This window comes from Pollutimonas sp. M17 (genome assembly GCF_025836975.1).
Lineage (GTDB): Bacteria > Pseudomonadota > Gammaproteobacteria > Burkholderiales > Burkholderiaceae_B.
In genome coordinates, this window is the sequence record NZ_CP107548.1 from 340,157 (window position 1) to 452,172 (window position 112,016).

The 112,016-nt window shown below is 63.2% G+C and carries 111 protein-coding genes, 1 pseudogene and 1 riboswitch (2 of these 113 running past the window's edge); of the genes and pseudogenes, 69 read left to right on the top strand and 43 right to left on the bottom strand.

What is annotated here, in order from left to right:
• Positions 1 to 1,094, top strand: the 3' portion of a protein-coding gene (locus tag OEG81_RS01570) for a 3-deoxy-D-manno-octulosonic acid transferase (RefSeq protein WP_264130946.1). 229 nt of this gene lie to the left of the window's left edge; 1,094 of the gene's 1,323 nt are visible here — the last part of the coding sequence; the start codon falls outside the window, past its left edge; its stop codon occupies positions 1,092 to 1,094.
• Between the two features lie 7 nt (positions 1,095 to 1,101).
• Here the strand turns inward: OEG81_RS01570 and galU are convergent, their stop codons facing one another.
• A complete protein-coding gene (gene galU, locus OEG81_RS01575) occupies positions 1,102 to 1,932 on the bottom strand; it encodes a UTP--glucose-1-phosphate uridylyltransferase GalU (protein WP_264130947.1) in 831 nt (276 codons plus the stop codon).
• Between the two features lie 236 nt (positions 1,933 to 2,168).
• Between galU and OEG81_RS01580 the strand changes: the two genes are divergently transcribed.
• A complete protein-coding gene (locus OEG81_RS01580; RefSeq protein ID WP_264130948.1) occupies positions 2,169 to 2,912 on the top strand; it encodes a GntR family transcriptional regulator in 744 nt (247 codons plus the stop codon).
• A 43-nt stretch (positions 2,913 to 2,955) separates the two neighbouring features.
• A complete protein-coding gene (locus OEG81_RS01585; RefSeq protein ID WP_264130949.1) occupies positions 2,956 to 3,129 on the top strand; it encodes a hypothetical protein in 174 nt (57 codons plus the stop codon).
• Here OEG81_RS01585 and OEG81_RS01590 read toward each other — a convergent pair.
• Entirely contained in the window at positions 3,113 to 3,925 is an 813-nt protein-coding gene (locus tag OEG81_RS01590) for a type III pantothenate kinase (RefSeq protein ID WP_264130950.1), read from the bottom strand. The genes OEG81_RS01585 and OEG81_RS01590 overlap by 17 nt on opposite strands.
• Positions 3,922 to 4,800 (bottom strand): biotin--[acetyl-CoA-carboxylase] ligase, encoded by an 879-nt coding sequence (locus tag OEG81_RS01595; RefSeq protein ID WP_264130951.1) that lies wholly within the window; start codon positions 4,798 to 4,800, stop codon positions 3,922 to 3,924. Before OEG81_RS01595 ends, OEG81_RS01590 begins: the two co-directional genes overlap by 4 nt.
• 71 nt (positions 4,801 to 4,871) lie before the next feature.
• Here OEG81_RS01595 and OEG81_RS01600 point away from each other — a divergent pair, with 71 nt between their 5' ends.
• The 8 genes from OEG81_RS01600 to OEG81_RS01635 all read left to right on the top strand — a co-directional run bounded on the left by OEG81_RS01600 (position 4,872) and on the right by OEG81_RS01635 (position 12,616).
• On the top strand, positions 4,872 to 5,516 hold the full coding sequence (locus tag OEG81_RS01600; RefSeq protein ID WP_264130952.1) for an alpha/beta hydrolase: 645 nt from the start codon (positions 4,872 to 4,874) through the stop codon (positions 5,514 to 5,516).
• A gap of 170 nt (positions 5,517 to 5,686) precedes the next feature.
• Entirely contained in the window at positions 5,687 to 6,916 is a 1,230-nt protein-coding gene (locus OEG81_RS01605; RefSeq protein ID WP_264130953.1) for a D-alanyl-D-alanine carboxypeptidase family protein, read from the top strand.
• Between the two features lie 115 nt (positions 6,917 to 7,031).
• Positions 7,032 to 7,895: a D-amino acid aminotransferase gene (locus OEG81_RS01610; protein ID WP_264130954.1), complete on the top strand. Its 864-nt coding sequence runs from the start codon at positions 7,032 to 7,034 to the stop codon at positions 7,893 to 7,895.
• 51 nt (positions 7,896 to 7,946) lie between these two features.
• Positions 7,947 to 8,222, top strand: coding sequence for a DUF493 family protein (locus OEG81_RS01615; protein WP_264130955.1), 276 nt, complete (start codon positions 7,947 to 7,949; stop codon positions 8,220 to 8,222).
• A 25-nt stretch (positions 8,223 to 8,247) separates the two neighbouring features.
• On the top strand, positions 8,248 to 8,934 hold the full coding sequence (gene lipB, locus OEG81_RS01620; protein ID WP_264130956.1) for a lipoyl(octanoyl) transferase LipB: 687 nt from the start codon (positions 8,248 to 8,250) through the stop codon (positions 8,932 to 8,934).
• A gap of 86 nt (positions 8,935 to 9,020) precedes the next feature.
• The gene (locus OEG81_RS01625; protein WP_264130958.1) at positions 9,021 to 9,806 is read left to right on the top strand and encodes an enoyl-CoA hydratase; all 786 of its coding nucleotides are present in this window, start codon (positions 9,021 to 9,023) and stop codon (positions 9,804 to 9,806) included.
• Between the two features lie 247 nt (positions 9,807 to 10,053).
• The gene (lipA, locus tag OEG81_RS01630) at positions 10,054 to 11,049 is read left to right on the top strand and encodes a lipoyl synthase (protein ID WP_264130959.1); all 996 of its coding nucleotides are present in this window, start codon (positions 10,054 to 10,056) and stop codon (positions 11,047 to 11,049) included.
• 658 nt (positions 11,050 to 11,707) lie between these two features.
• The gene (locus OEG81_RS01635; protein ID WP_264130960.1) at positions 11,708 to 12,616 is read left to right on the top strand and encodes a formylglycine-generating enzyme family protein; all 909 of its coding nucleotides are present in this window, start codon (positions 11,708 to 11,710) and stop codon (positions 12,614 to 12,616) included.
• Between the two features lie 157 nt (positions 12,617 to 12,773).
• Here OEG81_RS01635 and OEG81_RS01640 read toward each other — a convergent pair whose 3' ends face one another.
• A complete protein-coding gene (locus OEG81_RS01640) occupies positions 12,774 to 13,514 on the bottom strand; it encodes a Crp/Fnr family transcriptional regulator (protein WP_264130961.1) in 741 nt (246 codons plus the stop codon).
• 240 nt (positions 13,515 to 13,754) lie between these two features.
• Here OEG81_RS01640 and nirK point away from each other — a divergent pair.
• From nirK to OEG81_RS01675, 8 genes and pseudogenes are all read left to right on the top strand, one after another.
• A pseudogene (gene nirK / locus OEG81_RS01645) lies at positions 13,755 to 14,834 on the top strand (copper-containing nitrite reductase); the annotation flags it as partial.
• A gap of 12 nt (positions 14,835 to 14,846) precedes the next feature.
• The gene (locus OEG81_RS18115) at positions 14,847 to 15,221 is read left to right on the top strand and encodes a c-type cytochrome (protein ID WP_412034155.1); all 375 of its coding nucleotides are present in this window, start codon (positions 14,847 to 14,849) and stop codon (positions 15,219 to 15,221) included.
• A gap of 155 nt (positions 15,222 to 15,376) precedes the next feature.
• A complete protein-coding gene (locus OEG81_RS01650; RefSeq protein WP_412034094.1) occupies positions 15,377 to 16,960 on the top strand; it encodes an ABC transporter substrate-binding protein in 1,584 nt (527 codons plus the stop codon).
• 15 nt (positions 16,961 to 16,975) lie between these two features.
• Positions 16,976 to 17,950 carry an ABC transporter permease gene (locus tag OEG81_RS01655; protein WP_264130963.1) on the top strand — a complete coding sequence of 325 codons (975 nt, stop codon included), beginning with the start codon at positions 16,976 to 16,978 and terminating at the stop codon, positions 17,948 to 17,950.
• Positions 17,947 to 18,900, top strand: a complete 954-nt coding sequence (locus OEG81_RS01660) for an ABC transporter permease (protein ID WP_264130964.1) — start codon at positions 17,947 to 17,949, stop codon at positions 18,898 to 18,900. The genes OEG81_RS01655 and OEG81_RS01660 overlap by 4 nt, the downstream gene beginning before the upstream one ends.
• Before the next feature lie 11 nt (positions 18,901 to 18,911).
• Entirely contained in the window at positions 18,912 to 19,961 is a 1,050-nt protein-coding gene (locus OEG81_RS01665) for an ABC transporter ATP-binding protein (RefSeq protein WP_264130965.1), read from the top strand.
• Entirely contained in the window at positions 19,958 to 21,010 is a 1,053-nt protein-coding gene (locus tag OEG81_RS01670) for an ABC transporter ATP-binding protein (RefSeq protein WP_264130967.1), read from the top strand. Before OEG81_RS01665 ends, OEG81_RS01670 begins: the two co-directional genes overlap by 4 nt.
• Complete coding sequence (locus OEG81_RS01675; protein ID WP_264130969.1) at positions 21,007 to 21,867, top strand: N-formylglutamate amidohydrolase; 861 nt, start codon at positions 21,007 to 21,009, stop codon at positions 21,865 to 21,867. Before OEG81_RS01670 ends, OEG81_RS01675 begins: the two co-directional genes overlap by 4 nt.
• A 62-nt stretch (positions 21,868 to 21,929) precedes the next feature.
• Here the strand turns inward: OEG81_RS01675 and OEG81_RS01680 are convergent, their stop codons facing one another.
• The 3 genes from OEG81_RS01680 to OEG81_RS01690 form a co-directional block, all read right to left on the bottom strand.
• Positions 21,930 to 22,421, bottom strand: coding sequence for a hypothetical protein (locus tag OEG81_RS01680; protein ID WP_264130970.1), 492 nt, complete (start codon positions 22,419 to 22,421; stop codon positions 21,930 to 21,932).
• Between the two features lie 151 nt (positions 22,422 to 22,572).
• Entirely contained in the window at positions 22,573 to 23,589 is a 1,017-nt protein-coding gene (locus tag OEG81_RS01685; protein WP_264130971.1) for a C45 family autoproteolytic acyltransferase/hydolase, read from the bottom strand.
• Positions 23,590 to 23,597: 8 nt separating this feature from the next.
• A complete protein-coding gene (locus OEG81_RS01690) occupies positions 23,598 to 24,479 on the bottom strand; it encodes a MurR/RpiR family transcriptional regulator (RefSeq protein WP_264130972.1) in 882 nt (293 codons plus the stop codon).
• 79 nt (positions 24,480 to 24,558) lie between these two features.
• Between OEG81_RS01690 and OEG81_RS01695 the strand changes: the two genes are divergently transcribed.
• A complete protein-coding gene (locus OEG81_RS01695) occupies positions 24,559 to 25,884 on the top strand; it encodes an aspartate aminotransferase family protein (RefSeq protein ID WP_264130973.1) in 1,326 nt (441 codons plus the stop codon).
• Positions 25,885 to 25,986: 102 nt separating this feature from the next.
• Positions 25,987 to 26,511, top strand: a complete 525-nt coding sequence (locus OEG81_RS01700; RefSeq protein ID WP_264130974.1) for a carboxymuconolactone decarboxylase family protein — start codon at positions 25,987 to 25,989, stop codon at positions 26,509 to 26,511.
• Positions 26,512 to 26,917: 406 nt separating this feature from the next.
• On the opposite strand, the gene OEG81_RS01705 is transcribed toward OEG81_RS01700, so the two are convergent.
• Together OEG81_RS01705 and OEG81_RS01710 are read right to left on the bottom strand one after the other, a co-directional pair.
• Positions 26,918 to 27,547 carry a cob(I)yrinic acid a,c-diamide adenosyltransferase gene (locus OEG81_RS01705; protein ID WP_264130975.1) on the bottom strand — a complete coding sequence of 210 codons (630 nt, stop codon included), beginning with the start codon at positions 27,545 to 27,547 and terminating at the stop codon, positions 26,918 to 26,920.
• 16 nt (positions 27,548 to 27,563) lie between these two features.
• On the bottom strand, positions 27,564 to 28,067 hold the full coding sequence (locus OEG81_RS01710; protein WP_412034095.1) for an N-acetyltransferase family protein: 504 nt from the start codon (positions 28,065 to 28,067) through the stop codon (positions 27,564 to 27,566).
• A 53-nt stretch (positions 28,068 to 28,120) separates the two neighbouring features.
• Here OEG81_RS01710 and OEG81_RS01715 point away from each other — a divergent pair, with 53 nt between their 5' ends.
• On the top strand, positions 28,121 to 28,423 hold the full coding sequence (locus tag OEG81_RS01715; protein WP_264130976.1) for a copper-binding protein: 303 nt from the start codon (positions 28,121 to 28,123) through the stop codon (positions 28,421 to 28,423).
• A 94-nt stretch (positions 28,424 to 28,517) separates the two neighbouring features.
• Here the strand turns inward: OEG81_RS01715 and hslU are convergent, their stop codons facing one another.
• From hslU to OEG81_RS01740, 5 genes are all read right to left on the bottom strand, one after another.
• The gene (gene hslU, locus OEG81_RS01720) at positions 28,518 to 29,849 is read right to left on the bottom strand and encodes an ATP-dependent protease ATPase subunit HslU (protein WP_264130977.1); all 1,332 of its coding nucleotides are present in this window, start codon (positions 29,847 to 29,849) and stop codon (positions 28,518 to 28,520) included.
• Between the two features lie 60 nt (positions 29,850 to 29,909).
• A complete protein-coding gene (gene hslV, locus OEG81_RS01725; protein WP_264130978.1) occupies positions 29,910 to 30,443 on the bottom strand; it encodes an ATP-dependent protease subunit HslV in 534 nt (177 codons plus the stop codon).
• Between the two features lie 125 nt (positions 30,444 to 30,568).
• Complete coding sequence (gene dksA, locus OEG81_RS01730) at positions 30,569 to 31,012, bottom strand: RNA polymerase-binding protein DksA (RefSeq protein WP_264130979.1); 444 nt, start codon at positions 31,010 to 31,012, stop codon at positions 30,569 to 30,571.
• Between the two features lie 73 nt (positions 31,013 to 31,085).
• A complete protein-coding gene (locus tag OEG81_RS01735; protein WP_264130980.1) occupies positions 31,086 to 32,189 on the bottom strand; it encodes a CobW family GTP-binding protein in 1,104 nt (367 codons plus the stop codon).
• A 147-nt stretch (positions 32,190 to 32,336) separates the two neighbouring features.
• A complete protein-coding gene (locus tag OEG81_RS01740; RefSeq protein WP_264130981.1) occupies positions 32,337 to 32,807 on the bottom strand; it encodes a Fur family transcriptional regulator in 471 nt (156 codons plus the stop codon).
• A 149-nt stretch (positions 32,808 to 32,956) separates the two neighbouring features.
• Here OEG81_RS01740 and OEG81_RS01745 point away from each other — a divergent pair, with 149 nt between their 5' ends.
• Genes OEG81_RS01745 through OEG81_RS01760 form a run of 4 tightly spaced genes read left to right on the top strand, consistent with a single transcriptional unit; the run spans position 32,957 to position 35,752 of the window.
• Complete coding sequence (locus OEG81_RS01745; protein ID WP_264130982.1) at positions 32,957 to 33,106, top strand: hypothetical protein; 150 nt, start codon at positions 32,957 to 32,959, stop codon at positions 33,104 to 33,106.
• 8 nt (positions 33,107 to 33,114) lie between these two features.
• A complete protein-coding gene (locus tag OEG81_RS01750) occupies positions 33,115 to 33,831 on the top strand; it encodes a metal ABC transporter ATP-binding protein (protein WP_264130983.1) in 717 nt (238 codons plus the stop codon).
• Positions 33,831 to 34,730: a metal ABC transporter permease gene (locus tag OEG81_RS01755; protein ID WP_264132672.1), complete on the top strand. Its 900-nt coding sequence runs from the start codon at positions 33,831 to 33,833 to the stop codon at positions 34,728 to 34,730. The genes OEG81_RS01750 and OEG81_RS01755 overlap by 1 nt, the downstream gene beginning before the upstream one ends.
• Positions 34,731 to 34,762: 32 nt before the next feature.
• The gene (locus tag OEG81_RS01760; protein ID WP_264130984.1) at positions 34,763 to 35,752 is read left to right on the top strand and encodes a metal ABC transporter solute-binding protein, Zn/Mn family; all 990 of its coding nucleotides are present in this window, start codon (positions 34,763 to 34,765) and stop codon (positions 35,750 to 35,752) included.
• A 59-nt stretch (positions 35,753 to 35,811) separates the two neighbouring features.
• Here the strand turns inward: OEG81_RS01760 and xerC are convergent, their stop codons facing one another.
• From xerC to OEG81_RS01785, 5 genes are read right to left on the bottom strand one after another with little or no spacing between them, the layout of a single operon-like run.
• Entirely contained in the window at positions 35,812 to 36,762 is a 951-nt protein-coding gene (gene xerC / locus OEG81_RS01765) for a tyrosine recombinase XerC (protein WP_264130985.1), read from the bottom strand.
• Between the two features lie 9 nt (positions 36,763 to 36,771).
• Positions 36,772 to 37,458, bottom strand: coding sequence for a DUF484 family protein (locus tag OEG81_RS01770; RefSeq protein ID WP_264130986.1), 687 nt, complete (start codon positions 37,456 to 37,458; stop codon positions 36,772 to 36,774).
• Positions 37,455 to 38,351, bottom strand: a complete 897-nt coding sequence (dapF, locus tag OEG81_RS01775) for a diaminopimelate epimerase (protein ID WP_264130987.1) — start codon at positions 38,349 to 38,351, stop codon at positions 37,455 to 37,457. Before dapF ends, OEG81_RS01770 begins: the two co-directional genes overlap by 4 nt.
• Positions 38,352 to 38,393: 42 nt before the next feature.
• Complete coding sequence (locus OEG81_RS01780) at positions 38,394 to 39,284, bottom strand: lysophospholipid acyltransferase family protein (protein ID WP_264130988.1); 891 nt, start codon at positions 39,282 to 39,284, stop codon at positions 38,394 to 38,396.
• Entirely contained in the window at positions 39,281 to 40,135 is an 855-nt protein-coding gene (locus OEG81_RS01785; RefSeq protein ID WP_264130989.1) for a lysophospholipid acyltransferase family protein, read from the bottom strand. The genes OEG81_RS01780 and OEG81_RS01785 overlap by 4 nt, the downstream gene beginning before the upstream one ends.
• Before the next feature lie 248 nt (positions 40,136 to 40,383).
• Between OEG81_RS01785 and metK the strand changes: the two genes are divergently transcribed.
• From metK to metF, 5 genes are all read left to right on the top strand, one after another.
• Positions 40,384 to 41,547 carry a methionine adenosyltransferase gene (metK, locus tag OEG81_RS01790; RefSeq protein ID WP_264130990.1) on the top strand — a complete coding sequence of 388 codons (1,164 nt, stop codon included), beginning with the start codon at positions 40,384 to 40,386 and terminating at the stop codon, positions 41,545 to 41,547.
• A 114-nt stretch (positions 41,548 to 41,661) separates the two neighbouring features.
• The gene (locus OEG81_RS01795; protein ID WP_264132673.1) at positions 41,662 to 41,877 is read left to right on the top strand and encodes a DUF1289 domain-containing protein; all 216 of its coding nucleotides are present in this window, start codon (positions 41,662 to 41,664) and stop codon (positions 41,875 to 41,877) included.
• Positions 41,878 to 41,917: 40 nt separating this feature from the next.
• Positions 41,918 to 41,996: riboswitch (S-adenosyl-L-homocysteine riboswitch) on the top strand.
• Positions 41,997 to 42,091: 95 nt separating this feature from the next.
• On the top strand, positions 42,092 to 43,510 hold the full coding sequence (gene ahcY / locus OEG81_RS01800; RefSeq protein ID WP_264130991.1) for an adenosylhomocysteinase: 1,419 nt from the start codon (positions 42,092 to 42,094) through the stop codon (positions 43,508 to 43,510).
• Positions 43,511 to 43,590: 80 nt separating this feature from the next.
• Complete coding sequence (locus tag OEG81_RS01805) at positions 43,591 to 43,929, top strand: phage holin family protein (RefSeq protein WP_264130992.1); 339 nt, start codon at positions 43,591 to 43,593, stop codon at positions 43,927 to 43,929.
• Positions 43,926 to 44,768, top strand: a complete 843-nt coding sequence (gene metF / locus OEG81_RS01810; RefSeq protein WP_264130993.1) for a methylenetetrahydrofolate reductase [NAD(P)H] — start codon at positions 43,926 to 43,928, stop codon at positions 44,766 to 44,768. Before OEG81_RS01805 ends, metF begins: the two co-directional genes overlap by 4 nt.
• A 162-nt stretch (positions 44,769 to 44,930) precedes the next feature.
• On the opposite strand, the gene OEG81_RS01815 is transcribed toward metF, so the two are convergent.
• A complete protein-coding gene (locus OEG81_RS01815) occupies positions 44,931 to 45,569 on the bottom strand; it encodes a 5-formyltetrahydrofolate cyclo-ligase (protein ID WP_264130995.1) in 639 nt (212 codons plus the stop codon).
• Positions 45,570 to 45,646: 77 nt separating this feature from the next.
• Between OEG81_RS01815 and OEG81_RS01820 the strand changes: the two genes are divergently transcribed.
• Together OEG81_RS01820 and OEG81_RS01825 are read left to right on the top strand one after the other, a co-directional pair.
• Positions 45,647 to 47,740 (top strand): transglycosylase SLT domain-containing protein, encoded by a 2,094-nt coding sequence (locus OEG81_RS01820; RefSeq protein WP_264130996.1) that lies wholly within the window; start codon positions 45,647 to 45,649, stop codon positions 47,738 to 47,740.
• Positions 47,737 to 48,921 carry a tRNA CCA-pyrophosphorylase gene (locus OEG81_RS01825; RefSeq protein WP_317135360.1) on the top strand — a complete coding sequence of 395 codons (1,185 nt, stop codon included), beginning with the start codon at positions 47,737 to 47,739 and terminating at the stop codon, positions 48,919 to 48,921. Before OEG81_RS01820 ends, OEG81_RS01825 begins: the two co-directional genes overlap by 4 nt.
• Positions 48,922 to 48,969: 48 nt before the next feature.
• Here the strand turns inward: OEG81_RS01825 and OEG81_RS01830 are convergent, their stop codons facing one another.
• The 10 genes from OEG81_RS01830 to OEG81_RS01875 all read right to left on the bottom strand — a co-directional run bounded on the left by OEG81_RS01830 (position 48,970) and on the right by OEG81_RS01875 (position 59,378).
• Positions 48,970 to 50,235 (bottom strand): class I SAM-dependent methyltransferase, encoded by a 1,266-nt coding sequence (locus OEG81_RS01830; protein WP_264130997.1) that lies wholly within the window; start codon positions 50,233 to 50,235, stop codon positions 48,970 to 48,972.
• The gene (locus tag OEG81_RS01835; RefSeq protein WP_264130998.1) at positions 50,232 to 50,399 is read right to left on the bottom strand and encodes a hypothetical protein; all 168 of its coding nucleotides are present in this window, start codon (positions 50,397 to 50,399) and stop codon (positions 50,232 to 50,234) included. Before OEG81_RS01835 ends, OEG81_RS01830 begins: the two co-directional genes overlap by 4 nt.
• Before the next feature lie 146 nt (positions 50,400 to 50,545).
• Positions 50,546 to 52,246: a DEAD/DEAH box helicase gene (locus OEG81_RS01840; protein WP_264130999.1), complete on the bottom strand. Its 1,701-nt coding sequence runs from the start codon at positions 52,244 to 52,246 to the stop codon at positions 50,546 to 50,548.
• A 291-nt stretch (positions 52,247 to 52,537) separates the two neighbouring features.
• Positions 52,538 to 52,999, bottom strand: coding sequence for an HIT family protein (locus OEG81_RS01845; protein ID WP_264131001.1), 462 nt, complete (start codon positions 52,997 to 52,999; stop codon positions 52,538 to 52,540).
• Complete coding sequence (gene pap, locus OEG81_RS01850; RefSeq protein WP_412034156.1) at positions 52,996 to 54,486, bottom strand: polyphosphate:AMP phosphotransferase; 1,491 nt, start codon at positions 54,484 to 54,486, stop codon at positions 52,996 to 52,998. The genes OEG81_RS01845 and pap overlap by 4 nt, the downstream gene beginning before the upstream one ends.
• 29 nt (positions 54,487 to 54,515) lie before the next feature.
• Positions 54,516 to 55,310 (bottom strand): indole-3-glycerol phosphate synthase TrpC, encoded by a 795-nt coding sequence (trpC, locus tag OEG81_RS01855; RefSeq protein ID WP_264131003.1) that lies wholly within the window; start codon positions 55,308 to 55,310, stop codon positions 54,516 to 54,518.
• Positions 55,307 to 56,338 carry an anthranilate phosphoribosyltransferase gene (gene trpD / locus OEG81_RS01860; RefSeq protein WP_264131004.1) on the bottom strand — a complete coding sequence of 344 codons (1,032 nt, stop codon included), beginning with the start codon at positions 56,336 to 56,338 and terminating at the stop codon, positions 55,307 to 55,309. The genes trpC and trpD overlap by 4 nt, the downstream gene beginning before the upstream one ends.
• A gap of 29 nt (positions 56,339 to 56,367) precedes the next feature.
• A complete protein-coding gene (locus OEG81_RS01865) occupies positions 56,368 to 56,931 on the bottom strand; it encodes an aminodeoxychorismate/anthranilate synthase component II (protein ID WP_264131005.1) in 564 nt (187 codons plus the stop codon).
• Positions 56,932 to 56,957: 26 nt separating this feature from the next.
• Positions 56,958 to 58,478: an anthranilate synthase component I gene (gene trpE, locus OEG81_RS01870; protein ID WP_264131006.1), complete on the bottom strand. Its 1,521-nt coding sequence runs from the start codon at positions 58,476 to 58,478 to the stop codon at positions 56,958 to 56,960.
• 228 nt (positions 58,479 to 58,706) lie between these two features.
• Positions 58,707 to 59,378, bottom strand: a complete 672-nt coding sequence (locus OEG81_RS01875; protein WP_264131007.1) for a phosphoglycolate phosphatase — start codon at positions 59,376 to 59,378, stop codon at positions 58,707 to 58,709.
• 223 nt (positions 59,379 to 59,601) lie between these two features.
• On the opposite strand from OEG81_RS01875, the gene OEG81_RS01880 reads away from it, so the two are divergent.
• Entirely contained in the window at positions 59,602 to 61,413 is a 1,812-nt protein-coding gene (locus tag OEG81_RS01880; protein WP_264131009.1) for a GGDEF domain-containing protein, read from the top strand.
• 60 nt (positions 61,414 to 61,473) lie between these two features.
• On the opposite strand, the gene rpe is transcribed toward OEG81_RS01880, so the two are convergent.
• Positions 61,474 to 62,175, bottom strand: a complete 702-nt coding sequence (gene rpe / locus OEG81_RS01885; protein ID WP_264131010.1) for a ribulose-phosphate 3-epimerase — start codon at positions 62,173 to 62,175, stop codon at positions 61,474 to 61,476.
• A gap of 121 nt (positions 62,176 to 62,296) precedes the next feature.
• On the opposite strand from rpe, the gene apaG reads away from it, so the two are divergent.
• From apaG to OEG81_RS01960, 15 genes are all read left to right on the top strand, one after another.
• Positions 62,297 to 62,671, top strand: a complete 375-nt coding sequence (gene apaG, locus OEG81_RS01890) for a Co2+/Mg2+ efflux protein ApaG (protein ID WP_264131011.1) — start codon at positions 62,297 to 62,299, stop codon at positions 62,669 to 62,671.
• Positions 62,672 to 62,691: 20 nt separating this feature from the next.
• On the top strand, positions 62,692 to 63,987 hold the full coding sequence (locus OEG81_RS01895) for a murein transglycosylase A (protein ID WP_264131012.1): 1,296 nt from the start codon (positions 62,692 to 62,694) through the stop codon (positions 63,985 to 63,987).
• On the top strand, positions 63,984 to 65,153 hold the full coding sequence (locus OEG81_RS01900; protein ID WP_264131013.1) for an FAD-dependent monooxygenase: 1,170 nt from the start codon (positions 63,984 to 63,986) through the stop codon (positions 65,151 to 65,153). Before OEG81_RS01895 ends, OEG81_RS01900 begins: the two co-directional genes overlap by 4 nt.
• A gap of 62 nt (positions 65,154 to 65,215) precedes the next feature.
• The gene (locus OEG81_RS01905; protein ID WP_317135361.1) at positions 65,216 to 66,058 is read left to right on the top strand and encodes a DsbC family protein; all 843 of its coding nucleotides are present in this window, start codon (positions 65,216 to 65,218) and stop codon (positions 66,056 to 66,058) included.
• A 245-nt stretch (positions 66,059 to 66,303) separates the two neighbouring features.
• Positions 66,304 to 67,476, top strand: coding sequence for a PepSY-associated TM helix domain-containing protein (locus tag OEG81_RS01910; RefSeq protein WP_264131014.1), 1,173 nt, complete (start codon positions 66,304 to 66,306; stop codon positions 67,474 to 67,476).
• A complete protein-coding gene (locus OEG81_RS01915) occupies positions 67,473 to 67,652 on the top strand; it encodes a hypothetical protein (RefSeq protein WP_264131015.1) in 180 nt (59 codons plus the stop codon). The genes OEG81_RS01910 and OEG81_RS01915 overlap by 4 nt, the downstream gene beginning before the upstream one ends.
• A gap of 30 nt (positions 67,653 to 67,682) precedes the next feature.
• Complete coding sequence (locus tag OEG81_RS01920) at positions 67,683 to 69,845, top strand: TonB-dependent siderophore receptor (RefSeq protein WP_264131017.1); 2,163 nt, start codon at positions 67,683 to 67,685, stop codon at positions 69,843 to 69,845.
• 171 nt (positions 69,846 to 70,016) lie between these two features.
• Positions 70,017 to 70,817, top strand: coding sequence for an IclR family transcriptional regulator (locus tag OEG81_RS01925; RefSeq protein WP_264131018.1), 801 nt, complete (start codon positions 70,017 to 70,019; stop codon positions 70,815 to 70,817).
• 22 nt (positions 70,818 to 70,839) lie between these two features.
• Positions 70,840 to 71,994, top strand: a complete 1,155-nt coding sequence (locus tag OEG81_RS01930; RefSeq protein ID WP_264131019.1) for an acyl-CoA dehydrogenase family protein — start codon at positions 70,840 to 70,842, stop codon at positions 71,992 to 71,994.
• Entirely contained in the window at positions 71,994 to 73,571 is a 1,578-nt protein-coding gene (locus tag OEG81_RS01935; protein WP_264131021.1) for a class I adenylate-forming enzyme family protein, read from the top strand. The genes OEG81_RS01930 and OEG81_RS01935 overlap by 1 nt, the downstream gene beginning before the upstream one ends.
• A 19-nt stretch (positions 73,572 to 73,590) precedes the next feature.
• Entirely contained in the window at positions 73,591 to 74,754 is a 1,164-nt protein-coding gene (locus OEG81_RS01940; protein ID WP_264131022.1) for an ABC transporter substrate-binding protein, read from the top strand.
• A 15-nt stretch (positions 74,755 to 74,769) separates the two neighbouring features.
• Positions 74,770 to 75,642, top strand: a complete 873-nt coding sequence (locus OEG81_RS01945) for a branched-chain amino acid ABC transporter permease (RefSeq protein WP_264131023.1) — start codon at positions 74,770 to 74,772, stop codon at positions 75,640 to 75,642.
• Positions 75,639 to 76,592 carry a branched-chain amino acid ABC transporter permease gene (locus tag OEG81_RS01950; protein WP_264131024.1) on the top strand — a complete coding sequence of 318 codons (954 nt, stop codon included), beginning with the start codon at positions 75,639 to 75,641 and terminating at the stop codon, positions 76,590 to 76,592. The genes OEG81_RS01945 and OEG81_RS01950 overlap by 4 nt, the downstream gene beginning before the upstream one ends.
• Positions 76,579 to 77,289, top strand: coding sequence for an ABC transporter ATP-binding protein (locus tag OEG81_RS01955; protein ID WP_264131025.1), 711 nt, complete (start codon positions 76,579 to 76,581; stop codon positions 77,287 to 77,289). The genes OEG81_RS01950 and OEG81_RS01955 overlap by 14 nt, the downstream gene beginning before the upstream one ends.
• On the top strand, positions 77,286 to 77,987 hold the full coding sequence (locus tag OEG81_RS01960; RefSeq protein WP_264131026.1) for an ABC transporter ATP-binding protein: 702 nt from the start codon (positions 77,286 to 77,288) through the stop codon (positions 77,985 to 77,987). Before OEG81_RS01955 ends, OEG81_RS01960 begins: the two co-directional genes overlap by 4 nt.
• Positions 77,988 to 78,004: 17 nt before the next feature.
• Here the strand turns inward: OEG81_RS01960 and OEG81_RS01965 are convergent, their stop codons facing one another.
• Positions 78,005 to 78,904: a LysR family transcriptional regulator gene (locus tag OEG81_RS01965; RefSeq protein ID WP_264131028.1), complete on the bottom strand. Its 900-nt coding sequence runs from the start codon at positions 78,902 to 78,904 to the stop codon at positions 78,005 to 78,007.
• Positions 78,905 to 78,987: 83 nt separating this feature from the next.
• Between OEG81_RS01965 and OEG81_RS01970 the strand changes: the two genes are divergently transcribed.
• The 6 genes from OEG81_RS01970 to OEG81_RS01995 are packed head-to-tail and all read left to right on the top strand — an operon-like array spanning position 78,988 to position 83,812.
• A complete protein-coding gene (locus OEG81_RS01970) occupies positions 78,988 to 79,887 on the top strand; it encodes an amidohydrolase family protein (protein ID WP_264131029.1) in 900 nt (299 codons plus the stop codon).
• A 27-nt stretch (positions 79,888 to 79,914) separates the two neighbouring features.
• Positions 79,915 to 80,514, top strand: a complete 600-nt coding sequence (locus OEG81_RS01975; RefSeq protein ID WP_264131031.1) for a DUF4286 family protein — start codon at positions 79,915 to 79,917, stop codon at positions 80,512 to 80,514.
• Between the two features lies 1 nt (position 80,515).
• Positions 80,516 to 81,070, top strand: coding sequence for a carboxymuconolactone decarboxylase family protein (locus tag OEG81_RS01980; RefSeq protein WP_264131032.1), 555 nt, complete (start codon positions 80,516 to 80,518; stop codon positions 81,068 to 81,070).
• A 17-nt stretch (positions 81,071 to 81,087) separates the two neighbouring features.
• Positions 81,088 to 81,888, top strand: coding sequence for an SDR family NAD(P)-dependent oxidoreductase (locus tag OEG81_RS01985; protein ID WP_264131033.1), 801 nt, complete (start codon positions 81,088 to 81,090; stop codon positions 81,886 to 81,888).
• A complete protein-coding gene (locus OEG81_RS01990) occupies positions 81,872 to 82,819 on the top strand; it encodes an SMP-30/gluconolactonase/LRE family protein (protein WP_264131034.1) in 948 nt (315 codons plus the stop codon). The genes OEG81_RS01985 and OEG81_RS01990 overlap by 17 nt, the downstream gene beginning before the upstream one ends.
• Before the next feature lie 18 nt (positions 82,820 to 82,837).
• On the top strand, positions 82,838 to 83,812 hold the full coding sequence (locus OEG81_RS01995) for a Bug family tripartite tricarboxylate transporter substrate binding protein (RefSeq protein WP_264131035.1): 975 nt from the start codon (positions 82,838 to 82,840) through the stop codon (positions 83,810 to 83,812).
• Positions 83,813 to 83,863: 51 nt separating this feature from the next.
• Here the strand turns inward: OEG81_RS01995 and OEG81_RS02000 are convergent, their stop codons facing one another.
• From OEG81_RS02000 to OEG81_RS02010, 3 genes are read right to left on the bottom strand one after another with little or no spacing between them, the layout of a single operon-like run.
• Entirely contained in the window at positions 83,864 to 85,549 is a 1,686-nt protein-coding gene (locus OEG81_RS02000) for an ABC transporter permease (RefSeq protein ID WP_264131036.1), read from the bottom strand.
• A gap of 8 nt (positions 85,550 to 85,557) precedes the next feature.
• A complete protein-coding gene (locus OEG81_RS02005; RefSeq protein ID WP_264131037.1) occupies positions 85,558 to 86,643 on the bottom strand; it encodes an ABC transporter ATP-binding protein in 1,086 nt (361 codons plus the stop codon).
• A gap of 3 nt (positions 86,644 to 86,646) precedes the next feature.
• Complete coding sequence (locus tag OEG81_RS02010) at positions 86,647 to 87,675, bottom strand: ABC transporter substrate-binding protein (protein ID WP_264131039.1); 1,029 nt, start codon at positions 87,673 to 87,675, stop codon at positions 86,647 to 86,649.
• Positions 87,676 to 87,845: 170 nt separating this feature from the next.
• On the opposite strand from OEG81_RS02010, the gene OEG81_RS02015 reads away from it, so the two are divergent.
• Positions 87,846 to 89,090, top strand: coding sequence for a TIGR03862 family flavoprotein (locus tag OEG81_RS02015; protein WP_264131040.1), 1,245 nt, complete (start codon positions 87,846 to 87,848; stop codon positions 89,088 to 89,090).
• A 106-nt stretch (positions 89,091 to 89,196) separates the two neighbouring features.
• Here the strand turns inward: OEG81_RS02015 and garD are convergent, their stop codons facing one another.
• Positions 89,197 to 90,786 carry a galactarate dehydratase gene (gene garD / locus OEG81_RS02020; protein WP_264131041.1) on the bottom strand — a complete coding sequence of 530 codons (1,590 nt, stop codon included), beginning with the start codon at positions 90,784 to 90,786 and terminating at the stop codon, positions 89,197 to 89,199.
• Positions 90,787 to 91,135: 349 nt separating this feature from the next.
• Between garD and OEG81_RS02025 the strand changes: the two genes are divergently transcribed.
• From OEG81_RS02025 to gudD, 4 genes are all read left to right on the top strand, one after another.
• The gene (locus OEG81_RS02025) at positions 91,136 to 92,092 is read left to right on the top strand and encodes a Bug family tripartite tricarboxylate transporter substrate binding protein (RefSeq protein WP_264131042.1); all 957 of its coding nucleotides are present in this window, start codon (positions 91,136 to 91,138) and stop codon (positions 92,090 to 92,092) included.
• Positions 92,093 to 92,308: 216 nt separating this feature from the next.
• Complete coding sequence (locus OEG81_RS02030) at positions 92,309 to 93,340, top strand: LacI family DNA-binding transcriptional regulator (RefSeq protein WP_264131043.1); 1,032 nt, start codon at positions 92,309 to 92,311, stop codon at positions 93,338 to 93,340.
• 119 nt (positions 93,341 to 93,459) lie between these two features.
• On the top strand, positions 93,460 to 94,371 hold the full coding sequence (gene kdgD, locus OEG81_RS02035) for a 5-dehydro-4-deoxyglucarate dehydratase (RefSeq protein ID WP_264131044.1): 912 nt from the start codon (positions 93,460 to 93,462) through the stop codon (positions 94,369 to 94,371).
• A gap of 23 nt (positions 94,372 to 94,394) precedes the next feature.
• Positions 94,395 to 95,729: a glucarate dehydratase gene (gene gudD, locus OEG81_RS02040; RefSeq protein WP_264131045.1), complete on the top strand. Its 1,335-nt coding sequence runs from the start codon at positions 94,395 to 94,397 to the stop codon at positions 95,727 to 95,729.
• A gap of 88 nt (positions 95,730 to 95,817) precedes the next feature.
• On the opposite strand, the gene OEG81_RS02045 is transcribed toward gudD, so the two are convergent.
• Positions 95,818 to 96,609, bottom strand: coding sequence for an enoyl-CoA hydratase-related protein (locus OEG81_RS02045; RefSeq protein ID WP_264131046.1), 792 nt, complete (start codon positions 96,607 to 96,609; stop codon positions 95,818 to 95,820).
• Positions 96,610 to 97,103: 494 nt separating this feature from the next.
• Between OEG81_RS02045 and OEG81_RS02050 the strand changes: the two genes are divergently transcribed.
• The 4 genes from OEG81_RS02050 (at position 97,104) to OEG81_RS02065 (ending at position 100,960) form a co-directional block, all read left to right on the top strand.
• Positions 97,104 to 98,315 (top strand): CaiB/BaiF CoA transferase family protein, encoded by a 1,212-nt coding sequence (locus OEG81_RS02050; RefSeq protein ID WP_264131048.1) that lies wholly within the window; start codon positions 97,104 to 97,106, stop codon positions 98,313 to 98,315.
• A 51-nt stretch (positions 98,316 to 98,366) separates the two neighbouring features.
• A complete protein-coding gene (locus OEG81_RS02055) occupies positions 98,367 to 98,870 on the top strand; it encodes a MaoC family dehydratase (RefSeq protein WP_264131050.1) in 504 nt (167 codons plus the stop codon).
• Positions 98,871 to 98,948: 78 nt separating this feature from the next.
• A complete protein-coding gene (locus tag OEG81_RS02060) occupies positions 98,949 to 99,914 on the top strand; it encodes a Bug family tripartite tricarboxylate transporter substrate binding protein (RefSeq protein WP_264131052.1) in 966 nt (321 codons plus the stop codon).
• A gap of 128 nt (positions 99,915 to 100,042) precedes the next feature.
• Positions 100,043 to 100,960 carry a hydroxymethylglutaryl-CoA lyase gene (locus OEG81_RS02065; RefSeq protein ID WP_264131053.1) on the top strand — a complete coding sequence of 306 codons (918 nt, stop codon included), beginning with the start codon at positions 100,043 to 100,045 and terminating at the stop codon, positions 100,958 to 100,960.
• Positions 100,961 to 101,036: 76 nt separating this feature from the next.
• Here OEG81_RS02065 and OEG81_RS02070 read toward each other — a convergent pair whose 3' ends face one another.
• The 6 genes from OEG81_RS02070 to OEG81_RS02095 form a co-directional block, all read right to left on the bottom strand.
• Entirely contained in the window at positions 101,037 to 101,630 is a 594-nt protein-coding gene (locus OEG81_RS02070; RefSeq protein WP_264131054.1) for a DUF4286 family protein, read from the bottom strand.
• 35 nt (positions 101,631 to 101,665) lie between these two features.
• The gene (locus OEG81_RS02075; RefSeq protein ID WP_264131057.1) at positions 101,666 to 102,439 is read right to left on the bottom strand and encodes an alpha/beta fold hydrolase; all 774 of its coding nucleotides are present in this window, start codon (positions 102,437 to 102,439) and stop codon (positions 101,666 to 101,668) included.
• A 12-nt stretch (positions 102,440 to 102,451) separates the two neighbouring features.
• Positions 102,452 to 103,270 (bottom strand): alpha/beta fold hydrolase, encoded by an 819-nt coding sequence (locus OEG81_RS02080; RefSeq protein WP_264131059.1) that lies wholly within the window; start codon positions 103,268 to 103,270, stop codon positions 102,452 to 102,454.
• Between the two features lie 46 nt (positions 103,271 to 103,316).
• Positions 103,317 to 104,456 carry a thiolase family protein gene (locus tag OEG81_RS02085; RefSeq protein WP_264131060.1) on the bottom strand — a complete coding sequence of 380 codons (1,140 nt, stop codon included), beginning with the start codon at positions 104,454 to 104,456 and terminating at the stop codon, positions 103,317 to 103,319.
• A 23-nt stretch (positions 104,457 to 104,479) separates the two neighbouring features.
• Positions 104,480 to 104,908 (bottom strand): Zn-ribbon domain-containing OB-fold protein, encoded by a 429-nt coding sequence (locus OEG81_RS02090; protein WP_264131062.1) that lies wholly within the window; start codon positions 104,906 to 104,908, stop codon positions 104,480 to 104,482.
• 79 nt (positions 104,909 to 104,987) lie between these two features.
• Positions 104,988 to 106,226 (bottom strand): CaiB/BaiF CoA transferase family protein, encoded by a 1,239-nt coding sequence (locus OEG81_RS02095; RefSeq protein WP_264131063.1) that lies wholly within the window; start codon positions 106,224 to 106,226, stop codon positions 104,988 to 104,990.
• A gap of 212 nt (positions 106,227 to 106,438) precedes the next feature.
• On the opposite strand from OEG81_RS02095, the gene OEG81_RS02100 reads away from it, so the two are divergent.
• From OEG81_RS02100 to OEG81_RS02120, 5 genes are all read left to right on the top strand, one after another.
• Positions 106,439 to 107,206 carry a GntR family transcriptional regulator gene (locus OEG81_RS02100; RefSeq protein ID WP_264131066.1) on the top strand — a complete coding sequence of 256 codons (768 nt, stop codon included), beginning with the start codon at positions 106,439 to 106,441 and terminating at the stop codon, positions 107,204 to 107,206.
• A gap of 84 nt (positions 107,207 to 107,290) precedes the next feature.
• Positions 107,291 to 108,325: an amidohydrolase family protein gene (locus OEG81_RS02105; RefSeq protein ID WP_412034096.1), complete on the top strand. Its 1,035-nt coding sequence runs from the start codon at positions 107,291 to 107,293 to the stop codon at positions 108,323 to 108,325.
• 304 nt (positions 108,326 to 108,629) lie between these two features.
• Positions 108,630 to 109,874, top strand: coding sequence for a branched-chain amino acid ABC transporter substrate-binding protein (locus OEG81_RS02110; RefSeq protein ID WP_264131070.1), 1,245 nt, complete (start codon positions 108,630 to 108,632; stop codon positions 109,872 to 109,874).
• Between the two features lie 19 nt (positions 109,875 to 109,893).
• Positions 109,894 to 110,835 carry a branched-chain amino acid ABC transporter permease gene (locus tag OEG81_RS02115; protein ID WP_264131072.1) on the top strand — a complete coding sequence of 314 codons (942 nt, stop codon included), beginning with the start codon at positions 109,894 to 109,896 and terminating at the stop codon, positions 110,833 to 110,835.
• Between the two features lie 3 nt (positions 110,836 to 110,838).
• Positions 110,839 to 112,016 carry the 5' portion of a branched-chain amino acid ABC transporter permease gene (locus OEG81_RS02120; RefSeq protein WP_264131073.1) on the top strand. The gene runs 106 nt beyond the window's last position, so only the first 1,178 of its 1,284 coding nucleotides appear in the window; its start codon is at positions 110,839 to 110,841; its stop codon lies off the right edge, out of view.

Sequence of the window (112,016 nt, forward strand, 5' to 3'; positions counted from 1 at the left end):
GCGAGAGCGTATTGCTGACGCACATGACGGTCACCGGACGGCTGGAAGGCCAGCGCGCTTTTGCGTCGGCCATCGCCCAGGGCCGCCTGGCGCAGCAGTGGCTGCCCTACGACTTCCCTGGAAGCGTGCGCCGGTTCATGAACCACTACCGGCCCCGGGCCGGCATTCTGATCGAGCGCGAGGTATGGCCCAACCTGCTTGCGGCCGCGCGGCGCTTCCAGGTTCCCATGATGTTGGTCAGCGCGCGCTTTTCCGATCATGCGCTGCGCCAGAGCTTGCGGATCGGCAGCGTGATGCGTGAAGCCTATGGCCAGTTCGACGCCGTATACGCCCAGACCCTGCACGACGCCCAGCGCCTGGAACAGGCGGGCGCGGTGGCGGTGCGGGTGTCGGGCAATTTCAAGTTCGATGTATCGCTGCCGGCCGAGAAGATACAGCGTGGGCGCGATTTTTCCCCCGGCCTGGGCCGCAAGGTGATTGTCATTGCCAGTACCCGTGAAGGGGAAGACGAACTCTTCATACGCGCGATCGGCAAGCAACTCAAACGTGCGCGCGGCCAGGGGCGCAATCTGTCGGAGCGGGTCCTGTTCTGCCTGATTCCCCGCCATCCCGAGCGTTTCGACGAGGCGGCGCGTGAATTGGCCGACGCCGGCCTGTCATACGTCAGGCGTTCGCAACTGATCGAGGCGGGTGATTGCAGTTCGAAGGCGCTGCAGGCTTGCGCCGACGCGGCCGTCCTGCTGGGCGACACCTTGGGGGAAATGCCCTGGTATTACGCCGTGGGCCAAGTTGCGATCGTGGCCGGCAGCTTCCAGCCTCTGGGCGGCCAGAACCTGATCGAGGCGTGCGCGGTGGGCGTCCCGGTGCTGGTGGGGCCGCATACGCGCAATTTTGAACAGGCGGTGGTCGACGCCCTTGACGAGGGAGCGGCATTGCGGGTGCACGATGCCGACGCGGCTTTGCAGACGGCATTGCAATTGCTGGACGATGCGCAACGCCTGGGCCGCATGGGCGAAGCGGGCGCTCATTGGGTACAGAAGCACCGCGGAGCAGTGGCCCGCGTGGTCGCGGGCCTCAACGAGATCAAAAAATAAGGCCTGCCTACAGCCCGTGGTATTTGCGGCCCAGCTCCAGGGTGGCGTTGAAGAAACCCGCCTTGCTGCCGCAGTCATAGCGGGTGCCCTCATACTGAAGGCCGAATACCGGCCGGGCCGCCAGCAGGCTGGCGATGCCGTCGGTCAGCTGGATTTCGCCGCCCACGCCGGCCTGCGTCTTGCGCAGGTGCTCGAAGATCTCGGGTTCCAGCACGTAGCGTCCCACCACGGCCAGGGTCGAGGGCGCGGTCGCCGGAGCGGGCTTTTCGACAATGCCCGACAAGCGGGTATTTTTTTCGTCGACGGACTCGCCGGAGATGATCCCGTATTTGTCGGTGTGGTTGCGGTCTATGTCCTGGATGGCGATGACGCTGCCGTTGTGGCGATGCGCCGCTTCGGCCAGTTGCTGGGTGACGGAGACCTTGGCGTCGATCAGGTCGTCGGCCAGCAGCACCACGAAGGGCTCGTTGCCGACGATGGGTGCGGCGCACAGCACAGCGTGGCCCAGCCCCAGCGGAGCGGGCTGGCGCGTGTAGATGCAATTTACATTCGAGGGCAGAACATTGCGCACGATTTCCAGCAGTTCGTGCTTGTTCTTGGCGGCCAGTTCGGCCTCCAGCTCCGGCACGTTGTCGAAGTGGTCTTCGATGGCGCGCTTGTTGCGCCCCGTAATGAAGATCAGGTCGGTAATGCCGGCGGCGATGGCTTCTTCAACGGCATACTGGATAAGAGGCTTGTCTACGATGGGCAGCATTTCCTTGGGCATGGCCTTGGTGGCGGGAAGGAAACGCGTGCCCAGGCCCGCGACGGGAAATACTGCTTTTCGAATAGGCTTCATAGGGTGCAGTGCTTGTGGAAGGGTTTCGGAGCGAATCATACGCCATCTTGCATGAGTAGCGGCATCGTCCAAGCTGCCTATAGCAAGCTTCGTGCCCGGTTGGGGCCCGCGGCGCCGGGCCGGCTCAAATCCGTCATATACAGGCGTTTGTGGCGGGTAATCGGCGTTTGGCGCGGGCCTGTCCGCCCGTACACTAGGAAAAATGCCTCTTCCCCGGAGGCGCAATTCTTCCTTATATGTTCATTACCCATACCGATCGCGTTCGCGCCGAGCTTGAAAGCCAGATAGTGTCAGGCGCCCTGCCGCCGGGCGTCACGCTGGACGAGGCGCAGCTGGGCCAGATGTTCGACGTGTCGCGCACGCCGGTGCGCGAAGCCTTGCTGCAGCTGTCGGCCGAAGGCTTCGTGCGCATCGTGCCGCGGGCCGGCATCTACGTCGTGCAGCTTTCCGCGGGCGAACTGGCTGAAATGTTCGAAACGCTGGCCTATGCCGAAGGCCTTTGCGCCCGGCTGGCCTGCCAGCGCATCACGGCCGCCCAACTGCGGAAGCTGGGCGCCTTGCAGAAAAAAGGGCGCCAGGCCATGGCGGATCAGGACCTGGATGCCTTCGCGCAGTACAACCTGGAATTCCACGATTACATACACGGATGCTGCGGCAATCGCTATCTGAGGTCGCAGATCCTGCACATTCGCAAGCGCACCAACCCTTATCGCCGGCAGCATGACGAATTGAGCGCCGACTGGGCGTCTCAAGCCTGGCAGGAGCACCAGGCTTTGTTCGAGGCACTGAGCAGGCGCGACGAGGATGCCGCCATGATGGCGGCCGCCGGCCATATCAACGCCCGGACACGCTCCTTCCAGGAATTGGCCGAAGCCTCGCCCGAGCATCTGTTTTTCGGTTCGGATGCGCGCCATACGGCCGTTCCCAGCATGATGGCATCCGCGCCGCGCCTGGACATGGCCATGCAGCGCTGGCAGTAGGATGTGGATTACACTTAAGGCCAATACCGTTCAGTTTGCCCTTATGCGATCTTTATTCCTGATTGTGCTGCTGGCCAATGCGGCCCTGTTGGTGTTCGGCCAGGGTTTTTTCGGGCCGCCCCCCAGCGAAAACGGGCGCGAACCGCGTCAGTTATCCGAAAGAAACCAGCACGCCATTGCGCTGGGCGCACCCCAGTCCATTATTCAGCGTCGCTGAGCGCCAGCCGCGCCAAGCCATCCAGCGCCGGCGATGGCAGCCACTGCGCGGCTTGCCGGGGCAGATTCAGGTCGCTTTGCGCCCTGGCCAGGCCGCGCTGCACTTCTTCTTCGACCTGCGGCCAGGCGCCGCCCGTGCTATACACGCGCGGCGCCTGGCCGAACCGTTCCAGTCCTTCGCGCCATTGGCGCAGCAGCGCACCGGCCTGGGCGGCGGCGATGCCGCTGCCTATGGCCTGCTGCGTATGGGTGGGATAGGCGGCCGGCGCCGCGTTCGCCTCGGGCAGATTGGCTGTTCCGCTGGCGAGCGAACTGCGCATGAGCGCCGGTCCAGGCAGAATCAGGCCGCCGTGGAACACCAGGCCGCCGGCGTGCCCCGTTGGATCGGGGCCCAGCGTGTCCAGGGTGGTGGCGGTGCCGAAACTGGCCAGCAGCTGCGGTCCGTCATGTGCATGGCGGGCCAGGCCTATCATGGATACCCAGCGGTCGGGTCCCAACTGGGACGGCGTATCGTAGGCATTGCGCACTCCCGCGGCCTGCGCCTGGCCGCTTATCCATGATATGGCATAACCGTAGCGGCGCCGGAACAATTCATCCAGCGCATCGGCGAGCGCCTTGCCGGCGACGTTGACACCCAGCGCCGCCCGGGGAGCGGGCGCCAGGTGATCCAGCCAGGCGGCAATCTGATGCAGGTCGTGGTGCCGGATGGCCAGGGGGTGGCTTTCGCGCACGGCGGTTTCGGGGTCTATCCAGCCCAGCTTCAGTCGTGTGTTGCCGGCATCGATCAGTACGATCATGGCGCATATTCCTGGCGGGGGCGCACGGATACCTCGCCAATGGATATCGATTGTTCACCCTGCGGCGTGCGTAGCAGCAACTGGCCAAGGCGATTTATGCCGCAGGCAATGCCGGCCTGCGCGATGCGTCCGTCATCCAGCACGTTGATGTGCTGGCCCGCCAGGGAATCGACCTTGGCATAGCGCAAGGGCAGGGCATCGAAGCCGTAGGCGGTGGCCTCGTTCAGGCTGGTGTACCAGGCCTGGGCCACATGCGCGACCAGGCCCGCCGCCGAAACCGTGGCTGCCCGCGTGTCGCGCCGGGCGATCTCGGACCAGTCCGCCACTCTGCGGTTCAGCGACAGGCTGAGCGAGCGTGCATCGTCCAGGTTCAGGCCCATGCCGATGATGACCACGTAGTGATCGGGTGACAGGCGCGAGGCGCCGGCGCGCGTGACCTCCACCAGTATTCCGGCCAGCTTGGCGGAATCCCACTGCACGTCGTTGGGCCACTTCATGGTCAGGTGGCCGCGGTGTTCAGGTTCGATCAGTTCGCGCAGCGCTTCGCAGGCGGCCAATCCCGCCAGGGGCGACAAGGTAGGCAGTTGCTGCGGCGCAAGAAACACATCGAATGCGCAGGAGAACATCAGGTTGGCCCCCGGCCGGTTCTGCCAGCTGCGTCCCGCGCGCCCGCGGCCGCGTTCCTGCAAATGGGCGCCCAGCAGCCAGGGCCGCGCCTGCGGGCCATGGCTGGCGCGCGCCATGCCCAGCAGATCGGCGTTGGTCGATTCGGTGCGCTCCAGCCATTGGATCTGCTTGAAATGCGGCAAGGTGGAACGCAGTTCGTCCACGAGCTGACAGGGGGAAGGAAGAGGAGGGTGGGGGGCGGTGTCCATGGATTCCGGCAATTCGCTCGATGCGCGTGGCGTAAAATCAGCCTGTCTATTTATAACTCAAACTGAAGATTATGCTTGCTCGCACCGAAAAGATAGCGTTTCAGGGCATGGTCGGGACCATCGACTGCGTACTGGACCTGCCCATGGAGGCGCCTGCCGGCTGGGCGCTGGTGCTGCATCCCCATCCCCTGCATGGCGGGGCGCGGGACAACAAGATCGTGACCACCATCGCGCGGGCCTGCGTGCAGCATGGCCTGGCGGCGCTGCGTCCCAATTTTCGCGGCGTGGGCGAATCGGCGGGCGAGTTCGACGCGGCGGTCGGCGAAACCGCCGATATGATCCAGCTGGTGCAGCAGTTCAAGCAGGCCTATCCGGAAGCGGCCGCCGGCAAGTGGGTATTGGCGGGGTTTTCCTTCGGCACCTCGGTGGCCGCGCAGCTGTATTCGGAACTGGCCGAGCAGTCGCAGCCGGTGCCGGATGCTTTATTATTGGTGGGCTCGGCGGTCGAGCGTTTCAAGTTTCGCGATATCGCCATTCCCGACGACACCTTCCTGGCGCATGGCGAGTCCGACGAAGTGGTGCCCCTGGCCGAGGCCATGGATTTTGCGCGCGGCCGCGGCCTGCCCATGGTGGTGATTCCCGAGGCCAGCCATTTTTTCCATGGCAAACTGGTGGTGCTCAAGCAACTGCTGCTGCAGCGCCTGGCATCGCTCTGAAGCTCGGCCTCGGGTTTAACGCAGCGAGCAATGTTTGAATAAATCCGGTTTCATTCGCTTGCGGTTTTCTTGTTGAAACAGTGGATTGGCGGGTGTAACCGTCAGCTTCGCCTGCCTATAATGGCCTTTTGCTCCGTTATCCTGCAACGGATCTCTTATACGATATGCCGATGACATTCCAAAAATTCCGCTTCAGGTTTTCCCATCTTTCCTTGTGCGCCGCGGGCCTGGCGCTGGTTCTGGCCCCGGCTCTGAGTCCGGCCCAGAACACTGCCCCCGCCGCGGGCATGACGCCTTCGGCTCCCGCCGGCATCACGGCGGTGGGCGAGCTGGCCACCGTGCCGGCGCCCAGCCTGACCGCCAAGGCATGGCTGACCCTGGATGCGAACAGCGGCCAGATCATCGCATCGCAGAATCCCGATGAAAGCGTCGAGCCGGCTTCCCTGACCAAGCTGATGTCGGCCTATCTGGTTTTCGAGGCCCTGGAAAGCAAGCGCCTGACGCTGGATCAGCCGGTGACCGTTTCCGAAAAAGCCTGGAGGACCGAAGGTTCGCGCATGTTCATCAAGCCCGGCAGCCAGGTGACGGTCGATGAACTGCTGCAGGGCGTCATCGTGCAATCGGGCAATGACGCCACGGTGGCGCTGGCCGAGGCGGTGGCGGGCAGCGAAGACGCCTTCGCCGCGCTGATGAACCAGGAAGCGGCCAAGCAGGGCTTGCGCGATACCCATTTCGTCAATTCCACGGGCCTGCCCGATCCCGCCCACCTGACCACCGTGCGCGACCTGGCCATCATGTCCAAGAACCTGGTCACCCGGTTCCCGCAGTACCTGCACTACTATAGCCAGAAGGAATACACCTACAACAAGATCAAGCAGAATAACCGCAACCGCCTGCTCTGGACCGATCCCACGGTCGACGGCCTGAAAACCGGACACACGCAGTCGGCGGGTTATTGCCTGGTCGCGACCGCGCTGCGCGATGGCCGCCGCGTGGTGTCGGTCATCGTTGGCGCGGCCAGCGATTCGGCCCGCAGCGAGAACAGCCTCAAGCTCTTGAACTGGAGCTTCCAGAACTTCGATACCATCAAGCTGTTCGACAACGACAAGCCGGCCGTCAATGCGCGCGTATGGGAAGGCCAGTCTGAAACCGTCGGCCTGGGTACGCCCACCGCCACCTGGGTGACCGTGCCGCGCGGCAAGGGCCCGCAGGTCAAGCCCGTGGCCCAGTACACCCAGCCGCTGATCGCGCCGCTGAAGGCGGGCGCCAAGGTGGGCACGGTGTCCCTGTCGCTCGACGGCAAGCTGCTCAGGCAGGATCCGCTGTTTGTTTTGAACGATGTGCCGGAAGCCGGTTTTTTTGGGCGCATCTACGACAAGGTCCGCTTGTTGTTTCAATAAAATAGTGCGGCCCGGGCCATGATGTTCATGGCCCGGGCCGGTGTTGGCGAAAGCCGGTTTTCTTTGGGCGGCCGCTTCGAGCCGCTCCTGATTCCTTCCACGCAAGGCGTAGATAATGATTCCCGATGTCGATAACGACAGTATTGTGTATCTGAACGGCCAGTATGTCCGTCTGGGCGATGCCACCATTTCCGTGCTCGATCGCGGCTTTATCTTCGGCGACGGCATATACGACGTGGTGCCGGCCTATAACGGCAAGCCCTTCCGCATGGACGGCCACCTGGCGCGGCTCGAGCGCAGCCTGGCCGCCATCGGCATCAAGGTGGATTTTCAGCGCAGCGACTGGGAAGCGCTGGTCCAGGACATGCTCAAGCGGTCGGGCCTGAGCGATTGCATGGTGTATTTGCAGGTCACCCGCGGTGTGGCCAAGCGCGATCACGCTTTTCCGGCCAACACCGCTCCCACCGTTTTTTGCATGGTTTCGCCTTTCAAGCGTCCCGATGCCAAGGCGCGAGAACAGGGTCTGTCCGCCGTGGGTATACCCGACATCCGCTGGCTGCGCTGCGAAATCAAGTCGGTCTCGCTGCTGGGCAACGTCCTGGCCAAGCAGCATGCGGTCGATGCCGGGGTCGATGAGGTCCTGCAATTTCGCGATGGTTTCCTGTCGGAAGGGTCTTCGTGCAACATCTGGGTCGCCAAGGACGGCGTGCTGCTGGCGCCCCCGCGCAGCAACCTCATCCTGGAAGGCATACGCTATGGCTTCGTGGAAGAACTGGCCGACCAGGCGGGCATTGCCTTCAATGCGCGGCCTGTTTCGCAGCAGGAGGTCGATGCCGCCGACGAACTGATGCTGTCGTCGGCCACCAAAGAGCTCCTGCCCATCACCACATACAATGGCAAGCCGGTGGGCGGCGGCAAACCCGGCCCCATCTATGCCGCGCTGCGCGCCGGCTACGACAAAGCCATTGCGGCGCTTTAAGGAGTGGCCGCCATGCCGGCGCAAGCGCGGCAAGGCGGCTGTACCACGACTATGAAAGAAATCCCGCCCGAACAGTCCCTTATCGAATACCCCAGCGACTTTCCCATCAAGGTCATGGGCAGGGCGCATCCGGACTTCGCCCAGACGCTGACCAATATCGTGCTGCAGTTCGATCCGCACTTCGACCCCGCCACGGTCGAGATGCGGCCCAGCAAGGGCGGGAAGTACATCGGACTTACCTTCACGGTGCGCGCGACCTCGCGCGAGCAGCTGGACGACCTGTACCGCGCCCTGCATGCCCACCACATGGTGTCCATCGTCATATAGCGCCTGTAACGCCAAAAGAGAGGCCATGATCGAATCCCACTGGCTGCCCCGGCCCGCGGACTACCTGCGTGTGTGGCGGGACATGCGCGACTTCACCGAAGCGCGCAATGCGGCAACGCCGGACCGCATCTGGCTGGTCGAGCACGATCCGGTCTATACACTGGGCCAGGCGGGCAAGCCCGAGCATATCCTGAATAGCAGCGGCATCCCCATCGTGCAGTGCGACCGGGGCGGCCAGGTGACCTATCATGGTCCGGGGCAGGTCGTGGCCTATTGCCTGGTCGACCTGCGCCGCATGAAAATCTTCGTCAAGGAATACGTATCCCTGCTGGAAGACGTGTTGATCCGGACGCTGGATGAACTGGGCGTGAAGGGGGCCTGCCGCAAGCCGGGGGCGCCCGGCGTATATGTGCCTTACGCCAGCCTGGCGGCGCCGCCGGCCGGGGCCCAGGCCGAGTTGGCCAAGATCGCCGCCCTGGGCATCAAGCTGCGCAACGGCTGCGCCTACCATGGCCTGGCCCTGAACGTCGACATGGATCTGTCGCCCTTCCTGGGCATCAATCCTTGCGGCTACGAGGGGCTGAAAACCGTCGATTTGCGATCTTGCGGGATACACGCTACCGTGGGCGAGGTCGGCCGCCTGCTGGCTGCCCGCCTGAATGATGCGTTCGACGCTCATCTGGAAGCGCAGCCGACGGCAACGGCTGAATAAGCAAGCCTTGGCCAGGCTGCTGCCCGGTCAGTGCCAGCGAATCGACCGGACAGGGGCGCTGGGTGGACAATAATCCGGAGACAACCATGAGCACAGACGCCGAATTGCTATTGATCGACACAGTCGACGGGGTGACGACGCTGACCTTGAACCGGCCCGATCAGTTCAATGCGCTGTCCGAAGAGCTGCTGGATGCCTTGCAGCGCGCCCTGGCCGGCATTGCCGAAGACGAGCAGGCGCGCTGCGTGGTGCTGGCCGCCAATGGCCGGGCGTTTTGTGCCGGCCACGACCTGAAGCAGATGCGCGCCCACCCCGACCAGCGCTATTACGAGCAGTTGTTCGCCCAGTGCGGCCGGGTCATGCAGAGCATCGTCAACCTGCCGGTGCCGGTCATTGCCAAGGTTCACGGCACCGCCACGGCGGCGGGCTGCCAGCTGGTGGCCAGCTGCGACCTGGCCATCGCCTCGGAAACCGCCAGGTTTGCCGTGTCGGGCATCAATGTGGGCCTGTTCTGCTCGACGCCGGCAGTGGCGCTGACACGCAATATTCCCATCAAGAACGCGTTTGAAATGCTGGTGACGGGGCAGTTCATCAGCGCAGCCGATGCGGCCGACAAGGGCCTGGTCAACCGCGCGGTGCCGCCCGACGAGCTGGACGCCCAGCTCGATGCCCTGGTGCAGGCCATTTGCAGCAAGAGCCCGGTTGCCGTGCGCACGGGCAAGGCCATGGTCCAGCGCCAGCGCGGCATGAACCTGGCCGATGCCTACGATTATGCCGGCAAGGTCATGGCGCAGAACATGATGGCCGAGGACGTGGCCGAGGGCATCGACGCGTTTACGCAGAAGCGGCAGCCCGTCTGGAAGGGACGCTAGCCCTGGAAGGTTTCCGCGGACGGCCTGGATGGATGGTTTTTGTTGGCCGCAAGGGCCTTCTATATCCGGGCTGGGGAAAGGGCGATTAGGCGGGGCAAGGCGGGGCGCGTTAAAATGGCTTTCCGATTTCATGTCCGGAGGGCGCCAGGGCGGCTTCCGGCTGTGGTCTTTTTCATTGAATGGCGGAGGGCGTGAAGCACGCCGCCGCTCTTAGCGCCGGCCCAGGGGCTTGGGCGCAGGAAACCGTATGACTACTCCCGTTGATCAGTCTGCCGTCCGTAAACCCACCGTGCGTCCCGCGCCCTACGACCCAACGCAAAAGCAGAAGTCGGCCGACAAGACCTCGCGTATTCCCATCAAGGTGGTGCAGGCCGAACGCCTGAAGAAGCCGGAATGGATACGTGTGAAGGCGGCCGCGCCGGGTTCGCGCTTTTACGACATCAAGAAGATACTGCGCGAGCACAATCTGCATACGGTGTGCGAAGAGGCGTCCTGCCCCAATATCGGCGAGTGCTTCGGCAAGGGCACGGCCACGTTCATGATCATGGGCGACAAGTGCACGCGCCGCTGTCCCTTCTGTGATGTGGGCCACGGGCGCCCCGATCCGCTGGATGTCGACGAGCCGGTGAACCTGGCGCGCAGCATCGCCGCCATGAAGCTGTCGTATGTGGTGATCACGTCGGTCGACCGCGACGATCTGCGCGACGGCGGGGCGGGGCATTTTGTCGAGTGCATCCGCAAGGTGCGCGAACTGTCTCCCACGACACGGATCGAGGTGCTGGTGCCCGACTTCCGCGGCCGGCTGGACCGCGCGCTGGGCATACTCAACGAAGGCCCGCCCGATGTGATGAACCACAACCTGGAAACGGTGCCCCGCCTGTACAAGCAGGCGCGTCCGGGTTCGGATTACCAGCATTCGCTGAAGCTGCTGTCGGAGTTCAAGGCGCTGCATCCCGATGTCCCGACGAAGTCGGGGCTGATGCTGGGCCTGGGCGAGACGGACGAGGAAATCCTTGAGGTGATGCGGGATATGCGGGCGCACAATGTGGACATGCTGACGATAGGGCAGTATTTGCAGCCGTCGGAGCATCACCTTCCCGTGCTGCGCTATGCGCATCCCGATGTGTTCAAGATGCTGGAGCGCGAGGCGTACGCGATGGGGTTCACGCATGCGGCCGTGGGGGCGATGGTGCGGTCTTCATATCATGCGGATGAGCAGGCGCATCAGGCTGGGGTGGCTTGATCGGCTTACGGATCAAGCACCAAGGCTTGTCAGATGTGGAAGGGCCTCTGTTTTAGGACAGAGGCCTTTTTCTATGGTGGATGGTGTGGGTCATCAGGGATGCGGCCATCCCTTCTGGGGAGTGCAGTCCTCTTCGTAAGAATGCAGTCATTTTCGTAAGAATGCAGTCATTTTCGTAAGAATGCAGTCATTTTCGTAAGAATGCAGTCATTTTCGTAAGAATGCAGTCATCTCTTCGTGGCTGGGGCGTTCATGGCTGGGCCTGGCCCGGCTGGACGCTTGGCGGTTCTGGCTGCGCCAGAACTCCCCGCGCGGCGGCTCGATTCAGGGCGGCCGCGAACTCGCACGTCGGGCAGCCACTGGCTGCCCGAAAGCGTCGTGCTCGAACAGCGCGGCCTTGTCTCCCTGAATCGAGCCGCCACGCGGCGCACGCGTAAATCGCCGGGCCAGGCCCAGCCATGAACGCCTGCTCCAGGCATAGGGCGGTGATCCTGTCGCCGCTGGTTCAATTGGTCCTGGCGCCGCAAGTTTGCCTGGATGTCCTGAGCTGATACTGATCTGATGGGTTCTTTGCGCTGCAACAAAGACGGCGCGCTGCAAGACGGGTTCAATACAGGTGTACAGCCGGGATGCCGGCAAGCACTGAAGGTATTGGATCATGCGCACCCTCCGAAGCTCCGCAAGAATTGCCATCGTCATGCTGATGGCGAGTATGGCCGTCGGATGCAAGCTGGATGGCGGTGCAAGCGGCGCCGGAGCTGCGGCGGGGCGCATGGCGGGCGCCGCTGACGCGGTGGAGCTGGTTTCCGTCCCGGCCGGCGAACTCAGCTACCACCCTTCGGGCGAATACCTCAAGGGCGGTTATCCGGTTACACCACCGCAAGCGGTGGTCCGCTTCGACAGCGGCGTGGCCATGATGAAGCGGCAGGTCAGTCAGGCGGAGTACGCGGCCTGCGTGGCCGCGGGGGCCTGCAAGAAGCTGGATGGGGTGCAGCGCGACGCGGCCGATCCCGGGCTTCCGGTGGTGGGCGTAAGCTGGCACGATGCCACGGCGTATGCGGCCTGGCTGTCGAAGAGGACGGGGGGCCATTACCGCCTGCCGACCTATGCGGAATGGGTCTATGCGGCAGGTCCCGCCTACAAGGAAGATGTCATACTGGATGCCTCCGACCCTTCCGATCCGGCGCAGCGCTGGCTGGCGGAGTACGCACTGGAGACCCAGCGCAAAGTATCGGTGGATGCATCGCTGCGGCCCTTCGGCGGGTTCGGCGAGAATCCGGCGGGCCTGCAGGACATGGCGGGCAATGTGTGGGACTGGACCGACACCTGCCATACGCGGCGGCATCTGGATGCGTCGGAAGGCGCCGTGACCACGACGGGCGAGAATTGCGGGATACGCGTGGTGGCGGGGCCGCATCGCAGCTACATCACCGATTTCATACGCGATCCCAAGGGCGGCGCCTGCTCTGTCGGCGTGCCGCCCAGCAACCTGGGCTTCCGGCTGGTGCGCGACGATGCCGCGGCCGGCGCGGCGCGGCCACTGCGCGAAGAACTGGGCATCCATTGATTTCCGCAGGGCTTTTCCGGCATGGACGGGCCGGGATTGCTCCGCAGTAGCGGAGCAGGCAGATGCCAGGCAAGGGCAAAGGCCAGGCAAGACCTGGGTCCGTCACGGTGAGCCTGATCGGATGGAGCCCGGCGAATTCAGCCGGACCTGACTGAATCTAGCCGACGCCGCGTGTGGCGGCGGACTGTCCGGCCGGGGTTTGCGCGGGGCCTTCGGCAAGGCGGATCAGTTCGTCCATAGCGCACACCACGATGCGCTTGCGTCCGCTGTTCACCAGGCCGCGCTCTTTCCAGGCGCTCAGAAGCCGGCTGACGGTATGCAGCGTGGTTCCCGTCATTTCGGCGATGTCCTGGCGGGTGATGGGGAAGTTGATCTGTATGCCTTCGGGCGTTTCCTCGCCCGACTGGTCGACCAGCCGCAGGATGGCACGCGCGACGCGCTGCTCGACCTCCTCGGTGGACAGCTCGCGTATGCGCGAATGGGCGTCTTGCAGACGCTGTCCGACCGTCTGCAGGGCGTTGGAGGCGAAATGGGGGTTGCCGGAGACGAACTGGTCCCATTCGGACGAAGGCCAGGCCAGGGCGATGCTTTCCTGGACGGCGATGGTCGATGCGGGATAGTGGCTGCGCCGCATGGCCCGGGCGATGCCGAAGACGTCGCCCGGATTGACGTAGCGCACGACGATCTGTTCGCCTTCGGGGGTGATCTGCACCACTTTCAGGTGGCCGTGCAGCAGCACGAAAAAGCGCGTGGCTTCTTCGCCCTGGTGGAAGGCGGCCTCGCCTTCGGCCAGGCGACAGACTTGCGCGTGTTGCAGGGCCGCATCCAGGGCGTCGTCGGGCAGTGCCCTGAAAAGATCAAGATTCTTGATCAGCGACCGGCTAAGCTGTGATGGCATGAGTTGTCCCTGCTGCTGGCAATCTTTTGATTCTACCATCGGCCTGTTCCGGCCCCTTCGTTAAATCATTGATTTTTCGCATGTGTTTGACTTTCGACCGACTTCGGACGGCTGTTGTTTATAGGTGATAACCCTGAGAACTTGCTTTGAAGTTTGCGCTGCAACAAAGAAGGAAACCCTCCCGGATCGTTCAATAGAGCTGTCGACATTCACGACATATTGATAAGAAGGGAGTTGCAAATGAAAGCGTTCCGTCCAACCTTGTTAGCCGCCGTCATGACCGCCTTGATGGCCGGTGTTCCCGCCCTGGCTGATACGGCCGATAAGCTGGATCGCGTCAAGGTCGACCTGGTTGCGCCGCCCATGGTGCATGCGCACGAGCAGAAAGTCACATCGGGTCCCAAAGTCGTCGAGTTCACCATGACGATCGAGGAGAAGAAGATCGTGATCGACGACAAGGGCACCACCATGCAGGCCATGACGTTCAACGGCTCCATGCCGGGGCCCACCATGGTGGTGCATGAAGGCGATTATGTCGAGATCACCTTGGTCAACCCGGCCACCAACGCCATGCCGCACAATGTCGACTTCCACGCTGCCACGGGCGCGCTGGGCGGGGCCAAGCTGACGGATGTGAATCCCGGCGAACAGGCCACCCTGCGCTTCAAGGCCGACCGCAGCGGGGTGTTCGTGTATCACTGCGCTCCGGAAGGCATGGTGCCCTGGCACGTGGTGTCGGGCATGAGCGGAACCCTGATGGTCCTGCCGCGCGAAGGCCTGAAGGATCCCGAGGGCAAGCCGCTGCACTACGACAAGGCCTACACCATAGGCGAGTTCGACCTGTACATACCGAAGGACGAAAACGGCAAGTACAAGGATTACAAGAGCCTGGCCGACAGCTATGCCGATACGGTGCAAGTCATGCGCACGCTGACGCCCACGCATGTGGTGTTCAACGGCAAGGTCGGCGCGCTGACCGGCGAAGGCGCTCTGAAAGCCAAGGTGGGCGAGACCGTGCTGATGATCCACTCGCAGGCCAACCGCGACACGCGTCCGCACCTGATCGGCGGGCACGGCGACTGGGTCTGGGAAACGGGCAAGTTCGCCAACGCGCCTGAAAAGAACCTGGAGACCTGGTTCATACGCGGCGGCTCGGCGGGGGCGGCGCTGTATACCTTCAAGCAGCCCGGCGTGTATGCCTACGTGAACCACAATCTGATCGAGGCATTCGAGCTGGGCGCCGCGGGGCACTTCGTGGTCGAAGGCAAGTGGAACGACGACCTGATGAAGCAGATCAAGGCGCCGGGCCCCATCACCAAGGAGAACGCCGCCATGCTGGACGCGCGGGCGAAGAAGCTGGCCGCCGCCGCACCCGCGGCATCGGCCAAGGCCCCGGCGGGCAAGCAAGCTGCTCCAGCCGCCGCGCCGGCCGCCAAGCCGGTCGCCGTCGCGGGCAAGGCCACGTCGCACCCGGCCGGCGAGAAGCTGTACAAGTCGGCCTGCATAGCCTGCCATAGCACCGGCGTGGCCAATGCCCCCAAGCTGGGCGACAAGGCCGCGTGGAGTCCGCTGATCGCCCGGGGCATGGACTCGCTGATGGAAGTGGCGCTCAAAGGGAAAGGCGCCATGCCGCCCCGGGGCGCATCGTCGGCCGATGACGCCACCTTGCGGGCCGCGGTTGAATACATGATCGGCTCGGTGCAATAAAGCATTACGTTTCATGGGGAAAATACCGATCATTTAACAACGCCCCGGTGGCTACACTCGCTCCATGTCTTTGGCATGGAGCTTTTTTTCGTTCTTCTGCAGTGTTATTGCCTCACCCGCATCTAACTGATTCATATAAAAAGGGCAGCATAACCATGAAGTCTCTACGCAAAACCATACTGTTGTCGGCCCTGGCCGCAAGTTTCTTTACCGCGGCCGGCCTGGCGCAGGCGCGCGATCTGACCATAGCGCTGCGTTCGGAACCCAGTTCCATGGACCCGCAGTTCCATTCGCTGACGCCCAACACGCAGTTGTCCGAAACGCTGTTCGACCCGCTGGTGCGCACCGACGGCAACGCCAAGCCGGTTCCGTCGCTGGCCGAATCCTGGACGGCCGACGGTGATGTGTGGACCTTCAAGCTGCGGCCCAACGTCAAGTTTGCCGACGGCTCGCCTTTTACCGCCGAAGACGTCCTGTTCACCTATGCGCGCGTGCCCAAGGTGCCCAACAGCCCCTCGTCGTATTCGCTGTATCTGAGCACGATCGACAAGGTCGAAGCTCCCGATCCCCTGACCGTGCGCATCACCACCAAGGGGCCTTCGCCGGTGCTGCTGGCCAATCTGTCCATGGTGCCCATCATGTCGCACAAGGCGGCGGCGGGGCCGGCGCCCGAAGGCAAGACCACGGTCGAGCTCAATCGGGGTGACGGCCTGGTGGGCACGGGACCCTACAAATTCGTGTCCTGGAAGCGCGGCGCCGAAATCGTCTTCGAGCGCAACGATCATTACTGGGGCGAGAAACCCGCCTGGGACAAGGTCATCTACCGCCCCATCTCCAATTCGGCGGCCCGGGTCGCGGCCTTGCTGGCCGGCGACGTGGACATCATCGAAGACCCTCCCACCGACGACCTGCCACGGCTCAAAAAAGACAAGAACCTGCATATCCAGGAAACCCCGTCGGTGCGCGTCATCTACATCGCGCTGAACCAGGGCAATGATGTGCCGCCCGGCGTGTCGGGCACCGACGGCAAGAACCCCCTGACCGACCAGCGCGTGCGCCATGCCCTGTCGCTGGCCATAGACCGCAAGGCCATCGTCGAGCGCATCATGGACGGCGTGGGCCTGCCGGCCGCCAACCTGCTGGCTTATCCGGCTTTCGGCACCTCTGAAAAGCATTCCAAGGTCGAGCCGGCCGATCCCGAGGAGGCCAAGAAGCTGCTGGCCGAGGCGGGCTACCCGAACGGATTCCAGATGTCGCTGGGGTCTCCCGCGGGCCGCTACACCAACGACCAGCGCATCGCGCAGGCGGTGGCGTCCATGTGGGCCCGAATCGGCGTGAAAGCCGATGTGCAGACCATGGCGCCGCCGGTCTTCTTCAAGCAGCGCAATGCCTTTGCGTTCAGCAGCTATCTGGCGGGCTGGGCGGCCAGCTCGGGCGAGATGCTCAACCCGCTGACCTCGCTGGTGGTCACCAAGGATCCGAAGCTGGGCCTGGGCACGACCAACTGGAGCAAATATTCCAATCCGGAAATGGACAAGCTGGTGATGGAGGCCTCCAAGACCCTGGACGACGACAAGCGCGCCGAGCTTCTTCAGAAGGCCAGCGGCATGGCCATGGACGACTATGGCATTTTGCCCTTGCAGTTCGAGCTGTCGGTGTGGGCCATGAAGAAGGACATCCGCTACGGAGGCCGTGCCGACCAGATGACACTGGCCCAGTACATGACGCTGGCCAAGTAGCGCAGGGCGGGTTCAGTGCTATCGGCTATTGTCCGCCGCTTACTGCAAACGCTGCTCGTGGTGCTGGTCATGTCGGCACTGGTGTTCGCCGGCCTGTATCTGGTCGGCGACCCGGTGCTGATGCTGGCCAGCCCCGAGGCCACCGATGCCGAGCGCGAGCTGATACGCCAATCGCTGGGTCTGGACCTGCCGTTGTGGCATCAGTACTTCATCTTCCTCGGCAAGGCCGTGCACCTGGATTTCGGCAGCAGCTTTCTGACCGGCGAGTCGGCGATGCGGCTCATCCTGGAGCGCATGCCGGCCACGCTGGAACTGGCGACGCTGGCCATCTTCCTGTCGCTGGCCATAGGCGTGCCTCTGGGCGTCTATGCGGGCCTGCGGCCCAATAGCCTTGCAGCGCGCGGCATCATGACGGGCTCGGTCCTGGGTTTTTCGCTGCCCAACTTCTGGGTGGGCCTGATGCTGATCATGCTGTTCGCGGTCATGCTGGGCTGGCTGCCGGCCGGAGGACGCGGTCCGGTGGAATCCTACGGCCCCTTGCAGTTGAGCGTATTCAACTGGGAGGGACTTAAAAGCCTGCTTCTGCCGGCCTGTACCATCGCCACGGCCAAATGCGCGCTGATCATCCGGGTGACACGGGCCGCCACGCGCGAGTGCCTGCCGCAGGACTACATCAAGTTCGCACGCGCCAAAGGGCTGCGCGAGAAGCGTGTGCTGGGCATACACCTGCTCAAGAACATCCTGATTCCCATCGTGACCATAGGCGGCCTGGAGTACGGCCAGGTCTTCGCCTTTGCCGTGGTGACCGAAACCGTATTCTCATGGCCCGGCATGGGCAAGCTGCTGATCGACTCCATCATTACCCTGGATAGGCCCGTGGTGGTGGCCTACCTGATGTTGACGGTGGTGTTCCTGGCCACCTTGAACCTGCTGGTCGATATCGCCTACACCATACTGGATCCGCGCGTGCGGCTGGAGACGTCCTCATGAAAGGGCTGAGCACCGATCCCATCGTGCCGGCGGACGATACGCCGGTCGGGCAGGCATCGGGCGTGGTGCCGGCCCATGAAAGCCTGTGGCGGGTGTTCATTGCGCAGTTCGTGTCGAGCAAGCTGGCGGTGTTCGGACTGATCCTGCTGCTGGCCTGCCTGGGCCTGGCCGTGTTTGCGCCCTGGATCGCCCCGCAGAACCCGTTCGACATCGGCACGCTGGACATCATGGATTCGAAGATGCCGCCGGGCAGCGCCAATATGGACGGCACCATCACGTACTGGCTGGGCACCGACGGGCAGGCGCGCGACATTTTCTCGGCCATTCTGTATGGGCTGCGCATCAGCCTGTTCGTGGGTTTCGTCTCGGTGTCGGTGGCTTTCCTGATCGGGGCGGCTGTCGGCCTTGTGTCGGCCTATTTCGGCGGACGCATCGACGCCTTGCTGATGCGCATCGTCGATATCCAGCTGTCCTTCCCTTCGATACTGGTGGCGCTGATCCTGCTGGCGGTGCTGGGCAAGGGCGTCGACAAGGTCATTTACGCGCTGATCGCCGTGCAGTGGGCGTATTTCGCACGGGCGGCCCGGGGGGCGGCCATCGTCGAGCGCAATCGCGAATACGTCGAGGCGGCCCGCTGCATGTCGCTGTCGTGGCACCGCATACTGTGGCGCCACGTCTTCCCCAACTGCATACCGCCGCTGATGGTCATCGCCACCATCGACCTGGCCCACGCCATCGCGCTGGAGGCCACCCTGTCCTTCCTGGGCGTGGGCGTGCCGGTCACCGAACCCTCGCTGGGCATGCTGATATCCAACGGATTCGAGTTCCTGCTGTCCGGGAACTACTGGATATCGTTTTTTCCGGGAATCGCGCTGGCGCTGGTCGTGATCGCCATCAACCTGGTGGGCGACCATCTGCGCGACATCCTGAATCCGCGCAACGAGATCTAGGGCCGGCGACCATGAGCGAATATACCGCCGCCCCTATCCACAGCGATGCCGCAAGCGCCGTCGCCTCCACCGGGACAGCCGGCGCTTCCCCCGGTCCGCTGCTGCTGGATGTGCAGGACCTTAGAACCTGGTTCCACACGCGCGACGGCGTGGTCAAGGCCGTGGACGGCGTATCCCTGCAGCTGCGCCCCGGCGAAATCCTGGGCCTGGTGGGGGAATCGGGTTCCGGCAAAAGCATCACCGGCTTTTCACTGATGAACCTGGTCGAGCATCCGGGGCGGATACAGGCCGGCCGCATGTGGTTCAACGGCCGCAACCTGCTGGACCTGACGGCCGAGGAATACCGCCAGCTTCGCGGCCGCGACATGGCGATGATCTTCCAGGATCCGATGATGACCCTGAATCCGGTCTTGCGCGTGGATACGCAGATGATCGAGGCCATCCGGGCGCATGAGCGGGTATCGCACAAGGCTGCGCGCGACCGCGCCATACAGGTGCTGGGCATGGTGGGCATTCCGTCGCCGCAAGAACGATTGCGGGTGTATCCGCATCACCTTTCCGGGGGGATGCGCCAGCGCATCGCCATTGCGATCGCCTTGCTGAATTCGCCCCGGCTGATCATCGCCGACGAGCCTACCACGGCGCTGGACGTCACCATACAGGGCCAGATCCTGTACGAGGTGCAGAAGCTGTGCCGCGAAATGGGCACCGCGCTGATCTGGATCACGCACGATCTGGCCATCGTTTCGGGCCTGGCCGATCGGCTGGCCGTCATGTATGCCGGGCGCATCGTCGAGACCGGATCCACGCAGGACATTGTCCGAGCCGCGCAGCATCCGTACACGCATGGCCTGATCTCGTCGATCCCGTCGGTGAACACCCGGGGCCAGGAGCTCTTCCAGATACCGGGCTCCACGCCGTCCTTGCTGAACCTGCCGGCGGGCTGTCCGTTCCGTTCGCGCTGCTACCGCGCCACCGGGCAATGCGCGAACGATCCCGTTCCAGAGGAAGTGGCCCCCGGGCAGTGGGCAAGCTGTTGGCACAAAGGAGTTCGGGCATGAGCGGCTCCGACGTCATCCTGTCTCTTCGCGATGTGCGACGCGAGTATGCGCAGCCGGCCGACATGGTCGAGCGGCTGGGCCGGCTGTTCAAAGGCGGCGGCAAGCCGAGGTCGGTGCAGGCGGTGGCGGGCGTCGACCTGGATGTCATGGCCGGCGAGGTGATCGGCATTGTGGGCGAGTCGGGCTGCGGGAAATCCACCCTGGGCCGCATGCTGACGGGCATCCTGCCGCCCAGCTCGGGAACCATCCGCTACCAGGGCCGCGACATCGGCCAGCTGGCGGGCGCGGCGCGGCGCGAGTACGAACTGGGCGTGCAGATGATTTTCCAGGACCCGTTTTCATCCTTGAATCCGCGCATGCGGGTGGTGGACATCATCGGCGAAGGGCCGGTGGTGCATGGCCTGACGAGCCGGGCCGGCAAGGAGGCCTATGTGGCGGGACTGATGCGCAAGGTGGGGCTGGACCCGGCCTACCGCTTCCGCTATCCGCACCAATTCTCGGGCGGGCAGCGCCAGCGCATAGGCATCGCCCGGGCGTTGGCGCTGAAGCCGTCCGTCATCGTGTGCGACGAGGCCGTGGCGGCGCTGGATGTTTCCATACAGGCGCAGGTCCTGAACCTGTTCATGCAATTGCGCCGGGAATTCGCGCTGACGTATTTTTTCATCAGCCACAACCTGGGCGTGGTCAGCCATATTTCGGACCGGGTGGCCATCATGTATCTTGGGCGCATCGTGGAAATCGCCGATACCGATACGATTTTCAACCGGGCGCATCATCCTTACACCCAGGCGCTGATCAAGGAACTGCCGTCGCTGCGCCCCGACAGGCGGCAATTCGACCCCATCAAGGGCGAACTTCCCTCGCCCCTGCATCCGCCCCCGGGCTGCGCCTTTCACCCTCGCTGCCCCCACGCGATGGAGCGATGCCGGGTGGAACGCCCCTTGCTGCGGCAGATCGGTGGCCAGGCCGGCCATGCCAGCGCCTGCCATTTGAACGATGCGCCCATCAACGTTGACCAGAACGCAGTCCTAGTCCAGGAGACGACATGAGATTCGCCGATACGGAGTTCGATCCCTATACATTGACCCCGCCCGCCAGCAGCGCCATTCCGCTGGTATGCGATTCGCCGCACAGCGGCGTGGTCTATCCGTCCGACTTCCAGAGCTGCCTGCCGGTCTCGGTGCTGCGCTCGGGCGAGGACACCTATGTGGAAGAACTGTGGCAGGCCATACCGTCGGTCGGCGGAACCTTGCTGGCCGCCAATTTTCCGCGCACGTATATCGACCCCAATCGTGAAGAGGACGACATCGACCCGAACATCCTGGCCGAGCCCTGGACGACCGAACTGCATCCCACCGAAAAATCGCGCCTGGGACATGGGCTGATCTGGAGCAAGGCGCGCGATCAGCCCGTCTATGACCGCAAGCTCTGGGTGGCCGAGGTGGAGAACCGCATCGCCACCTACCATCAGCCCTATCATCAGGCCTTGCAGCGCGAGATCGACGCGGCGCATGAACGCTTCGGCGTCGTATGGCACCTGAACCTGCATTCCATGCCCTCGGATTCCTACGAGGTGCTGGAAATCGACACCGACAAGCCGCTGGCGGATTTCGTGCTGGGCGACCGCGACGGCACGACCTGCGATCCGACCCTCATCGGCATCATCGAGGATTTCCTGCTGCAGCGCGGCTACACCGTGGCGCGCAACGACCCTTTCAAGGGCGTGGCCCTGATCGCGCGCATCGGCCGGCCCGAGGAAAACCGGCACAGCCTGCAGATCGAAGTGAATCGACGCCTGTATATGGATGAGCAAAGCTATGAGCGATCCGTCAACTTCGAGAACCTTCAGCGCGATATATCGGAGCTGAGCGTAGCCGTGGCGGAGTTCGTCAGGTCGGTCATGTAGGCGGGGCGCCCGGCCTTGGCGGACACGCCGCCGGGCGGCTTCCCTTCTGGCGTTGATGGGCCCTAGCGGGCAGGCCCCGCCATGCTGAGCAAGCCGGCCGTCATTTTCTGTTCGCTGCTCAGCTTGGAGTCGTTCAAAAGCTTGACCAGCGCATTGTTGGCCATGGCGAGCGCCGAGATCAGCGTGGAAACCTCGACTTGCAGGCGATCGATGCGCTGGCGGCGCTGGTCGTCGGGCAGTGTATGGTCCGCCATGGCTTTGTTCAGCTCACGCAGCTTTTCCTGCAATGCCGCCCTTAATTCGCGTATCCGCTTCAGCGCTTCTTTCACGGCGGTCGGCAGGTCGCTGTCTTCGATGTCCTGATCCCTGGCTTTGGAAGGCGAGGACAGGCTCAGGCCGGCGGGTGAAAGGCTGACGTTTATGCGGTTGTCTGCTTGCAGGGCAGGGGCCGGGTGGCCGACCGGTTTCGCGTCGGCCGGCGAGGCGGAGGAAGCGAGGCCGGCCTGGGCACTGTAAGCATCCAGAGCGGGAAAGTCGGAAATCCGGCTGGACATGGCATTCCTTTTCGCGGAGAGCCGCAAGAAACAGGAGGGACGGGGCGGCATTCGGAAGACGCCCGGGCAAGCCAAAGACTGCCCATACGCTGTTTACGGCATGCTGCCGGAGATCTTTACGTCCAGCCGTCCCAAGGGCGCCGCCGGCGCCTCATGCCAGGGCGGCGTCGGCCAGCGTGAAGCGCGCGGCCTGGCCGGGACGTTCATATACCTGCCAGTCCACCCGGTCGGGTCCTACATGGATGTCGGCGGTGGCCATGGTGTTTTCGTTGTCGCTGTCCCGAGGTGCGTCGCGGTAGATGGGAAACTCGCGGTCCGACTGATTGGCCAGGACGGCCAGCGGATCGGTGTGCAGGCCATCGAGCAGCATTTCGCCATGCTGTTGACGGTGCCGCGACGATTCGGTGACGACCTGCGGGAAGCCGGCCATGCCGGCGTGAATCACGTGGTTGGCATGCAGGGCGGCCCGCTGGACGGCCTGGGCCGATACGCCCATGGCGTTGAACTCCACGCTGTACAGCTCGGTCCGGCCGCGTTGCGCCAGGCTGAGGTGGAAGCCCCCCGCCCGCGACATGCCGCGCAGCACGCCCAGTGCGTCCTGGATGCTGGATTGGTTCAGCAGGGCGCGCGTCAGCACCATGCGAGGCAGGCCGATGGCCACCTGGCGGGAGCGCAGGTTGTTGACCGTCATGGCCAGGCCGGCCTGGGTCACCGCGAAGGTATGGCCGGGTATCGAAGCCGGATAGATGAACGAGGCGAATCCCGGACCGTTGTCGGGGGCGAAAAGCCCGATGCCGCAGTGGCCGTGGAAGCCGGGGTCGCCGTCCTCGTTGTGGGTGATACGCGGCCCGCCGGTCAGGGGCAGCTGCACGGTGGTGCAGCCGTCGGGCGCCATGGACCACAGGTCACCCCGGCAATTCCACAGGAACACGTCGTCGGGCGGCAACTGCAGTCCGTCGGCCAGGCCCAGGAGCTCCTGCCGGACTTCGGGAAAGTACCGCTCGGTCAGATCCGCCATGGCCTTGGCCGCCGCGCTGCCGCGCCAGGCCATGACGCTGTCCCAGGACGGCGATTCGATCAGGTAGGAATGGGCGGCCTCGGCGCCGAACCTGCCCAGCGCTTGCCCGATCTGGAAGGGCGACCCCGATAGCTCGATGAGTTTCAACATGGCTGAACCTATTTCGTACTTAAATACGCACCGGTCCGGTGCAATTGATCTTCGGCCTGGGCAATGCCGTCGATGGCTTGTTTGCCCGCCTTGGCCAGAAGCTGTTCGATCAGAACCTCCACCAGGGCCACCGCCGCCGCGCTGGAGGGAAAGAAGGAGTGTGTCTCCGTCGAAAAAACCAGGACGCAATCGGCATCGAGCGCAATCGGCGCCACCACGCTGTCGCAGATGGCCAGGATGCGGCTGCCCGCCTGGCGCGCGGCCTGGGCGACCCGCATGGCCTCTTGCGAATAGGGGGCGAAGCCGATGATGACGACGACGTCCCCCCGGGCGATGGCGCGCAGCTCCATTTCCAGTGTGCCGGCATCGGCGCGCAGGGCCGTGACCGAGGGGCGGAACAGGCGATACAGGTACTGGAAGGTGAAGGCGGGGGCGAACGAGGCGCGAAAGCCCGCCACGTGCACCTGCCTGGCCTTGGACAGAAGCTGTACGGCAATCGGCAGGCGCTGCGCGTTGGCCTGCTCCAGGCGCTTGATGTTGCCGGCCTGGGTGGCCATCGCCCGGCCCAGCGCGTCGCCCGATTTCTTGCCGCTCATGAGCTTGCGCGCCTGGTCGGCATAGGCCTTGGGCGCCTGCCGCAAGGATTGGACGAATACGCCTTTCAGGTCATCCCAGCCCGGATAGCCCAGGGATTGGGCCAGGCGCACCAGTGTGGCAGGCTGTACGCCGGCTTGCGCGGCCACCTTGCGCATCGAGGCGATGGGCACCTCGTTGGGAAAATCCAGCAAGTACCTGGCACCCACCTGGAATTGCGGGGTCATGCCGGAAAACTGGCTGCGTATGCGCGCGCTCAGCGCTTCCAGGGTTTGAGGAATCTGCGTGTCGGTCATGATCACGATTATATTGATTTATTTGTTGCTTGGTATATTATATAAACAACATTTGTTGAATTTATCGGCCGCCATCATCATGACACACGTTTTCCATCGCAACCCCAAGCAGCAACTCGACCTGGCCGTGCGCGGCCAGGGCATCCGGATTTTCGACCAGAACGGCAAAGGCTATATCGACGCGTCGGGCGGCGCGGCGGTGTCCTGCCTGGGCCATGGCCATCCCGACGTCATCCAGGCGATCAAAGACCAGCTGGATACGGTGGCCTATGCGCATTCGTCGTTTTTCACCACGCAGGTCACCGAGGATCTGGCCGATTTCCTGCAGCAGCGTTCGCCGGGCGACCTGGATCATGTGTACTTTGTTTCGGGCGGCTCCGAAGCGGTCGAGGCGGCGCTGAAGCTGGCGCGCCAGTATTTCGTTGAAACCGGGCAGCCGTCGCGCCGCCATTTCATCGCGCGGCGGCAAAGCTATCACGGCAACACGCTGGGCGCCCTGGCCATAGGCGGCAACGCATGGCGCCGCGAGCCTTTCCTGCCTTTGCTGGTGCCGGCGCACCATGTGTCGCCCTGCTACGCCTATCGCGACCAGCTTCCCGGCGAAACCGAGGAAGGCTACGCGCAGCGGCTGGCACAAGAGCTGGACGACAAGATCCGTGAACTGGGCGCCGAGAATGTGGCGGCCTTCGTGGCGGAAACCGTGGTCGGCGCCACCGCCGGCGCGCTCGCTCCGGTCAAGACGTATTTGCAGCGCGTGCGCGAGGTCTGCGACCGCCACGGCGTGCTGTTGATTCTGGACGAGGTGATGTCCGGCATGGGGCGCACGGGTCATTTGTTTGCCTGCGCCGAGGACGGCATCGTGCCCGATATCGTCGCCATCGCCAAGGGCCTGGGCGCGGGCTACCAGCCCATAGGGGCCATGATTGCCAGCAGCCGCATCTACGATGCCATCGTGGGCGGCAGCGGCTTCTTCCAGCATGGCCACACTTATATGGGGCATGCCACGGCCTGCGCGGCTGCGCTGGCGGTGCAGCAGGTGATCGAGCGCGACAATCTGCTGGACAATGTGCTGGCGCGCGGCGAGCAGTTGCGCAACGAGTTGCGCGGGGCCCTGGGCAAACACCCGAATGTGGGCGATATACGCGGCCGCGGCCTGTTCGTGGGTGTGGAGTTCGTGCAGGACAAGGACAGCAAGGCGACGCTGGATCCGGCCCGCAAGACGCACGCCCTGCTGAAGAAGCAGGCGATGCAGAACGGCCTGATGATGTACCCGATGGGCGGTACGATAGACGGGGTGCATGGCGATCATGTGTTGCTGGCGCCGCCCTTTATTTGCACGGAGGCCGACATCGGCGAGATCGTGTCGCGTTTCGCCGCTACCGTAAACCAGGTGCTGCCCGCCTGATTGTCACCGCCGCAAGCCGGTGGCGCGCCGCTGTCGCAGGGTGCGTTCGAGGGGCTGCGGCATACTTGAATTCATTCTTTTTCTATTCCAGGAAGCCCGCTCATGGCCCGTTTACCTTACGCCGATCTATCCCATCCCGAAGTCAGTCCGCTGGTCGAGCAGATTGTGGCGGAGCGCGGCAGCGTTCTGCACCTGTACCAGATGTTGCTGCAAAGCCCGCAGGTGGCGCGCGGCTGGCTGAATCACTTGACGGGAATACGTCATAACAGTTCTTTGCCGGGGGATCTGCGCGAGATGGTGATCATGCGTATTGCGATTCTGAATGGGGCGCCGTACGAGGCGGATCAGCATGCGCCGATTGCGCTGAAGGAAGGAATGACGCAGGGGCAGCTGGATGCGCTGAACGACTGGAAGTCGTCGACGCTGTTCAGCGACAGGGAAAGGGCGGTGCTGGCCTATACGGATACGATGACGCGGGATGTTCAGGTGCCAGATGGGGTGTTCGATGCGGTGAAGGTGTATTTCGAGCCGAAGCAGATGGTGGAGTTGACGGCTACGATTGCGACGTACAACATGGTGTCACGTTTTCTGGAAGCGTTGCAGATTCATACGCATGATGAGCGGTGAGTGCATGCTCGACGCGGGTGGCTGAAGGCGCTTGATGTTGCTCTTCATGGGTTGCCGCCTTCAAGATGATCATCGGCCGGAACACAAAATTACGGGTACTTTCTGAAGAGGTTTCTGCATTTTTTTGCGCTTCAGAGTTCTTAAGAAAGGCGGCCGCGGCAGGGGCTGCTCCGGCTTCGCGCTTCACGGCCTTGGCGTTGCCAAGGCTTCCCGTTCCAGCCAGGCCAATCGAGGCGGGTGTGGAACTCGGCCGGACGGACAGCCCCCGGCTGTCCGTCACCCGCCGGCCTCAAACAGCCACACCCTTGCATCCTCGATTGGCCTGGCTGGAACGGCGTGAGCGAGGCGCCTGCGCAGCCCCCGCCGCGGCCGCCTTTTTAGATCGTCGAGATTTGATTTCCTAGTACTAGCGGCCCCACAGCACGTCGGGGCGGCCGGCTTCGCGGTTCAGGGCGCGGGCCAGGACGAAGCATAGATCGGAAAGGCGATTCAGGTATTGCTTGACGGGCTCGTTGACGGCGGTCGTCGGAGGGTGGGCGCCATCGTTCTGGCTTTCCATGGCTGCTGCATCGGGCGTGTCGCCGCGATGCGCCGCATTGCCGTGGGCCGTTTCCGCCTTGTCCAGGGCAATGACCGAGCGTTCGGCGCGCCGGCATACGGTGCGCGCCATGTGGGCCAGGGCGGCGGCGCGGGTGCCGCCGGGCAGGATAAATTCCTGCAGTTTGCCCAGGTCGGCGTTGTAATGGGCCAGCGCCTGTTCCAGAAACAGCACGTGTTCCTTCTTCAGTGCCACGTGGCCGGGGATGCACAGTTCGGCGCCCAGGTCGAACAGGTCGTTTTGCACGCGGGCAAGCAGGGTGTCGATGTCCTGGGGCAGGGATTCGCTGCGCAGCAGGCCCAGGGTGCTGTTCAGTTCGTCGACGTCGCCCATGGCGGCGATGCGCGGGGAGTCCTTGTCGACGCGGCTGCCGTCGCCCAGTCCGGTGGTGCCCTTGTCGCCGGTACGGGTGGTGATGATGGACAGGCGTGTGCTCATGGTGGATATCTCGTGTTCAGTCGGCGGCCAGCCGGTTCAGCGATGGTCCGGTGACGCGGACGATGCGCCACTCGGGCAAGATGTCGGCGCCCAGGTATCTGTAGAAGTCGATGGCATTCTGGTTCCAGTCCAGGACCGTCCATTCGAATCGGCCGCAGCCTTGCTCCACGGCCATGCGCGCCAGGTGCTTGAGCGCCAGCTTGCCCACGCCCCGGCCGCGATGGGCGGGCTGTACGTACAGGTCTTCCAGGTACAGGCCGCGCTTGTCCAGGAAGCTGGAGTAGTTGTGGAACCACATGACGTAGGCCACGGGAAGGTCGGGCTGGTCGCTGGTATGGGCGACCAGGCAGTTGGCGGCGGGCTGGGGGCCGAAGAAGCTGGCGTGCAGGCTTGTTTCGGTGGCCTTGAAGATGTCGGTCAGCTTCTCGAATTGCGCCATTTCACGCATGAGCGCAAGTATATGAGGGATGTCCGCCTGGCGGGCGGCGCGCAATTGGTAAGCGGGTGTGGCGGATGACAAGCCTGATCCTTGTTTTGGCGTTATGCTGAGTGTATCAATCAGGAGTTTAGCTTATGCAATTCACGAATCGGCAAGGCATGCGGGCGCTGGCGGCGGCCCTGGCGCTGACTTCGTTCTACTCGGTTTCCGCGCAGGCCCAGGAGGCCAGCGCATCGGGCGAGGTGCGCCGTGTGGATGCGGCGGCCGGCAAGGTCACCATCAAGCACGGCGCGATCTCCGATTTGCAGTTGCCCGCCATGACGCTGGTCTACCGGATCGATCCCGCGCTGCTGGCGGGCATACAGCCGGGCGACAAGGTGAAGTTCACCGCCAGGCGCGAAGGCGGGCAGTACGTGATTATCGAGATCTCCAAGTAAGTAAAAGTGGGCGCCCAGCATGGGCGCCCCTTGTCTTTGCATGGATAGGCCGGAATGCCGGCCGCGGCAAGGCCTTGGCCGATGGTAGAGGGCTCTATAGCACGTAGCGCGCCAGGTCCTGGCTGCTGGCTGCTTCCTCCAGCTTGGCATTGACGTAGGCGGCATCGATGACGACGGTCTGGCCGCTGCTGGCGGTGGCGTCGAACGACAGGTCTTCCAGCAGCTTTTCCATGACGGTGTACAGGCGCCGCGCGCCGATGTTTTCGGTGCGTTCGTTCACATCGAAGGCCAGTTCGGCCAGACGCTGTATGCCCTCGTCGGTGAAGTCCAGCGTAACGTCCTCGGTTCCCAACAAAGCCTTGTACTGCTTGGTCAGCGACGAGTCGGTCTCGCACAGTATGCGCACGAAGTCCTGGGCGGTCAGCGAGTCGAGTTCGACGCGTATGGGAAAGCGGCCCTGCAATTCGGGAATCAGGTCGGAGGGGCGCGACAGGTGGAAGGCGCCCGAGGCGATGAACAGGATATGGTCGGTGCGGACCACGCCGTACTTGGTGTTGACGGTGGTGCCTTCGACCAGCGGCAGCAGGTCGCGCTGCACGCCCTGGCGCGAAACGTCGCCGCCGGAGTGTTCCTGCCGGGTGGCGATCTTGTCGATCTCATCCAGGAAGACGATGCCGTTCTGCTCGGCGTTGGCCACGGCCACGGTGCGCAGGTCTTCCTCGTTGATGCGGCGGCCGGCTTCTTCTTCGGTCAGCAGCTTGAAGGCTTCCTTGACCGACATTTTCCGCGACTTCTTCTTGTCGCGGCCCAGACCGGCGAACATGCCTTTCAACTGTTCGGTCATTTCCTCCATGCCGGGCGGGGCCATGATCTCCATTTGCGGAGCGGCCTGGGCGACTTCGATCTCGATCTGCATGTCGTCCAGCTTGCCTTCGCGCAGGCGTTTGCGGAAGGTCTGGCGCGCCGTGTTTTCTTCGCGCTCGGGTTCGCCGCTGGCATTGCGGGACGGCGACACCAGGACGTCGAGGATGCGGTCTTCGGCGGCGTCTTCCGCCTGGGTGCGCACGCGGCGCATTTCGACGTCGCGCGTCTGCTTGACCGAGATTTCGACCAGATCCCGGATGATGGTGTCGACGTCGCGGCCGACATAGCCGACTTCGGTGAATTTGGTGGCTTCGATCTTGATGAAGGGGGCGTTGGCCAGCTTGGCCAGGCGCCGTGCGATCTCGGTCTTGCCGACGCCGGTGGGCCCGATCATGAGTATGTTCTTGGGCACGATCTCGTTGCGCAGCGGCTCGGGCACCTGCTGGCGGCGCCAGCGGTTGCGCAGGGCGACCGCCACGGAACGCTTGGCGCGGTCTTGTCCGACGATGTTCTTGTCGAGTTCGGAGACGATTTCCCCGGGGGTCATGGTGGTGGCAGACATAGTTGTGCTTTCTTCAAATGCGTGGACGGCGGCGGCATCGAGCGGGCGCGATGCCACGGCTCAGAGTGTTTCGACGATGTGGTTCTGGTTGGTGTAGATGCACAGGTCGCCTGCGATCTCCAGCGACTTCTTGACGATGTCGGCGGGCGCCATATCGGTGTTCTGCAGCAGGGCCAATGCGGCGGACTGCGCATAGGCGCCGCCGGAGCCGATGGCCGCCAGGCCGTGCTCGGGCTCCAGCACGTCGCCGTTGCCGGTCAGGACCAGGGTGTGCTCCTTGTCGGCCACGATCAGCATGGCTTCCAGGCGGCGCAGCACGCGGTCGGTGCGCCAGTCCTTGGTCAGTTCCACGGCGGCGCGCATCAGGTTGCCCTGGTGCTTCTCCAGTTTTGCCTCGAAGCGTTCCTGCAGGGTGAATGCGTCGGCCGTGGCGCCGGCAAAGCCGGCCAGGATCTTGTCCTGATACAGGCGGCGTATTTTGCGCGCCGTGCCTTTGATGACGATATTGCCCAGGGTGACCTGGCCGTCTCCGCCCAGGGCGACGTCGTTGCCGCGGCGGACACAAATGATGGTGGTGGCGTGAAATTGTTCCATGGATCTTCCTTTGAACGTTTCATCTGGGGATGGAACCGGAAAGTTCAAGGGGAAATCCGCAAGGGGAATCCGTGGGCCGGGCCTGGAGGCCCGGCCGCATGGCGAGAAAACGCCCGGCGAAAGGGTCAGTCGCCGTACAGCTTCTGGCGCATTTCGCGGCGTTCCTGGGCTTCCAGCGACAGCGTGGCGGTAGGACGTGCCAGCAGGCGCGCGATGCCTATGGGCTCGCCTGTTTCCTCGCACCAGCCGTATTCGCCGGAGTCGATCAAGGTAATAGACTGTTGCACTTTTTTCAGGAGCTTGCGCTCGCGGTCGCGAGTGCGCAGTTCCAGCGCGTGCTCTTCCTCGATCGTCGCTCGGTCGGCCGGATCCGGCACGAACTGCGTTTCGCGCAGGTTCTCGGTGGTGGCGTCGGCATTGTTCAGGATTTCCTGTTCAAGCTCTTTCAGTCGGTTCCTGAAAAAAGCGAGCTGATCCTGATTCATGTAGTCGGATTCAGGCATTGCCAACAACTCTTTCTCTGTCAGCAAACGCGGCTGGTTTTTTGCGGCGGCTGATTTGCTTGCCATGATGTGTCCTCTTTTTGTAGTGTTGGTGCTTGGGGCCCGTACCGCTGTCAACGTTGTTGCGATGGGCCCGCTATCAGACCAAGCATTGTTCCAGACCCCTGGTGAAGATCTCCTGGGGAAGTTTACGGCCTATGAACACCATTTTGGTATTAGGCTTTTCGCCGGATAGCCACGGTTTTCCAGGTTCGGCGCCCATCATCATGTGGACGCCCTGGAACAGCATGCGGCGGTTGATTCCTTTTAAATACAGTATGCCTTTGTAGCGGAGCAGGTCGGGGCCGTACACCTGGACGATGCCGCCCAGGAATTCTTCGAGCCGCTCCGGGTCGAAGGCTTTGTTCGAGCGGAACACGAAAGCGCCGATTTCATCGTCGTGATGCGCATGATGATGATCGTGATGGTGTCCGCAATGGGCTCCGCATTCGCCTTCGTGGTCATGATCATGATCATGGTCGTGGCCATGGTCATGGCCGTGGTCGTGCGCGGCGTCGGGATGTTCATCGGCCAGGAAGTCCGGGTCGATGTCCAGTATGGTGTTCAGGTTGAAGCCACTGATGTCCAGCAGCGATTTCAGGTCGGTTTCGCCGAAATTGACCGGTGTTATCGATGCGCGCGGGTTGATGCGCACGATGCGCGCGCGCAGCGCCTGGTAGTCCGCTTCGTTGACCAGGTCTTTCTTGGAAATGAGGATCCGGTCGGCGAAGCCGATCTGCTTCTGCGATTCTTCCTGCTTGTCCAGCGTTTCCATGCCGTGCTTGGCGTCGACCACGGTGATCACGGCGTCCAGCCGGTAGTAGTCGGCGATCTCGTCGTCCATGAAGAAAGTCTGGCAGACGGGACCGGGATTGGCCATGCCGGTGGTCTCGATGATGACGCGTTCGAAATTCAACTGACCGGCCTGGCGCTTGACGCGCAGCTCGTTGAGCGTGCGCATGAGATCGCCGCGCACCGTGCAGCATACGCAGCCGTTGCTCAGTTCGACGATTTCCTCTTCGCTGTCTTGCACCAGCAGGTCGTTGTCGATGCTTTCCGGCCCGAATTCGTTTTCGATGACGGCAATGCGGCGCCCGTGATACTCGGTCAGAATGCGCTTGAGCAGGGTGGTTTTTCCTGCGCCAAGAAAACCTGTAAGTATGGTTACCGGAACCATTTTTCCGGTGTCAATAGCGGCTTTCATCGTGTGCCTCGCAAGCACGGCCCGAACACCTGTACCGCCGGCGTGTCAGCAAGCGGCTATATCATGGATTCGTACCGCGCAAAAAAACTCAACGTGCGATTACATCACAGCATACGCTTTAGAGCAAACATGCGCTGGATATGTGTATTAATGCGCGTGCGGGCTGCATCTCCTGCATAGCGCACGCAGCTCTGTTTCGTGGTCGGAGAGCTCGAAACCCGCGTCGGCCACCTTGCGGGCCAGCTGGCGGCTGAGGCCGGGGTCGCTCAGTTCGGCCACGGCGCCGCACTGTGTGCACACCACCAGCAGGTCGTGCGGCTCGCCGGCCGCGTCCATGCAGGCCGTCCAGGCGTTGATGGCGTCCAGCCTGTGAACCAGGCCTTCGTCCACCAGGAAATCCAGCGCCCGGTAGACGGTGGGGGGCGCCGCGCCGGGCTGAACGGCGCGAATCAGGTCCAGCAGCTCGTAGGCTTTGACGCTGCGATGCTCGGCCAGCAGGATCTCCAGGACCTTGCGGCGTATGGGGGTAAGCCGCTTGCCCCGTTGCACGCACAGCGATTCGGCGGTGCGCAACTGTGCTGCGAGGGCAGCCGGCTGTGTCGAATGTTTGGCTGGCATGGCTCTGCTCTATGTGTAAAAAGGAGGCGTTTGCGGCGGCAGTGTAGTACGGCCGAAGCGGCTCCGCGCGGCAAAATCCCCGGCTATGTTATAACATAACGGCCAGGCGGACAGGCGATTCGCCGCCCTTCATCCCGATTTTCACTTTCATGCACCGTTCTCCTTCCACGACTTCCCGGGGACCCCGAACTTATCGCGGCTCGGCTTTGCTGGCTTCATGCATCCGGCGCATGGCCTATATGCTGCTGGCCATCGCTTTTCTGTGGTGCCTGACGGCCTGGGCCTTGCAGTGGTGGTAGGGGCGGCCATGGCAAGCACGGTCATTGAACTGGATCAGGTATCGCTGGGCTGGCGGGACCGCGTGGCGGTGCGCGACGTGTCGGGCGTGTTTGCGCGGGGCTCGCTCACCGCGATCGTGGGGCCCAACGGGGCCGGCAAATCGACCCTGGTCAAAGGCATCATGGGCCTGGTCAGCCCGTTGCGCGGCCAGATCCGCCTGGCGGACGATGCCCGTACGCAAATTGCCTGTCTGCCGCAATTGGGCGAGCTGGACCGCAGCTTTCCCATCACTGTCTACGATCTGGTCGCCATGGGCGCATGGCGGCGCGTGGGCGCATGGAAGCATTTCGACGCGGCCGAGCGCGAGCGCGTGCAGTCGGCGCTGGATGTCGTGGGCCTGGCCGATTTCGGATCGCGCATCATCGGCACCTTATCCGGCGGCCAGCTGCAGCGTGCGCTCTTCGCCCGCCTGCTGCTGCACGATGCGGCCACTCTGCTGCTGGACGAGCCTTTCGCGGCCGTGGACCGACACACGACGGACGATCTGATGGCCTTGCTGCACCGATGGCATGACGAGGGGCGCACGGTCATTGCCGTGCTGCACGATCTGGATATGGTGCGGGCCCATTTCCCGCAGGCCTTGCTGATGGCGGGGCAGGCGGTGGCCTGGGGACCGACCGAAACGGTGCTGACGCCGGAGAACCTGCATCTGGCGCGCCATTTGTGCGCGGGAGACTACTTGTGATGTGGCTGATAGACTGGCTGTTCGGCCCCTTCATCGACTACGGCTTCATGCGCCGCGCATTGGCGGGCTCTTTGGCGCTGGCATTCGCGGCGGGGCCCCTGGGCGTTTTCTTGGTGCTGCGCCGCATGAGCCTGATGGGCGACGCCATGGCCCACGCCATTTTGCCCGGCGTGGCGGTGGGCTTCCTGACCGCGGGATTGTCCCTGGGCGCCATGACGCTGGGGGGCATGGTCACCGGCCTGGTGGTGGCCATGCTGGCCGGCACCGTGGCGCGCCTGACCCCGCAGCGCGAGGATGCAAGCTTTGCCGCCTTTTATCTGGTTTCCCTTGGCCTGGGCGTGCTGCTGGTGTCCCTGCGGGGTTCCAATATGGATCTGATCCACGTCCTGTTCGGCACGGTGCTGGGCCTCGATGATGCGGCGCTGCTGCTGGTGACCTCCGCGTCCAGCGTGACCTTGCTGGTGCTTGCCCTGATCTTCCGGCCCCTGGTGTTGGAGTGCCTGGATCCCCTTTTCCTGCGCAGCCATGGATCGGCGGGCACCTTCATCCACATGGTCTTCCTGGTGCTGCTGGTGATGACGCTGGTTGCCGGCTTCCAGGTGTTGGGCACGCTGATGGTGGTGGGCATCATGATGCTGCCGGCGACCGCCGCGCGTTTCTGGGCGGGCTCCGCCGGCCGCCAGATGGCGCTGGCGGCCGCGCTGGGGGCCGTGGCCTCGTATGCGGGCCTGCTGCTTTCGTACTACGCCAATGTTCCGGCTTCACCGGCGATTATTCTTTCGGCAGGATGCATCTATTTCCTGTCGATTTTCTTCGGCCCCCTGGGCGGGCTGCTGCAAGCCGCGCGCCAGGCGCGCGCAAGGCGCCAGCGCCTGTCCCGCATTTCGGAGCAACTTTAATGGTCCACGCCAATACAGCTTATGGTTTCTCCATGACGCGCCGAACAGTACTCGGGGCGCTGGCGGGCCTTGCGCTGGCCGCCGCGATATCCCCGGCATCGGCGGCCCGCGGGCCGGCGGCCGGTGCGCCGCTCAAGGTCGTCGCCAGCTTTTCCATCCTGGGCGACATGGTCCGGGAGATCGGCGGGGAGAATGTGGCATTGACCACTCTGGTTGGAGCGAACGGCGATGTGCATTCCTTTGAACCGTCGCCCCAGGACGCGAAAGCGTTGTCCCAGGCCGAGGTATTGGTGCTGAACGGGCTGGACTTCGAAGGCTGGCTTCCTCGACTGGTGCAGTCATCGGGCTTCAAGGGTCGCCAGATCCTGGCATCCAAAGGCATCGCCGTGCGCCGCTTGAGCGCCGACGAGGTGGCGGGCGGCGACAGCCATGGGCGCGACCGCGACGGTCATGATCATGATGACCCGGGGCACGGCCATCACCATGCCGTTGGCGATGTCGACCCCCATGCCTGGCAGGACCTGCGCAACGGTAAGATCTATGCCCAGAACATCGCCGACGGGCTGGCGCAGGCCGATCCCCCGCGCGGCGGCTATTACAAGATGCGGGCGAAGCTGTATATCGACAAAATGAGCAAGCTCGATGCGGAAATCAGGAGCGCGCTGGCCGATATACCGGCGAACCGGCGCGTGGTGATTACCTCGCACGATGCGTTCGGCTATTTTGCGCAGGCCTATGGCATACGCTTCATCGCGGTGGCGGGCCTGTCCAGCGAAGCCGAGCCGTCGGCCAGCGAACTGGCCGCCATCGTCGATCGGGCCAGGAAGGAGCATGTGGCCGGCGTCTTCATCGAAAGCGGCACCAACTCCAGGCTGGTCAAGCAGCTGGCGCGCGAGACGGGGATAAAGATGGGCGGCACGCTGTATTCCGACGCGCTGGCGCCGGCCGATGCGCCGGCCGCAAGCTATCTGGGCATGTTCAGCTGGAACGCGGGCCGGCTTATCTATGTGCTGACACGCTGAGCGCTGGCGGTGATCCGGCATCGGCCGGCTTTCATGGCGCCTTGGGCCGCGTCCGGGCGTCAGCGTTTCCTGCCCGCGCGGGGATGCGCCTGGTCGTAGACCTGGGCCAGGTGCTGGAAGTCCAGGCGGGTATAGATCTGCGTGGTCGAGATGTTGGCATGGCCCAGCATTTCCTGCACCGCCCGCAGGTCCTGGGCCGATTGCAGCATGTGGCTGGCGAAGCTGTGCCGCAGGCTGTGCGGATGCACATGCACCGGCAATCCCGCCAGTGTCGCCAGCTTGTCCAGCTGAAGCTGGACCACCCTGGGTGAAATCCGCTTCCCGCGCGCGCCCAGGAACAGGGCGCAACGGGCGTCCATGCCGGCCGACGGATCCAGCAGGCTGTCGCGCACATCCAGCCACCGCTCGATGGCGGCGATGGCTTGCGCGCCCAGCGGCACGTTGCGGGTTTTGCCGCCTTTGCCCTTGACGATGGCTTCATGCTCCTGCAGCTGCACCCAGCTTTGCGACTCGTACGATTCCTGGCGGGCATAGCGCCAGTCCAGGCTGACCAGTTCGGCCAGGCGCAGGCCGCTGGAGTACAGGATCTCGAACATGGCCTGGTCGCGGCATTCGATCGGGGTTTCAGGCGCCGGCAGGCCGGGCCTGTCCAGCAAGACCTGGGCCTGTTCCACGGACAGGGCCTTGGGCAGGCTGCGGGGAGCCTTGGGCGCGCGCACGCCCGCCGCGGGATTGGCTTCCATGCCGGCGCCCGGTGCCCACCATTGATAGAAGCCACGCCAGGCGGCCAGGGCCCGGGCCAGGCTGCGCGGCTTCAGTCCTTGTCCGTGCAGGCGGGCGATGGCCTGGCGGATGTGGCTTTCGGTGTACTGTTCGAGCGCGGTGCCGGCGTGGCACTGGATCAGGTGGCGCAGGTCCTGGCGATAGCCCGCCAGGGTATGTTCCGAGTAGCGCCGGTTGGCCCGTAGATGGGCAAGCCATTGCTCCATGGGATTGGGCAAGGCATGCATGCTGAACCCCTATGCGTAGTCGTCCTGGTCGGGCGAGCCGCGCAGCCGCGACAGGCTGGCGCTGGCCAGCTGGTTTATGGTGTCCAGAAAGGCCGTGCCCATGTCGGGGGTGAAGCGCTCGGCTTCGTCCGAGCCCAGGACCAGCAGGCCGATGGGCTCGCTGCTGCCTGGGGGCCGCAGGCCGATGATGGCCAGGGATGCGGGAGCCGTGCCCAGCCAGCCAGCGGCCTCCTGGTCACGCAAAGGGCCGCAATACGGCTTGACCAGCTCGCGCGCATAGGCCCTGATCGATTCGGTCACGTCTTCGTTGAACTCGCTGCCGGTCAGCCGGGGCAGGTCCCAGACCCGCAAGGCGATGGTGGGCAGGTCGAACAAGTCGCCCAGGCTGCGCACGATATGCGCCGGAATCTGGCTGGCGTCGTCCTCGGCCAGCATGCGGCAGCACCAGTCGTTCAGGGTCTTGCTGATTCTTTCGTTGCCGCTGGCGTTGTGGACCAGGCCGGACAATTGCCATTCCAGGTCCTTGGCGCGCGCGCGCAAGGTCATGATCTGCCGTTCGCCCAGGGATATGGCGCGCGTTTCGTTGGGGTGGGGCACGCGCAGGTTGGCGAACAGTTCGGCATGCTCCTGGAAGAAGGCCGGGTGGGTTTGCAGGAAATGCGCGACGTCGTCGGCGGAAAGGCTGTCTTCGGTCATGGCGTCAGTGCATCCTTGTTGGTGAGTTGTTCTGTCAAAGCGTCGATGTCGACTTGGCCGGAAAACACGGTGGCGGCGGGGCCGCTCATGCGCAGGCCACCCTGGTCGTCCCAGGCCACGGTCAGCCGCCCGCCGCGGGTATGGACCTGCACGGGGCTGTCCAGCAGGCCGCGCCGTATGCCGGCGACCACCGCGGCGCAGGCGCCGGTTCCGCAGGCCAGGGTTTCGCCGGCCCCGCGTTCGTAGACGCGCAACTTGATGGCATGCCGATCGAGCACTTGCATGAAGCCGGCGTTGACGCGCTGCGCGAAACGCGGATGCGACTCGATCAGCGGCCCGGCCGTCCCGACGGGCGCCGTGTCGGTATCGGCCACCACCTGCACCGCATGGGGATTGGAAATGGCCACCAGGGACAGCACGGCATCCCCATGGCCCGGCAAGGGCAGGGTCCATACGGTGTCGCCGCCGCAGGGCGCCGATTGCAGGTCCCGGGTGTCGAAGGCAAGCGCCTCGGGTTCGAAGCGGGTCTGGCCCATTTCGACCGAAACGCCGTCGGCGCCGGAGTTGTCGAGCGTGATGAGCCCGGTGCTGATCTCGGCGCGCAGCGGATTGCGCCGCGACAGGCCCTGCTCGTGGACGAAGCGCACGAAGCAGCGCGCGCCATTGCCGCAATGCTCGACTTCGCCGCCATCGGCGTTGAAGATGCGATAGCGGAAATCGGCCTCGGGATGGGCCGGGTTCTCGACCAGCAGGATCTGGTCGGCACCCACGCCGAAATGGCGGTCCGCCAGCGCTCGCGCCCGGTCGGGCGTCATTTCGATGGATTGGCGCACGCCGTCCAGCACCACGAAATCGTTGCCGGCGCCGTGCATTTTTACGAAGTTCCAGATCATGGTGGCAATTATCCCGGATTAGCGCCGGTTTGTCCGCAGCGGTCAATAAAAGCGGGCCTGGCCTTCGGGGCGCGTCTTGAACCGGCGGTGCACCCAGTAATACTGGGGCGGATCCGCCCTGACCCAGTCTTCGATCAAGCGGTTCAGGCGGGCCGTGGCGTCTTCCGCCGTTTGCTCCCCGGGGAAGTCGTCGAGCGGAGGCAGGACGTCCACGTGGTAGCGTCCGGTCTCGGCATCGAGCCGGCTGATGATGGGCACCACCGCGGCGTCCCACGTCCTGGCTATCTGGGCCGTGGTCAGCAGCGTGGCCGCCGGCACGCCGAAGAAGGGCAGGAAGGCGGCGCCCGCCCGACCGAAGTCCATGTCGGGCAGGTAGTACACCGGTATGCCGTTGCGCAGATGGCGTATCAGGCCACGTACGCCGTCATGGCGGCTGACCAGGTGCACCGTGTTGAACCGCCCCCTGCCTTCGCGCACCATGGCGTCCACATCCGCATCGCTCTGGCGGGTATACATGGTGGCCGATTCCTTCAGGAACAGGGTCAGGCGCGTCGCGGCGGCGTCCAGGCCTATGAAGTGCGGCGCCAGCAGAATGATCCTGCGCCCGGCCTTGAGCAGTTCGTCCAGATGCTCCAGCCCCGTTATGGGCGTGGCCTGCTGTATGGCCGGCGCGGGCCCGAACCAGCATAGCCCCCGGTCCACCACCGACTGCGCCAGCAGATGGAAGTGGCGATGCAGCCATGCCTCGCGTTCTTCTTCCGGATGGTCGGGAAAGCACAAGGCCAGGTTGGTGCGCACGATGTGCGCGCGGGAGCGCATCAACCGGGCCGCCAGCCAGCCCAGCACCCGTGCCCAGCGCTTGCGGGTCGTCGTGGAACTGCGGCCGAAATAAGCGAAGAGGGAGCGGAGCAGGGGAAGTTTGTTGAAGGTCATTGCGAGGCATCCCGCGGACGCGGCGGCGCGTCGGGAGGGATCTTGTAGCGGTTGTAGCTCCACAGGTACTGCTGCGGAAAGCGGCGGATCAGGGTTTCCATGGCGCTGTTGATGGCGGCGGCCAGGGCTTGCGGTTCGGCCGCCAGCGGCTCGGCCAGCCGCACATAGTGGATGCGCCAGCCCTGGCCGCCGGGCAGGCGTTCGCCGGCGGTAAGGATGACGGCAACGCCGGTCTGCAAGGCCAGCTTGGCGGCCAGCGTCATGGTATAGGCGGGTTTGCCGAAAAACGGCGCCCACACGCCCTCTCCGCTGCCAGGCACCTGGTCGGGCAGCATGCCCACGGCTTCCCCGCGTTTCAGGGCGCGGACGAATTCACGCACGCCCTGCAGCGTGGCCGGCACGGCCTTCAGGCCCGATGTATTGCGCGCCTGTTCCATGACGGGCTCCAGAAAGGCCTGGCGCGGCGGCCGGTACATGACGGTGATGGGACCGTGCTGGATCAGATAGCGCGCCGTGATCTCGAAGCAGCCCAGGTGCGGCGTCAGGTACAGGATGCCCCGGCCTTCGGCCAGCGCCCGATGCACGACGGCGTCGTCGTCGCTGCGGGTCATGCGCAGGCATTCTTGGTTGCGCAGCCAGACTTTCGGGGTTTCCATGATCATTGCGCCGGTTTCGGCCGCCGAGCGCCGCGCGAACACCGGGTCGGTGTAGCCCGCCTGCGCGGCATTGGCCCGCAAGCGCGTGCGATACCGGCCCGGCCAGGCATACACCAGGCGCCCCGCCGCGCGGCCCAGACCGTGAAGCAGGGACAGCGGCAAGCGGGCGAGCAAGCGGAACAAGACCAGAAGCATAAGTACAACAATAACCCTTGTGCGATAGCTGAAAATTAATGCGCTGGCGTATTTTCGCTTAAAATGAGGTTCATCGCTGAGTTAACCGACAACTTGCGGGGCGATGCCGGGCCGTTTTCAACAGCGGCCCGCAAATAATCCGCTAAAGCGTCGCGCCCTGATCACCACTGCTATGCAGACGTCCGAGGTGCAACGCGTACCGTTCAACCTCCATGCCGGGCAACCGGCTTCATATAGGACGTATCGCTGTGGCAAATAACGATTTCCTTTTCACTTCCGAATCCGTATCCGAAGGCCATCCCGACAAGGTCGCCGACCAGATATCGGACTCCATCCTCGACGCCATCTTCACGCAAGACCCCAACGCCCGCGTGGCGGCTGAAACCCTGTGCAATACGGGCCTGGTCGTGCTGGCCGGCGAGATCACCACGACCGCCAATGTGGATTACATCCAGGTGGCGCGCGACACCATCAAGCGCATCGGCTACGACAACACCGACTACGGCATCGACTACAAGGGCTGCGCGGTGCTGGTGGCCTACGACAAGCAGTCGCCCGACATCGCCCAGGGCGTGGACCGCAGCAGCGAAGAAATCCTGAACCAGGGCGCCGGCGACCAGGGCCTGATGTTCGGCTACGCCTGCGACGAAACCCCCGACCTGATGCCCGCCCCCATCTGGTACGCGCACCGCCTGGTGCAGCGCCAGAGCGAACTGCGCAAGGACGGCCGCCTGCCGTGGCTGCGCCCCGACGCCAAGTCGCAGGTTACCTTCCGCTATGTCGACGGCAAGCCCGCCGAGGTCGACACCGTGGTGCTGTCCACCCAGCATGCGCCCGAGATCTCGCAAAGCGACATCCGCGACGCCGTCATCGAGCACATCATCAAGCCCAGCTTCCCCGACGGCCTGCTTACGCCCAAGACCAAGTTCATGATCAACCCCACGGGTGTGTTCGTCATCGGCGGTCCCCAGGGCGATTGCGGCCTGACCGGACGCAAGATCATCGTCGACACCTACGGCGGCGCCTGCCCGCACGGCGGCGGCGCGTTCTCGGGCAAGGATCCCTCCAAGGTCGATCGTTCGGCCGCCTATGCCGCGCGCTACGTGGCCAAGAACGTCGTGGCGGCCGGTCTGGCGCGCCAGTGCCAGGTGCAGGTCAGCTATGCCATCGGCGTGGCCGAACCCATCAACATCACGGTCTACACTGAAGGCACGGGCGTGATCCCCGACGAGCAGATCGCACGCCTGGTCCGCGAGCACTTCGACCTGCGCCCCAAGGGCATCATCAACATGCTCGACCTGCTGCGCCCCATCTACAGCAAGACCGCCGCCTACGGCCACTTCGGCCGCGCGGAACCCGAGTTCAGCTGGGAGGCCACCGACAAGGTGCAAGTCCTCAAGAAGGCCGCCTAGGGCGCCGTTGCGGTTCACCGGGGCCTTCGGGCCCCGATGTTTTTTCAAGGAGCTTCCATGTCCGATTCCAGTACGCCGTTCGACCCGGCCGCCGCGCCGGAAACCGAAGCGGGCATGGAAACCATCCAGGCGCGGCGCGATTCCGCGCACAGCCTGGACCCCAGCGATTCCCCCTGCGTCGCGGTGTGCTCCACCCTGTACGACGAGGTCTGCCGGGGCTGCGGGCGCACGGCCATGGAGGTGGCCAACTGGGTTTTCCTGGACGACGAGGAAAAGCGGCGGATCTGGCAGCGCATCAAGGCACAGGGATATCCGCGCCGCAATGGCTGATTTCCTGGCATGGGCCGGGCCAATTACGCTACAATCTAGCCTTCCTGAGGAGCGCTGCAACGGTGTCCTATCACCGCTAGGCTCAGGATCTTCTTTTGTTTCAACGGCGCTCATCGTTTCCTGTACAGGCGAAGATGAGCTCATGTCGCAAATTGCGATGCCGCATTGAACGCTCCGCGCTTCGGCTGGTACGGGCCAATTGGATGCCTACACCATGAATACTGTCGCCGAAGCCAACTTCACCGATTACAAGATTGCCGATATCGCCCTGGCGGGCTGGGGCCGCCGCGAGATCGCGATTGCCGAAACCGAAATGCCCGGCCTGATGGCCACGCGCGAAGAATACGCCGCCTCGCAGCCGCTCAAGGGCGCGCGCATCGCCGGCAGCCTGCACATGACGATCCAGACCGCTGTGCTCATCGAGACGCTGAAGGCGCTGGGCGCCGAAGTGCGCTGGGCCTCGTGCAACATCTTCTCCACTCAAGACCATGCCGCCGCCGCCATCGCCGCCAGCGGCACCGCCGTTTTCGCCATCAAGGGCGAAACGCTGGAAGACTACTGGAATTACACGCACCAGATCTTCGAATGGCCCAATGGCCAGCACGCCAACATGATCCTGGACGACGGCGGCGACGCCACCACCTTGCTGCACCTGGGCACCAAGGCCGAATCCGATATTTCCGTGCTGGATAAACCCGGCAGCGAGGAAGAGCGCGTGCTGTTCGCCTCGATCAAGGCCCAGTTGGCGCGCGATCCCAAGTGGTATTCGACGCGCCTGGCGCAGGTCAAGGGCGTGACCGAGGAAACCACGACGGGCGTGCATCGCCTGTATCAGATGTCCAAGAAGGGCGAGCTGGCCTTCCCGGCCATCAACGTCAACGATTCCGTCACCAAGTCCAAGTTCGACAACCTTTACGGTTGCCGCGAGTCGCTGGTCGACGGCATCAAGCGCGCCACCGATGTCATGGTCGCCGGCAAGATCGCCGTGGTCTGCGGCTTCGGCGACGTGGGCAAGGGTTGCGCCCAGGCGCTGGCCGCCCTGCGCGCCCAGGTGTGGGTCACCGAAGTCGATCCCATCTGCGCCCTGCAAGCCTCCATGGAAGGCTACAGGGTCGTGACCCTGGACGAAGCCGCCGACAAGGCCGATATTTTCGTGACCGCCACCGGCAACTACCATGTGATCACGCGCGACCATATGGATCGCATGAAGGATCAGGCCATCGTCTGCAACATCGGTCACTTCGACAACGAAATCGACGTGGCTTCCGTCGAGGGCCTTGAGTGGGAAGAAATCAAGCCGCAGGTTGACCACATCATTTTCCCCGACGGCAAGCGCATCATCCTGCTGGCCAAGGGCCGCCTGGTCAACCTGGGCTGCGCTACGGGTCACCCTTCGTTCGTGATGTCGGCCTCGTTCACCAACCAGACGATCGCGCAGATCGAACTGTTCACGCGCGGCCAGGCCTACGACAAGGGCCGCGTCTATGTGCTGCCCAAGCATCTGGACGAAAAAGTGGCGCGCCTGCACCTGAAGAAGCTGGGCGTGCAACTAACCGAGCTGCGCCAGGATCAGGCTGACTACATCAATGTGCCGGTGGCCGGGCCTTACAAGCCTGATCACTACCGCTACTAAGCGGGCATTGTGGCAGGCAAGTACGCCGCCGGGGCGCCGCCCCGGCGATTCAAGCAGGACTTATCGAAGGAGTGCTGGTCATGGAAATCATTCTTGTCTGGATATTGAACGCCGTTGCGCTGTTGATCGTGGCCTACATCTTGCCGGGCATCACGGTTGCATCCTTCGGTTCGGCCCTGATCGCCGCACTGGTGCTGGGCTTGCTGAACACGCTGGTCAAGCCGGTCCTTATTTTGCTGACCCTGCCCATCACCATCGTGACGCTGGGCCTGTTCCTGCTGGTGCTCAATGCGCTGGTCTTCTGGTTCGCGGGCTCGGTGCTGAAGGGCTTCCAGGTCAATGGCTTCTGGTGGGCGCTGCTGGGCGCGTTCGTCTACAGCATTGTGTCGGGTCTTTTATCCAGGTTGTTGGTTTCATGAGCAGTAGCAAGCAGGCTATAAGTTTGGAATTTTTCCCGCCGCGCGATATCGCGGCGCAGGAAAAGCTGGTACGGTCGGCCAAGCAGTTGCTGGCCCTGCATCCGGCCTATGTCAGCGTTACGTTCGGCGCGGGCGGTTCGACGCGGTCGGGCACGGCCGATACGGTGCGCCTGATGCAGAACCTGGGGTGCGATGCGGCGCCGCACTTGTCGTGCATAGGCGCGACGCGGGCGGTGCTGGGCGATATCCTTGATTCATACCGCGAGCTGGGCATCAGGCGCATCGTGGCGCTGCGCGGCGACCTGCCGTCCGGCATGGGCGGCGATGCGGGCGAGCTTCACTACGCCAGCCAGCTGGTGGAGTTCATACGGCAGCACAGCGGGGACTGGTTCCACATCGAGGTGGCGGCCTATCCCGAGGTGCATCCGCAGGCGGCAAGCGCGGCGTCGGACCTGGATCATTTCATCGAGAAGGTGAAGGCGGGGGCTGACAGCGCGATCACGCAGTATTTTTTCAATGCGGATGCCTACCATGATTTCGTGGAGCGGGTGCGCGCCAGGGGCGTGGACATCCCCATCGTTCCTGGGATCATGCCGATCACGAATTATTCGCAGCTGGCGCGGTTTTCCAATATGTGCGGGGCGGAGATTCCACGCTGGATGCGTCTGCGGCTGGCGGATTTCGGCGACGACAAGGCGTCGATCAAGGCGTTTGGCGTGGATGTGATTTCCGGGCTGTCGCAGGATCTGCTGGACAGCGGGGCGCCGGGGCTGCATTTCTATACGCTGAACAACGCGGAAGTGACGATGGCGATCTGGAAGCAGTTGCGGTTGGCTTGAGGGCGCCGCTGCTTTAAAACCTGCGATCACTGCGTGCCGCTCCGGTCAGACAGCGTCCGCCGATATCCCCCGCCTTCCCTTCGTCAGCACGCGGCGCACGCCTACCGCCGGTGCCCCGCCCCACCCAGCCGCCCGCTCCGTAAGGGGCTGATGGCGGGCGGCTCAGCTGATTACAGGCGCCGGAACGGCCCAACCCTTGTCGGTCAGGATGGCGTCCAGGCGGACGTCGTGGGGAGCGGGGGCGTGGGTCAGGCCCGCCGCGGCCAGGTCGCCGGTGGCCCAGGCGATGCCGATGGTGGTGAAGCTGTGGCCCTGGGACTTCAACGAGGCCAAAGTACGGTCGTAGTAGCCTTTGCCGTAGCCGATGCGGTCGCCCTGGCGGGTGTAGCCCAGGGTGGGCACCAGGACAATGTCGGGCGGGGGGGCTGCTTCACCCACGGGTTCCTGTATGCCGTAGGCGCCTTCCTGCATGGGCGCGCCGGGCGTCCATAATCTGAATTGCAACGGAGCATCGTCCGCGGTGACGACGGGCAGGGATACGCGGTATCCTTCTTCTTCGACCCATTGCTGCAGCAATGGCTGCAACGATGGCTCTTCGCCGGTGGACCAGAAAGCGGCGATGTTCTGGGGAACGGGCTTGCCGGCTTCGCTCAGCCGGGTCCGGCTGGTGGCCAGCCAGGTGAATAGCCGGCCCCTGATCAGCAGCGCTCCCCGATTGCGATCGACGGGATTCTGGGCGGCGCGCAACTGCTTGAGTCTTGTCCGTAGAGGGACTGCGTTATGCTCTGTGTTGTTATTCATGGGGCGGTGTTAAGTGGGATCAAATCACGATGTTAACCAATAGCCAACGGTATCAGAAAACCCGGAACGTGTCCGGCATGCTGCGATCCCATCGCTTGCGCGCGGGCCTGTGGCTTGCGTTGTCGGTGGGGTTGGTGGGATGTGCGGGTGCGGAGCGGCCGGCCAACCCGGCCGGCGCCGATCTGCGCCAGTCGCTTGCGCCTCTGGATACGGCCGGCGCGATGCAGGTGGCGGCCCTGGCGGGCGCCACGCCCGCTCCGCCGCAGTCGGCGTCGGGCACCATTACCCTGGTCACGCCGCCGCAGTCCCGCCAGGCGGTGGTTCGGGCGCGCGAGGCGATGCAGAAAAAGCAGTGGGCCATGCTTGAGACGCTGGTTCCCATTGCCAAGTCGGATCCGGTGCTGGGCACGTATGCCGAGTACTGGATGCTGCGCCAGAAACTGCAGGACAGCACGCAGCCCGTGCCGGATCAGGAAATGCAGCGGTTCATCCAGGCGCATCCCGATGGCTACCTGGCCGACCGCCTTCGGGGCGACTGGCTGGTGGCGGCGACGCGCGCCGGCAACTACGCACTGGCGGCGCGGCTGGGACCGCTGGTCAACAGCAATTCGCAGGAAACGTGCTCGCTGCTGCTGGCGCAGCACATGACGGGCCAGCGCATCAAGGCCGCCCAGGCGATCGAGGCATTCGAACCCAACCGGGCGTGCTGGAGCATGCTGGACGAATTCGAGGACAGCAAGGTCGTGGGCTGGAAGGAATTGGAGCCCCTGCTGCGAGCCACGCTCGAAACCAGCAAGACCGGCAATGCGCAGCGTCTGGCGGCCATCATGTTCGACGCCGGCGACATGGTGCAGTATGCCGCCCTGATGAAGAATCCGAAGAAGTGGCTGGCCGGTCGCAAGCCGCCCAAGTCGCGAACCGATACCGAGCTGGTCACCATCGCCCTGTCGCGCCTGGCCTACGGCTCGGAGCGCGAGCAGAACGCCGCCTACATCGAGCGCGAATGGTCCAAGGCCATACCGAAATCCAATCTGCAATGGGTCTGGAGCCAGTTCGGACTGGTGGCGGCCCTGAATGTGGAACTGAACGCCGTCGACTGGTACCGCCGTTCGGGCAACGCGCGCCTGACCGATTACAACCATGCCTGGCAGGTGCGATCCGAATTGCGCCAGCCCGGCATCGACTGGAATTGGGTGGCCCAGGCCATACGGCGCATGTCGGCCCAGCAGGCGGCCGAGCCGGTCTGGATGTACTGGTATGGGCGGGCCTTGCGTGCCCAGGGCAACCAGGAAGCCGCGACGAAGTACTTCCAGTCGATTGCCGGCGAACTCAATTTCTATGGGCAACTGGCCAGCGAAGAGCTGGGCCGGACGCTGTCGATTCCGCAGCCGCCCGCGCCGGTCACGGCCGGTGAACTGCAGCAGGCCCGCGAAAATCCGGGCTTGCAGCGTGCCATCGCCTTGTTCGACCTGGGCTGGCGGCCCGAGGCGGTGCCGGAATGGAACTACACCCTGCGCGGCATGACCGACCGGCAGCTGCTGGCGGCGGCCGAACTGGCCCGGCAGGAGCACATCTACGACAGGGTGGTCAACACGTCGCTGCAGACCCAGAAGGAAGTCGATTTTTCGCAGCGCTTCATTGCGCCGTTCGAGGGGCGTGTAACCGAGAAGGCGCGCCAGATCAACCTGGATCCCGCCTGGGTCTATGGGCTTATCCGCCAGGAATCGCGCTTCATCACCGACGCCCGCTCCAGGGTGGGCGCGTCGGGCCTGATGCAATTGATGCCCGCCACGGCGCGCTGGGTTGCCCGGAAGATAGGCATGAAGGATTTCACCCCGTCGTCGGTCAACGACTTCGATACCAATACGGTGTTGGGCACGAATTACCTGAGCATGGTGCTGAACGACCTGAACGGGTCGCAGGTGCTGGCCACGGCCGGCTATAACGCGGGGCCGCGGCGGCCGGTGCAGTGGCGATCCAAGTTGGCGGGGCCGGTGGAAGGCGCCATCTTCGCGGAGACCATACCGTTCACGGAAACACGGCTATATGTGAAGAACGTCATGTCCAACGCAACCTATTACGCCATGATGTTCTCGGGCAAGCCGCAGTCCCTGAAGCAGCGCCTGGGCACGGTATCGCCCTCTCCCAACAAAAAGGTCGACCTGCCTTGACGGCGCCGGGCAAGGCGGGCGGCCCGGATCCCGCCACCGCGGGGCTGGAGGTCTACATCGTGGGAGGCGCCGTGCGCGATGCCCTGCTGGGTTTGCCCGCCGGGGATCGCGACTGGGTGGTGGTGGGCGCCACGCCCCACGACATGGCCGAGCGCGGCTTCGTTCCGGTGGGCGGCGATTTCCCCGTTTTCCTGCATCCGCGCAGCAAGGAAGAATACGCGCTGGCCCGCACCGAGCGTAAATCGGGCAGGGGCTACAAGGGCTTTACCTTTTATACCGGCACCGACGTCAAGCTGGAAGACGATTTGCGACGCCGCGACCTGACCATCAATGCCATCGCCCAGGCGCCCGACGGCAGCCTGGTCGACCCTCTGGATGGGCAATCGGACATCCGGCGCCGGGTGCTGCGGCATGTGGGACAGGCCTTTGTTGAAGACCCCGTGCGGTTGCTCAGGCTGGCGCGGTTTGCCGCCCGTTTCCATGATTTCTCGATTGCGCCCGAAACCCTGGCTTTGGCCCGCCGCCTGGTTGACGAGGGCGAGGTCGACGCGCTGGTGCCCGAGCGCGTATGGCGCGAAGTCGCCAAAGGGTTGATGAGCGATCACCCCGGACGCCTGTTCCAGGTGCTTGAGGCGGCGGGCGCGCTGTCCCGCGTTCTGCCGGGGTTGGTGTTCGACGATGAAAAGACCACGGCCGAACTGGCTTGCGCAGCCCGCAAGGGCCTGGGGCTGCCGGCCCGCTTCGCCCTGGCGTGCCGGCTGTCCGGCGATCCCGCAAGCATAGGCAAGCATGTCCGTGCGCCCGGCGATTGCCAGGACTATGCCAGGCTTCTACCCATGGTGCTGGCGGCCGTCGGGGAAGATGGCCGCGGGTGTTCCGCCGGTATCCCGGATGCGCCAGGCCTGAAAGAGGGCGATGGGCTCGAGGCAGGTGGCCGGCAGGCGCGATGGCTGGGCCTGATGGAACGCTGCGATGCCTTGCGCAAGCCCGACCGCTACCTGGATCTGCTTGCCGCCGCGTCCTGCGCCACAACGGTGGACCAGCAGGCCTGGAGGGCTCGCCTGACCGCCATTCGCGCCGTCGATGCGGGCGCAATCGCCAAGACGCTGCAAGGCCGGCCGGCGGATATCAAGCAGGCCGTGCACGAGGCCCGACTGGCGGCTTTGCTGGCTGCCTCTTGAGCCTGCCGGGGCTTGTTCGGCAAGGCTTGAAAAGCGCGCGAAGCACGCTTACAGGCGATCGCGCCGGTCGCCGCGGCTGAACCCGGCCAAGGGTTCCTCCAGCCCGCGCCCGATGGCCAGCACCTTGAACAGTTCGCCCATCTCCGCCTCGGATATCAGCTTCTGGATGGCTGCCATATCGTTGGCGCGGGACGCCGCAGAGGCGGCATCCCGCAAGCCCGCCTGCGGCCCGGCGCCCTCTGATGCGGCCAGGGCCTCTGCCAGCCCGGCGTTCATCAGGAAACGCGCCTGCGAGGTGTAGCCCAACACGTCCAGGCCGCCTTCCAGCGCGGCGTCGGCCATGGCGGTGAAATCGACGTGCGCGGTAATGTCCTGCAATCCCGCGTAGATCAGGGGCTGGCTGTGCGCATGGTGGCGGAAGTGGCACATCAGCGTGCCTTCATTGCGCTGCGGGTGATAGTACTCGCGCTGCGGAAAACCATAGTCGATCAGCAAAGCGGCGCCGCGTTGCAACCACACGCCCATCTGGGCGATCCAGGCTTCGGCCCGCAGGTTTATTTCGGATTGATAGCCGGGCAGGGGCGGCATGCGCTCCGCCATGGCCTGCTGCAGGACCGAAGAGGCGGGCCGTTCGACCAGCTGAAAAGGCGCGGCGCTGGCGGGTTCGCTTTGCGCCATGCCCGCCGTGGCGTTCTCACGCGCGACCCCCGATTCGGCTGGGCTCACGCCTATCTCCATCAGCTTGCCGTTCTCGTCCCATCGAAAAAGTGCCGCAGGCATGGCGTCCAGCACTTCGTTGGCCAGCACGCAGCCCGAGAATGTTTCCGGCAGTGCCGATAGCCATTGCACCCTGGCGTCCAGGGGCGCCAGTCTTGCCTGCTGGCGCGCCCGCAGCTCGGCGGATACTTCAAGTATCTGATACTCGGGCTCTATGCCCAGCCGCCGCAAGGCGGGTATGACGGCTGCCGCCAAGGCGCCCGAACCGGCGCCGAATTCCAGTACGGTGGTGGAACCGGCATCCTGCAGCACCTGGGCGACTTGATTGGCCAGGACTTGGCCGAACAGAGGCGTAAGCTCGGGCGCTGTGGCGAAATCGCCGATGGGCAGGTCGCCGCCGAATTTGACGCTGCCCGCCGCGTAGTAACCCAGGCCCGGCGCATAGAGCGCCAGATCCATCCATTGTTCGAACGGCATGAAGCCGGTTCCCGTGGCGTGGATCTGCTGAAGCAGGTAATTCTCTACCGCCTGCCGGTGCCGTTCAGAATCAGCATCCAGCGCGGGCAATCCGGCTGGAACGATGGAAGCGTTGTTCATTGGCGTTTCTTTTTGCCCAGGACATATAGCGCGTGGCACATGGCGGCCAGGAAAGCCGCCAGCAATGCCGCCATGCCTGCAACAAGATAGTTGTCGAAAACGATCCATAGCGGGATGGAGAGCAGGAAGGCCAGCAGCAAGGGCTTGCGGACAAGTTGTTTCATCCCGCTATTGTAGCGAGCCAACCGTTTGCCGCCGACCAGCGCCACCGAACGGAAAAAAGCTCCACAGCGATAAGCCGTGGAGCTTTTCAGGTAAAGCCGTCAGTGAGTCCAAGCCGCCTTAGAGGCGACCAGGCCGCCCCGGCTGCTTAGCCGGCGAAGTCGCCGCGCCGGGCTGCGCTTTTGCCGCGGGTCGAGGTCGGCTTCCCGGCGAAACCAGGGCGTGCCGTGGGACGAGTGGCCGGCTTGCCGCCACCCTTGTGGGAGAACTCGGGACGCGCGCTGCGAGGCGGACGGTCGCCGAATGCGGGGCGATCGCCGCCGAATGCCGGGCGTTCGCTGCGCACCGGACGGTCGCTGAAGGCAGGCTTGTCGCCGCGGCCCTTGTAGCCGCCGCTGCGCTCTTCGCCGCCAAAGCTCTTGCGGCTGTCGCCGTTGCGGTCATAGGACGGACGACCCTCGTAGGCGGGGCGGTCGCCGTTGCGCGCGGGACGGCCTTCATAGGAGGGCTTATCGCCGAAACGGGGCTTGCCTTCATAGCCAGGCTTGTCGCCAAAACGCGGCTTGCCTTCGTACCCGGGCCTGTCGCCATAAGGGGCACGGTCGGCGCCGGGTTTGCGGCCGTAACCGGGTTTGCCGCCGCCAAAGCCGCCGCGCGGGCCGAAGCCCTTGCCGCCAGGCTTGCGATCGGTATAGGTGGGGCGCACCGTCTTCTTGGGCTCCAGGCCTTCGATGACTTCGGACGGAATGGGCTGGCCGATATAGTGTTCGATGCGGCGCACTTTATGGCGTTCGGAATGAACGGCCAGAGTGAAGGCCAGGCCGCTGCGGCCTGCGCGGCCGGTGCGGCCGATACGGTGCACGTAGTCTTCGGCCTGCATGGGCAGGTCGTAGTTGAAGGCATGGCTGATGCCTTGCACGTCGATGCCGCGCGCGGCGACGTCGGTGGCCACCAGGATGCGAAGCTGTCCTTTTTGCAACATGCCCAGAGTGCGGGTGCGCTGGCGTTGATTCATGTCGCCATGCAGGGCGGCGGCGGCAAAGCCCTGGTCGGCAAGGCGGTCGGCCAGATCGTCGGCGCCGCGCTTGGTCGACGTGAATACGATGGCCTGATCCATGCTGGCGTCGCGCAGCAGGTGGTCCAGCAAGCGCATCTTGTGGCCGTTGTCGTCGGCGTACAGCAGGCTTTGCGTAATATTGCTGTGCTTCTGCTTCTGGCCCGAAATCTCGATCTTCTGCGGGTCGCGCATCATCTTGGCGGCCAGGCGGGCAATCGTGCCATCCAGCGTTGCCGAGAACAACAGGGTCTGGCGCTCGTCGGGCGTGCGTTCCACGATGGTTTCGATATCTTCGATGAAGCCCATGTCCAGCATGCGGTCGGCTTCGTCCAGCACCAGGGTGTGGACGGTGGAAAGGTTGACGCGCTTGGCTTGCAGGTGATCGATCAGGCGGCCGGGCGTGGCAACCAGCACGTCCACACGGCGCGAAAGGGCTTTCAACTGGGCGCCGTAAGGCATGCCGCCGACGACCACGGCGGTGCGCAGGTCTTTGATGTGCGCGCCGTACTGCTTGGTGGCGTCGGCCACCTGCATGGCCAGTTCACGGGTGGGAGTCAGCACCAGCACCTGCACGCCGCTGCCTTTGTTGGGCGGCATGTTCGAGATGCGGTTCAGGGCGGGAAGCATGAAGGCGGCGGTCTTGCCGCTGCCCGTCTGCGAAGAGACCATCAGGTCGTGGCCCGCCAATGCCTTGGGGATGGCCGCGGCCTGGACGGAAGTGGGTTCGGTGAAGCCCGCTTTCAGGACGGCGGACAGCAGGGTAGGCGCGAGACCTAGAGTATCGAAAGACATGAGTATCCTTTGCCGCGGAAACGGCATGCACATGGCGCTGGGCAAGGGAAGTGAGCCCGGTGCGCTGGTTGATTGGAGCATCGTGCCGACCGAATCAACCTAAAGTGCAGCGTGTGTCTTGAAAGACGCGGCGAAAGGCTCGGGGGTCAGGGAGCGATGGCGTTCGACATGGGTGCTGAAAGCTCAGTCAACTGCTATGCGACAGCGGATGCTGTATGAAAATGTCGACGCTTGGAAAATGCAGTGCCGAAATTATATACGTTTACCTGGATTGGGGTAAGCCCTAGGTTGTTAATGTGCAACGTCTTGGGCAAAGGCAGCCCGCAGCGCGGCGTGATAGTGCGGCAGGCGCGCCTGGATGAGGGCCTTTTGCGCCTGCCAAGCGGCCAACTGCTCGGGGGAGCGCCGCGGGGCCGGCGCCCAGATGGCTTCCGGAAAGTGGCTGTCGCCCGCCCAGCGCGGGATCACGTGCCAGTGCAGGTGCGGCACCATGTTGCCGAATTGCGCCAGATTGATCTTGTCGGCTTGCAGGACATCGCGCTGGGTCTGTTCCACCCGCCACACCGCCTCCATGAGCGCATGCCGGGCGGCCGCCGGCAATTGGGTCATTTCGGCCAGGTGTTCCTGCCAGATTACGCGCGTGTAGCCGGGGTGCAGCGGGTCGTCGACCGCAATGACCCGAAGGAGCGCGCCGGCCCAGAGCACCTGGCCGCCGGCGGTCAGGCATAAAGGGCAGTCATCGGCTTTCTTCATGATTTCTTCTTTCCATTCCGGATGTGCTCCAGCGCTTTGACGATGCATTCCAGAACCGCGATGCGCGCATGACGCTTGTCGTCAGACGGCACCAGATGCCAGGGGCAATCGGGGGTGCTGGTGTGCTGGAACATCTCGTTGGCCGCCTGGACGTAGGCATCCCATTTCCTGCGGTTGCGCCAGTCGTCCGGCGTGATCTTGAAGGACTTGAACGGCGATTCCTCGCGCTCGCGAAAGCGCTTCAATTGCTCGTCTTTGGTGACCGCCAGCCAGAACTTCAGCACCACGGCGCCGCTGTCCAGCAGTTGCGACTCGAACTGGTTGATCTCCCGATAGGCGCGCCGCCATTCGGTGGCGGAGGCATATCTTTCCACGCGTTCGACCAGGACTCGCCCATACCAGGACCTGTCGAAGATGGCGATGTTTCCGGGGCGGGGAAGGTCGCGCCAGAAGCGCCACAAATAGGGATGGGCAAGCTCATCGCCGGTGGGGGCGGAAATGGGAATGGCGCGGAACTGGCGGGCATCCAGCGCATGGGTGATGCGGCGTATGGTGCCGCCCTTGCCGGCGGCATCCTGGCCCTCGAAGACCAGCACCACCGCGGTGTCCTGGAACTTGCCATGCTGCGCCAGGCGGGCCAGGCGGCGCTGCCACTCCGCCAGCTGCCTGTCGTATTCGTCGTCGGCCAGCTTCGCCGTATAGTCCAGTGCCTGCAGCGTGGGCGGCGCTTGGGCCGCCCCGGCGACGATGCGTGTGTCCGAGGGGTGGCTGGAAGGCTTGCGGCTTCCTTCGCGCAAGGCGGCCAGCACGGCCCGTCCGGTGCAGATTGTGCGCATGTCCGGATCGGCGGCGGGGATGACGCGCCATGGGGCATGTTCGCCGTCGGTCATCGATATCGCCAGCGCGGCGGCGTCGCGCAGACGCTCGAATTTTTTTCCGGCCTTGACGTCCTCGGGCCGGACCTGCCACGCCGTGTCGGGATTCGACAGCAGTTCGACGGTTCGGCGCTTTTGCGCCTTCTTGGACAAGTGATACCACAGCTTGACGATCTGCACCCCATTGTCCGAAAGCGTGCTTTCGAACTCGCGTATTGCGCGCGCCATCGAGCGGATCTTTTCCTGATCGGGATGCTTCCGGGCGGCCTCGGCCAGCAAGGGCCGGTACCACGAGCCGAATACGATGCCCGTCTTGCCCTTGGCGGGCAGATTGCGCCAGTAGCGCCACAGAAAAGGATGGGATTGTTCTTCCTGCGTGGGTTCGCCGAACGCCAGGGTGCGTACGTGGCGGGCATCCATCCATTCGTTCAGCAGGCTGATGGACGCGCCCTTGCCCACCCCGTCGATGCCCGCGATGACGATCAGCAAGGACCGCTGCGCCTTCGCCAGGCGTGCGTACTGCGCCTTGAGCAAGGCGGTGCGCAATCGCGCTTCGGCGGCCCCGGCTTTCTCGCGGCCGAAGACCGGATCCAATTCGGCGACGGAAAACAGGGAGTCCATGCCGGGCCTGATACAGGAAGTCAGGCGCTGAAAAACAGTTCGTGCAGCGCCGCGCCCGGCTCGGGCGCGCGCATGAAGGCTTCGCCCACCAGGAAGGCATGGACCTCGTGATCGCGCATGAGCTTGACGTCTTGCGGAGCCAGGATGCCGCTTTCGGTGACGATGCGCTTGCCTTCGGGAATGGCGGGCAGCAGATCCAGCGTATTCTGCAGTGACGTCTCGAAGTTGCGCAGGTTGCGGTTGTTGATGCCGATGAGCGATGTGTTCAATTGCAGGGCGATGTCCAGCTCGCCGCGGTCATGGACCTCGACCAGGACGTCCATGCCCAGCTCGGTGGCGACCTCTTCATACTCGCGCAGTTGCTGGGGCGACAGGGCGGCCACGATCAGCAGGATGCAGTCGGCGCCCAGCGCCCGGGCATGAACGATCTGGTAGGGATCGATCATGAAGTCCTTGCGCAGCACGGGAAGGCTGCACGCGGCCCGGGCCTGCCGCAGGTAGTCGTAGGATCCCTGGAAGAACTTCACGTCGGTCAGCACGGACAGGCAGGCGGCGCCATGCGCGGCATACGACGAGGCGATCTCGACGGGATTGAAGTTCTCGCGGATGACTCCCTTGGAGGGCGATGCCTTTTTTATCTCGGCAATGACGGCGGGCTTTCCCTGGGCGATTTTTTCTTCGAGGGCCCGGGCGAAGCCGCGCAGATCCTTGCGGCTTTTGGCTTCGCGCAGCATGTCTGATTCGCTGCGCATTTGCCTTGCCGTGGCGACTTCCGCTTTTTTTGTTTCAAGGATTTTGGCAAGAATATCGTTCATGCTTTCAGCGTCCGTGTATAGGTGCAGAATTCATCCAGCTTGGCTCGGGCGGCGCCGCTGGCCAGCGCGTCGAAGGCCATTTTCAGGCCCTGCTCGATGGACTCCGCCTTGTTGCCCGCATAGATGGCCAGGCCGGCGTTAAGCCCTACGATATCACGAGCGGGTCCGCTGACGTTATCCAGCGCTTCCAGCACCATGCGGGCCGATTCGTCGCGGTTCTCGACCTTGATGGACCGGTTCGACATCATGGTCATGCCGTAGTCTTCGGGATGGATTTCGTATTCGCGGATCTTGCCGTCCTTCAGCTCGCCGACCAGGGTGGCGGCGCCCAGCGAGGCTTCGTCCATGCCGTCCTTGCCATGGACGATGAGCACGTGCCTGGAGCCCAGCAATTCCAGCACGCGCACCTGTATGCCCACCAGATCGGCATGGAATACGCCCATCAGCTGATTGGCGGCATTGGCCGGGTTGGTCAAGGGGCCCAGTATGTTGAAGATGGTGCGCACGCCCAGTTCCTTGCGAACGGCGGCGACGTTCTTCATGGCGCCGTGGTGGGCGGGCGCGAACATGAAGCCTATGCCCGTGCGCTCTATGCTTTCGGAAACCTGTTCGGGATTGAGCGCAATGTTGGCGCCCAGCGCTTCGAGCACGTCGGCGCTGCCGGACGAGGACGAGGCGCTGCGGCCGCCATGCTTGGCGATCTTTACGCCTTGCGATGCCGCGACGAACATGGACGCGGTTGAAATGTTGAAGGTATTCGAGCCGTCGCCCCCGGTTCCGCACATGTCCAGGAGTTCCCCGGGGTCGGACGTCTTCACGGGCAGGGCGAACTCGCGCATGACCTGGGCCGCCGCGGTGATTTCGCCCACGGTTTCCTTCTTGACACGCAGGCCCATGATCAGCGCGCTGGCGATCTGCGGCGTCATTTCGCCGCGCATCAGCATGCGCATCAGGTGCAGCATTTCGTCGTGGAATATCTCGCGATGTTCGATGCAGCGCGACAGGGCTTCGGTAGGTGTGATCGTCATGTTCTTATTCCAGTGGGGGCATAAAGCCGTCAGATTTCCAGGAAGTTCTTCAGCAAGGCGTGGCCATGTTCGCTGAGCACGGATTCGGGATGGAACTGGACACCATACACGGGCATGGACGTGTGGCGCACCCCCATGATTTCCCCATCGTCGGTCTGGGCCGTGACGTCCAGGCAGTCGGGCAGGGTGTCGCGCTGGATGGCCAGCGAATGATAGCGCGTCACCGCGTACGGCGAAGGCAGCCCCTTGAACACATCGGTGCCGGCGTGCGTGATGTTCGAGACCTTGCCGTGCATGATCTGCCTGGCGCGCACGATGTCGCCGCCAAAGGCGGCGCCTATGGCCTGGTGACCCAGGCACACGCCCAATATGGGCAGCTTGCCGGCAAAATGCCGTATCAGCTCGATGGATATGCCCGCTTCGGCCGGCGAGCAGGGGCCGGGCGAGACGCAGATGCGTTCGGGTTTCATGGCGGCGATATCGGCCACGGTGATCTGGTCGTTGCGCACTACGCGCACGTCTTCGCCCAGCTCGCCGAAATACTGGACGAGGTTATAGGTGAATGAATCGTAATTATCAAGCATCAATAACATGTGTTTCTCCTGAAGTCGATGCTTCGTTAAATGGGTTCGTCCAGGCCGTACTGCACCTGCTCGGCGGCGCGCAGCACGGCGCGCGCCTTGGCCTCGGTTTCCTGCCATTCCTTTTCGGGATCCGAGTCGGCCACGATGCCGGCGGCCGCCTGCACGTACAACATGCCGTCCTTCACGATGCCGGTGCGTATGGCGATGGCCACGTCCATTTCGCCGCCGTAGCTCAGGTAGCCGGCGGCCCCGCCGTAGATGCCGCGGCGCACGGGCTCGAGTTCGTCGATGATTTCCATGGCGCGCACTTTGGGCGCTCCGGTCAGGGTGCCCGCCGGGAAGGCGGCGCGCAGCACATCCATATTGCTCATGTTCTCGTGCAGTTCGCCGGTCACGTTGGAGACCAGGTGCATGACATGCGAATAGCGCTCTATCGTCATGGTGTCGGTAACCTTGACCGAACCGGTCTTGGCGACGCGGCCAACGTCGTTGCGCGCCAGGTCGATCAGCATGACGTGCTCGGCGCGCTCCTTGGGGTCGGCGATCAGTTCCTCGGCCAGGCGGGCATCCTCCTCCGGCGTGGCGCCGCGCTTGCGGGTGCCGGCCAGCGGACGTATCGTCACCATGGTCTTGTTGCGATCGGACTCGCCGGCGATTTCCTGGCGAACCAGGATTTCCGGTGACGAGCCCACCACCTGGAAGTTGTCGAAGTTCCAGTAGTACATATAGGGCGAGGGATTCAGCGAGCGCAGCGACCGGTACAGCGACAGCGGGGAATCGCGGAAGGGCTTGGCGATGACCTGGCCTATCTGCACCTGCATCAGGTCGCCCGCGGCAATGTATTCCTTGGCCTTCAGGACCGCGTCTATATAGTCTTTCTTGTCGAAATCGCGCCGGCTTTCGGTCTGCATGCTGGCGTAGGCGTAGGGGATGACCACGGGAGTGCGCAGCTTCTCGCGCAATTCCTTCAGCCGGCGCCTGGCCAGCGCAAACGCTTCGGCCTGGTTCGGATCGGCATAGACGACCAGATAGGTGCGCCCCGCCAGGTTGTCCACGATGACCAGCTCGTCGACCTGCAAGAGCATGATGTCGGGCGTGCCGCCGTCCTGTCCAGCGGGAAAGGGCTTTACGGCGGGGCCAAGGCGCGGCTCGATGTGGCGCACGGTGTCGTAGCCGAAGTAGCCCGCCAGGCCGCCCGCAAAGCGGGGCATGCCGGGCCGCAAGGCAACCTTGAAGCGCTGCTGGTAGGTTTCGATGAAGCTCAGGGGGTCGCCTTCGTGGCGCTCCACCACCTTGCCCTGATGCAGCACTTCGGTCGTGGTGCCGCTGGAACGGATGACGGTCTTGGCCGGCAGGCCAATGAAGGAATACCGCCCGAAGCGCTCGCCGCCCACCACCGATTCCAGCAGGCAGCTGTTGCGCCCGCCTTCGGGGCCGCTGTGCGCCAGCTTCAGGTAAATGGCCAGGGGCGTGTCCAGGTCGGCGTAGGTTTCCGCAATCAGGGGAATGCGGTTGTAGCCTTGCGCCGCCAGGGCGTTGAATTCGATCTCTGTCATAGTGGTCTCTGTGTGATGTTTGCATACAGGCCGGGACAGAATCAAAAAAACCCGGCCACTTTCTGGTTCCGGGTTGCGCTTTTCTGGTAATGCTGGCGGCACGGAAAGACGAGGTCTTTGGCGCCGGGAGAGGATTACCGCTACCCAGAACACAAACGCCACCAGCGCCAGTAGGCGCGGGGCGTGGTGCAGTAATAAAGGGTAGCGGTCATGGGGTTTTATTCGGTTTCAGTGCCGTGCGGCCCATTCGGCTGCTTCGGCGATGGACGTAACTATATCATCGACTTCAAGAGTACGCACGTCCATTCCTTCATTGTAGCCATAAGGCACGGCCAGCACCGGTATTTGCGCTGCGCGGGCGGCGAGCGCGTCGTTCACGGAATCGCCTATGGCCAGCGCTTCCTGCGGGCTGACGCCCAGCAGGCCGCAGGCATGGAGCAGGGGCATGGGATGGGGCTTTTTCCGTTCGCAGGTATCGCCGCACACCACATGGTCCATGTACTGGTCTATGCCGAAGCGTGCAAGCAGGGGATGGGTGAACTCGGTGGGCTTGTTGGTGACGACGGCCATTTTCACGCCAGCGCGGCTGAAGGCCTGCAGGCCCTCGAGGACGCCCGGATACAGGGTTGCCTCCTGGCCGTTGCGTGCATGATAGTGGCGCTCGAAGATGCCCAGGCCGTGCCGCAGCTCTTCTTCGGAGGGCGGCGTGCCGGTCCCGTTGTTGGACAATGCCCGCATGACCAGGTTTTCCGTGCCTTTGCCCACGTAGGTGGCAATGGTTTCCTGCGCAAGCGCCGGCAGGCCCAGCTCCAGCCGCATGGCATTGGCGGCGCTGGCCAGGTCGGGAATGGTGTCGAGCAGGGTGCCATCGAGGTCCAGCAGAACGGCGGAGAAAGGCATGTGTTTTCCTGATAGGTGCGAAGACTTGAATCCGCGATTGTAGAGGCTGGCGGGGGCGGGCCGGCGGCCGACACCTGCGTGTAACATGCGGATGCTAGATTGCCATGGCCGGCTCGTATTGTCGCTGTGTCGGATTTTTATGGGTTGTTCGACGCAAATGAAGATGGTATCGATGCGGGATAAAGTGCCCGGCAGGCACAGTGGGTCGACGTATGGCGAAAATATGAAAATGCTGGCTAGCTTTCGCAAGGTATTGAAGGAAGTGGCGTTGACGCCTTTGTACCAGCCCATCGTCGACGTGCAGTCCGGCGCGATCATCGGCTACGAAGGGCTGATACGCGGCCCTTCCGACTCTCCATTGCATGTGCCCGCGACCTTGTTCAATGTTGCGCGCCTGTGCGGCGAAACCGCGGAGCTGGAGCGCTTGTGCCGCAAGGTCCACATCGAAAAGTTCGTGCAGATGGGCTTGTCCGGCAAGCTTTTCCTGAACATGAGCCCCGACGTCCTTCTGATGCCGGCCATCGAGTCGGGCGCTTCCTTGCTGACGCCGGCCCTGGCCGGGATGGCGCCTGAAAATATCGTGATCGAACTGACCGAGTCCGATTCCACGTCGAATTATCCCCTGCTGAGGCAAGCGGCCTCGGACTACCGGGGTTTCGGGTTGCAGATCGCCATCGACGATCTTGGCGAAGGGTTCTCCAGCCTGCGGCTCTGGTCGGAGCTGCGCCCCGAGTACGTCAAGATCGACAAGTATTTTGTTCAGGGTATCGACAAGGACGCGGTCAAGCGTCAGTTTGTACGATCCATTTCCGAGATCGCCCAGCAATCGAAGTCCAGCGTCATTGCCGAAGGCATCGAAACCGAAGCGGAACTTCAGGCGATACGCAGCCTGGGCATCCAGTACGGCCAGGGCTATCTGCTGGCCAGGCCGGCCATGCCTCCGGTTGCGGTATTGCCGCCTGAAACCCTGCGGCTGTTCGGCAAGGGCCCCAACCCGAAGCGGCCCCCCATGAATGAAGCTTACAGAAGCGTGGCAACCGTACGCAAGATCTTGCGTACAGTGCCCGCGGTCGCGGACTCCACCGCCACCAACGATGTCTACGATATCTTCCAGAAACAGGCCGACCTGAATGTGCTGGCGGTGCTGCGCGACGGCGTTCCCATAGGGCTCATACAGCGCCTGCGCATGCTGGACAAGCTGGCCCGGCCCTACCATCGGGAACTATACGGAAACAAGCCCTGCGCCCTTTTCATCGAGAATGCGCCGCTCATCGTCGACCACAAGACCAGCCTGCAGGACCTGGGGAATCTGATTACCGAAGCGGATCCGCATCATCTTTCGGACGGTTTCATCATTACCGAGGGCGGCCAGTTCATTGGCGTGGGCACAGGCTTCGACCTGATACGCGAAATCACGCAGATGCAGATCCATGCGGCGCGCTACGCCAACCCGCTGACCCAACTGCCCGGCAATGTTCCCATCGACGAGCATATCGAGGCGCTGCTGCTGGGCGAAGAGCCTTTTGCCGTCTGTTACGGCGACCTGGACCATTTCAAGCCCTTCAATGACCTATACAGCTACCGCAAGGGCGACGAGGTCATACAGATCACCGCCGGACTGCTGCGCGAGCATGCCGATCCGAACCTGGATTTCGTGGGCCATATCGGCGGCGACGATTTCATCGTTGTCTTCAAGAGCCCCGACTGGCGCGAGCGCTGCGGGAGGCTGCTGAACCAGTTCGCCCCTTCCACCTCTCGTTTGTACAAGCCCGAGCATCTGGCCGCGGGCGGCTACGTGACGGAGAACCGCCAGGGGGTCGAGGTATTCCACCCGCTGGTCAGTTTTTCCATGGGTGTGGTGCAGGTGGATGCGGCCTTGCCTTACTCCAGCCACCAGATTGCCGAATTCGCCGCCCAGGCAAAGTCGGAAGCCAAGAAGATTCCCGGCAATTCCCTGTTCGTCGAACGCCGTGCGCTGCCGCGGGGCGCCTGCGGTGTTGCCGCGCAAGCCGCTCCGGACCCGGGTCGGGATTGAGCCGATAACACGGCCCGACGCCTGCATTGCCCATGCAAACTACAGCGCATGGCCGCCGGGTCAGGCCGACAGCGACTCGCCCTTGGCGATCTCGCCGCGCAGTGCATCGATGACCGTTTTGTAGTCGGGCTGGCTGAAGATGGCCGAGCCGGCCACGAAGGTGTCGGCCCCGGCGGCGCGTATGGCCGCGATATTGTCGACCTTGACCCCGCCGTCGACTTCCAGCGCGATGGGCTGGCCGCCCGCGTTCAGCCAGGCGTCGATCTTGCGCCGCGCCTGCGTCAGCTTGGCCAGGGTGCCGGGTATGAAGCGCTGGCCGCCGAACCCGGGATTGACCGACATCAGCAGGACGACATCCAGTTTATCCATGACGTAGTCCATCCAGTCCAGGGACGTGGCCGGATTGAACACCAGCCCCGCTTTGCAGCCATGTTCCTTGATCAGGGCCAGGCTGCGGTCGGGGTGGCGCGAGGCTTCCGGGTGAAAAGTAATAATATTGGCACCCGCCTTGGCGAATTGCGGGATAATGGCGTCGACCGGCTCGACCATCAGGTGCACGTCGATCGGCGCATCGGTATGCGGCCGCAGGGCTTCGCAAACCATGGGACCGATGGTCAGGTTGGGCACGTAGTGGTTGTCCATGACATCGAAATGAATCCAGTCCGCGCCGGCGGCGATGACATTTTTTACTTCTTCCCCCAGGCGGGCAAAGTCGGCGGCCAGCAGGCTGGGAGCGATACGGGTAAGCGGGGTAGTGGACATGGTCGTGGGTTTTCAGGATGCGAAGTGGGGCAGGAAGCAAAGCTGCGAATATGTCATTATTGCAGGTAAGCGCTGACTTTCCTTTTAAATACGGCGGAATCATTTAATTTGGAACCTTCACATGAAGCCTTACGACATCGCGGTCACCGTCACGCCTCAATACCTGCCGGACCAGTCCGAGCCCAACGAGCAGCAGTTCGTGTTCGCCTATACAGTGCGCATCACCAATAACGGCCAGCATGCCGCCCAGGTCATCAGCCGCCACTGGATCATTACCGACGGCAAGCAGCAGACCCAGGAAGTCCGCGGACTGGGCGTCGTCGGGCAGCAGCCCCTGCTGGCGCCGGGCGAATCGTTCGAATACACCAGCGGCTGTCCGCTGCCCACGCCGGTGGGCACCATGCGCGGCACCTATCATTGCGTCGGCGAAAACGGCGTTCCCTTCGAGGTTCCCATCCAGGAATTCGTCCTGGCCATGCCACGCACCTTGCATTAACCCACGCTACGCAACTCTTTATGAAACGAATACTGCTTTCTTCGTGCCTGCTGGCCCTGCTGGCGGCATGCAGCACCGTATCGCTGACCCCCGAAACAGGGACGGGCGCAGAGTCGCCGGCCGGGCCGTCCGTGGGCATTGCCGAGCAGCCCCTGCGCGTGCCGGCGCTGGAGTCCATGCGTGACACCCCGGCCAGGGCCCTGGCGGGCAAGTACAGGCAGGCGTCCTGGGCGTCGATGCCGGGGTGGGCCAACGACGACCTGGAACACGTCTGGAAGGCCTTCATCAATAATTGCAAGGGCCTGATGCGGCCCGTGTCCGGCTCGCTGGCCCAGCAGGCGCGCGCCACGCCGCGCGCCTGGCAGCCGGTCTGTGCCGCGGCGGTCCAGTCCGGATTGGCCGCCGCCAATCCCGGTCCCGGCGCCTTGCGGCAATTCCTGCAGACCCATTTGCAGCCCTGGCATCTGCTGGATGCGTCCGGCAAGGCGGCCCGCAACACGGTTACCGGCTACTACGAACCCCTGGTGCATGCCTCCCGCAAGCGCGAGGGTGACTACCAATGGCCCTTGTATGCGGCCCCTGCCGACTTGCTGACCATCGATCTGGGCACGGTATACCCCGAGCTGGCCGGCAAGCGCGTGCGCGGCAAACTGGTGGGGAAACGGGTGGTGCCTTATGACACCCGCGCCGAGATTGCCGCCTCCGAATCGCGGCAGCCGCCCGTCATCGTCTGGGCCAGCGACCCGGTCGAGGCGTTCTTCCTGCAAATACAAGGCTCGGGGCGGGCCCTGTTGCCCGACGGCTCCGTGCTGCGCCTGGCCTATGCCGACCATAACGGCAGGCCTTATGTTTCCATAGGCCAGTGGCTGGCCAAAAAAGGTGAATTGCCGCTGGCGCAAGCGTCCATGCAGAACATCAAGGCCTGGGCCAGGAAGAATCCTTCGCGGGTCCAGGAGCTGCTCAACGCCAATCCGGCCATGGTGTTTTTCAATGAAGAGGCGGTGACGGATCCCGAACTGGGTCCGAGAGGCGCTTACGGCATTCCTCTGATCGGCCAGCGTTCCGTCGCGGTCGACACCACCTTTGTGCCGCTGGGCGCGCCGCTATTCCTGTCCACCACCTACCCCGCAAGCAGCCAGCCTTTGCAGCGACTGGTCTTCGCGCAGGATACCGGAGCGGCCATCAAGGGCGCGGGGCGCACGGACTTTTACTGGGGCTTCGGCGACGAGGCCGGCGCCATGGCCGGCCGCATGAAGCAGCAGGGCGAAACATGGCTGTTGTGGCCCAAACAGGCGGGGGCTCCCTCGGCGCGATGAACAAGGAATCCGTTCTGGTATGCGGAACCGGCATCGCCGGTCTTTCAGCCGCATTGGGCCTGGCCAGAGCAGGGGCGGACGTGGCGCTGCTGGGCCCGCGCGCGGCGGCTTCGGCGGCCGCCGCCGACATCTATTGCCCGCGCGTGTACGCCATATCGGCCTCCAGCCAGGCTTTCCTGTGCGGCTTGGGCGTCTGGGACATGATGGATGCCCGCCGCATCACGCCGGTCGAAGCCATGGAAGTCTATGGCGACGGGGGCGGCGCATTGCACCTGAACGCCTGGCAGGCGGCGCAGACGGCCCTGGCATGGATCGTCGAGTCCAGCGAGATGGAGCGTGTCCTGCAGCAGGCGGTGCAGGTATTCGGCCTTGCATGGCATGCCGAGAAATTCCAGCGCCTGGAATCGAAAGCGGTGCTGACCGATAGCGGCCGCACGCTTCAGCCGGGCCTGCTCGTGGGGGCCGATGGCGCGCGTTCTCCGGTGCGCGAGGCCGCGGGCATCAGCCACGATACGCGCGCCTATGGCGACACCGGCCTGGTCGTTCACCTGACCGCCGAACTGCCGCATCAGAACGCGGCCCTGCAATGGTTCACCGGCGACAGCATCCTGGCCTTGCTGCCGCTGCCCGACACGGCCGATGGGCACCAGGTCTCCATGGTCTGGTCCATGCCCGACGCCCTGGCCAATGAGCTCATGGCGCTGCCCGAGGCCGAGCGCAATGCCCGGCTCGAGTCCCGGCTGGCCATGACCAGCGGCGGGCGGCTGGGCCGGCTGACCGTGCGCAGCCCCTTGTTCGGCTTCCCGCTATACCTTGAAAAAAGCGCGATGATCGCGCCGGGCGTCGCGCTGGTCGGCGACGCGGCGCACCGGGTGCACCCCTTGGCTGGACAGGGCCTGAACCTGGGCCTGGCGGACGTCGAGGAGCTATTGCGTATACTGGCCGCCAGGGAAGGTTACCGCCCGGTCGGCGATATGCGCGTATTGCGCCGCTACCGGCGCGCGCGCGCCGAAGCCATACTGGCCATGAGCGCGGCCACCGACGGCTTGCATCGCCTTTTTGCCGCCCAGGCGGCGCCGGTGGCCTGGGCGCGCAACGCCGGCATGCACTGGGTCGACCGGCTGCCCTTCGTCAAGCAGCTGCTTATCGGCGCGGCGGCCCGATAGGCGCCGTGCTTCGGGGCGGCCCGCGTCATTCACGTTATCGAACAGTTTGATCAGGAGTCTTTATGCGTTTGCGTTCCATGGCCTGGCTTGCGATTGTTGCTGCGGTCGGCATGTCGTCGATGGGCGGGGCGGCAGTGGCCCAGTCCCGCGTCCTGTCCACTCAAGGCAACGATCGCGCGGCCCCCGCCAATGTGCTGTCCACCGAAGGCAATGAAGGCGCGGCGCCGGCGCGCGTGATTTCCACGAAGGATCTCGCCACGCCCGAGACGGTGCGCAAGTCGTTCCAGGAGCGTTTCCCGGGAATCGATATCGTGGTGGTGAAGCGCACGCGGTTTCCCGGACTGTTCGAGGTGCAGATAGGCATGGACCTGCTGTATACCGATGGCAATGTCGATTACCTGATGCAGGGTTCGCTGATCGATGCCAAGTCGCGCACGGACCTGACCGCCGAGCGCCTGGAGGAACTCTCCAGGGTGTCGTTCTCGTCCCTGCCGCTGGATCTGGCCATCAAGCAGGTCAAGGGCGATGGCTCCCGGCAGATCGCGGTGTTCGAAGATCCCAATTGCGGATACTGCAAGCGCCTGCACCAGACGCTGAAAGACGTCGACAACATCACCGTATATACCTTCCTGTTTCCCATCCTGTCGCCGGATTCCACCGTGAAGGCGCGCAATATCTGGTGCGCCAAGGATCAGGCCGCAACCTGGCGCAACTGGATGCTGGAGGGCAAGGCGCCGCCCGAGGCCGATTGCGAAACCCCCGTTGAAACCGTGCTGGCGCTGGGCAAGAAGCTCATGGTGCAGGGCACGCCGGCCATTATCTTCGCCGACGGCAGCAGGGTGAACGGCGCCTTGCCGCTGGACGCCTTGAAGCAAAAGCTCGACAGCGTCAGAACCGCAAATTGATTCAGCGGCGCAAGCCCTCGTCGCTGCTGGCGGCGAGGGCTTTTTTTGCGCCTGCGCCCAGTCTGCGGCCGCGCTCCAGTCCATTCATTTTTTACAAACTTGTTCCCTCGGAGACATTGACTTTCCATTTTTTATCATTCTAGAATGAGAATGATTCTTATATGGATTATTATCTATTGAAGGAAAGGAAGCATGCGCTCCACAGGACAATGCCGTAAAGAACGGGCCCACGGGACCCGCACGGCATGACGGCCGCCGCCAAACTGAAAACCTGGTACTGGATACACAAGTGGTCCAGCCTGGTCTGCACGGTCTTCCTGCTGGTCATCTGCCTGACCGGCTTGCCGCTGGTGTTCCATGAAGAGATCGAGCATTGGCTGGATGACGGCAAGCCCTATGCGACGGTTCCGGAGGGGACGGCGCCGGCCGACCTGGACCTTATCGTGGACAAGGCCAGGGCCATGTACCCGAAGGAAGTCATCGATTTCGTTTTCATGGACGATGAGGAACCGCAGGTTCTGGTGGGCATGGCGCCATCCTACGACGCGGACCCGGATCTGGCCCATTACATCAAGTTCGACGCGCACACGGGTGAGCTCCTGAAAGACGGTCGCACCGTGTCGCAGGACAAGCTGACCTTCATGGGCATGATGCTGGCCCTGCATGTGGACTGGTTCACCGGCCTGCCGGGCGAGCTGTTCCTTGGCCTGATGGCGCTGCTGTTCGTTGTGGCGATCGTCTCGGGCGTGGTTCTTTACGGCCCTTTCATGAAAAAGCTGCCGTTCGGGACAGTGCGCGCCGAAAGATCGCGGCGCTTGAAGTGGCTGGATCTGCATAATCTTCTGGGCATCGTCACCCTGGTCTGGGCCGGCGTCGTCGGCGTGACCGGCGTCATCAATGAACTGGCGACTCCGCTGTTCGGCTTGTGGCAGGCGACGGAAGTCGCGCAGATCATCGCGCCCTACAAGGACGACAAGCCGCCTGCAATGCCATCGTCCGTCCAGGGCGCCGCCGACGCGGCGGGCAAGGCGGTGCCGGGCCGAACGGTCATCAGCATGAATTTCCCGGGCAACCGCTTTGCCACGCCCCATCATTACATGGTCTGGACCAAGGGCTCGACGCCGCTGACCTCGCACCTGTTCACGCCCGTGCTGATCGATGCGGGCACGGGTGAAGTGACGACGATCGCGCATCCGCCCTGGTACCTGACGGCGCTCGAGCTCTCGCGGCCCCTGCATTTCGGCGATTACGGCGGCATGCCCCTGAAAATACTTTGGACGCTGCTGGACCTGTTGACCATCGTGGTGCTGGCCAGCGGCCTGTATCTGTGGGTGGCCCGGCGCCGCGCCAACGATGCGCGCATTGCAGCCATGGCGCGTTCGCCCGTCGCGGTGCTGGAAGCGGGAGCCCCGTCATGAGCGCCCGCGCGCCATTCCTGAAAGTATGGGGTGTCCCGGGCCTGTTGGGGCTGTTGACGGCATTCGGCCTGCTGGCCGCATTGCTGGGAACGGGCGTATGGCATGGCTTGTCGTGGCTGAGCCTGTCCATCCCCATCCTGGTTGCCGCACGCTACTGGATTGCACCGCGCAAATAGAAGATTTCAAAAAGAGAGAGGGAAACAAACATGGAAGCTGCCGTCCCGATGCGGATCAGGACGCTGGTCCTGGCTGTCGCTAGCATTTTCGCCGCCTGGTCCTGGTCGGGCCAGAGCGCCCTGGCCCAGGAGGCCTCCGGCGGCACGGACTCGGCCGGCAAGCCGGCAACCCTGGGGACGATCACCGTGACCGCCCAGCCCGAGACGGCGACCACGCCGGTGTCCGGCTACATCGCCACGCGGGCGGCCACGGCCAGCAAGACCGACACGCCCTTGATCGAGACGCCGCAGGCGGTTACCGTCATCACGCGCGACGAAATCGTGGACCAGGGCGCGCAGAACATCCAGGATGCGCTGAACTACGCCGCCGGCGTCCGCTCGGACGCGTACGGGCTGGATTCAAGAACCGATTCATTTCGCGTAAGAGGCTCCGAACCCACCGTCTACCTCGACGGCCTGCGCCAGAACTACAACTGGTACACCAGCACCACGCGCGTTGAGCCTTACACCCTGGAGCGCATCGAAGTGCTGCGCGGGCCGGCGTCCATGCTGTACGGACAGGGCAGCACGGCGGGCGTGGTGAACCTGGTCAGCAAGCGTCCCTTGGCCGAAGCCCAGCGTGAAATCGGCATTTCATACGGCACGCACAATCGCAGGCAGATCCAGGCCGACCTTACGGGGCCGTTGACCGAGGACGGAACCTGGCTGTATCGCGTGGTGGCCGTGGGCCGCAAGGCGGATACCCAGGTGGATCATGTGCGCGACGACCGCATGCTGATCGCGCCCTCGCTGACCTGGCGCCCCAGCGCGCGCACGTCGCTGACCCTGCAAGCCTTGTGGCAGGACGACAAGTCTGGCTCGACCTCGCAATTCTTCCCGTGGGAAGGGGTGCTGCTGGACAATCCGAACGGGCAGATACCCGTTGAGCGCTTCATCGGCGAGCCCGGCTGGGACCGATACGATTCCCAGCGCAGGTCGTTCGGCTGGCTGTTCGAGCACAGCTTCAACGACAACTGGACGGTGCGCCAGAACTTCCGCTGGGCGAAGAACAAGGTGGACTACCGTTCCCTGTATGGCGATTCGTTCAACGCGTCGCAAGGCTGGGTCGGTGACCCGATCAACAAGCGGCTGATCGGCCGCTACGCCGATGCGACCCTGACGAACGTGACGATGCTGACGGCGGACCAGCATCTGGAGGGCAAGTTCGATACCGGCGCCGTCAAGCATCATATGCTGGTGGGCTTCGATGCCGCCTATGCGCGGGAAAGGAAGGAATCCGGATTGGGTCTGCCCGTGTACATGGACGGCGGGACCGTGCCGCTGATCGACGTCTACAACCCTGTCTACGGGAACTTCACGCCGCCCGCGATGAGCGACGATCCCACGGCGCGGCAGCGCGATACGGGCATCTACCTTCAGGACCAACTGAAGTTCGGTCCCAACTGGATCGTGGTGGCGGGCTTGCGTTACGACCGTTCCGTCAATGGCGTGGAAGGCGAGGACGATTCGGTCAGCACGGCCACCAGCAAGCGCCTGGGCGTGATGTATGCGGCCGACAACGGCTGGTCGCCCTACCTGAGCTACAGCGAGTCCTTTACGCCGGTGACCGGCCTGGACGCCTACAACCAGCGCTTCCGTCCCATGCGCGGCAAGCAGATCGAGGCCGGCCTGAAATACGAGTCGCAGGACGGCCGCACGGCCTTCAATGCCGCCGTCTACTCATTGAAGGAAGAGAACCGCCTGGTTCCCGATCCCGCCAATGCCAACAACAGCGTACAGGCAGGCGAAACGAAGAACACCGGTCTCGAACTGGAGCTGAAAACCGCCATCGGCCGCCAGTTCGACATGGTGGCCAGCTACAACTACATCGACCTGGATGACCAGTTGGAAGGCATGCCGCGCCACCAGGCGTCGATTTGGGGCAAGTACCGATTCGCCATCGGGCAGGCCACCGGCTTCTCGGCCGGCGCCGGCGTGCGCTGGCTGGGGTCGTTCCGTGACGGCCAGGGTCCGCGCATCCCTGGCGTCACCCTGGTCGACGCCATGCTGGCTTACGACACCCCGTCGTGGCGCTATGCCCTGAACGCCACCAATCTGCTCAACAAGACCTATGTCAGCACCTGCCTGAGTCGTGGAGACTGCTGGTTCGGTGCGCAGCGCAGCATCATCGCAAGCGCCAGCTACCGTTTCTGACCCGCCCGCACCCCGGCGCCCCGGCTGCAAACGGGGCGCCGCGTTTCGCATAGCGAACCGACGTTTCGAAAAATTTGACCCGCTGATTTTCTCCGTGACAGAATGACGCAGCCATACCGGCCTTGAATCCTGCATCCAGACAGGGCGGCCGCAAGGCGGGAGGACATGGAGATGAGTCATGATCTGCGCATGACCGGCAAAGAGGAAACGGTGGATCGCCAGTTTGTCAGCGCGCTTGCGCGCGGGCTGGAGATTTTGCGCTGTTTTCAGCCGGGCAAGGCGTATCTGACCAATGCCGATCTGGCGCGCGACACCGGCCTGCCGAAGCCGACCGTGTCGCGGCTGACCCATACCCTCAAGAAGCTGGGCTATCTGGATTATTCCGAAGCCATGGGCAAGTACATGCTTGCTTCGGGCGTGCTGGGCCTGGGTTATTCCATGCTGGCCAATCTGGATGTGCGCAATCTGGCGCGCCCGGCCATGCAGGAACTGGCCGAATATTCCCGTGTGTCCGTCGCCATCGGCGTGCGCGACCGCCTGGGCATGATCTATGTGGAAACCTGCCGCAGCAGCGCCAGGGTGACGCTGAGGCTGGATGTGGGGTCGCGTATTCCCATCGCCACGACCTCGATGGGCAAGGCGCTGATCTGCGGCATGCCGGACGACGAGCGCGATGCGGTGCTGGACGAAATACGGAAGGCGGACAAGGAAAACTGGCCGCGCATCAAGGCCGATACCGAGAAGGCATTCCGCGACTACGAGACGCTGGGTTTCTGCATTGCCCTGGGCGAATGGCAGCCGGAGATCCGCGCCGTGGGCGTGCCGCTTGTCGGTGTGCGCGGCGAAAAGCAGATGGCATTCAATTGCGGCGGCCCGGCGTATCTGCTGCCGCACGACAAGCTGGAGACCGACCTGGGGCCGCGCCTGGTGGCGCTGGTCCGGGATGTCGAAAAACAAATGGGCCGCGCGTAGGCCGGCGCAGGAAAGGAAGAAAATGATCAGGGACGAGGAAACATTGGGCCTGCTGCTGGACAGCGTATCGCGTTTCGTGCGCGAGCAATTGATACCGCTGGAAGACGAACTGGCGGAAACCGACAGGGTGCCCGCGCAGGTTGTAGAGCAGATGCGCGAACTGGGCCTGTTTGGCCTGTGCATACCCGAGGAATACGGCGGCCTGGCGCTGACCATGGAGGAAGAGGTGCTGTTCGCCTTCGAGATCGCACGCACTTCGCCGGCCTTCCGTTCCCTGATCGGAACGAACAACGGCATCGGTTCGCAAGGCATCGTCATCGACGGCACCGAGGAGCAGAAGCGCAACTACCTTCCCCGCCTGGCCTCGGGCGAGATCATCGGGTCCTTCGCCCTGACCGAGCCGGAATCCGGCTCGGACGCGGCCTCGCTGCGCACGACGGCCGTGCGCGACGGCGACCACTACGTGCTGAACGGCACCAAGCGCTTCATCACCAATGCCCCGCAAGCCGATATCTTCACCGTAATGGCGCGCACCGATCCCAAGGGCAAGGGCGGCAACGCCATCTCGGCCTTCATCGTCGAGAAGGGCACGCCCGGCCTGTCGCTGGGCAAAGTGGACAAGAAGATGGGCCAGCGCGGCGCGCACACCTGCGATGTGGTGTTCGAGGATTGCCGCGTGCCCGCCGCCAACCTGATCGGCGGCAAAGAAGGCGTGGGCTTCAAGACCGCCATGAAGGTGCTGGACAAGGGCCGCCTGCACATCGCGGCCGTCTGCGTCGGCGTGGCCGGGCGCATGCTGGACGACGCCTTGCGCTACGCGATGGAGCGCAGGCAGTTCGGCCAGCCGATTGCGCAGTTCCAGTTGATCCAGGCCATGCTGGCCGACAGCCGGGCCGAGATCTATGCCGCGCGCTGCATGGTGCTGGACGCCGCGCGGCGCCGCGATGCGGGCGGCGATGTGTCCACCGAAGCATCGTGCTGCAAGCTGTTCGCATCCGAGATGTGCGGCCGGGTGGCGGACCGGGCCGTGCAGATCCATGGCGGCGCGGGCTATGTCTCCGACTATTCCATCGAGCGCTTTTACCGCGACGTGCGCCTGTTCCGCATTTACGAAGGCACCACGCAGATCCAGCAGCTGGTGATCGCACGGAACATGATCCGCGAGGCTGGAAACTGATGCCGTCGCAAAGTGTAGCCCTGCTGGCAAGCCTGCCGCAGCGCCTGAGCGATATCCCGCGGCGGTGGGCGGCGCTTGCGCCCGACAGCGTGGCATTGGCCGAGGGCGACGTACGCTACACCTATCGCCAGTTGGCGGATGCGGTCGACCAGGCGGCCGCCCAATTGCGCGAGAGCGGCTTGCGCCCCGGCGACCGGCTGATGATCCTGGCCGAGAACTGCATCGCCCAGGTGGTGCTGATCTTTGCCGCCGCGCGCATCGACGCCTGGGCGGTGAATGTGAATGCACGCCTGTCGGACCGCGAGGTGGATGCCATACGCGAGCACAGCCGGCCGCGCCGGGTGGCCTATACCGTGGGTGTCTCGCCCGAGGCGCAAGCCCATGCGTCGCGCCACGGCGCCCGGCTTGCCTCCTTGCCGGGTGTGGGCGACATCGCCCTGGGGCTCCTGGACGATGCCTGCCTGCCCGAGCCGGTGCAGGCCGACGGCAAGGATCAGGTGGCCGCCCTGATCTATACCACGGGCACCACGGGGCAGCCCAAGGGCGTCATGCTGACCCACCGCAACCTGCTGTTCATCGCGGCGACCTCCAGCCAGGTGCGGGGCCTGCTGCCTTCCGACCGCGCCTACGGCGTTCTGCCCATCACACATGTGTTCGGCCTGGCCTCGGTCGCATTGGGCACCCTGTACGCGGGGGCGTCCCTGTACCTTGCTCCGCGCTACAGCCCGGCCGCGCTGGTCGATGCATTGCGCGACGATGGCTTGACCATCGTCCAGGGCGTGCCCGCCATGTATGCGCGCTTGCTGGAATACGATTTCGGCGCCTGGAATCCCGCCGACAGCCGCTTGCGGTTCATCTACGCGGGCGGCTCGCCGCTGGACCAGACGCTGAAGGACCAGGTCGAGCGCCTGTTCGGGCGCCCCCTGCACAATGGCTATGGCATGACCGAGAGCTCGCCCACGATCAGCCAGACGCGCATCGAATCGCCGCGCCGCGATACCTCAGTGGGATCGGCGATACCGGGCGTCGAGCTACGCATCGTCGATACCGCCGGCGCCGGACTGAAGGAAGGCGAGGCAGGAGAGCTGTGGGTGCGCGGCCCCAATGTCATGAAAGGCTATTACCGCAATCCGGAGCTGACGGCCCAGGTTCTGGACAAGGACGGCTGGCTGAACACCGGCGACATCGTCCGCCAGGATGCCGAAGGCGCGCTATTCCTCGTTGGACGCACGAAAGAACTGATCATCCGCTCCGGATTCAATGTGTATCCCGTCGAGGTCGAGGCCGCGCTGAACTCGCATCCGGCGGTGGTGCAGTCCGCGGTGGTGGGCCGCCGGGCTGGGGACGGCAATGAAGAAGTCATCGCCTTTGTGGAGCTGGATCCGGCGTCGGGCCCGGTCGATACGGCGGTGCTGCATGCCTGGCTGGAACCGCGCCTGTCTCCCTATAAAAGGCCGGCCCGCATCGTGGTGATGGACGCCATGCCCGCCGCGGCCACCGGAAAGATTCTGAAGGGCCGGCTCAAAGAGCTGGCGCAGCAGTTGCGTAAAGAAGAACTCCATCCGGAGTCCAGATAATCCCAGGAGGATAGAGACAATGAAAAAGCTATACGGAAGTATCGGACTGGCCGTTCTGGCGCTGTCCATGAGCAGCGGCAGCGCCCAAGCCGAAGAGTTCCTGGTGGGCGAGCAGGAGCCCCTGACCGGCGCGCTGGCCCGCGTGGGCACCGGCATGCACGAAGGCATCGCCGTGGCGGTCGAGGTCTTCAACAAGACCAATGGCAAGCACACCATCAAGGTGCTGACGGAAGACGACGAATCGTCGCCGGCCAAGGCCATCGCCGCCGTCGAGAAGCTGGCTTCGCAAGGCGTGGTGGCATTCACCGGCGGCTACGGCTCGAACAATATCGGACCGGCATCCGATGCGGCCAACAAACTGGGGCTGACCTACATCACTTCCGGCGGCGTCGACAATGGGCTGGTCCAGCGCGGCTACAAGACCTTCTTCCGCATCAACAACACCGCCGGCTATCAGAAGGCCATGGTGGGCGTGCTGGGCGACATGAAGGTCAAATCGGCGTCCGTCATCTATTCCACCAAGGAGGCCACCGCGCACCTGGCCGAGGACGTGCAGAAGGATCTGGCCGCCAAGGGCTTCAAGGTCGGCATGCATCCCTTCGACCCGGGCATCTCGGACTTCAAACCCATCGTCAACAAGGTGCGCCTGCGCGACAAGTCCGAGGTCATCCTCATGGTGGGCTACGAGAATGATTACGTCGGCATCCTGCGCGCGGCCAAGGTGCTGAAGCCCGATGTCAAGGCGATGATAGGCGTATGGTCGCTGGCCACGCCCAAGATGGCGGCCGACTTTCCCGACCTGATGCCCAAGGTATACGGCACGGCGCTGCTGCCCTATCCGACCAACTTCAAGACGGAAGAAGGCAAGGTGTTCTACGACGCCTACAAGAAGCTGTACAAGAAGGATCCCGACTACCTGGGCCAGTTCGGCTATGTGCAGTCCATGCTGCTGTTCGAGGCGATCGCGCGCGCAGCCGACAAGGGCACCATCAAGAACGGCGGCATCGCCGAAGAGATGGCCAAGACCGATCGCAATACGCTGATAGGCCGCGTGCAGTTCACGCAGGGCGACAATCTCAATTTCGTTCATCACATGGGCCAGCACCAGGGCGAGAAAATCGAGATCGTCTGGCCGGCCGACGCCGCGACGGCGCCCATGCAGTTCCCGGGCGTTCCCTGGTAAAGACGGCGTTCACCCATGACGGAACTTATCCTTCAGGCGCTCTATTCGGGTGTGCTTCAGGGCGGATCCTACGCCCTGATCGCACTGGGCCTGGCGCTGGTGTTCGGGACGATGAAGGTCATCAACCTGGCGCATGGCGAACTGGTCCTGCTGGCGGCTTACATTGCCTATAGCGTCGAATCGTCGCTGGGCCTGAATCCGGTCTTCGCCATTCCGGTCGCCCTGGTCATCGTCTGCCTGTCGGCGCTGATCATGTATTTCCTGGTCGACCTCATCAAGACCGATCGGGAGCTGAATTCACTGATCCTGACCTACGGCATCGGCGTCATCCTGACCAACGGCATCCTGCTGATCTGGTCGGCCGACATCAAATCCACGTCGTCGGCCTGGCTGCAGGAAGCAATCGTGGTCGGGCCTTTGTACAGCATGCGCAGCGAACCGGTGTTCTTTCTGGTCAGTGTCCTGCTCATGGGCGTGCTGTGGTGGTGGCTGTCGCGCAGCTGGTACGGAAGGGCGGTGCGGGCCGTGGCCGGCAACCGCGATGCGGCCCGGCTCATGGGCATCAATCCGCGCCGCACCGAACTGGTCTCTTTTCTTATCGCCGGCATCCTGGCCTCGTTCGCGGGCGTGGCCATATTCAGCTACGGCGTAATCCAGCCCTCGCTGGGCCATGTGCTGACCATCAAGGCGTTCATCATCACGGTGCTGGCCGGCATAGGATCGATTCCGGGTGTGCTGGTGGGGGCCCTGCTGCTGGGCGTCGCCGAAGCGCTGACCATCACCCTGGCCAGCTCCGCCCTGCAGGAACTGGTCGGCATGCTGTTGTTCCTACTGGTGTTGTTCGTGCTGCCCAACGGTTTGTTCGGCGCGGCGGGGAGGCGGGGATGAAAATTGGCAAGCTTGCGCTGGCGGCGGGTCTGCTGGCCTATATCGGCGTGCCGCTGCTGCTGGGCGGCAACAACTATGTCATGAGCCTGATCATCGCCGCGCTGGTCATCGGCGGGATCGCGTTGGCCTGGGCCCTGCTGGGCAATCTGGGCGGCATGGTCAGTTTCGGCCACTCGGCCTTCTTCGGCGTGGGCGCTTACGTGTCGGCCATCCTTACCATGGAGGCGGGCGTGCCGGTCATGGCCGGCCTGCTTCTGGGAGGACTGGGCGCGGTGCTGGCATCGGTGGTCATGCTGCCGGTGTTGCGGCTGCGCGGCCCTTACTTCGCGCTGGCCATATTGGCCTATGCCCATATTTTCAAGATCGTCGCCACGGAATGGTCATCGGTTACGGGCGGGTCGGGGGGCTTGTCGAGCATTCCGCGTCTTCCCGAGCTGTTCGGCGTCGACCTGGCGGGCAAGGTGGGCAGCTACCTGATCATTCTTACCATCCTGGTGGTTTTCGTGCTGTGCTATCGCGCCATACGCGCCAGCCATTACGGCCTGGCCCTGCGCGCCATGCACGACAGCGAGGACGCGACCCGAGTCATCGGCGTCAACAGCACCTTGCTGAAAGCCATGATGCTGTTCGTGTCGGCATTCATGACCGGCGTCGTCGGGGCGTTCAACGTTCATTACATCAGCTTCCTCGAGCCCGACTATGCCTTCAACGGCATCTGGGTGACGCTGCCCATCATTGCGGCCATCTTCGGCGGCTATCGTACATTGTGGGGGCCCGTGGCCGGAGCGCTGACCGTCTACCTGGTCGATCAACTGGTGTTCAAGAACCTGATTCCGTCCGGCCATCAATTGATTCTGGGCGGCTTGCTCGTCGCCATGATCATCTTCAGTCCGCGCGGCTTGCTGCCCCTGCTGCGCAGGCCCTCCAGGAGGAAGCATGCTGCAGCTTGATGCACTGACGGTGCGTTTCGGCGGCCTGACGGCGGTCGATGCCGTGACGCTCAGCGCCGGCCGGGACGAAGTACTTGGCCTGGTGGGGCCCAACGGCGCCGGCAAGACCACCTTGTTCAACGCCGTGTCGGGCCTGGTGCGGCCATCGGCCGGCCGCATTGCCTTCGACTCGGCGGACCTTGCCTCCATGCCCTTGCATCGGCGGGCGCGCATGGGCATAGGCCGCACTTTCCAGATACCGCAGCCGCTGCACGAACTGACGGTGCGCGAGAACCTGGTCGTGGCCCAGCGCTTCGCCACAGGCCGCGTCGACGATGAGCGCATCGAGCAGGTGCTGGACTTCACCAGGCTGGGCGACCGCGGCGGCCGCAATGCCGCCACGGAATTGGCCCTTACCGAGCTGAAGGCGCTGGAGATCGCCAAGGCCTTGTGCACCAATCCGAAACTGCTCTTGCTGGACGAGGTGCTGGCCGGCCTGGAAACCAGCGGCAAGCGGCGCTTCATGAAAATGCTGCAGGAGCTGCACAGGCAGTTCGACGTGGGCATATTGATCATCGAGCATGATATCGAAACGATCAGCCAGCTGTGCGACCGGGTTGCCGCCCTGGATTTCGGCCGCCTGATCGCACTGGGCACGCCCGACGAGGTATTCAACGATCCCGACGTGGTGCGCAGCTACACCGGAGGCCAGGCATGATAGAAGTCGAAGGCATACGCGCCGGATACGGTTCGATCAATATCCTTTGGGATGTGTCGGTGTCGATACGGCCCGGCGAGCTCACCACCATCATCGGTCCCAATGGCGCCGGCAAAACCACCTTGCTGCGCGCCATCATGGGACTGGTGCCTCTGGCTCAGGGCTCGGTGCGGCTGGACGGCCAGGCGCTGGATGGCACGCCCACATGGAAAATGCCCGACCTGGGCGTGGTCATGATTCCGGAGGGCCGCATGATCTTCAAGGACATGACCATAGAAGAGAATCTGATGCTCGGCGCCTTCACGAAAAAGCATCGCGCCGGCTCGCGCCGCCAATGCGAGAAGGCTTACGAGATGTTCCCGCGATTGCGCGAGCGGCGCAACCAGCCCGCCGGCACGCTCTCGGGCGGCGAGGCGCAGATGCTGGCCATGGGGCGCGGCCTCATGGCCGATCCGCGCGTGCTGATCATCGATGAACCGTCGCTGGGCCTGGCGCCCGTCATCGTGAATGAATTGTTCCAGACGCTGTCCAGGCTGAAGGAAGAGGGAAGGACCATCATCCTGGTGGAGCAAAGCACGCACAGGGCGGTCGGCGTGGCCGACCATGTCTATCTGCTGCAAAGCGGCAAGGTCGTGTTGTCCGGACGCGCGGCCGACATCGATATGGAACGCCTGCACGAGTTGTATTTCGCGCATTGATCCGCCCGCCAGGGGGATCAATGCATATGATCCGCAATGTTCAGGCCGCGGATGATGTCGGCGGTGGCGAGGGCCAGCTTGGAACTCGAGCCGTCGGTGGGCAAGGCCAGCGTCAGGTTGTTCCGTATCGTCGGCTCGACGATCTGGGAACATGCCAGGTCGTCATGCCCCGCGTGATCGGTAATGGCCGAGCGCGGAATGACGGTGAATACGTTTCCGCGGGCGGTGGTCTCCAGTATGGAATGCACCACGTCCACCTCGACCACCACATTCAGTTCCACGTTCAGGTCGCGGCAGGTGTTGTCGACCAGCGCCCGTATGGTGTTGGGCGCGCTGGGCAGGACGAGCGGATAGCGGGCCAGGTCCGCCACCTTTACCTTCCGGGGCGGGGCGGGCCGAAGGCCGCGGGGGTAGGCCAGGACGAGCTCTTCACGATAGATGGTCTCGCAGACCATGAGCACGGACGGAGGCGGTTCGTACAGCAGCGCCAGATCGACCCTGTCCTTGATCAGCCATTCGCGCATTTCCGTGCTCAGCCCTTCCGCGATGGTAATGGACGAGTCGGGGAACAGCAGGCGGAACTGCTGGACGATATGAGGCGTCAGCCGGCGGGCGATTCTCGGCGGCATCCCCAGCCTTACCTTGCCCTGTACCGATGAACGGAAGGCCAGCAGGTCCTGCCTGGCATGAATGGCCAGTGCATGGATGGCTTTGGCATGGTTCAGGAATCGCAAGCCGGCCTCTGTCGGCTCCACGCCCCGGCCGGTGCGCCGCAATAAATGCTGCTGCAACTCGGCCTCCAGCAGCTGGATCTGCCGGCTGATGGACGGCTGGGCGACGTCCAGGATCTCCACCGCCCGCGAAAAGCTGCGCTGCTCGCACACGACGATGAAGTAGTGGATCTGCTTGAGATTCATATCGGCATGATATAGGATTTTTCTATATCTGAAGTCAGCTTAGTGTTCTTGTTCCCGCCGAGGCCGCGGGGCATGATGCGCTGATGACACAAGAAATCCCCGTATCGGCGGATTGCCCGCCGCCCATGCCGCTGGAGCGCGTAGCGCAGCCGGCCAGCCGGCTGCCTGCCCACGCCTGCGATGCGCATACCCATATCTTCGGCCCTGCGTCGGTCTTTCCGTATGCGGCGGACCGGACGTATACACCGCCGGATGCCTCGTTCCAGGACTTGCGTGCCTTGCATCGCAAGCTGGGCATCTCGCGCGGCGTGATCGTCCAGCCGGGCTGCCATGGCTACGACATGTCGGCGGTGCTGGACGCCCTTGAAAAGGGGGACGGCCGGTACCGGGCCGTGGCGCTGTTGCCGCCCACAGCGACGGCTGCCGACGTCAGGCGGCTGGATGCGGCCGGCGTGCGCGGTGTGCGCTTCAACTTCGTGGCCCACCTTGAAAGTGCGGCCTGGAGCGAAGTGCGGGACATGGCTCGGCTGATCGCCCCATTCGGCTGGCACATCTGCATACATAGCGACCGGCAGTCCTTGCCGGAACTGCTTCCCCTGCTGAAGCGTCTGGAAGTTCCCTTTGTGTTGGATCACATGGGCCGAGTGGCCGCCGCCGATGGCGTGGACAGCGGCGCCTTTCGCGAACTGCTGGCCTTGCGCGGCCGCGGCGGAGCCTGGATAAAGATTTCGGGCATAGACCGCATTTCCTCGTCGGGCAGACGGCCCTACAGCGACGGCCGGCCCTTCGTGAAGGCGCTGGTCGAATCCATGGCCGACCAGCTTTTATGGGGCAGCGACTGGCCCCATCCGAACGTGCGCGGCGACATGCCGGACGATGGCGAACTGGTGGATATCTTCACAGAGATATGCTCCGGCCGCGCCGAGCAGGAAAGAATACTGGTGTCGAACCCGCAAGCCCTTTACAGGTTCGGCGATGCATGAGCCCGTGATTTTGAATGGCATTGGACTATGAGCACTTTCTTATTGAAACTGGCCGGCCTGGCCTGGAGCCCCGAACAATTGCGCAGCCTGCTTGGTCCGGCCGCCCTGGGCATCGACGGGCTTGAGCTGGATGTCCTCCACGCCGTGGAGGGTAGGGAAACCTATGCCTACCTGACTATTCCGGGAGCCCTGGCCGCGACGGCGGCGGGCGCCATGCGGCGGGTTTTCGACACTGATCTGCCTGCGCATTGTTCCGCCGCGCAGGTCATTGAACTGAGTTGCACGCAGGACGTGGCGGGCCAGGCCGCGGGCCGGCCGGCGTCCTGGCACTACATCGTCGAAACCGATATTCAGCCGGGGGCCGAGCAGGATTTCAACGATTGGTATTCCACCGAGCATTTGCCCGGCCTGGCCGCCGTGCCCGGCACGGTTCGGGCCCGCCGCTACCTGGCCCGGCCCGCCGCGCCCAGGTATTACGCCGCCTACGATCTGGAAACCCTGGAGACCTTCGGATCGGAGCCCTGGCTTGCCGTGCGCGCCACTGACTGGAGCTCGCGCGTACGCCCCAGCTTCATGAATACGAAGCGGACCATGTTCAAGCGGGTGCCGCCGCAAAAGGAAGCCTGACATGCCCAAATTATTGCCGCCCGATCCCGCGCAGATGTCCGAGCATCAACGCCGCGTCCACGACACCATCATGTCCGGCCCGCGCGGGCGCGTACGCGGGCCGCTGGCCGTCTGGCTGCATCGCCCCGGGCTGGCCGAACATGCCCAGGCGCTGGGGCGGTATTGCCGCTACGACTCCAGTCTGGAGCCATTGCTGTCCGAGCTGGCCATCCTGACCATGGCGGCCCTGTGGCGCGCCGAGTTCGAGTGGTGGGCGCACTATCCGATCGCGATCCAGGCGGGCCTGGCGCCCGAGGCGGCGGAAGCCATACGCCGCGGAGTCCGCCCCGTCTTCGCCCGCGCGGATGAGGAAGTGGTTCACGAATTCGTCCACACCCTGGTCCAGACGCGGAGCGTGCCGGATGCCTTGTACCAGCGCGCGCTGGAGACGCTGGGCCGGGACAGGGTGGTCGATATGGTGGGCCTGGCGGGCTACTACACCCTGATCTCCATGACGCTGAACGTATTCGACATACAGCCGCCCGAGGGCGAACCCCGGCAATTCAATCAAGACTGATCTGACAGGAGCACTCCATGGCTGGACGTTTACAAGGCAAGGTCGCCATCGTGACAGGCGCGGGCAGTGTTGGCCCGGGGTGGGGCAATGGCCGGGCCATCGCCTTCCGTTTCGCCCAGGAGGGCGCTCAGGTGTTCGCGGTGGATATGAACGCGGAGGCGCTGGTGGAGACCGTCAGCAAGGTGGAAGAGGCGGGCGGCCGGATTGCCACCTGGCAGGCCGACGTCACATCCGGCGACGCGGTGCGCGAGATGGTACGCGCCTGTGTCCAGGCCCATGGCCGGATCGACATCCTGGTCAACAACGTGGGCGGGTCGAAACGCGGCGGCCCTGTCGAACTGGACGAGGCGAGCTGGAACCAGCAGTTGGACTTCAACCTTAAAAGCGTATTCCTGGGTTGCAAGCATGTGCTGCCCGTCATGGAGAGCCAGGGCGGCGGGGCCATCGTCAACGTTTCATCGACGTCCGGCATACGCTGGACGGGCGCCGCGCAAGTGGGCTATGCCAGCGCCAAGGCCGGTGTCATCCAGTTCTCGCGCGTGGTGGCGGTCGAGTACGCGCCGAAGAGCATCCGTTGCAATACGGTCATTCCGGGCCAGATGCATACGCCCATGGTCGAGACGCGGCTGGCCGGGCAGCGTGCGGGCGGCGACGTGCAGCAGCTGCTGGCCCAGCGGCAGGCCCGCATTCCCTTGCCCTTCATGGGCGATGGCATCGACACGGCCAACGCGGCCTTGTTCCTTGCGTCCGACGAGGCGCGTTTCATTACCGGCACTGAAATCCTGGTCGATGGAGGCATGAGTGTACGCTGCGGCTAATCTTTCCTCGCGCTATCCGGATCCCGCCATTATTGCGCTGGACCCGCGCTTTCATGAGCTGGTCCTGCCATTGGCCGTCATCGAGAAGCTGGGCACGGGAGCGCGCTGGGCCGAAGGGCCGGTCTGGTTCGGCGACGGGCGCTACCTGCTGTTCAGCGATGTGCCCAACGACCGCATCCTGCGCTGGGACGAGATCACCGGCCAGACGCAGGTATACCGGGGGCCGTCGAATAATGCCAATGGCAACACCCGGGATCGGCAAGGGCGGCTGATTACCTGCGAACACCTGGGCCGGCGCCTGACACGGACCGAGCACGATGGAAGCATTACCGTGCTGGCCGACCGCTACCGGGGCAAGCGTTTGAATTCGCCCAACGACGTGGTGGTCAGGTCGGACGGGTCCGTCTGGTTCACCGATCCGCCATTTGGGATCGTGGGCTACTACCAGGGCGAAAAGGCGGAGCAGGAATTGCCCGCTCATGTCTATCGCCTGGATCCCGATAGCGGGGAGCTGGCCGTCGTGGCGGACTCCGTCAACGGTCCGAACGGCCTGGCATTCTCGCCCGACGAAAGCAGGCTGTATGTGGTGGAGTCGCGGGCGCGGCCGCGCAATATCCTGGCCTTCGATGTGTCTGCCGATGGGAAATCCCTCCGAGGGCAGCGCGTCCTGTTCGACGCGGGAGAGGGCACGCCGGATGGCTTCCGGGTGGATGTCCACGGGAACTTATGGTGCGGCTGGGGCATGGGCACGCCCGAGCTGGATGGGGTGCGTGTTTTTTCGCCCGAAGGAGAGTTGCTGGGAAGAATCGCGCTGCCTGAGCGCTGCGCGAACGTGTGTTTCGGTGGCAAGCACCGGAATCGTCTGTTCATGGCGTCGTGTACGTCAATTTACTCGCTGTACGTCAACACGCAAGGAATTGCGGGAGGCTGAGGCCTGAAGGAGATATCCATGTCCATATTAAAAAATGATCTATTCAAACAACTGGCTTTGGCGTTCGTGCTCAGCGTGGCTGGCGCCGGCGCTTCGGCCAGTACGCCCACGACGGTCGTGGTGGCCTTTCCGGCAGGCGGGCCCGCCGACACGCTGGCCCGGGTGATCGCGGCCGAGCTGGAAACGACGCTCAAGTCCACCGTGGTGGTCGAGAACAAGCCCGGCGGCAACGGCGCCATCGCCGCCAGCTATGTCGGACGCGCCGCGCCCGACGGGCATACCCTGTTCCTGAGTTCGGCCGGCGCCATCGCCATCAACCCGCCGCTTTATCCCAAGCTGGTCTACAACCCAAAGAAAGAGCTGCAGCCGGTGACCATGCTGGTTTCGACACCCGAAGTCCTGGTGGTGCCTGCGTCGGGCGACATCAAGTCGCTGGGCGAATTCCTGGAAGCCGCCAGGAGCAAGCCCGGCAGCGTGACCCTGTCTTCCTCCGGCATCGGCAGCATGCCGCACATGGCGATCTCCCTGCTCAAGATCGCCACCAAGGCGGATATCCTGCATGTGCCCTACAAAGGCGCGGCCCCGGCCATCAAGGATACGGTCGGCGGCCAGGTGGGAGGCTTCTTCGGCGACATCTCGGGCCTGATGGCCTTCATCAAGGACAAGCGCGTGCGTCCGATTGCGATCGCGGCGGCGAAGCGTTCGGCCGTCCTGCCCGACGTTCCCACTTTCGACGAACTGGGCATCAAGAATGTACACGCCAACAACTGGTACGGCATGTTCGCGCCCAAGAACACACCGGTGGAGACCATCGATAAGCTGAACCAGGCCTTGCGGGCGGCCCTGGGCAGCGACGCCGTGCAGAAGTACGTGCAGGCGAGCGGACTGGAAGCCTCTCCCACATCGCCGCAGGAGTTCGAAAACCTGATCGACGAAGACACCCGGAAATGGGGCGGCGTCATCAAGGCGGAAGGGATAACCGTCAACGAATAAGCCCTGCGCCGATTCAGCAAGGCGCGCGAGGCACGGCCGCCTCGCGCGCTTTCAGTTTCCGCCCTGCATGCTCTTGAATTGCCTGCCCGCCAGCATGGCCAGCAGCACCAGCCCGGTCGAGATGACGATCATGATGATGCCCAGGGCGGAAAGCTTTCCCCACAGGCCATCGTCGGCGAAGCTCAGTATCTGCACCGCCAGCACTTCGCTGCCGGGCCGGGAGAGCACCACGGAAACGGTCAGCTCGCGCACGAACATGGTCGCCATCAGTATCCAGGCCGACACCACGCCGGGGATGAGCAGCGGCACGATGATCCGGCGCATGGTGGTCAGGTTGGAGGCTCCGCAAACCAGCGACGACTCTTCAAGATGGGCATGCACCTGCACGAAAGCGCTGGCCAGCGGCCGTATTCCGTAGGGCAGATAAGCCGCGATATAGGCCAGCAGCAAGGCGGTCAGCGTGGCATACAGCGGCGTCTGCACGAAGAACCACATGAAGCCTATGCCGATGACGATGCCGGGAAATGAAAACGACAGGAAGCTCAGCGACTCCAGCAGGCCGGACGCGCGGGTCCGTATCTTTACGATGACGTAGGCGACGAAGGCCGACAGCAGGACGCCCAGGCTTGCACCGGCCACAGCCAGGAAGAGGCTGTTCTTCAGGGCCAGCAAGGACAAGGGGTCTTCGATGACTTCGATCCAGTGCCTGAAGCTCATCAGCGAAAAGGCGCGGACGCTGGGAACCATGGAGTAGGGCACCAGAGAGGTATACAGCAGAACCGCCACAGGCAGCACGACCATCAGGAAGGACAGCGCGCCGATGCCGATGAACAGCGGGATCCGGGCGCGTTTCAGCTCGATGACCGTGGGACGGTAGCCGCGTCCCGATATGGTTACGAACTTGCCGCTTTCGGCGGTGAGCGCGCGGTACAGAACGATCAGCGCGATGGATGCGCTGAGTATGCTCATGCCCAGCGCGGCGGCCTTGCCGTAATCCGGGGTAAACCCCGTGGCGACCATCTGGTACAGATAGGTGGCCAATACGTCGACCTGGCCGGGCATGCCCAGCACGCGGGGCACGGCGTACGAAGCCAGGCTGCGCACGATGGCCAGGATGAAGGCGGCCAGGATGGCCGGCCGGAGAACCGGCAAGGTGACCCGCAGCAGGGTGCGCCAGGTGCCCGCCCCGAAGACCCGCGACGATTCTTCCAGCGCAACGTCGAAGGATGCCATGGCCGGGGCGATGATCAGGTAGGCGATGGGCATGTTCAGCAAGCCTTCGACCAATACCATGCCCCACAGGGAATAGATGTTGAAGGGCGCCTCGTCCAGCCCGAAGGCATTCATCAGCAGCGTGTTGAGCAGCCCGTTGGACGGGTTCAGCAGCAGCGCCCAGCTGACCGAAAACAGCAGGTGGGGGATCATCATCGGGACGATCGACAGCACGGTGAATGCCGACTTGAAGGGAATGTCGGTACGCGTGTTCAGATAGGCCAGCACAAGCGCCAGGCCGGTCGACAGCAATGACGAGCCAAGCACGAAGATGAGCGTGTTGACCGAGACTTCAAGCAGGAAGGGGTCGGTGTACGCGGCGGCGTATTTGCTGAGCGTGAACGTTCCGAAGGCCGTCAGGCCCTGCGAAAAGCTGCCCAGGAACAGCATCAGCACGGGGCAAAGCGTCAGGAATCCAACGATGGCGATCAGCGACCAGGTCAGTTTGGGGCGCGATTGATTCATGTTTCCGGTCAGGCCGAGACGAGCAGGCAATGGGCGGGATTCAGGCTGAAGCTGACGGCATCGCCTTCCTTTACGGGAGTGTCCGGGTCTATCCTGGCCAGCAGGCGCTCGTTTCCAACGCGTATCCGGGCTTCGTAGACTTCGCCGATGAACTCCAGCGACTCGATGTCGCCGCTGATCACGTTGCGCCCCGTGCCGGCGCGGTCGGCGCCGACGCGTATGAACTCCGGGCGTATGCACAAGGTGGCTTCGCTGCCCGGCGGCAAGGGGCGTTGCTGGCAGGCGATGGGCCCCAGGCCGGATTCGATCAGGGTCAGTTCGCCGTCCTGGCCGACCACCCGGGCGGCGATCAGGTTGGCGCGCCCGATGAAATCGGCCACGTAGCGGTGGTCGGCGTCGAAATAGATTTTCTGGGGCGAACCGATTTCCACGATGCGCCCTGCCTGCATCACGGCGATGGAATCGGAGAGGGCCAGGGCTTCGACCCGGTCGTGGGTCACGTAGACCGCCGTGATGCCCAGCGTGCCCATGAAGCTTCGCAGTTCCTTGCGCGTTTCCTCGCGCAGCTTCGCGTCAAGATTGCTTAGAGGCTCGTCGAACAGGATGACCTTGGGCTCGGCGACCAGCGCCCTGGCCAGCGCCACCCGCTGCTGCTGGCCACCCGACAGCTTGGTGGCGGACCGGTTCTCGACGCCTTCCAGCTGGACGAAACGCAGGGTCTGGGCCACTTTGCGTTTTATATCGTCTTTGCGTTCGCCGCGTATCTGCAAGGGGTAGGCCACATTGTCGAAGACGCTCATGTGGGGCCAGATGGCGTAGGTCTGGAACACCATGCCCAGCCCGCGTTTCTCGGTTGGAACGGCAATGCCCCGGGCCTTGGACCAGACGACCTCGCCGCCGATGGAGATTTCCCCGTCGTCGGGTGTTTCCAGGCCTACAATGCAGCGCAGCAGCGTGGTCTTGCCGCAGCCGCTGGGGCCGAGCAGCGTGAAGATGGTGTTGGCGGGTATGGTCAGGTCGACGCTGTCCAGGGCCTTGACCGTTTTTCCCTCGGAGACGTAGTGCTTGGTGAGTCCTTGTATGCGGATCTCCATGGCTTACCTGGCGGCGAAGATCTTGCCGAACTCGCGACCCCATTTCTGGATTTCCTCGTCGCCCAGATCGCGCACGGGCTGCACCTTGGCTTTGTCTATGCCCGGAACCGGCGGGAATACGCCTTGCGCCAGAACGTATTCGCCCACCTCGTTGGCCAGCAGGCCCATGGCCTGCTTCGAGAGCCAGAAGTCGATGAAGGCGCGGGCCGCGTCGGGATGCGGGGCCTTGGCCGTCATGGCGATGGCCCGCGCCGTGCCAAGCAAAGGCTGGCCCGACTGTGGAGCCCATGCCAGCGGCGCGGGCGCTTTGGTCATGATGTACTTGGGCATGGAGATGCCGATCAGCTTTTCGCCGCTTTCCACGGGCGCGGGCGTCGGCCCGAACGAGGCCACGAACATGGGCCGGTTGGCGGCCAGGGCCTTCAGGAATTGCATCCAGTCGTCTTCGGATTTGAACACCTGTTCTTTCAGGCCGACCAGCCAGGCGATCGTCGAGGCGTGGGTGGCCGGATCGGCCATCACGATCTTGTTCTTCCACTTGGGATCGGCCAGGTCTTCGTAGCGCGCCGGCGCATCGGCCGGCTTCACGTGGTCGGTGTTGTACAGGTAGGAGACATACTCGATGCCGAACAGCGTGATGTGCTCGTCCTTGGTGGCCCATTCCGGATAGCCCGCCGTGGAGGGCGAGCGGTAGGGGGCGAGCACGCCTTTTTCCTTCAGGATCTCGAGCATGGGCAAGGGCGCCTGGACCACGTCGGCCAGCAGCTTGCCCGCATTGAACTCGGTAAGGATGGTGGGCAGGAACTTGGAGCTGGAGGTGCGCGTGTATTCGCCCTTGACGCCCGTTTCCTGCTCGAAGGCCTTCATGATGGGGGAAACGGCGGTGATGTTGGCATAGAACACCGCCTTGCCCTGCTGCCTGGCCAGTGCGTAGGGATCCGCCGCGAAAGCCGAGGGCAGGGCGCCCGGCATGTGGGCCAGGCCCGACGCGGCTGCCAACTTAAGAAAAATCCGACGATCTATCGTACCCATGGCTGTCTCCTTTTTGATGGTGGCGCGGAGCCGCGCTCCCGCCATTTTTGGGCAAATGGTAGCCGGTCGGCCGGCTGTTTACAAGGAAATAAGTTGTGCTGGGACATGGCTGCTTTGTGCTACCTTACGATTTTCCCGAATAGGCTCCGGCTGCATTCCTTTCATACTTCATGTCCTCTTGTTCCGTAGCCGTAATAGGCGGTGGTCCCGCCGGCCTGATGGCGGCCGAAACGCTGGCGCGGGCCGGCGTGCATGTCGACGTCTACGATGCCATGCCGTCCGTCGGCCGCAAATTCCTGCTGGCCGGCCGGGGCGGCCTTAATTTGACGCATAGCGAGCCGGCGCCGGCATTCCGCTCGCGCTTCGGCGCCCGCGCCGGGCGGGTCGCGCCCTGGCTGGACCTTATGGATGCGCAAGCCTTGCGGCAATGGGCGGACGAGCTTGGCGTGGAAACCTTCGTCGGTTCTTCAGGCCGCGTCTTTCCGGCGGAAATGAAGGCGGCGCCGTTGCTGCGCAAGTGGTTGCAAAGATTGAAATCCGATGGCGTGGCGCTGCATGCGCGGCATGTATGGCGGGGCTGGACGGCCGAGGGGGCCTGGCGATTCGACACGCCCCAGGGGCCGGTGGCGCGGCATGCCGATGCCGTGGTGCTGGCCCTGGGCGGGGCCAGCTGGGCGCGCCTGGGCTCGGACGGCGCCTGGCGCGCCTTGCTGGAGCAGCGAGACATTGGCGTTTCGCCTTTCCAGCCGGCCAATGGCGGTTTCCTGGCCGGCTGGGGGGATTATTTCTCGGGGCGCTTTGCGGGCGAGCCCCTCAAGGCGGTCGCCGCCGCGCCGCCGGGCGACTTCGATATGCGGGCGGGCGAATGCATGGTGACTTCGGACGGTCTTGAGGGCGGCCTGGTCTATGCGTGGTCCGCGCAACTGCGCGAGACCCTGCTGGCCGAAGGAAGCGCCGTATTGCGCATCGACCTGCTGCCCGACCGCAGCCTGGCGCGGGTATGCGAAGAGGTCGCCCGGCCGCGCGGTTCCCGATCCTGGTCCAGCCATCTGGCCAGCCGCTTGGGATTGCGCGGGGTCAAGGCCGGATTGCTGCGCGAATGCCTGCCCAAGGAGACCTTCGATGACCCCGAGGCGTTGGCCGCGGCCATAAAGGGCGTGCCCGTGCGCCTGACCGGCATGCGGCCCCTGGATGAAGCCATCAGCACGGCCGGCGGTGTCCGCTTCGACGGCCTGACCGATGATTCGATGCTGCGCGCTATGCCGGGCGTATTTTGCGCGGGCGAAATGCTGGATTGGGAGGCGCCCACCGGCGGCTATCTGCTGACGGCCTGCTTCGCCAGCGGCCGGGCGGCGGGCCGGGGCGTGCTGCGCTGGCTGGACGATCGGACGCCAGCCCTTACCGAAACGCCTTGAGTTTTCTGCGGCGCCTTGCCAGATAGGCGGTCGTCGATCATGGAAAAACCACCGCAAATACGATCCATGCCGCAATGGCGGCCCCGGCGGCGATCCGGCCTGCCGCTCAGGTTACCGGGGCCGGATTGAACAGGACCAGCGCGTTCGCCAGCTTCCAGTGTTCGGCCCAGGTCTTTTTACGGCCGCTCGCCACGTCCAGCATCAGGCGGAACAATTCCCAGCCCACCTCCTCGATGCTGGCGGAGCCATCCGCGATCCGGCCGGCATTGATGTCCATCAAGTCATGCCAGCGCCGGGCAAGGTCGCTGCGCGTGGCCACCTTGATGACGGGGCATTCCGCCAGGCCGTACGGCGTCCCGCGTCCCGTGGTGAATACATGAAGATTCATGCCCGCGGCAAGTTGAAGCGTGCCGCAGATGAAATCGCTTGCAGGGGTGGCGGCGAAGGTCAATCCCTTTGATTTCAGCTTTTCACCGGGGGCGAGCACGCCGGAAATCGGCGCCGAGCCCGACTTGACGATGGACCCCATCGCTTTCTCGACGATATTCGACAGGCCGCCCTTCTTGTTGCCCGGCGTGGTGTTGGCGCTTCTATCCACGCTGCCCCGCTTCAGGTAGGCGTCGTACCAGGCCATTTCGCGGATCATGGCCTCGGCCACTTCCGGCGAGCTCGCCCGGGCGGTCAACTGGGCGATTCCGTCGCGCACCTCGGTGGTCTCGGAAAAGACCACGCTCGCGCCCGCGCGGACCAGGAGGTCCGTGCAGAAGCCGACGGCGGGGTTGGCCGTGACGCCGGAGAAAGCATCGCTGCCGCCGCATTGCACGCCGACCACCAGTTCGCTGGCCGGCACGGTTTCCCTTTTACGGGCATTCAGGCGTCGAAGGTGGCTTTCAGCCTGACGCATGATGGACTCGACCATGGACATGAAGCCCACGTGGGCCTCGTCCTGCAAGCAAACCACGTCCGGCCCGCCACCGGCGGCCGCCGTGTCTGGAACGACCTTGTCCGCCTCGACGCGCGGAATGACGCCGGGAGGCAGAAGGCGTTCGGGCTGGAGCTTTTCACAGCCCAAGCTGACCACCATGACTTCGCCGCCAAAATTGGGGTTCAGGCTGATGTTGCGTAAGGTACGGATCGGGACGACGGCGTCCGGCGCATCGATGGCCACCCCGCAGCCGTAGCTGTGCTCCAGGGCCACGACATCGTCCACATTGGGATAGCTGGGCAGCAGTTCGGTCTTGATGCGTTGCACGGCAAATGCGGTGACGCCGGCGACGCATTGCACGGTTTGCGTAATGGCCAGGATGTTGCGCGTCCCCACCGATCCATCCCGATTCCTGTAGCCCTCGAAGGTATAGCCGGCAAGCGCGTCTTGCGCAGGCCGCTTTACCGTGGCCATGGGCAGGCCGTCCAGATCACGGGCTTCGGGCATCTTCAGCAGGCGTTCGTTTACCCAGCTGCCGGCCGGGATCGTCTCGATGGCATAGCCGATAGGGATGCCGTAGCGCAATACTTCGGTGCCGCCGGGTATATCGACCAGCGCCACCTTGTGGCCTTGCGGAACCCCATTGCGCAGGACGAGGCCGGATGGCAGCACGGTGCCTGCGGGCAGGCCGCCGTCATTGGCCACGATGGCCACGTTATCGTGGCTATGCATCATGATCGTCAGAGGGGCTGTGCGGGATACAACGGGCATCCTTATCTCCTGGGCTTGAAAGGTAAATTGGTAGCGGTACCATTGTAAGCCTTAACAGATGGAAAAATCCAATATATCCTCATCGTCATCCAGCGACAGCGTTGCCCAGCGCCAAGCCTCTTATCATGCTTAATCAAGCATACAGGCGTCGAATAGCCCTTTTTGCGTCATGGCTTTAGATCCCGAATTAGCGCTGAACCTAGTGCAAACACCTAAAGAAAATTATTGACGGTAATATTTGGTATCGCTACCATTGCTGTTGAATGGTAGCGATACCATAAAGGCTGCCTCATTAGCGCGGCCCAGAGCGGCTTCATCATTCTTTTTAAAAATATGCCCAGGAGGCAACATGAAAAAAATACTCTGCGCGCTTGCCGCGACCTTAGCCATGACGTCGGCCCATGCGGCCTGGCCCGACAAGACGGTAACGATGGTGGTTCCCTTCCCGCCGGGCGGCTCCACAGACCTGATTGGCCGTTTGCTGGCTTCCAAGCTCGAAACCCAGCTTGGGCAGACTTTCGTGGTCGACAACAAGGCCGGCGCAACGGGCACGATCGGCGCGGCCCATGTCGCCCGCTCCAAACCCGACGGATACACCTTGCTGGTATCGTCGCTGGGCCCATACGTCATCGCGCCGCACCTGTACAGCAAGGTGTCCTATGACGCGCTCAAGGATTTCGACTACCTTACGGTCGCCGTGCAGGCGCCCAACGTCCTGGTCGTACCGGAAACGTCCAAGCACAAATCCGTTGCCGATGTGATTGCATTCGAAAAAGCAAATCCGGATACCATGACATTCGGCTCTTCGGGCAGCGGCAGCAGCGACCACCTGACGGCCGAGCTCTTCTGGCGCCAGACCGGCACCAGCGGCGTTCACGTGCCCTATAAAGGCGGCGGCCCCGTCCTGGCGGCGCTGCTGGGTTCGCAAGTGGATGCCTCGTTCATGAACATCAACACCGCCATCCCGCAGATCAAATCCGGAAAGCTGAAGGCCTTGGCGATAACCAGCGCCAAGCGCTCGCCCTTGCTGCCCGAGGTGCCTACCTTGGCCGAGTCCGGCATCAAGGACGCCAATGTCTACTCGTGGCAGGCCATCGCCGCTCCGCACGGCTTGCCGGCCGACGTAAAGGCCAAGCTGCACGATGCGATGGTCAAAGGCCTGAACGATCCGGCCGTGAAACCCAAGCTGCTGGAGCTGGGCTTCGAAATCGTGGGCAACACGCCGGAAGAGTTCACGCGCTTCCAGGCCGCCGAGTTCAAGCGTTGGAAAGACCTGATCGAGGCCCGCAAGATCAACGCCAACTAACGCGGCAAGCACAATGCGGCCGGGCAGCACGCATCGGCCGGAAGAAGGAATCGCGCATGCGCCTGCCGGGGCATGCGCGATTTGCTTCATGCCGGTGCTTTGGCGGTCAGAGCGGCCGCACGTATACTCGCTCTTTGGATCGAAGGGCCAGCCCGCCGGATATCCGCGGCGGCCTTTCGACATGCATACCTTCAACACGGGCGCATCTTGAATCCCATGAGCGAAAAAGACATCACGAAGCGATCCAGGCGCGGCAGCGGGGCCATCACGCTCAGGGACGTTGCGCGCCTGGCGGGCGTCTCGCCCATTACCGCATCCAGGGCGCTGAATACGCCCGACCAGGTTGCGGCGGAGACGCGCCAGAAGGTGCTGGACGCCGTTCAGCGCACCGGTTATGTGCCCAACAGGATGGCCGGCGGCCTGGCATCGTCGCGCAGCCGCCTGATCGCCGCCGTGGTGCCCAGCACCGTGATGTCGGTATTCATGGAAACCATCGAGGCCCTGAATGGCACGCTGTTCGACGCGGGCTACCAGCTGATGCTGGGGCAGTCGGGTTATTCGCCCCATCGGGAGGAGCTGTTGCTGGAAGCCATTATCGGCCGCCGGCCCGATGGCATCTTCCTTACGGGCATCATGCAGCAGGGCAAGGGCCGGACACGCCTGCTGGCTTCGGGCATCCCCGTGGTGGAAACCTGGGATCTGACCCCTACGCCCATCGACATGCTGGTCGGGTTCTCGCACCTGGAGATCGGCCACGAGGTCGCTCATTTTTTCATAGGAAGAGGCCGGCGCCGCCTGGGTATCGTGCAAGCCAACGATGAACGCGCCAACCGGCGTTCCCGCGCCTTCGCCGAAGTGGTCGGGCAAAGCGGGCTGGCCGACGTTTCGATCGTGAATGTGGGCGCCTCGCGCTCCATCAAAAGCGGGCGCGAGGCGCTGGGCAGGCTGCTTGCCGCGGACCCCGACGTGGACGCGATCTTCTGCAGTTCCGACCTTCTGGCCCTGGGCGTCATGACCGAGGCGCGGGCCCGCAATATTCCCATTCCAGGCCAGATCGCCATCATGGGTTTCGGCGATGTGCCATTCGTGGCGGATATGGTTCCGTCGCTCAGCACCGTGCATATCAACGGGGCCAACATCGGCAAGCTGGCGGCCCGCTGCCTGATCGACAGGGCGGACGACCGCTCGGTCGATCAACGTGTCGTCGATGTGGGGTTTTCCATTGTTGAGCGCGAAACCACAGACTAGTGCAAACCCTAGATGGTTTTGATTGACGGCGTGTTTTGGTACCGCTACCATTTCAATATTCGATATGGTAGCGGTACCAAACCGCATCCCACCGCCTTCACCCAAATCAAAGGACTTTCATGAATCCCCAGGAACTCAAAGCCATCATGTCCCATGGCTTGCTGTCGTTTCCCCTGACCGATTTCGACGCGCAAGGCGAATTCAATGCCAAGGGCTATGCCGCGCGTCTGGAATGGCTGGCCCCGCACGGCGCCAGCGCGCTGTTTGCGGCGGGCGGCACGGGCGAGTTCTTTTCGCTGGCCGGCGACGAGTACGCGGCCGTCATCAAGACGGCGGTGCAGACCTGCAAGGGCAAGGTGCCCATCATTGCCGGCGCGGGCGGCCCCACACGTTTCGCCATCCAGTGCGCCCAGGAAGCCGAGCGGCAGGGTGCCCATGGCATCCTGCTGCTGCCGCACTACCTGACGGAAGCCAGCCAGGAAGGTCTGATCGCACATGTGGAGGCCGTGTGCAAGAGCGTGAAGTTCGGCGTCATCGTCTACAACCGCAATGTGTGCAGGCTGACTCCCGATTCGCTGGCCATCCTGGCCGAGCGCTGTCCCAATCTGATCGGCTTCAAGGACGGCATCGGCGACATCGAACTGATGTCCTCCATCTTCCTGAAGATGGGCGACCGGTTCTCTTACCTGGGCGGGCTGCCGACGGCGGAAGTGTATGCCGCCGCCTACAAGGCCTTGGGGACGCCCGTATACTCATCCGCCGTATTCAACTTCATACCGAAGACCGCCATGCAGTTCTACAACGCGGTGGCGAACGACGACATGGCTACCCAGCATCGCCTGCTGCGCGAGTTCTTCATGCCTTACCTCAGGCTGCGCAACCGCTCGGCCGGCTATGCGGTCAGCATCGTCAAGGCCGGCGCCAGCCTGGTGGGGCATTCCGCCGGGCCGGTGCGTCCGCCCCTGACGGACCTGAAACCCGCCGAACTCGAAGAGCTGAAAGCCCTGATCGAGAAGCTGGGTCCCCAATAATCACATACTCAAGCCGGTAAATCATGATGTCCGCATCCACACCCGTCGTCACCGCATTGCGCGTCATTCCCGTCGCGGGGCATGACGGCATGCTGCTCAATCTCAGCGGCGCGCACGCGCCTTTCTTCACCCGGAACCTGGTCATCGTTACGGACAGCAGCGGGCATACCGGCGTCGGTGAGGTCCCGGGCGGGGAAAAGATCCGCAAGACGCTCGAGGACGCCGCCGCGCTGGCCGTGGGCCGTCCCATAGGCGCCTATAACGCCGTGCTGACCGCCATGCGCGAATACTTCGCCGATCGCGATAGCGGCGGGCGCGGCCAACAGACCTTCGACCTGCGCGTGGCCATCCACGCGGTCACGGCCGTGGAATCGGCCATGCTGGACCTGCTGGGCCAGCACCTGGGCGTGCCCGTGGCCGCCTTGCTGGGCGAGGGCCAGCAGCGCGAGGCCGTGCAGATGCTGGGTTACCTGTTTTATGTGGGCGACCGGCGCAAGACCGACCTGCCTTACCGCAGCGAGCCGGATGCCGCCGACGACTGGACCCGGCTGCGCCACGAAGAGGCGCTGACGCCCGAGGCGATCGTGCGCCTGGCCGAGGCGGCGCAGGCGCGCTACGGGTTCCAGGACTTCAAGCTGAAAGGGGGCGTGTTGCGCGGCGAAGAGGAAGTGGAGGCCATCCGCGCGCTGCACGAACGCTTCCCGCAGGCGCGCTGCACGCTGGATCCGAACGGCGGCTGGCTGCTGAAGGATGCCGTGCGCCTTACCCGGGACCTGCATGGCGTGCTGGCCTATGCCGAAGACCCTTGCGGCGCGGAAGGCGTTTTCTCGGGACGCGAGGTCATGGCCGAGTTTCGCCGCGCCACCGGCCTGCCCACCGCCACCAACATGGTGGCGACCGATTGGCGCGAGATGGCGCATGCGCTGTCGCTGCAATCGGTGGACATCCCGCTGGCCGACCCGCATTTCTGGACCATGTCGGGCTCCGTCAGGGTCGCCCAAACCTGCCAGGCCTTCGGCCTGACCTGGGGCTCTCATTCCAACAATCACTTCGACGTGTCCCTGGCCATGTTCACCCACGTCGGCGCCGCCGCGCCGGGGCGCGTGACCGCCATCGATACGCACTGGATCTGGCAGGATGGCCAGCGCCTGACCAAGGAGCCGCTGCAGATCGTGGACGGCTACGTTCAGGTGCCCAGGAAGCCCGGCCTGGGCGTGGAACTGGACATGGCCGAAGTCGAAAAGGCGCATCAACTCTATCTGCAGCACGGCCTGGGCGCTCGCGATGACGCCATCGCCATGCAGTATCTGGTGCCGGGCTGGACCTTCGATTCCAAGAGGCCTTGCCTGGTGCGCTAGTGCAAGACGCCTGGGAGCCATGGATGAACTGCGCTCCATCGCCCGGACGGCTTCCGGGCGGTGGGGCGCAGTCCCATTTTGGAGGCTGCTATTCGCCCGTGAAGTTGGCCGGGCGTTTTTCGTTGAATGCGCGTACGCCTTCCAGGCGATCCTTCGTGGGGATCGTGCGATAGTAGGCTTCCAGCTCGAACCGATAACCGCTGGAAAGGTCGAGTTGGGTCGCCATGGTCAGTGACTTCTTGGCTTGCCTGATTGAAATCGGCGCGTTCTGCGCGATGCGTTTTGCGGTCGCCATTGTCTCGTTCAGCAACTGATCGGGTGCGCATACCTTGTTGACGACACCCCAATCATAGGCTTCGCGCGCATTGAACGGCAGGCCGGTGAGGGTGATCTCTTTCGCGCGGCGTACCCCGCAAGCACGAGGCAGGTTCTGCGTGCCGCTGGCTCCGGGAATAATCCCCAGGGTGACTTCCGTCAAGGCGAATCGGGCGGTTTCAGCGGCGTAGGCGAAGTCCACTGCCACCGCCAATTCACATCCCCCGCCGAACGCCGCGCCGTTGATGGCGGCGATGATGGGAACGGGGCAATCCTGGATGTGACGCATCAACTGCTCGGTCAGTGCGTGCTGGCGGCGCCATGCCTCGTCGCTCATTCCATGGCGCTCCTTCAAATCGCCCCCCGCGCAAAATATTTTCTCGCCGGCGCCTGTCATGACCAGGCAACGAACCTGGGCGGGATCGACATACAGCTCTGAAAACAGATCGACCAGGTCGGTCAGCATCTGGGTGTTCAAGGCATTGCCGGACTGGGGGCGATTGAGCACGACAGTCAGGACGTGATCCTGTTCGGTCAAGAGCAGGGTTTCATAGGTTTTATTCATCGTTTCGTTCAAGCCTTTGAAGGTTGGTCAACTATCTGAAGGAAGCGAGAGGCCGAGTGCAGGATCCGAACGTCTGCACCCGATGGCTACTGTGTTGTCAGGCTCCTCTCTTTTTCGTAGTGTATACACTAAGGTCTACATGATCAACAGACGTTTCTCCTTTCAATGTCTGAAAAATAAAACCTGAAAATCTTGGACGGAGCTTAAGGTCATCCCAAACTGACCTTGGAGGTGCTTTTTTCAAATTTTCTAGTAATCGAAAATATGAATATTTATTAGTTTATTCATGGTCTTATGATGTCTAATAGGTTCCCTCGAGCTTGGCCGCTGTTTGCGCTGTCTGGTGGGTCATTCCATTTGGATCGATGTCCTGTTGCGAATTTTATTCTTGACAGCAAAGAAATATGTCTCTAATCTTTTTCGTAAAGTGTATACACTAAGCGTAAATCGAAAATTGTTCCGGCAATCTAAGCCAAACGGAGTTGGAGAGGCATATGCAGTGTTCGTCGAAGAACGGCGACAGTCATTTACCCCTGAAGGGAATAAGGGTCGTCACCTTGGAGCATGCCCTGGCAGGCCCATTGTGTACCCGGCATCTGGCCGATCTCGGGGCCGAAGTCATAAAAATCGAACGGCCCGGGGAAGGAGATTTTTCCCGAGGGTATGACGACCATGTCCATGGACAGTCGAATTATTTCGTGTGGCTGAACCGGGGAAAGCGCAGTTTGTCCATCGACATAAAGCATGAGCGGTCGGGCGCCATCCTCAGGCGGCTCATGCGGTCGGCGGATGTCATGGTGCAGAATCTGGCGCCGGGGGCGACCAAACGCATCGGGCTGGATTATGAAACCCTGAGCCAGGAAAACCCCAGGCTGATCGTCGCCGATATTTCCGGGTACGGAGAAGGCGGCTCCTACGTCAATAAAAAAGCATACGACATGCTGATCCAGGCCGAAGCAGGCGTAATCAGCATCAACGGCAGCGAAGATGTGCCGGCGCGAATGGGTTTGTCCATCGTGGACCTTGCAACGGGGCTTTATACGCACACTGCAGTGCTGGCCGCACTGGTTCGCCGAGGACAAACGGGGCAGGGGGCCAATGTAAAGGTTGCAATGCTGGATGCCATTGCGGAATGGATGACCTATCCCATGTATCGCTATGCCTATCAGGGTGGCATGGTTCCGCGCCTGGCCATGAACAATCCCAACATTGCGCCGTATGGCGCCCATGCCACGAAAGACGGCAGCGTCATCTTCAGCATTCAGAACGAGCGGGAATGGCGCTCGTTCTGTGCCGGCGTCATGGGGACCCCGGAGCTGGCGACCAACGAGAAATACGAAAGCAACAGCGTGCGCATCAAGAACGCCAAAGCGCTTACTCGGTGCATCGAACAACATTTCTCCAGCCTGTCCACGACGGAGGCGATTCGTTTGCTGGATAAGGCCGGCATTGCAAACGGCAGGCTGAATACGGCCAAGGAGTTGTGGGAACACACCCAACTGGCCGAGCGTGACCGGTGGCGGGATGTCCGCATCCCCGGAGGCAATACCATCCGGGCCCTGTTGCCGCCGATGACGTTCACGGATTTCGAATATGAAATGGGCTCGGTGCCCGCTTTAGGCGAGCATACAGCCGAAATTCTTTCATGCCTGGACTTCACGCCCAGTGAAATCCAGGAGTTCTATGAGCAGGACGCGGTGGCGTAGCCCAGGCGCAGCCACCCGGAGTTCAGCAACTTAATCACCAAAAGGAATGAAATGGTCAAGAAGGCAAGTTGGAAAGGGCGTTTTTTTGAAGATTTTGAAGTGGGCGACGTTTACCGCCATCCCTTGGGGCGAACCATACTGTCCGCGGACAACACATGGTTCACACTGCTGACTCAGGCACCTGCACCCATACATTACGATCATCATTACGCCAGCCAGACCGAGTGGAAGAAGCCCATCGTGAATTCCACGTTCGTGCTGGCGCTGGTCACCGGACAGAGCGTCACCGACCTGTCGCAGAATGTATTCGCGAATCTGGGCTGGGACAAGGTCGTGATGCCCAAGCCGGTATTCGAGGGCGACACCATTTACTCGCAGTCGGAAGTCCTTGAACTGCGCGATTCAAACTCTCGTCCCAACATCGGCATTCTCAAGGTCAGGACGATCGGTTTCAACCAGGACGGCGTGGAAGTGATCAGTTTCTTCCGGACCATGATGATCTTCCGGGAAGGGCAAGGCCCCGAAATCCCGACCCCCAAAGTGAAAAACAGCTAAGCGGTACAAAACCGCAAAGCATCCAATGGCGCGGCCAGGGTGGCCGCGCACGACATCACCCGAGACGAGGAGACAAAAATGTCGAAATTACTGAGCAAGTGCCTGGCACTTTTCATTGCTGTAGGATTGCCCGCGGCCGCCTTGGCTGAAACCTATCCCGATAAGCCGATACGGATGATCATTGCCAATGCGGTGGGCGGCGGCACCGACTCATCAGGCCGCATCATCGCCCAGCAATTGGCCAAGTCGATGGGCCAGTCCGTGGTCGTGGAAAACTATGCGGGAGCCGGCGGGGTGATCGGCGGAAACATCGCGGCCAAGGCCGCGCCCAACGGATACAACGTATTCTATGATTCGGCCTCGTTTGCGGTGAATCCGGCCATCCGCAAGCTGCCGTACGACCCCGAAAAAGACTTCGTTCCACTGTCCCTGTCCATCAGCCAGCCGAATATCCTGGTGGTGGCGATGGACTCGCCCTACAAGACGTTTGCCGACTTCCTGGAAGCCGCGAAAAAACAACCGGGCGCCCTGACGTTCGGCTCGGCAGGGGTCGGAACGGGCCAGCACATGACGGGCGAACTCTTCAAGAACGTTGCTCAGGTGGACATGCTGCACGTGCCCTACAAGGGTGGCGCGGCCGTGTACAACGACTTGATCGCAGGCCGGATCACCTGCTACTGGGGCAATGCAGGGTCGGGCATGCCTTTCATCAAGGGCAAACGAGTGCGTCCGTTGGCCGTCACCTCTTCCGAACGCCATCCCTCCCTGCCCGACGTGCCCACCATGAAAGAACTGGGCTACAAAGACTTCGAGGTACTGGAGTGGGCCGGCGCCTATGTTCCCGCGGGAACGCCCGATGCCATCGTGCAACGGCTGTCGAAAGAGTTCCAGATGGCTGTCCATGAGCCTGCCGTCAAGGAAAGCCTGGAAAAAATGGGTGTTTTCGCACTGGGAACGCCACAGGAGGATTTCAAGAAGTTCCTGGCAGCCGACTTCAAGCGCTGGAAGGAAGTGGCCGACAAGAACCACATCAAGGTGGACTAGTCCGTCGGGTCGAGCAGGGCATGCCCGGAGAACAGCGGTCTTGCAAGCCGCTGTGAATATTGGGGAGGCCGCAGCCTCCCCAATAGGCGTATCTGGCTGGAAAAAACAAAGAATCGGGAAGTTGAAAAATGAGCGAGCATGTAGAGATATGTGAAGTGGGCCCGCGCGATGGCCTGCAAATGGTCAAGGATGTCGTGCCGACCGAGACGAAACTGAAATGGATCAACCAGCTTCTGGATGCCGGCTTGCCGGAAGTGGAGGCCGGAAGCTTCGTTCCTCCCAGGCTGGTGCCGCAAATGGCCGATACCGACACCGTCATCCGGAGCTTGCTGCGCGCCGGTCGATCCGGCGTGGCGGCGCTTGTGCCCAATCTGAAAGGCGCCCAATTCGCCTACGAGGCGGGCGCAGAGGTCGTCATCATTCCTGTTTCCGTCAGCGACAGCCACAGCATGGCCAATACGCGTAAAACGACGCTCGACCAGGTCAAGGAAGTGGGCGCCATCGTCGACTGGGTCAAGTCGCAGCCGCGCGCCATGCGCGTGGATGTCGGATGCGCCACCGCGTTTGGCTGTTCAATGGAAGGCGGAGTGTCGCAGAAAAAAGTGGTTCAGACGGCGTATGGCTTGGCCCAGGCAGGGGCCGACAGGGTCGTCCTGGCCGATACGGTGGGGTATGCCAATCCCGCCCTGGTCCGCTCAACGATACGCGCAGTGCGTCAGGAGATCGGCCAGGTACTGTATAAGCTGCATCTGCACGATACCTTGGGCATGGGCCTGGCCAATGCGCTGGCAGGGCTCGACGAAGGCATACGCTGCTTCGATGCCTCGCTGGCCGGCTTGGGCGGTTGCCCGTTTGCCCCCGGGGCGACAGGCAACATCGTTACCGAGGACCTGGTGTACATGGTTGAAAGCATGGGGATGACGACAGGAATCTCATTGGACGCGCTGTTCGAGGCGCGCAAGACACTGGCGTCGGCGTTGCCCAATGAGCCTTTGCACGGCAATGTCTATTTGGCGGGAGCGCCCCGCATCACGCCACTGCCCTGATGGTGTAAGAAAAAAGCCCTGCGGCCTCCAGGTTTCACCGGAGGCCGCAGGGCTCGCGCATGGCGCGCGTGCTGGATCAGTAGGCGGCGTAGCTGTTCACGAGATCCAGGGCCTGGATGCAATCGCCGAAGGCTGCCGCGTCGAATTGGGTGGATGTGTCGCTGCTGGCCTCGACCATGCCCAGGAAGTCGATACCCGATTCCGCTTCCTGTGCGAACACGCGGACTTGCAATGTCTCGGGACGCTTTTCGAAGCTGCTGCGCATCCCGGCCACAATCATGGAGCCGGCCGACTCCGGTAGCCCGCGGAACCTGAGCAGCAGAATGCGGGGTGCGCGGCGTGTAATGAGGTTCCCTGGAAACACCTGCGCCCCTGCGGAACGATACACCTGCACGCGGCTGGTCACGCGCTTGGTCCAGGGGCTGGCATTGTCGAACGAGACGCGCAGGTAGTCGGGTGAGCTTAGAACATCGGTATTCTCGACGTCATAGATCGCCATATATTTGGGTGCGCCCGAGATGCAGACGTAGCGGATCCCGGTTTCAAATCCCGGTACGGCCAGTCGTTCGGGAATATGTTCTGTGTCATACCACGCATTGAACTCGTCTTCCAGCGTGGGCGGCGACTGCATCAAAACCAGAAGCAGGCCCTTTTTATCTGTATGGCTCAAGAGAATCTCCTTTGCATGGTGGGTTCCTGGACGGTTCAAAGTCCGTTTCCAGCGATGAAATCAAGAATGAGTTCCGTAAACTCCACCGGTCGCTGAAAGGGGGCGAAATGCGCCGCTTGCTCCAGGATGGCATATTCCGACCGGGGGAGCAGTTCACGGGTTTGGCTGGCGACTGCAGGCGGCAACAGACGATCGTGACGGGCCGCCACCAAAAGCGTCGGGCAGGCGACGCGCTGCAAGGCCTGCGTGACGTCCAGTCCGGCGAAGCCGCGTGCGGATTGGGCATACGCCGCTGCATCCTGGCGTGAAAACCTGTCCATATAGTCGTCGTAGCGCTTGTCTTTCGGTTGCCGATGGAATGCATTGTCCACGGCATCGGGAAGGATGGCTTGCATTCCGCCCGCCTGGACCCGAGCTGCGCGATCTTCCAGCGCGGCGCCGGCCGCCGGCTCGATGCGGGGGCCAGGATTGGACAGTATCAACGCAGACGTGCGGCCGGGGTGCTGATCGGCATACGCCGTCGCGACCATGGAGCCGATGGCGCATCCGACCAGTATGACCCGGTCGATGTTCAGCGTGCTGCGCAATCGTTCAAGGTCGCCGACACATTCCTCGACCGAAACGGGGCCGATCGAACGCATCGACTCGCCCGCTGACCTCAGGTCGCATGCAATACAGGTCCTGTGAGGGCTCAGCAGGGCAATGCATTCATCCCAGAAATGCAGGTCGGCGCCCAGCGGATGAATGAAAAGCAGGGCGGGTTTGCCTGAATCGATTTTTTGAATCGTGTAGTTCAACAGTTCGCGCATGGATATCGGCTTTTATTGAATGTGTCCGGTATTGCCGCCTGTCGGGCGCACAGGGTCCCAGTGCGCACGGAGAAATTCCAGGACGGTTGCGTTGAATGTATCGGGGGCCTCGATTTGCATCATGTGCGGCGCTCCGGCCAGCTTGACGTGTTGCGCGCCTGGAATGGCGCCGGCGAGTTGCTCGGTGGTCGCCAGAGGCGTCGCTGCATCATTTTCTCCAGCGATGACCAAGGCGGGAATCGCGATCTCGCCCAGCCTGGACATGGCGTCGAACTGGGCAATGGCATGCCAGGCGCAAGACCAATTGTCCGCATTCGCGTGCTGCAGCGTATGGCGAATTTTTTCTACGGCCGGGTTTGCCTTGAAGGCCGGCGTGACCCAGCGCTCTATGGTTTCATCGACCACGGCGCCCATTCCTTCGCGTTGGGCCTTCAGCCCTCGCTCGCGCAGCGCCAGACGGACCTGATCGGTGAATCCGCCGGCGCATCCGCACAGGATGAGTCCCGCAACGGCGTCGGGTTCGTCCAGCGCCAGTTTCTGCGCAAGCATTCCGCCAAACGAGAGTCCCAGGACAATGGGCTTGCCCGTGCAGTGGCGCCGGATGGCGGCTTGAATGTCTTTGACGTAGGTATCCAGCGTCGTTTCAGGATGGCAGGCCATGGATGAGCCATGGCCCCGCAGATCCAGTCCCAATGTCTTGTACGACTGCGACGCTGCATCCATGACGCTGGTCATGAAGGTATGATCCAGGCCGACCGGATGGAGGATGACGAGCTCGGGTCCGCTTTCGCCCTGTATATGGCAATGCAGCTCGTCAGCGTTCCGTGTCATGTGTATTCCTTTTTTCAGTTGTGCAGCGTAAAGACATGGGGGTTCACTAGACAGTGAATATATGGATTGCGCAGACGCCATGGTCGAAGCCGCTGATGCCCCCGCCGGTCGCATGGGTCAGGCCGACCTTGGCGCCTTCCACCTGGCGTTTGCCGCAACGCCCTTGCAGCTGTCGCACCACTTCCACGACTTGGGCCGCCCCGGTCACGGCGACCGGATGCCCTTTGGACAGGAGGCCGCCGCTGGGGTTGACGGGGATTTTTCCGCCCAGTGAGGAATCGCCGCTTTCCAAGAGCCTGATGGCTTCGCCACGCTCGCAAAAGCCGAAGGCTTCGTAGTACATGAGTTCGGCGCTTGTGAAGGCGTCGTGCACTTCAGCCACGTCGACGTCTTCAGGACCGATGCCGGCTTCCTCGTAGGTCTGTTGCGCGCAGCGAACCGTGATATCGGGCGAGGTCATGTCGCGGAAGCCGCCTACGAATTCTCCGGACACGATGTGCGATGCGGCGACGCGGACGGGCTTGTCCGTGTACTTCCTGGCCAGCTCTTCGGCGCAGAGGATCAGCACGGCTGCGCCGTCGCCGGTCGGGCAGCATTGATACAAGGTGAAGGGATCGGCGATCATGCGCGAGCCGAGCACCTCTTCCACAGTGGTTTCGGCCTGCAATTGCGCATCCGGATTCAGCGCGGCATGACGGCGGGACTTGACGACGACGCTTGCAAGTTGTTCTTTCGTCAGGCCGAACTCGTGCATGTAGCGGCGAGCCCGCATGGCGTACAGCGCCGGCATGACGAGGCCGTTGTTGACTTCCCAGTCTTCCTTCTCCAGCGGAATGGGACCGCCATTGAATTTCGTCAGTTTCTCGACGCCGATCACCATGACGATGTCATGGCGCCCGCTGGCAATCGCCATTTGCCCAAGATTCAGGGCGGATGAACCGCTGGAGCATGCGTTTTCCACATTGATGATGGGAATTCCCGCCATGCCCAGGCGTCCAAGTATGCGTTGTCCCGGCATGGGGCCGCCCAGGCCGGTGCCGCAGAACAGGGCGTCTATGTCTCCGGGCTGTATGCCCGCGTCGCTGATCGCCTGCTTGACGGCGGGCCAGCCCAGGTCGGCCAGTGCGATATCCGGATACTTGCCGAACTTGAGTAAACCGGTGCCAATGATGGATACGTTGCGCATGATGGGTCTCCTATGACTGATTTTCAGGCGGCTGCCGGAACGAACTGGAAAAACGGCCGCGGTGCGCCTTCCTTGGTGAAGCCGACGTCGGCGGCTTCAAGGACGACGGGCATGTCGATGCGCAATTGCTCCGGATCGCCGCCTATGTGGGTAAAGACACGTACGTTCTCGGGGAGATCCACATACCCTATGACGTAGGGCGTAACCCAAGGCTTGGGTGCAGCGTGGACGACGGACCAGCTATATAAAGTGCCCTGGCGGGGAAGCACCTCGTCGCTCAGATCCTCGGATTGACATGAGGGGCAAATGCCGGTTTTGGGAAACAGCACGGTTTTGCAGTGGGTGCAACGCTGGCCGATCAGCGCCATGCCTTCCCGGCCCGTATGCAGAAATTCTTTCGATAGGCCCGGATTGGCCCCGGGAATCAGGGTAGGCGGATTCAATGCGGTCATTTTCAGTTCCTTGTAGTACTGGAAAGATCCGTGGACATCGTCCACGGAAAGTCAAATGCAAACATCCAATCGGACAGCCTCAAGCGACCAGACGATGCTCGATTAACGAAGTGATTTTTTGTTCCGAATAGCCGATCTCGCGCAGTATTTCCTTGGTGTGCTGCCCGAGCAGGGGCGGGCTCTTGATCGGCGCGGTGGGCGATCTGGACATCTTGATCGGATTGCCCAGCACTTCGATGTCGCCGCCAAGTTCGTGCTCGAACTTTTGCACCATTTCCCGGTGGCGAACCTGAGGGTCCCGCAATGCTTCGGCGACGGTATTGACCGGCGCGCAGGGGACGCCTTTTTCGTTCAGGCGCTCCAGCCATTCGGCGCTGGACCGCTTCAGGAATGCGTCATTCAGGATGGGCACCAGCTCGGCTCTATGGGTGTGGCGCAGCTCGTTGGTCAGGAATTTTTCATCCTTGGGCAAATAATCCAGATCGAGTATCTCGCACAGGGCAATCCACATCTTTTCCGTGTTGGCGCAAATCAGGACGTCGCGTCCATCTTTTGCCTGGAACGAGGCATAGGTCGGAATCGAGGCATGGGCTCTTCCCTGGCCGCCGGGGATCTCGCCGGAAAACAGGTGATAGACCCCCTGGTACGAAAGCATCGATACCTGAACGTCGAGCATTGAAATATCGATGGCCTGGCCTATGCCTGATTTCTCGCGTTCGCGCAGGGCAGCCAGGATGCCGATGACGGCATGCAGGCCTGCGCAGATATCGCCGATGGGGACTCCCGCCCTGACGGCGCGCTGGCCGGGCTCGCCCGTCAGGCTCATGCCGCCTGAAATGGCCTGTACGATCATGTCGTAGGCCGGCCTGTTCGCATAAGGACCGTCTTGGCCAAACCCTGAAATCGAACAGCAGATGATGGAGGGGTTCAGTGCGGAAAGCGTTTCATAATCGGCGCCCAGCTTTTTGATGACGCCGGGACGGAAATTGTCGATGACCACGTCCGCGGAGCGGACCAGATCGTAGAAGATCTCCCGGCCTTCGGCTTGGCGAAGGTCGATGGACATGCCGCGCTTCGACCGATTGGTACTTAGAAAGTAAAGACTTTCGCCTTTGTGAAAGTGCGGCGGCAGCAAGCGCGTGGAATCGCCGTGCTCCGGCTCGATCTTGATGATGTCCGCGCCCAGATCCGCAAGCTGTTGGGTGCCGAACGGGCCGGCCAGAAACATCGATAGATCGATCACCCTGATGCCGTTCAAGGCCGATGGGGCTTGCGCAACTGCTGTATGGACGGGGTGCGCTGTCTTGAGGCTGTTCACTTCTCTCTTTCCTTGGAGGTTTTGGACGCCGGCCGGGTCGGAACGCAAGTGAGAACAGCATGCCTCTTTCCCTACGTGTCGACACATGGAGCGTATATCCATTAATTATGGAAAATTATGGCATATAATAATTAAAATGTCGACACTTTGAAATTGGCTATCCGAGCCTGACTTAGTTACCATTAGAAATTTACGCAAGCAGGCACACGTCCATGGATCGAACAGATAAAGCACAATTGCCAGGCGCTATGGCGGACAGTCGAAATGGCCCCGCAGGTCTCTCTTACGGTGCGGGCGCGACGCTCAGGCGCCTGTTGACCATGGACGAAGATCACGACTCCCTGGTCGTGACGATTGCCTATGAACTTGGGCTGGACATCATTGCAGGGCGCCTCAAGCCCGGGGCCGACCTGAATTCCGTGCATATTGCCAAGCGTTTTCAAACCAGCCGGACGCCTGCCCGGGAGGCTTTGGCAATGCTTGAAAAGCAGGGTCTGGTCGAGATTCCTCCACGGCGGCGGGCGCGCGTTCAAAGCCTTAGCCTGGATAGGATCCGCCACATATACGAGGTGCGTGCCGCATTGCATGCCCTGGTGGCCGAGCTCGTGGCCAAAACGGCCAGCGATGCCGAGATCGCCCTACTCAGAGAGAAGCTCCAGGCGATGCAGGCTGCTGTCGAAAGCGGTGATGCATACAGCTATTTCGATGCCAATATGGCTTTTCACGAGGCCGCTACCGAGATTTGCGGCAATCCCATGCTGCAACGGATGATGGATTCCTTTGCGCTGACGACCTTGCGATTGCGCTATCGGACGTTGTCGCAGATGGACCGGATCAAGCGGTCTGTCGAAGATCATTCGGTTCTGCTCCGGGCCTTTGAAAGCCGCGATCCGACGCTTGCCGCGGCGATCACCCGTGCGAACATTCTCAGCGCGTTGAAGCTTCTGGAGGCGAGCCAGCGTACCGAGGGGCAATACTAGGCATTTGATGCGCGGGGGCAATCCAGAAGGGCAAGTGTCGGCACCCATACCAGCAACAGGTTTACTTTGAACGGGATTATGAACATGCAAGACACGTCTCCCAAGCAGTATGCACATCCTGTCGTCCGGCAAGAATGGCTGGATCTGCATACCGAGCCCATCCTGGAGCCGGACCTGCCCATTGTCGATGCGCATCATCATCTTTGGTCGCGCCCCCATGGAACCTACGAATTGCCGGAGCTGCGCCAGGACCTGGGCAGCGGCCACAACGTCGTCGCTACCATCTATATAGAGTGCGGATCGCGCTACCGTACGGACGGCCCGGAGGCATTGCGGCCGGTGGGGGAAACCGAGTTTGCAGCGGGCATCGCCGCCGAGCACGCGCAAGCGGGGCGCCAGGGGAGCCGGATATGCGCAGGAATTATCGGCTACGCCGACCTGTTGCAAGGGGGGGATGTCGGCCAGGCGCTGGACGCGCATATCGCCGCGGGCAAGGGACACTTCAAGGGCATCAGAAACATCTCTGCCTGGCACGCTGATCCGGCCGCGCGAGGCTCCCTGGCTATGCCTCCGCCGGATTTGCTGCTGGACCGTTCATTTCAAGAAGGCTTCGCGTGCCTGGGGCAGCGCGGACTGGTGTTCGATGCGTGGCTGTATCACACGCAATTGCAGGACCTGTTTCAACTGGCGTCTGCGTTTCCGGAAACGACGATCGTCCTGAACCATATAGGCGGGCCGATAGGCATAGGCCCCTACGAGAACCGGCGGCAAGAGGTCTTTGCCGAATGGCGGGCCGGGATGCGCAAACTGGCGGCCCTTCCGAACATGCATATGAAGCTGGGCGGGTTCGGCATGCGTCTATTCGGGTTCGGCTTTCATGAACGCGCAACGCCGCCCGATTCAAATCAGCTTGCCCGGTCTTGGCGGCCCTACGTAGAGGCGGTGATAGAAGCATTCGGTGCCGACCGCTGCATGTTCGAGAGCAACTTCCCGGTCGATAAAGCCATGCATAGCTATGCGACGACGTGGAACGCCTTCAAGCGCTTGTCCGCCAATTATTGCCAGGCCGAGAAAACCGCACTCTTTTCAGGAACCGCCTCGCGGGTCTATAAACTGTAGCAGCCTGTAGCGCAGTTTCTCGTCGGAACCGCCCTCTCTCGTCAACCCCTGGTGGAGCATCATGGATCCATTTCGATGCTGCCCGCGCCCCTAGGGTAAGCACTGATCCTTGATGTCCCATATAGACATCGAGCCGTCCTCTATTGATCTATGAGAAAGGGCAAGGGGCTTCTATGATTCGGCTGATCAATCGATCCATTACAAGTGCCGTCGAGCGCCAGCCACAAAGCTCCCTATGATTTCATGGAAATCCTGTGGGAAAGCGAATCGACGCCGATCACGAACTACCCCCAGGAGACACGCGATGAAATTGCATCAGACTCTGAGTTTCACCTTGGCCCCAAGCCTGCTGCTGGCGTCCACGCTGACGGTGGCGGCGCCGGTCAAGATTGCCATACTGGAAACGCTGTCAGGCCCTCAGGCCTCCACAGGGTTGACCTATCGCGCCGCCGCGCGCTATGCCGTGGACAAGATGAACGCGGCCGGCGGATGGAACGGCGAAGAGGTCCAGCTTCTTGAATACGACAACCAGGGCGGCCCAGCCGGCGCCGCCGACAAGCTGAAAGCGGCGATTGCCGACGGCGTGCAGATCGTCGTCCAGGGCGCCTCTTCCGCGATCGGCGGACAGATCACCGAGGACGTGCGCAAGCATAATCTGCGCAATCCCGGAAAAGAACTCATCTACCTGAACGTCGGCGCCGAAGCCCTGGAACTGACCGGAAACAAGTGCCAGTTCTATCACTTCCGCGTCGCCGGCAATGCGCAAGTGCGCACCAAGGCGCTGGTCGCCGGCATGAAGCAGGCCAATGCGCTGGGAACACGAGTCTATTCCATAAACCAGAATTATTCCTGGGGCCAGGACATGGAGCAGGCGATCGTGGATAACGCAGCCCCTGGCGGTTACCAGGTCGTGGAAAAGACGCTGCACGACGTCAACAAAGTGCAGGATTTTGCGCCCTATGTGAACAAGATCGCCGCCAGCAAGGCGGACACCGTGATGACGGGGAACTGGTCCAATGACTTGCTGCTATTGATGAAAGCCACCAAGGCCGCCGGCCTGAAGGCGCGATTCGGCACCGTATACCTGGACCAGCCGGGCAATATCGCCAACGCGGGCGACCTCGCACTGGGCCACTTCGTGGTGCAGGCATTCAACCCGGAAGCCGCCGGCGACGCGGGCGAAGCATTCGTCAAGGACTACAACGCCAAGATGGGCCATCCGCCCACCTTCATCGAGCCGCAAACCGTGTTCGGCTTGATGATGGTTGCCGACGCCATGGGACGGGTCAAGCCCGAGGACGGCAAGCTCAACGTCAACAAGCTTGCCTACGAGCTTGAAAAGACGTCTATCGATACCCCCATGGGGAAAACAAGCATGCGGGCCGACGATCATCAGGCATTGATGCCCATGGTGGTGTCCATGGCTTCGAAAGACGCCGCATACAAGGCGGACGGCACCGACCTGGGATTCAAGCCCGTGAAGAAATTCAGCGCTGACGAAGCCGCCACACCGGCGCAGGCAACGTGCAAGATGAAGCGCCCGAGCTAGCGCAATAGTCGGAGTTGCTATGGAACATCTTGTCATTTCGCTGCTGAACGGCGTTATCTACGGTCTGCTTCTGTTCATGGTGTCGGCGGGCCTGACCCTGATATTCGGGATGATGGGCATACTCAATTTCGCCCATGCTTCCTTCTATATGCTGGGGGCCTATTTCGCCTATGCCTTGCAGGGCCCGCTGGGATTCTGGGGGGCGATCATCGCCTCGCCGGTGCTGGTCGGGCTGATAGGCGTGGCCGTGGAACGCTACATCCTGCGCCGGGTCCATCATCACGGCCATGCGCACGAGTTGCTGATCACCTTCGGCCTGTCTTTCATCATTGCGGAGCTGGTCAAGCTGTTCTTTGGCAACTACCCGGTCAACTACCGGGTTCCCGGCGATCTGGATTTCTCGGCCTTCACGCTGGGGGGATTGAACTACCCCGCCTACCGCGTCTTCATGGGCATCGTCGCCATCTCGATGTTCGTCGCCATCTACCAGCTGTTGACCCGCACAAGGGTGGGCATCGTGGTCAGGTCGGCGCTTTATCGCCCCAAGATGGCCGAGGCGCTGGGGCACAACGTCCCGCTGGTGTTCATGGGCGTATTCGGAGTCGGGGCCGCCCTGGCGGGACTGGCCGGCGCCGTCGCGGGCGCGTTCTACACGACCAATCCCAACATGGCGCTGGAACTGGGCGTGATGGTCTTCGTGGTGGTGGTGGTCGGCGGCCTGGGTTCGCTGGGCGGCGCCATGGCGGCATCGTTGCTGATCGGCATTGTGACATCCATAGCCGTCGGCATCGATGCCACGCTGGCCGACCTGTTTTCGCTGTTCGGCGCGCGCGAGCTTGCCGAACAGATGGGCGGCATCTTCGTCCTGAAGGTCTCCAGCCTGGCCGCGACCATTCCCTTTGCGCTGATGCTTCTCGTGCTGCTGCTGCGCCCCAACGGCTTGATGGGAGGCAAGGGCTAACTCATGAAGACTCGATTCCTTTGGTCCGTGATCGGCCTTGTCCTGCTGGCGGCGGTTCCAGTGGTGCTTTCGCAGGGGCTGGTCAATGCCGCGATCCCCATGCTGATCGCCGCCCTGTTCGCTTGCGCCTACAACCTTCTATGCGGCCAGGCGGGCATGCTGTCCTTCGGGCATTCCGCGTATTTCGGCGTGGGCGCGTTTTCGACCATCCATGCGATGAATGCGCTGGGCGGGGCCGGTCTGCTGCCCACTCCTTTGATGCCGCTGGCCGGCGCCGCCGGCGGGCTGATCTTCGGCGCGGCAGCGGGCTGGTTCGCGACGCAGCGCACCGGAACCTATTTCGCCATGATCACCCTGGCCATCGCGGAACTGATCCATGCGCTGGCTCCGCATCTCAAAGGCGTTTTCGGCGGCGAGGCGGGCTTGTCGTCCATGCGCATGCCGGCATGGGGCTTTACATTCGGAACGACCAACGAGGTCTATTACCTGACGCTCGTATGGGTTGCCCTGTGCCTGGCGCTCTTGTACCTGATTACGCGTACCCCGCTTGGACGCCTTGCGCTGGGCGTGCGCGAGAACAGCCACAGGCTCAGCTTTCTCGGCTACGAAGTGCATCGCATCAACGTCCTGATCTTCGCCATTTCGGGCATGTTCTCGGGCGTTGCGGGTGCCTTGCAGGTCGTCAGCAACGAGGCGGCGAATTACGTTGTTTTCGACCCCTCCCTGTCGGCGGCCGTCGTGCTCAACACCTATATCGGAGGAGTCAATGTGTTCCTGGGTCCCGCATTGGGGGCCGCGCTCATGACGTTTTTCGGATATGCCGTATCGGACATGACGCAATCCTGGCTGCTGTATCAAGGTTTGCTTTTTGTCCTGGTGATGATGTTCATGCCCACCGGCTTGAGCGGGCTTGCCGTCCTGGCGGCCTCTTCCGCGAAGCGGCATGGGATCAGGGCGGTCGCTCCCGCAGCCGCCCTGTATCTGGCGGCCTTCGCCTGCCTGACCGCCGCCATTGTCTTTCTTACGGAACTGCTGGGCCGCGTTTTCTCCCAAGACTACAAGGCCTTGTCGCAGGCGGCAGGTTCCGGCGAGCTGCCTTCCGTGCTGCTCTTTGGCTGGAGCTGGTCTCCCGCCAGTCCGCTTACATGGGTGGTTCCATTGGCCTTGATGGTTCTGGGCAT

Coding starts and splice junctions, on each gene's coding strand:
- galU (WP_264130947.1), bottom strand. CDS start 1,932: ATGAAGCCTATTCGAAAAGCAGTATTTCCCGTCGCGGGCCTGGGCACG.
- OEG81_RS01580 (WP_264130948.1), top strand. CDS start 2,169: ATGTTCATTACCCATACCGATCGCGTTCGCGCCGAGCTTGAAAGCCAG.
- OEG81_RS01585 (WP_264130949.1), top strand. CDS start 2,956: ATGCGATCTTTATTCCTGATTGTGCTGCTGGCCAATGCGGCCCTGTTG.
- OEG81_RS01590 (WP_264130950.1), bottom strand. CDS start 3,925: ATGATCGTACTGATCGATGCCGGCAACACACGACTGAAGCTGGGCTGG.
- OEG81_RS01595 (WP_264130951.1), bottom strand. CDS start 4,800: ATGGACACCGCCCCCCACCCTCCTCTTCCTTCCCCCTGTCAGCTCGTG.
- OEG81_RS01600 (WP_264130952.1), top strand. CDS start 4,872: ATGCTTGCTCGCACCGAAAAGATAGCGTTTCAGGGCATGGTCGGGACC.
- OEG81_RS01605 (WP_264130953.1), top strand. CDS start 5,687: ATGACATTCCAAAAATTCCGCTTCAGGTTTTCCCATCTTTCCTTGTGC.
- OEG81_RS01610 (WP_264130954.1), top strand. CDS start 7,032: ATGATTCCCGATGTCGATAACGACAGTATTGTGTATCTGAACGGCCAG.
- OEG81_RS01615 (WP_264130955.1), top strand. CDS start 7,947: ATGAAAGAAATCCCGCCCGAACAGTCCCTTATCGAATACCCCAGCGAC.
- lipB (WP_264130956.1), top strand. CDS start 8,248: ATGATCGAATCCCACTGGCTGCCCCGGCCCGCGGACTACCTGCGTGTG.
- OEG81_RS01625 (WP_264130958.1), top strand. CDS start 9,021: ATGAGCACAGACGCCGAATTGCTATTGATCGACACAGTCGACGGGGTG.
- lipA (WP_264130959.1), top strand. CDS start 10,054: ATGACTACTCCCGTTGATCAGTCTGCCGTCCGTAAACCCACCGTGCGT.
- OEG81_RS01635 (WP_264130960.1), top strand. CDS start 11,708: ATGCGCACCCTCCGAAGCTCCGCAAGAATTGCCATCGTCATGCTGATG.
- OEG81_RS01640 (WP_264130961.1), bottom strand. CDS start 13,514: ATGCCATCACAGCTTAGCCGGTCGCTGATCAAGAATCTTGATCTTTTC.
- OEG81_RS18115 (WP_412034155.1), top strand. CDS start 14,847: ATGCTGGACGCGCGGGCGAAGAAGCTGGCCGCCGCCGCACCCGCGGCA.
- OEG81_RS01650 (WP_412034094.1), top strand. CDS start 15,377: ATGAAGTCTCTACGCAAAACCATACTGTTGTCGGCCCTGGCCGCAAGT.
- OEG81_RS01660 (WP_264130964.1), top strand. CDS start 17,947: ATGAAAGGGCTGAGCACCGATCCCATCGTGCCGGCGGACGATACGCCG.
- OEG81_RS01665 (WP_264130965.1), top strand. CDS start 18,912: ATGAGCGAATATACCGCCGCCCCTATCCACAGCGATGCCGCAAGCGCC.
- OEG81_RS01670 (WP_264130967.1), top strand. CDS start 19,958: ATGAGCGGCTCCGACGTCATCCTGTCTCTTCGCGATGTGCGACGCGAG.
- OEG81_RS01675 (WP_264130969.1), top strand. CDS start 21,007: ATGAGATTCGCCGATACGGAGTTCGATCCCTATACATTGACCCCGCCC.
- OEG81_RS01680 (WP_264130970.1), bottom strand. CDS start 22,421: ATGTCCAGCCGGATTTCCGACTTTCCCGCTCTGGATGCTTACAGTGCC.
- OEG81_RS01685 (WP_264130971.1), bottom strand. CDS start 23,589: ATGTTGAAACTCATCGAGCTATCGGGGTCGCCCTTCCAGATCGGGCAA.
- OEG81_RS01690 (WP_264130972.1), bottom strand. CDS start 24,479: ATGACCGACACGCAGATTCCTCAAACCCTGGAAGCGCTGAGCGCGCGC.
- OEG81_RS01695 (WP_264130973.1), top strand. CDS start 24,559: ATGACACACGTTTTCCATCGCAACCCCAAGCAGCAACTCGACCTGGCC.
- OEG81_RS01700 (WP_264130974.1), top strand. CDS start 25,987: ATGGCCCGTTTACCTTACGCCGATCTATCCCATCCCGAAGTCAGTCCG.
- OEG81_RS01705 (WP_264130975.1), bottom strand. CDS start 27,547: ATGAGCACACGCCTGTCCATCATCACCACCCGTACCGGCGACAAGGGC.
- OEG81_RS01715 (WP_264130976.1), top strand. CDS start 28,121: ATGCAATTCACGAATCGGCAAGGCATGCGGGCGCTGGCGGCGGCCCTG.
- hslU (WP_264130977.1), bottom strand. CDS start 29,849: ATGTCTGCCACCACCATGACCCCCGGGGAAATCGTCTCCGAACTCGAC.
- hslV (WP_264130978.1), bottom strand. CDS start 30,443: ATGGAACAATTTCACGCCACCACCATCATTTGTGTCCGCCGCGGCAAC.
- dksA (WP_264130979.1), bottom strand. CDS start 31,012: ATGGCAAGCAAATCAGCCGCCGCAAAAAACCAGCCGCGTTTGCTGACA.
- OEG81_RS01735 (WP_264130980.1), bottom strand. CDS start 32,189: ATGAAAGCCGCTATTGACACCGGAAAAATGGTTCCGGTAACCATACTT.
- OEG81_RS01740 (WP_264130981.1), bottom strand. CDS start 32,807: ATGCCAGCCAAACATTCGACACAGCCGGCTGCCCTCGCAGCACAGTTG.
- OEG81_RS01745 (WP_264130982.1), top strand. CDS start 32,957: ATGCACCGTTCTCCTTCCACGACTTCCCGGGGACCCCGAACTTATCGC.
- OEG81_RS01750 (WP_264130983.1), top strand. CDS start 33,115: ATGGCAAGCACGGTCATTGAACTGGATCAGGTATCGCTGGGCTGGCGG.
- OEG81_RS01755 (WP_264132672.1), top strand. CDS start 33,831: ATGTGGCTGATAGACTGGCTGTTCGGCCCCTTCATCGACTACGGCTTC.
- OEG81_RS01760 (WP_264130984.1), top strand. CDS start 34,763: ATGACGCGCCGAACAGTACTCGGGGCGCTGGCGGGCCTTGCGCTGGCC.
- xerC (WP_264130985.1), bottom strand. CDS start 36,762: ATGCATGCCTTGCCCAATCCCATGGAGCAATGGCTTGCCCATCTACGG.
- OEG81_RS01770 (WP_264130986.1), bottom strand. CDS start 37,458: ATGACCGAAGACAGCCTTTCCGCCGACGACGTCGCGCATTTCCTGCAA.
- dapF (WP_264130987.1), bottom strand. CDS start 38,351: ATGATCTGGAACTTCGTAAAAATGCACGGCGCCGGCAACGATTTCGTG.
- OEG81_RS01780 (WP_264130988.1), bottom strand. CDS start 39,284: ATGACCTTCAACAAACTTCCCCTGCTCCGCTCCCTCTTCGCTTATTTC.
- OEG81_RS01785 (WP_264130989.1), bottom strand. CDS start 40,135: ATGCTTCTGGTCTTGTTCCGCTTGCTCGCCCGCTTGCCGCTGTCCCTG.
- OEG81_RS01795 (WP_264132673.1), top strand. CDS start 41,662: ATGGAAACCATCCAGGCGCGGCGCGATTCCGCGCACAGCCTGGACCCC.
- ahcY (WP_264130991.1), top strand. CDS start 42,092: ATGAATACTGTCGCCGAAGCCAACTTCACCGATTACAAGATTGCCGAT.
- OEG81_RS01805 (WP_264130992.1), top strand. CDS start 43,591: ATGGAAATCATTCTTGTCTGGATATTGAACGCCGTTGCGCTGTTGATC.
- metF (WP_264130993.1), top strand. CDS start 43,926: ATGAGCAGTAGCAAGCAGGCTATAAGTTTGGAATTTTTCCCGCCGCGC.
- OEG81_RS01815 (WP_264130995.1), bottom strand. CDS start 45,569: ATGAATAACAACACAGAGCATAACGCAGTCCCTCTACGGACAAGACTC.
- OEG81_RS01820 (WP_264130996.1), top strand. CDS start 45,647: ATGCTGCGATCCCATCGCTTGCGCGCGGGCCTGTGGCTTGCGTTGTCG.
- OEG81_RS01830 (WP_264130997.1), bottom strand. CDS start 50,235: ATGAACAACGCTTCCATCGTTCCAGCCGGATTGCCCGCGCTGGATGCT.
- OEG81_RS01835 (WP_264130998.1), bottom strand. CDS start 50,399: ATGAAACAACTTGTCCGCAAGCCCTTGCTGCTGGCCTTCCTGCTCTCC.
- OEG81_RS01840 (WP_264130999.1), bottom strand. CDS start 52,246: ATGTCTTTCGATACTCTAGGTCTCGCGCCTACCCTGCTGTCCGCCGTC.
- OEG81_RS01845 (WP_264131001.1), bottom strand. CDS start 52,999: ATGAAGAAAGCCGATGACTGCCCTTTATGCCTGACCGCCGGCGGCCAG.
- trpC (WP_264131003.1), bottom strand. CDS start 55,310: ATGAACGATATTCTTGCCAAAATCCTTGAAACAAAAAAAGCGGAAGTC.
- trpD (WP_264131004.1), bottom strand. CDS start 56,338: ATGACGATCACACCTACCGAAGCCCTGTCGCGCTGCATCGAACATCGC.
- OEG81_RS01865 (WP_264131005.1), bottom strand. CDS start 56,931: ATGTTATTGATGCTTGATAATTACGATTCATTCACCTATAACCTCGTC.
- trpE (WP_264131006.1), bottom strand. CDS start 58,478: ATGACAGAGATCGAATTCAACGCCCTGGCGGCGCAAGGCTACAACCGC.
- OEG81_RS01875 (WP_264131007.1), bottom strand. CDS start 59,378: ATGCCTTTCTCCGCCGTTCTGCTGGACCTCGATGGCACCCTGCTCGAC.
- OEG81_RS01880 (WP_264131009.1), top strand. CDS start 59,602: ATGAAAATGCTGGCTAGCTTTCGCAAGGTATTGAAGGAAGTGGCGTTG.
- rpe (WP_264131010.1), bottom strand. CDS start 62,175: ATGTCCACTACCCCGCTTACCCGTATCGCTCCCAGCCTGCTGGCCGCC.
- apaG (WP_264131011.1), top strand. CDS start 62,297: ATGAAGCCTTACGACATCGCGGTCACCGTCACGCCTCAATACCTGCCG.
- OEG81_RS01895 (WP_264131012.1), top strand. CDS start 62,692: ATGAAACGAATACTGCTTTCTTCGTGCCTGCTGGCCCTGCTGGCGGCA.
- OEG81_RS01900 (WP_264131013.1), top strand. CDS start 63,984: ATGAACAAGGAATCCGTTCTGGTATGCGGAACCGGCATCGCCGGTCTT.
- OEG81_RS01905 (WP_317135361.1), top strand. CDS start 65,216: ATGCGTTTGCGTTCCATGGCCTGGCTTGCGATTGTTGCTGCGGTCGGC.
- OEG81_RS01910 (WP_264131014.1), top strand. CDS start 66,304: ATGACGGCCGCCGCCAAACTGAAAACCTGGTACTGGATACACAAGTGG.
- OEG81_RS01915 (WP_264131015.1), top strand. CDS start 67,473: ATGAGCGCCCGCGCGCCATTCCTGAAAGTATGGGGTGTCCCGGGCCTG.
- OEG81_RS01920 (WP_264131017.1), top strand. CDS start 67,683: ATGGAAGCTGCCGTCCCGATGCGGATCAGGACGCTGGTCCTGGCTGTC.
- OEG81_RS01925 (WP_264131018.1), top strand. CDS start 70,017: ATGAGTCATGATCTGCGCATGACCGGCAAAGAGGAAACGGTGGATCGC.
- OEG81_RS01930 (WP_264131019.1), top strand. CDS start 70,840: ATGATCAGGGACGAGGAAACATTGGGCCTGCTGCTGGACAGCGTATCG.
- OEG81_RS01935 (WP_264131021.1), top strand. CDS start 71,994: ATGCCGTCGCAAAGTGTAGCCCTGCTGGCAAGCCTGCCGCAGCGCCTG.
- OEG81_RS01940 (WP_264131022.1), top strand. CDS start 73,591: ATGAAAAAGCTATACGGAAGTATCGGACTGGCCGTTCTGGCGCTGTCC.
- OEG81_RS01945 (WP_264131023.1), top strand. CDS start 74,770: ATGACGGAACTTATCCTTCAGGCGCTCTATTCGGGTGTGCTTCAGGGC.
- OEG81_RS01950 (WP_264131024.1), top strand. CDS start 75,639: ATGAAAATTGGCAAGCTTGCGCTGGCGGCGGGTCTGCTGGCCTATATC.
- OEG81_RS01955 (WP_264131025.1), top strand. CDS start 76,579: ATGCTGCAGCTTGATGCACTGACGGTGCGTTTCGGCGGCCTGACGGCG.
- OEG81_RS01960 (WP_264131026.1), top strand. CDS start 77,286: ATGATAGAAGTCGAAGGCATACGCGCCGGATACGGTTCGATCAATATC.
- OEG81_RS01965 (WP_264131028.1), bottom strand. CDS start 78,904: ATGAATCTCAAGCAGATCCACTACTTCATCGTCGTGTGCGAGCAGCGC.
- OEG81_RS01970 (WP_264131029.1), top strand. CDS start 78,988: ATGACACAAGAAATCCCCGTATCGGCGGATTGCCCGCCGCCCATGCCG.
- OEG81_RS01975 (WP_264131031.1), top strand. CDS start 79,915: ATGAGCACTTTCTTATTGAAACTGGCCGGCCTGGCCTGGAGCCCCGAA.
- OEG81_RS01980 (WP_264131032.1), top strand. CDS start 80,516: ATGCCCAAATTATTGCCGCCCGATCCCGCGCAGATGTCCGAGCATCAA.
- OEG81_RS01985 (WP_264131033.1), top strand. CDS start 81,088: ATGGCTGGACGTTTACAAGGCAAGGTCGCCATCGTGACAGGCGCGGGC.
- OEG81_RS01995 (WP_264131035.1), top strand. CDS start 82,838: ATGTCCATATTAAAAAATGATCTATTCAAACAACTGGCTTTGGCGTTC.
- OEG81_RS02000 (WP_264131036.1), bottom strand. CDS start 85,549: ATGAATCAATCGCGCCCCAAACTGACCTGGTCGCTGATCGCCATCGTT.
- OEG81_RS02005 (WP_264131037.1), bottom strand. CDS start 86,643: ATGGAGATCCGCATACAAGGACTCACCAAGCACTACGTCTCCGAGGGA.
- OEG81_RS02010 (WP_264131039.1), bottom strand. CDS start 87,675: ATGGGTACGATAGATCGTCGGATTTTTCTTAAGTTGGCAGCCGCGTCG.
- OEG81_RS02015 (WP_264131040.1), top strand. CDS start 87,846: ATGTCCTCTTGTTCCGTAGCCGTAATAGGCGGTGGTCCCGCCGGCCTG.
- garD (WP_264131041.1), bottom strand. CDS start 90,786: ATGCCCGTTGTATCCCGCACAGCCCCTCTGACGATCATGATGCATAGC.
- OEG81_RS02025 (WP_264131042.1), top strand. CDS start 91,136: ATGAAAAAAATACTCTGCGCGCTTGCCGCGACCTTAGCCATGACGTCG.
- OEG81_RS02030 (WP_264131043.1), top strand. CDS start 92,309: ATGAGCGAAAAAGACATCACGAAGCGATCCAGGCGCGGCAGCGGGGCC.
- kdgD (WP_264131044.1), top strand. CDS start 93,460: ATGAATCCCCAGGAACTCAAAGCCATCATGTCCCATGGCTTGCTGTCG.
- gudD (WP_264131045.1), top strand. CDS start 94,395: ATGATGTCCGCATCCACACCCGTCGTCACCGCATTGCGCGTCATTCCC.
- OEG81_RS02045 (WP_264131046.1), bottom strand. CDS start 96,609: ATGAATAAAACCTATGAAACCCTGCTCTTGACCGAACAGGATCACGTC.
- OEG81_RS02050 (WP_264131048.1), top strand. CDS start 97,104: ATGCAGTGTTCGTCGAAGAACGGCGACAGTCATTTACCCCTGAAGGGA.
- OEG81_RS02055 (WP_264131050.1), top strand. CDS start 98,367: ATGGTCAAGAAGGCAAGTTGGAAAGGGCGTTTTTTTGAAGATTTTGAA.
- OEG81_RS02060 (WP_264131052.1), top strand. CDS start 98,949: ATGTCGAAATTACTGAGCAAGTGCCTGGCACTTTTCATTGCTGTAGGA.
- OEG81_RS02065 (WP_264131053.1), top strand. CDS start 100,043: ATGAGCGAGCATGTAGAGATATGTGAAGTGGGCCCGCGCGATGGCCTG.
- OEG81_RS02075 (WP_264131057.1), bottom strand. CDS start 102,439: ATGCGCGAACTGTTGAACTACACGATTCAAAAAATCGATTCAGGCAAA.
- OEG81_RS02080 (WP_264131059.1), bottom strand. CDS start 103,270: ATGACACGGAACGCTGACGAGCTGCATTGCCATATACAGGGCGAAAGC.
- OEG81_RS02085 (WP_264131060.1), bottom strand. CDS start 104,456: ATGCGCAACGTATCCATCATTGGCACCGGTTTACTCAAGTTCGGCAAG.
- OEG81_RS02090 (WP_264131062.1), bottom strand. CDS start 104,908: ATGACCGCATTGAATCCGCCTACCCTGATTCCCGGGGCCAATCCGGGC.
- OEG81_RS02100 (WP_264131066.1), top strand. CDS start 106,439: ATGGATCGAACAGATAAAGCACAATTGCCAGGCGCTATGGCGGACAGT.
- OEG81_RS02105 (WP_412034096.1), top strand. CDS start 107,291: ATGCAAGACACGTCTCCCAAGCAGTATGCACATCCTGTCGTCCGGCAA.
- OEG81_RS02110 (WP_264131070.1), top strand. CDS start 108,630: ATGAAATTGCATCAGACTCTGAGTTTCACCTTGGCCCCAAGCCTGCTG.
- OEG81_RS02115 (WP_264131072.1), top strand. CDS start 109,894: ATGGAACATCTTGTCATTTCGCTGCTGAACGGCGTTATCTACGGTCTG.